Raw genomic sequence first — 113,277 nt, 5'->3', positions numbered from 1 at the left:
GCGCGTGGCGGTCGCTGCCGCCCGTGGCCCCCAGCAGCACCGGCTTGTCCACCAGCGCCTCCTGCCCCACCAGGTCGAACAGATGCTTGAAGTGGCCAGGATAAGAACCGCGATATACCGGCGCGGCCACCACCAGCAGGTCCGCGGACTCGATGGCGGCCAGCTCGCTTTCGATCTCGGCCGGCAACTCTGCCCGCGACAGCGCCGCGCCCAGCGGACGCGCGATGTCGCCCAGGTTGACGATATGGCTTTGCAAATGCAGCCGGCTATCCAGTTCCGTGAGCAGTGCCTGCACGAGCGCAAGCGTGCGCGAGGGCTGCTGCGCGCTGCCGTTGACGGCGACCACGTTCAGCGGTGTAGCCATGGGAAGAACCTCCTGTCGATGTCGATGGTTTGTGGATTCACGCGCGGGGCGCATTTCGTTGCCGGCAATGCATCAGGCAAGAAGCAAGCCCGCGTGAATGGCCATGTTCTTTGCCTGCGCGCCATTCCTGACGCGGGTCTGCACCGTTCTCCCGGAGCACACTGTCGATCTGCTGTTGCTGGTGCAACAGTGTGGAGAGAGGGGTGTCGCCACCGCAGCCGTCTTAGGCAAGCGCTTACAAGTCCCTCACGATAACGCAACGGCACTGGCCATCGAAGGACGATTTTCGTCTATGCATAGACGCGCGAACCCCCTTCCAGGCTGCTGACAAACCTGAAGCACCGGCAGAAGCCGCCGAACAGGCCAAAGCCACGCTGCGTTGCGCGACGCGCATGATTTGCCCGGGTCCACGACGTCGGCATGGAGCGCGGGCCGGGCACGGCCAGCCAGCCGGCCAGCCTTAAGCGTTCCTTAAGCCGCTGTGCACTATCCTTGCCGCATCGCCAGAATCCAACGTTCCCGATGTCGACGCTCCTTGCCCTGAACCTCACGCTGTTCCAGCGCCTGAACGCCCCCGCAGGGCTGTCTGGCGCCGGCCTCTGGGTGGCCGCCTTCCTTGCCGAAGGGCTGATCGCGGCCGCGCCGCTGGTGCTGGCCGCGGGCTGGCTGCGCGCGCGGCCGGGCGAGCGCCAGATGGCGACGAGCGCACTGGCGGCCGTGGCGCTGGGCGGGCTCTGCTCGACCCTGTTCGGCCTGCTGCTGCCGATGCCGAGGCCCTTCATGGCGAGCATCGGGCATACCTACCTGGCGCATGCCGCCGACCCCTCCTTTCCGAGCGACCACGTCACGCTGCTGGCCACGCTGGCCTTCGTCCTGCTGCGCGCGCCTGGCAGGGCCCAGCGCCTGAGCGGGGCCGGCCTGCTGGTAGCCGCGGCGCTAACGGGCTGGGCCCGCGTCTTCCTCGGCGTACACTTTCCACTGGACATCGTCGGCGCATTTGCGATAGCGGCATGCTGCGCGGCCGTGGCTACGTCTGCCTTGACGCGCCCGCTGCTTGCCGCTGCCACGGTGCGCGCGGAGCAGCTTTACCGGCACCTGCTGGCCTACCCCATCGCACGCGGATGGCTCAACCCATGACATTGGCTGACACGATGCCACCCCTTGCCACCGTTGGCGCCCTGCCATCAACGCGCGGTGCCGATGCCAGCCTGGCAATCAGCGGCCTCGAAGGCGCTGGCCGCGGGCCGTTCAGCCTCACCGTCGCGCCCGGCAGTTGCGTGATCCTGTCCGGCGCGTCCGGCGCGGGCAAGAGCCTGCTGCTGCGCATGATTGCCGATCTCGATCCCAATCGCGGGCAAGTCCGGCTAGGCCAGTCCCCGCGCGAGAGCATGAGCGGACCGGCTTGGCGGCGCCAGGTCATGTACGTGGCGGCCGAATCCGGCTGGTGGGGCGACGACGTGCTCGAACATATGACGGACGTGCCGGCCTCCAAGGCGCTGCTGGCGCGGCTGCGCCTGCCCGCGGACATCCTGCAGGCGCCCGTTGGCCGCCTGTCCACCGGCGAGCGCCAGCGCCTCGCGCTGATCCGCGCGCTGGTGCGCCGCCCGCGCTTCCTGCTGCTGGATGAGCCGACCTCGGCGCTGGACGCCGAGACCACGCTGGCCGTCGAAGCGCTGCTGCACGACTGCAAGGCACAGGGGCTGGGGCTGCTGATCGTCTCGCACAATCCCGCGCAGGCGGCACGCCTGCAGGACCGCCACTATCGCCTCGGCGCCGCCGGGCTGGAAGCGGTGCCGGCATGAGCCCGATCCCGCTCACAGCCTATGACCTGGCGCTGGCCAGCCTGCTGGTGCTGGCCGGCGCGGGCGCCTCGCTGGCGATGTCGCTGGACGTGCACCGCAGCCTGCTCTGGGCCGCGGGCCGCATGGTGGTGCAACTGCTGCTGGTCGGCCTGGTGCTGCGCACGGTGTTTGGCTTGTCGTCGCCGCTGGTGACCGCGTTGACGGTAGCCGCCATGATCGCAGCCGCCGCCCGCGAGGTGGGCAGCCGGCAGGAGCGCCGCCTGGCGGGGCCCTGGCACGCGCTGATCGGCGCCGCCGCCGTGAGCCTGCCGACGCTGCTGGTGACCGTGCTGGCGCTGACCACGGCCTTGCGCCCAACGCCCTGGTACGACGCCCGCCACGCGATCCCGCTGGCCGGCATCATCCTGGGCAACGTGATGAACGCCGCGAGCCTGGCCCTCAACGGCGCCTTTACCGCGGTCTGGCACCAGCGCGCCGCCATCGATGCGCGCCTGGCGCTTGGCGATGRCCGCCAGGCGGCCCTACGCGTGATCGTGCGCCAGGCGGTGCGCAGCGGCATGCTGCCCACCATGAACACCATGGCGGCGGCCGGCATCATCACCATGCCAGGCGTCATGACCGGCCAGATCCTGGCCGGGATGGACCCGATCGCCGCCGCCCGGTACCAGATCCTGCTGATGTTCCTGCTCGCCGGCGGCAGCATGCTGGGCGTGATCCTGGCCGCCACGCTGGCGGTCCGGCGCCTGACCGACCACCGCCACCGCTTGCGCCTGGACCGGCTGCAACGCCGTTGACCCCAGGGCACTCACTCATCACCAACCAAGGAACCCATGCCATGCGCCTGCTGCTGGTGGAAGACGACCCGATGATCGGCGAAAGCGTAGAGGAAGGCCTGCGGGCCGAAGGCTACGCGGTCGACTGGGTCAGGGATGGCCGCCTCGCCGATGCCGCGCTGGCCGCCAATGCACCCGGCACCTACGACGCCGTGCTGCTCGACCTTGGCCTGCCCGGCCGCTCCGGTGAGGCGGTGCTGCGGCAACTGCGCGCCCGCGGGCTGGCGCTGCCGGTGCTGATCCTGACCGCGCGCGACGCCACCGCTGACCGCGTGCGCGGCCTGGATGCCGGCGCCGACGATTACCTGGTCAAGCCGTTCGACCTCGATGAGCTGTTCGCGCGCATCCGGGCTTTGCTGCGCCGTAGTGCCGGGCGCGTCAGCACCGAGCTGGCGCATGGCCCGGTGCGCCTGGACCCCGCCACGCGCGAGGTGCGCTGCGCCGGCGAGATCGTAGCGCTGTCGATGCGCGAGTTCATGGTGCTGCAGGCCTTGATGGAGCAGCCGGGCCACGTTGTGACCCACGAGCGCCTGCGCGAGGCGGTCTACAACATGAACGAGGAAATCAGCAGCAATACCGTGGAAGTCCATATCCATGCGCTGCGCAAGAAGCTCGGCGCCGACTTTATCCGCAATGTGCGCGGTGTCGGCTACAAGCTGGGCGGCCCGGCATGAGAACGATACGCGCCCAGTTGCTGGCCGGCCTGCTCGGGGCCATGCTCGCCTGCGCCCTGGTGGCGGGCGCGGCCGCCTATTTCAAAGTGCGCCGCGAAGCCAACGAGGTCTTTGATGCGCAACTGCAGCAAGCCGCACGCATGCTGCCGGCACATCTGGAGCGCGACGCCACGCCGCCGCTTGGCGGCAGCGAACTTGACGAGGAGATCGTGGTGCAGGCCTGGGATGTGCAGGGCCGCCAGATCTACGCCTCGCACCCGGTCACGCTGCCGCGCGCGGACCTGCCGGGCTTTCATGACCTGAAGGCGCTCGGCAGCGAATGGCGCATCTACGGTGTGCTCGCCGGGGATCGCTATGTGCAGGCCGCGCAATCGGTCGTGTTCCGCCGCAAGCTGGCGGCCTCGTTGTCGCTTGGCGCGCTGCTGCCCATCCTGGCGCTGGTGCCAGCGCTTGGCTTGCTGATCCACCTGGTGGTCAGGCGCTCGCTGCGCCCGGTCGAGGAGATCGCGCGCGCGGTCGGCAGCCGCTCGGCAGACGCCCTGGCGCCACTGGACGCGCACGGCTGGCCGCCGGAACTGGCGCCGGTGGTGGAAGCCCTCAATGCCCTGCTGGCCCGCCTGCAGCAATCCATGGACACCCAGCGCGCCTTTGTCGCCGACGCCGCGCACGAACTGCGCACGCCGCTCACCGCGCTCAAGCTGCAACTGCAGCTGGCCCTGCGCGCCGACAGCGAAGACAAGCAGAAACTGGCGCTCGCCAAGCTGGGCGAGCGCCTGGACCGCACCACCCACCTGGTAGCGCAGTTGCTGACGCTGGCACGCAGCGAGGACGGCGCCCCTGCCACCCAGGCCCAGCTCGCCGACGTGCGCTTGCGCGACGTGGCGGTGCAGGTGGTGCGCGAGCTGCTGCCCATGGCCGAAGCCAAGGATGTGGACCTCGGCCTGGATGCGAGCGCGCCCGAATGCCAGGTGCGTGGCGCGGGCGGCGATCTCTTCATCCTGCTGCGCAACCTTGCCGACAACGCGATCCGCTACACCAGTCCGGGCGGCCGGGTCGACCTGCGCATCGAATGGCGCAACGGCGCGCCCATGCTGGGCGTGAGCGACACCGGCCCGGGCATCGCGCCGGCCGAGCGCGACAATGTGTTCCGCCGCTTTCATCGCGGCGACGCCAGCGACGCGCATGGCAGCGGGCTCGGCCTGGCGATCGTGCAGAGCATTGCCGCGCGCCATGGCGCCACGGTGTTGCTGGAGGACGGCCCAGCGGGCCGCGGGCTCACGGTGGCCGTGGTATTCCCGGCGCAAAATGGTGCGTGAAAGGCAACGCCGGTCGTGCACGGCAAGACTTCATTCTTCTCCGGAGCCCCGATGCATCCCCAACCCGACTCTCGCTCCCCTGCGTTCTTCGCCCGGCAGGTGGCCGGCCTGCCCATCGCCCTGTGGCTGCTTGCCGGCCTGCTGATCCTGCTGCTGTGGTTCGGCACGCTTGACTTTCGCCACTTGCTCAGCTCCGATGAAGGGCGCTACGCCGAGATCTCGCGCGAGATGTTTGCCAGCGGGGACTGGGTAACGATCCGCTACAACGCGCTCAAGTACTTCGAGAAGCCGCCTTTCCATATGTGGGTGACGGCGCTGTCGTATACGTTGTTCGGCGTGGGCGACTGGCAGGCGCGGCTGTGCGTGGCGCTGTCCGGCATGGTTGGCCTCATCGCGTCGATGTTTGCGGCAACGCGCTGGTACGGCATTCGCGCTGGCCTGCTGACCGGCCTGGTGCTGGTGGCCGCGCCGATGTGGAGCGTGGCCTCGCACTTCAACTCGCTGGACATGACGCTGTCGGGCGCCATGGCCTGCGTGCTGGCCTTCATGCTGGTGGCACAGCATCCCGACGCAACGCCTGCGGCCCGCCGCTACTGGATGTGGGCCTGCTGGGTGGCCATGGGCGTGGCGATCCTGAGCAAGGGGCTGGTAGGCATTGCCCTGCCCGGGCTGGTGCTGGTGATTTACACCCTGATCTCGCGCGACTTCGGCCTGTGGCGGCGGCTGCACCTGATCACCGGCATCGTGCTGATGCTGATCGTCACGGTGCCCTGGTTCTGGCTGGTGTCGGCGCGCAACCCAGAATTCCCGAATTTCTTCTTTATCCACGAGCACTGGCAGCGCTACACCTCGACGGTACACTCGCGCAAGGGTCCGCTGTGGTACTTCGTGCCGTTGCTGGTGGCGGGCTTCATCCCCTGGCTGGGACTGGCGCCGCGCATGTGGGAGGTGGTCCGCGACGATGGCGCCGCGGCGCGCGCTGCGCCGATGCGGCGCCTCCGGCCGGCGCTGTTGCTGGCCGTGTGGGCCATCGCCATCTTTGTCTTCTTCAGCCTGTCCGGCTCCAAGCTGCCCGGCTATATCGTGCCGGTCTTCCCGGCGCTCGGCATGCTGGCAGCCAAGGCGCTGGAGCGCATCGGCGAGCGCGGCTGGCACCAGCAGCTCAACGCCATGCTGGTGATCATGGCGATCGGGTTGCTGGCCAGCCCGGTGGTGGCCACGCTGCATTCCAACCACACCGCGACCGCCGACTACCGCCGCTACGCGGTCTGGATAGCCACCGCGTTTGTCGTGATGCTGGCGGGCACGTGGCTGGCGCGCCGGCTGCTGCGCACCCACGGGCTGATGCCAAGCATCGTGGTCTACACGCTAGCGCTGTTCACCGGCTTTACCACCGCGCTGCTCGGGCACGAATCGATCGGCGGCCCGGCCTCGGGCGCCAGCCTGGTGCCGGCCATCCGGGCGGTGCTCAAGGATGACATGCCGATCTACGGCGTGCGCACGCTGGACCACACCCTGCCGTACTATCTGCGCCACACCACGGTGATGGTGGAACACCCCGACGAGCTGGAGTTCGGCACCCAGCAGGAGCCGCAGAAATGGCTGCCCACACTCGACAGCTTTATCGCGCGCTGGCACGAGGGGCCGCCGGCGCTGGCGATCATGTCCGCCGATACCTACCGCGAGCTGACCACGCGCCAGGTGCCCATGCACCTGGTTGCGCAGGACCAGCGGCGCATCGTGGTGGCCAATTTTCCGGTGCCGCCTTCGCCTGGCCGCTGAACGCCGCGAACGGTCGATGCGCAGCCCGGCATCCTGCCGGTCAGCATGACCCGCGCAGCGGATAGTGCCATCGGCATCGGCATCGGCGCTCACCGCGCTCAGGCCGGCGCCATCAGGTCTTCGAGGAAATACGCGGAGAGCTGATGGCGCCCTTCCAGTTGCGCCTTGGCGTAGACATTGGCGGCATGCTGGCGAACCGTCTTGGCGCGGCTCTCGCGCAGCGCCGCGATCTCTTCCAGCGACAGCCCCTTGACCAGCAGCAGCGCCACATCCTTTTCCGCCGGGGTCAGCTTCCAGGCCTCGAACTGATCCTGCATCAGCTGCAGGAAATGGCGCGTCGAAACGCGGGCAGCGTCGCCACGTTCGGCCATCGCGCGCTCGCGCGCGTGCGCCGCGTTGCGCAACTCCGCCAGGTCACGCGCGGCGCGCTCCCGTTCGCGCACAAACAGATAGAGGATCCACACGAAGACCAGCGTGGCGATGGCTTCTGTCACCAGGTGGTAATTGACGCCGCCGGTGAGGTGGATCTGACTCAGGTCCCAGGCCTGGTAGGCCGGGAAGAAGGCGAGCAAAAGTAATAGCTTGGGCGACATGGGTGATGGATTCCAGGCATGCGGACAACGAAGACCCGCCTGCGCTGACGACACGAAAAACGAAATGTAACTGATTCTCGTTACCAAGAAAAGCGCAACGTGCGGCGCCGCCTCGGCCTGGCAGGAAAAGTTATCTATCCGCTACCTATCGGTACCGGGGCATATGTCCCGCAGCCCTTGCGCAACGCCCGCAAGGCTAATGCTCACGCGGCAAACCGCCTGTGGACGCAGGGCAGATGTCCCACCCGCGTGAACTTCCATTGAATACAAGAATGATTCGCATTAACCTCCGCTGTCTTCTGCTCCGATGGCATTGCCAGCCCTCTGCGAGCGGGTTCTTCACGCTCTGCATCCAGCCAACTTTTCCGCGAGTTTCTCTTTCATGTCACGTGCTTCCCGTCCCGGCTTCGTCCCACGCCCACACGCCATTGCGGCCTTGGCTTCCGCGCTGATCGCCGGCCTGCCGCTGGCAGCGCGGGCACAGGGCGCCCAGGCTTCGCAGGCCGAACAGACCCTGCCCCAGGTCACTACCTCCGCCGGCAAGGTGGCGCCCGGCAGCCTGCGCGACACGGTGACGACCGGCACCAAGACGGACACCCCCTTGCGCGACATCCCGGCCGCCATCACCGTCATTCCCGACAGCGTGCTGCGCGAGCAAGGCGCGGTGGACATGAACTACGCGCTGCAGAACTCCGCCGGTGTGCAGCCTCTGCTGGCTGGCGGCTACGGCTTCGCCAACAACTACACCATCCGTGGCCTGGGCATGCGCTTCCTGCGCGACGGCTACCTCGACGGTCCCACCCAGAACGGCTACTACCGCACCATGTACGACGTGGACCGGATCGAGGTGCTCAAGGGCCCAGGCTCGGCGTTGTACGGCTCCGGCCAGCCCGGCGGCACCGTCAACGTCGTCACCAAGGCGCCGCTCGCCAAGTTCGGCGCGGAGATCGGTGCGTTCGGCGGCAGCTTCGGCACCTGGGGCACGTACGTGGACGTGGGCGGGCCGGTCAGCTCGCAACTCGCCACCCGGCTGATCGCCGACGTGGAAAGGAGCGACGGCTACCGCGGACTGTCGCGCGACATCAAGGAGGTCTCGCCCTCGCTGAGCTGGGCGTATGACAACAACAAGACGCTGACGCTGGATTACGACCACCGCGATATCCGCGTCAAGCCGGACAACTACGGCATCGTGTTCAATGCCCAGGGCAACATCGCCTCGGCCCCGCGCGACTCGCGCTACTACAGCCCGTTCAACGACTCCCGGCAGACCATCGACCGGGTCACGCTGAGCCACGACTGGCACATCGACCCCGCGCTCAGCATGCGCACCGCCTTTATCTACGACGAGCGCGGCCTGAACATGACGCGCAATGCCGGCGGCAACGGCGGCAATGCCGCCAACCAGATGACCGGGCGCGCGGTGCGCACCCAGGTGGACGACAGCCAGTTCGCGCTGGTGCAAAACGAACTGGTCTGGAAGACCCGCACCGGCCCGGTCGATCACACCGTGCTGTTCGGCCTGGAATACTCCGATACGCGCATCGACACGGTCCGCACGGGCTACAACCTGCCCAATATCCTCAATATCAACGCGCCGGTGGTGCCGGAGACCACCCTCAACGGCCTCGCGCCGGTGCCGGCGCAGGGCTTCAACCGCAAGCTCAAGCAAGAGGACTTTGGCGTCTACCTGCAAGACCAGCTGGCGCTTGGCGAGCAGTTCAAGCTGCGTGCGGCGGTGCGGACCGACCGCGTGAAGTTCAGCGACGTGGGCTTGCAGGGCATCGCCTTCCGCTCCATCGGCGACACCCAGAACCTGACTTCCGGCTCCCTCGGCGCCATCTGGCAGCCCCGTCAATCGCTGTCCTTCTATGCCGGGGTTTCGACCAGCAAGTTCATCAACGTCTCCACCGAGCCTGCGGCCCTGAGCCCGCAGCCGGAGAGCGCGTTGCAAAAGGAGATCGGCGTCAAGGCGGACTTCCTGGACGGACGCCTGCAGACCAACGTCGCGCTGTTCGAGACCGAGCGCAAGAACTACTACATCACGCTGCCCGGCGCGCTCAACCCAACCCCCGACGGACGCGACCGCTCGCGCGGGCTGGAGCTGGAAGTCACCGCGCGGCCCGTGGCCGGCTGGTCGGTGCTGGCGAACTTTGTGGTGCAGAACGTCAAGGTCGAATCCAATGCCCTGGCCTCGAACGCGCAGATGGGCGTCGCCAACCGCAGCATCGCCGGCACGCGCCCGAGCGGCGTGGCGCGCACCGGCGGACGCCTGTGGACCACCTACGACTTCCAGCAAATGGCGCTGCACGGCTGGGGGGTCGGCCTCGGCCTGACCTATAAAGGCGACAGCTACGCCGACAGCCTGAACCTGTACCGCGTGCCGGCCTACGTGGTGCTCGATGCCGCGGTCTACTATCGCCAGAAGACCTGGGACGTGACGCTCAACCTGCGCAACCTGACCGACAAGACCTATTACATCTCGCCGACCTTCTCCGGCGCGCTCCCGGGCGACACGCGCAGCGCGATGCTGACCGCACGCTATCGTTTCCAGTAAGGACATGATGATGATGACCACCTTGGCCCATAGCACTCATAGCACTCATGGCACCCATAGTGTCCGTAGCGCCCGCCGCCGTCCGGGCGTGATCGCGCGCATCGCCCTGACGCTTGCCGGCATTTCCCTGGCGGCGCCGGCAGGCGCGCATTACCTGTGGCTGGAGCCCGGCAAGCCCCTCGCGCACCTCTATTTCGGCGAGTTCGAGGAAGGCTTGCGCGAGCGCTCGCCGGGGCGCCTGGACGAAATGCCCGCGCCGCAAATCAGCGCCCCGGACGGCACCGGCAAGACCGTCGCGCTCGATGCCACCCGTGGCCCGCAAGGCTTCAGCTTTGCCATGCCGGCCCAGCGTGGTGCCGTCGTGGCCAGCGAGGGCCGGTACGCCGTAAAGGACTGGACGCATGCGGGGATCGGCGTGGTCAAGCCAATGTTCTACGCCCGCCTGCTGGGCGAGGCCAAGGCAGGCATGCCCGCGGTGCCACCCGACACGATCCAGGCGCTCGATATCCTGCCGACGGGCAAGGCCGGGGAGTTCCGCGTGGTGTTTCAGGGCGCACCGCTTCCCGCGACCGACGTGCGGATCATCGCGCCAAATGCCTGGACCCGCGAAGTGGCGACCGACAGCCAGGGCCTGGTCCGCTTCAAGTTCCCGTGGCGGGGCCAGTACATCCTGCACGTCATCCACCTGGAGCGCACGGCAGGCACGTTCGACGGGACGCCCTACGCAGCCATCCGCCATCGCGCCACGGCCACCTTGACGACCTCCGGCGGCGCCCGCACCGAAACCCCGACGAACTGGCGCGCCTCCCCAACGCACTGATGCGCCTTCGGCAAGGTGCAGCAAGGTCGCGCGTGAAGATGCTGCCCGCACAATGCTGAAGATCGCCCGGCGCGCCGGCACCACCCTCGCCCCCGGCGGCATGGCGCGCGCCGCCATGCAAGGATTCATCTGGGGAGACGCTGGCAAAGCCGCCGTGGGGCGCCAACCACAATGAAAATCAGAGCAATTAGCATTTGCAATATTAAAAAATCGATTCAATTAATACCTTGCCTTCCAGGACACTGAAATTAATATATTGATTGAATTATCCAGTTTTTAATCAGCTACTGGGAATCAATATCATGAAAGTCGACAAGAAGGTTCTTCAACTTCTCAATGGCCAGCTGAAGCATGAATTAACTGCAATCAACCAGTACTTTTTGCACGCGCGCATGTACAAGCACTGGGGCCTGAGCGCGCTTGGCAAGCACGAGTATGAAGAGTCGATTGAAGAGATGAAGCACGCGGACAAGCTCGTTGAGCGCATCCTCATGCTCGATGGGCTTCCGAACCTCCAGGACCTCGACAAGCTGCTGCTTGGAGAAAATACCGAAGAGATGCTGGCCTGCGACCTGAAACTTGAACTTGTTTCACAAGCCAGTTGTAAAGAAGCCATCAAGTACTTTGAATCCGTCAGCGATTACGTGTCGCGGGAAATCATTGTCGGGATTCTGGACGACACGGAAGAGCACATCGACTGGCTCCAGACGCAGTTGGCGCTTGTCGCGAAGGTTGGCCTGCAAAACTACCTGCAGTCCGCCATGGGTGCTCCCGGCTGATACCGTCTGATACCGGCTGATCCAGACTGATACCGGCTGATCCCGGTTCAGTGGGATCGACTGGGCGCCGCCCGGCGCCCGGCCATGCGCTGGTGCGCCCTCGCGCACCCAGGCCACTCACACAGCACATCTGCCCGGCTCGCGCCTCCCCCTCACCAGCGGCCATGATGGCCATTGCCACGGGCATCCCCGCTTTGTTATACTGAGAATCGTTCTCATTTATTTTGTCCGGTGCCGCGCACCCCCTCCCGAGTAGACAGTGCCCATGCCGGCCGCCGATTCTCCGCGTCAGCGCGACTTGCTCACGCTTTACAGTGACCACCACCGCTGGCTGTGCGGCTGGCTGCGCAAGAAGCTCGGCTGCACGCATCGCGCCGCGGATCTGGCCCACGACACCTTCCTGCGCCTGCTTGCCCGCGAAGAAGCCATCGCGATCCAGGAGCCGCGCGCGTTTCTGACCACCGTTGCCCAGCGGGTGCTGGCCAATCACTGGCGGCGCGAGCAAATCGAACGCGCCTACCTCGAAGCGCTGGCGCAGTTGCCGCAACCGCTGGCACCCTCGCCCGAGGACCGCGCCATCCTGCTGGAAACCTTGTTTGAAATCGACCGCTTGCTGGCCGGCCTCCCCACGCCGGTCAAGCGGGCGTTCCTGCTCTCGCAGCTTGACGGCCTTGGCCAGGCCGAGATCGCCACGCAGCTTGGCATCTCCGTGACTACCGTGAAGCGCTACCTCGTCCGTGCCGGCACGCAGTGCTATTTCGCGCTGCCGGTGGCTTGACATCATGCCGCTAAACACACCCACGGGGATTCCCCCTGAGGTCGCCACGCGCGCGGTCGAATGGCTGCTCGCGCTGCAAGCCGAGGATGCCACCGACGCCACGACGCTTGCCTGGCAGCAGTGGCTGAAAGCCCACCCCGATCACGCCCGCGCCTGGCAACGCATCGAAGCGGTCAATGGCAGGCTGCGCGCGCTCTCGTCGCCGCAGGCCTCGGCCGTGGCCCACGCCACGCTGGCGCCGCCCCGCTCACCCCGGCGCCGCGAGGCCGTCAAGACGCTGGCGCTGCTGGTGTTTGCCGGCGGCGGCGCGTGGATGGTGCAAGAGCGCACACCGTGGCGGGAATGGGTGGCGGATGAGCGCACGCGCGTGGGCGAGCGGCGCACCGTCGCGCTGGCAGATGGTACCGTGGTCTCGCTGAATACCGATAGCGCATTCAACGTACGTTTTTCACATGCCGAGCGCCGTGTGCGGCTGCTTGCCGGCGAAATCATGGTGGCTACCGGCAAGGACGGCGGCGCGGGGGCGCGTCCCTTCATCCTCGAGACCGCGCACGGAGAACTGCAACCGCTCGGCACACGTTTCACGGTGCGGTTGCAGCCCGACGCCAGCCGCGTCGCCGTTTTCGAAGGCGCCGTGGCCATCCGCCCGCGCGACGGGCATGGCCTGGCACGCACGCTGCAAGCCGGCGAGCAGGCGCGTTTCACCGGCACGGCAATCGGCGAGCCCGCGCAGGCCAACGACGCCGATACCGCCTGGGTCGACAACATGCTCGTGGCCAGCGGCATGCGCCTGGACCGGTTCCTGGCCGAACTCGGCCGGCATCGTCCGGGGCTGCTGCACTGCGATCCGGCGATCGCCGGCCTGCGCGTTTCCGGCACGTACCCGCTGGCGGATACCGACCGCGTCCTCGATATGCTGCGTACCACGCTGCCGGTGGAAATCCGCTTCATGACACGCTACTGGGCAACCGTGCGGCCTGCGCGATCTTAGCTTCAGGCATCCGTTCCTTTCCCCGAAGAAATCTTTGCCGGAGGTGGTCTGTTCTTGATTCTCGCGTGACATAGGAGGTAAGCGCACCACATCTTCCATCCTCCACCGAGCCATCGAATATGGAACCTCATCAAAACGCCGGCGTCTTCGGCCGCCTCAAGCGGCAGACGCTAGCGTCCGCCATCGGGCACGCCGCGCTCGCCATGGGCCTCACCACGGCCAGCCTGCTTCCCGGCATGGCGTGGGCGGCGGACGCACCTGGGGCGCCAGCCGCTGCCAGGGCTTACGACATCCCCGCCGGCCCGCTGGAGGGCGCGCTCAACCGCCTGGGACGCGAAGCCGGCATCTTGCTTGCCTTCCCCACGGAAACCACCGCCGGCCTGCAAAGCAAGGGCTTGCACGGCCGCTATAACGTGCCGGATGCGCTGGCCCAACTGCTGCAAGGCACCGGCCTGGCCGCCGTGGCGCAGGCCAATGGCGGCTATGCGCTGGTCAGGCGCATCGAGCCCTCGGCAACGGCACCTGCCGCGAGCGGCCATGAGGCCGCCCTGCCGCCGGTCACCGTGCGCGCCGATGCTGCCCGTGAAGACAGCTACCGCCCTGCGCCCACGGCATCCGTGATGCGCTCTGACACGCCGTTGCTCGACGCCCCGCAGGTAGTGAACGTGGTGCCGGCGCAGGCGCTTCGCGATCAGCGCCCCCGCAACCTGGACGACGCGCTCGGCAACGTCAGCGGCATCACCCAAGGCAATACGCTGGCCGGCACGCAGGACACCATCATGAAGCGTGGCTTTGGCGGCAATCGCGACGGCTCGGTGATGCACAACGGCATGCCGCTGATTCAGGGCCGCGGGCTCAACGCGGCGGCCGACAGCGTGGAGGTGCTCAAGGGCCCGTCTTCGCTGCTGTACGGCATCATGGATCCGGGCGGCGTGATCAATATCGTCAGCAAGCGGCCCATGCTGCAGCAATACAACGCCATCTCCGTGCTCGGCTCCACTTATGGCCACGGCAAGAACGGCGCGGGCGCCACGCTGGATTCCACCGGCCCCATCGGTACCTCGGGCCTGGCTTATCGGCTGGTGGTGGACCAGGTCAACGAGCAATACTGGCGCAACTTCGGCGAGCATCGCGAGACGCTGGTAGCGCCCTCGCTGGCCTGGTACGGCAAGGACACGCAGGTGGTCCTGTCCTACGAATACCGCAAGTTCCTGTATCCGTTCGATCGCGGCACGGCCATCGACCCGAAGACCAACGAGCCCCTTGCCATCCCCAGCCGGCGCCGGCTGGATGAGCCGTTCAACAGCATGGACGGGCAGTCCCACCTGGTGCAGCTGGCGGTCGACCACCAGTTCAATGCCGACTGGAAAGGACACTTCGGGTACAGCTACAACCGCGAGAGCTACGACGCCAACCAGTTGCGCGTGTTCGGGGTCAACGCCACCACCGGCGTGCTGTCGCGCAGCAACGACGCCACCCATGGCGCCTTGAGCACGGACAGCTACGGCATTGCCTATGTGGATGGCAACTTCACCGTGGCCGGGCTGCGCAACGACCTGCAGGTCGGTGTCGACAGCGAGTACCGCAGGATCTACCGCGCGGACCTGCTGCGCCAGAACACCACCCGCACCTTCAACTACCTGAACCCGGTCTACGGCCTGGAGTCGCCATCCAGCACGGTCTCGGCGAGCGACAGCGACCAGACGGACACGCTGCACGACACCTCGTTGTTCTTCCAGGACAGCCTGCACCTGAGCGAGAAATGGATCCTGGTGGGCGGCGCCCGCTTCCTGTCATACAGCCAGGTCGCCGGACGCGGCCGTCCGTTCAACGTCAACACCGACATCAACGGCAACAAATGGCTGCCGCGCGCCGGCCTGGTCTACAAATGGACCAAGGCCGTGTCGCTGTATGGCAGCTACACCCAGTCCCTCAAGCCAACCTCGACCATCGCGCCGCTCAGCTCCGGCGTGGTGATCGACTCGGGCGTGCTGCCGGAAGAGGCCCGATCGTGGGAACTGGGCACCAAGCTGGACCTTCCGGGCAGCATGACCGGCTCGCTGGCGTTCTTCAATATCGACAAGAAGAACGTGCTGGTGTCCCAGTACAACGACGTGACCCGGCTGACCGACTGGCGCACCTCCGGCCGCGCGCGSTCGCGCGGGATCGAGCTSGACGTGGCCGGMCAGATCGGCGAGCACTGGAACCTGATCGGCAGCTACGCCTATATCGACGCCAAGACCACCGAGGATCCCTTGTACGCGGGCAATCGCCTGTGGAATGTGGCGCAGCACACGGCGTCCCTGTCAGCCGTCTACGATTTCGGCCAGATCTTTGGCGGCGACAAGCTGCGCCTGGGCGCGGGCGCGCACTATGTTGGCAACCGCCCGGGCGATTCGGCCAACAGCTTCACGCTGCCGGCCTATACCGTGGCCGACGCTTTCGCCACCTACGAGACCAAGATCGGGCAGCGCAAGCTCAGGTTCCAGCTCAACGTGAAGAACCTCTTCAACCGCACCTACTACCCGTCCAGCGTCAACAAGTACTTCGTATCCGTGGGCGATGCGCGTCAGGTCACGCTCCTGTCCACCTTTGAATTCTGAGCCACCGATTACGATTACCCGATTACCCGATTACCCGATGAGCAAGACTGACACCATGCACCTCGACAACTACCGCCCCACTGCCTGCGCCAGCGTCATGGCCAGAGCGCTCCGCGCGGCGATCGCCGCCGTGCTGGTGGCCGCCTGCGGTGCCGGCATGTCCGCCCACGCCGCGCAGCCCAACGGGCAAGGCAAGAGGATCGCGTTGATCGTCCAGGCCGCAGGGCCCGACATGCCCGTCGACCAGAAGATCAAATCGCACCTGGAAGCACGCGGCTACGCGGTCAGCCTGATTGAGCAGGATCAATCGCCCGACGCAGCGCGCGACGCGGATCTCATCGTCATGTCGTCCACCATCTCAGCCAAGCGCGTCGCGGCCGGATGGCGCCAGTTGCCCAAGCCGCTACTGACCTGGGAGAACGACTTGCTGGACGACCTCGCCATGACCGGCAAGCGCCACGATGTGGACTTTGGCGAGGCGCCGAAGGAGCGCTATGTGTGGCTGGTCAATGCGCCGCACCCCATGGCAGCGGGCCTGCCGGCCGGAGCGATCAGCGTCTACAACCGCCAGGCCGGCATGAGCTGGGGCAAGCCCGGCCTGGGTGCCAGCATCATCGCCACGCTATATGGCCAGCCCGAGAAGGCCGCCATCTTCGCCTACGAAAAGGGCGCGACGATGGACTATGAATCGATCGCCCCGGCACGCCGCGTCATGTTCTTCCTAGACAACGACACGTTCAGCAACCTTGCGGCGCCGGGGCAGCAGCTCTTCGACGCGGCGGTGGATTGGGCCGCGGGCTTGCGGTAGGACGCCGACGCCGGCAAGGGGGGGCCTCCCGTTTGCCCGAATTTACAAAGCACATACTTGTGTAATTGAAGGCGGCACCTTATTATCCAAGAATTAATTTGGATAATAAGGCAATGACAGCCAGCCTGTCGCCCCTCTCTCAATGTCTCCTGACCAAGCCGCTACCGGCACCTGGCGCAACCTGCTGCGCGCAAAGAACGGGCTGCTCGCCCTGGCCCTGACCGGCGGCGTGGCGCTCCATGCCATCAACGTTCACATTGTCACCACCGTGCTGCCATCGGTGGTGCAGGACATCGGCGGGCTCGACTGGTACGCCTGGAACACCACCCTCTTCGTCGTGGCCTCCATCGTCGGCGCGGCATTGTCCGTGCGCCTGCTGGCCGCGCTGGGCCCGCGCGGCGCGTCCATCGCCGCGCTGGCGGTGTTCGCGCTGGGCTCCGCTGGCTGTGCCTTGGCGTCGTCCATGCCCTGGATGCTGGCCAGCCGCGGCGTGCAAGGCCTGGGCGGAGGCACGCTGGCGGCGCTGAGCTATGCGCTGATCCGCGTCGTGTTTGCCCCGCCGCTGTGGCCGCGCGCCGTGGCGCTGGTCTCGGGCATGTGGGGCGTCGCCACGTTGTGCGGGCCGGCTGTCGGCGGGCTGTTCGCGCAAGTCGGGCATTGGCGCTGGGCGTTCTGGGCGCTGCTGCCGGTGTCGCTGATGCAGGGTGTGCTGGTGGCCGGGCAGTTGCGGCCCAACGGCAAGCCGGCTGCGTCGGGCGCGGCGCCAAGCGTTCCTGCTGTGCAGATCGCGTTGCTGGCGGCTTCCGTGCTGGCGGTGGCCGCGGGCAGCCTGTCGGACGAGATGGCCTGGCAGGCCGCCGGCATGGTGGCAGGGCTGGTGCTGGGCGCCATGGCGGTGGCGTGGGACCGGCGCGCACCAGTGCGATTGCTGCCAACCGGTGGCACCAAGCCCGGCACGCCGCTGGGCGCGGTTTACGCCAGTGTGGCCTTGCTGCTGGTTGGCACCACCACCGAGGTCTTCGTGCCGTATTTCCTGCAAACCTTGCACGGCCACACGCCGCTGGCCGCGGGATACCTCACCGCGGCCATGGCGGGCGGCTGGAGCCTGGGCGCGCTGCTCTCCTCCGGCCAGGACGGCGAGCGCGCGGCGCGCCTGCTGCGCGTGGGGCCGGTGCTATGCGCGGCTAGCTTGCTCGCACTGGCGCTGGTCGTGCCTGCGGGCGCAAGCCTCGCGCCGGTGGTGCGCACGCTGCTGAGCGGCCTGGCACTGGCCGGCGCGGGGGCCGGCGTGGGCATCGGCTGGCCGCATCTGCTGACACATGTATTGACGCTGGCGCCGCGCGGCGAGGAAGGCATGGCCTCGGCCGCGATCACCACGGTCCAGCTCTACGGCATGGCGATCGGCGCGGCGGTCGCGGGGCTGGTCGCCAATGCAGCCGGGCTCATCACCCCCGGCGGCACGGCAGGCGCGCAGTCCGCCGCCGCCTGGCTGTTTGCCAGCTTTGCCCTGGCGCCCGCGCTGGCCGCACTGGCGGCGCGCCAAATCACCCACCGCGCTGCAGGGGCATCACGATGACTTTGCCTGCCCCTATCTGACGCTTTCAACGCATCCACGCCCCAGGTTCAGGCAGCGATTGCGGCATTGCCAGAGCGGCACTACGGTGAACTGCGCGGGCCTCAGGCCCGCCCTATCGCTTCAGCGCCATCGCCAGCACACGCGCCACGTGCATGGCCTCGGTGTCGGCGCCGTCCAGGATCTGGTGGCGGCAGCTGGTGCCGTCGGCCACCACGATGGCATTGGCGGCGCGCTTGCGCACCGCTGGCAGCAGCGACAGCTCGGCCATGGCCTTGGACGCCTCGTAGTGCTCGGCCTCGTAGCCAAAGCTGCCCGCCATGCCGCAGCAGGACGATTCCACCGGGGAGACCTTCAGGCCGGGGATCCAGCCCAGCACGGCCTGCACCGGGGTGAAGGCGTCGAATGCCTTCTGGTGGCAGTGGCCGTGCACCACGGCCTCGCTCGTCTGCAAGGCATCGAGATCGAGCGAGAGGCGGCCGGCTTCCTTCTCGCGCACCAGGAACTCCTCGAACAGGAAGGCTTGTGCGGCCAGCTTCCTGGCCTCGTCGCCGTAGCCATAGTTGAGGAACTCATCGCGCAAGGACAGCAGGCACGAAGGCTCCAGGCCGACGATGGGGATGCCGCGATCGACATAGGGCTTGACCGCATCCAGCAGGCGCCGCGCCTCCTCCTTGGCCTGGTCCACCAGCCCCGCAGCTAGAAAGGTGCGGCCGCAGCACAAGGGGCGCTCGCCTTCGTGGCGGTTGAAATGCACCGTGTAGCCCGCCGCCTCCAGCACCTGCTGCGCCGCCAGTGCGTTCTCCGGCTCCATGTAGTTGCTGAAGGTATCGACGAAGAGCATGACTTCGCGCGCCCCCCCGCCTTGGTGCGTTGCCTTGGCTTTCGACAGGAACGCGGCCTTGAAGCGCGGCAGCGAGCGCTGGGGCGCGAATCCCATGGCCCGCTTCACCACGCCGGAGATGCCGGGAATACTATCGGCCAGCGCTAGCAGCCCGGCAAGGCGGCTCGCCACGGGCGCATAGCGCGGCATGAACGCCACCATGCGCTCGCGCAGGGTGATGCCGTGCCGCCGGGCCCAGGCATGGCGCGCCTCGATCTTGAACCTGGCCATGTCCACACCGGTCGGGCAATCGCGCTTGCAGCCTTTGCAGGAGACGCACAGATCGAGCGCTTCCTTGACTTCGGGGCTGGCAAGGCCGTCATCGCCCAGCTGCCCCGACACGGCCAGCCGCAGCGTATTGGCACGGCCGCGCGTGACGTGCTGCTCGTCCTTGGTCACGCGATAGCTCGGGCACATGGTGCCCGCATCGAACTTGCGGCAGTGGCCGTTGTTGTTGCACATCTCCACCGCCGCGGCCAGGCCGCCGGCGCGGTCGGTGCCCGTGCCGGGCGCCGTCTCCTCGCCGGTCAGCGGGTTACGGCTGACGTTCCATGCGGACCAGTCGAGCGCCGGCGTGAGCGGCAAGGCGGCATAGCCCGGCGCAAAGCGGAAGTTCTCGCGCGCGTCCATCTTGGGCGGGCGTACGATCTTGTCCGGGTTGAAGCGGTTGTCCGGATCGAACAGCGCCTTGATCTCGCCGAAGGCGGCGTTGATGCGCGGGCCGTACTGCCAGGCCACCCATTCGCCCCGGCACAGGCCGTCGCCGTGCTCTCCGGAGTACGCGCCCTTGTACTCGCGCACCAGCTCCGCCGCTTCCTCGGCGATCTCGCGCATGCGCGCCGCGCCGTCGCGCCGCATGTCCAGGATCGGGCGCACATGCAGCGTGCCCACGCTGGCATGGGCATACCAGGTGCCCTCGGTCTCGTGCTTGTGGAACACGGCGGTAAGCCGGCGGGTGTACTCGGCCAGGTGCTCCAGCGGCACGGCGCAATCCTCGATGAAGGAGACCGGCTTGCCGTCGCCCTTCATGCTCATCATGATGTTGAGCCCGGCCTTGCGCACGTCCCACAACGCCTTCTGCGACTTGGCGTCGGCCATCTTGACCACCGAGCCGGGCAGCCCAAGGTCGCTCATCAGCGCCGCCAGGTCATCGAGCTGCGCCAGCAGCGCGCTGTGTTCCTCCCCAGCGAACTCGACCAGCAGGATGGCCTGTGGCTCGCCGGACAAGGCGCTCTCGATGACGGGGCGGAACGCCGGGTTCTCCATCGACAGGTCGATCATGGTGCGACCCACCAGCTCCACCGCAACCGGCTTGAGCCTGACGATATGCTGCGTCATGTCCATGGCCTGGTAGAACGTGGGGAAATTCACCACGCCCAGCACCTTGTGCCGCGGCAGCGCAGACAGCTTCAGCGTGACCTGGCGGCTATAAGCCAGCGTGCCCTCCGAACCCACGAGGATATGCGAGAGATTGGCGTAGCCGTCGTCGGTATACGCGCGCGGATTCTGGCATGCGAACAGGTCGATGTTGTAGCCGGCCACACGGCGCAGCACCTTGGGCACGCGCTCGGCAATCTCGTCCCGCTCGCGCGTGGCGATGCGTTGCAAGCCATTCAGGATGCCCGCCACGCGCGGATCGGAGACGGGCGCCTTCAGCGAGCCGAAATGGCATTGGCTGCCATCTGCCAGCACGGCATCGATGCCCAGCACGTTGTGCACCATGTTGCCGTACTCGATGGAGCGCGAGCCGCATGAGTTGTTGCCGGCCATGCCGCCGATGGTGCATTGCGCCCCCGTCGATACATCCACCGGAAACCACAGGCCGTGCGGCTTCAGCCAGGCATTGAGGTGGTCCAGCACGATGCCTGGCTCAACCGTGACGGTAGCGGCCACCGGATCGAAATCCACCACATTGTTCAGCCACTTGCTGTTGTCGATCACCAGCGCCTCGCCAACCGTCTGGCCGCACTGGCTGGTGCCGGCGCCGCGTGCCAGCACCGGGGCTTTTTCGTCGCGGGCGATCTCCAGCGCCAGCAGCAGGTCCGCCTGGTCCCGCGGCACCACCACGCCAATGGGCGTGATCTGGTAGATCGAGGCATCGGTGGCGTAGCGGCCCCGGTTGGCGCGGTCGAAGAACACGTCGCCGCGCAGTTCCTTGCGCAAACGGGCCGAGAGCGGCGACAGTGCCGGGCCGGCGCGGCCCGGCGACGGCACAAGATGGATCGGCTTGACGAGCATCGGGGAGGAGGATTGGTTCATGGCTTTCTGCCAGGGCTTGTGTGGAGGGGTTGCCGTGCCGGTGCGCCGTGTCATGCGAGGATCAGCTCAACCGGCGGCTGGCGAGCTCCTGCTCGGGATAGGAATAGAGATGGGGATAGCGCCGGCGCATGGTTTGCGGGTCGGTTGGCATGTCTGCGTGGCTCAGGCGCGCAACGGCTTCGCGGCATCCGCGGGCTCGGTTTCGAACTTGCTCTCTGGCTGCATGCGCAAGGCCAGGATCACGCCGATGCCCATCAGCACCATGCTGCCGATAAACGGCAGCTCCCAGCTGCCGAAGCGGTCGATCAGGTAGCCCGAGAGCACCGGCGAGATGATCGCAAGGCCGATTTCGGTCTTGCTGAGGTTGAACTCCTGGCCAAAACCGGCCGCGGCCGTACTCACATTGACGCGGTCCAGCTAGGTGATGAAATACATGATGCATAGCATCCCCAGCACGACGCTGGTTGCACGCAGGCGCTTCATGGTTTGTCTCCGTTGTGTTGTTCCTGCCCGCCCGGCGGGGCGCCGGGGCCGAGGCAAATTCATCGCGGCCGGCCGGCTCTATGGCCGGTTCCCGCTGCTGCGCACAGGCGGTGGCATGGCTGCCGAACGGCAAAATTGGGCAACACCTGTCCCTGGCCTCACCCCAGGGGTGAAGCCATGCCTGATTGCACTTGTTCGCTTGCTATTGCGTTGCGCGGGTTCAGGAAGGCCGCCCGGCCCTCCCGCGCTGGCTTATGCCGCGGCCTTCAGCACCGGGCCAGCCGCATGCGAGGCCAGGTACTCCATCGCCGCCACGACCCCGCTGGCCGCCACCGGCACGCCGGCGAGCTTCAGCCCCATTTCGCAGCCGGACAGCGTGGCCATCAGCGTGAGGTCGTTGCAGTCGCCGAGATGCCCGATACGGAACATCTTGCCGCGGATCTTGCCCAGCGCCTGTCCCAGCGACATGTCGAAGCGCTCATAGATGCGCTTGCGCACTGCGTCGGCATCCACGCCGTCGGGCATCATCACGCCCGTCAGCACGGGGCTGTACACGGAGGCATCCGCGCACTGGATTTCCAGGCCCCAGGCCCGCACCGCGCGGCGCGTGGCTTCGGCCAGCCGCTGGTGCCGCGCGAAGACGTTGTCCAGGCCCTCCTCCAGGATCATGTCCAGCGCCTCGGACAGGCCGTAGAGCAGATTGGTGTTCGGGGTGTACGGCCAGTAGCCGTTCTTGTTGGCTTCGATGATCTCGTCCCAGGCCCAGAACGCGCGCGGCAGCTTTGCCGCCTTGCTGGCCGCGATGGCCTTGGGCGACAGCGCATTGAAGCTGATCCCCGGCGGCAGCATCAGCCCTTTCTGCGAGCCCGATACCGTCACGTCCACGCCCCACTCGTCGTGGCGATAGTCCGCCGAGGCCAGGCCGGAGATGGTGTCCACCAGCAGCAGCGCCGGGTGGCCGGCCGCGTCGATCGCGCGGCGCACCGCAGCGATATCGGAGGTCACGCCGGTCGAGGTCTCGTTGTGCACCACGCACACCGCCTTGATGGCGTGCGCGCTGTCGGCGCGCAGGCGGGCTTCGATCATGTCGGCCTGCACGCCGCGGCGCCAGCCTTCGATGCCCGGCAGCCCGAGGAATTCCGGCTTCAACCCGAGCGCTTCCGCCATCTTTTTCCACAGTGTGGCGAAGTGACCCGTCTCGAACATCAGCACCGTGTCGCCGAGGCTCAGCGTGTTGGTCAGCGCGRCCTCCCAGGCGCCGGTGCCGGAGGCCGGATAGATGATGACCGGCTGCTCGGTCTTGAAGATCTTCTTGATGTCCGCTAGCACCTTGCGGCCCAGCGCGCCGAACTCCGGGCCGCGATGGTCGATGGTCGGGTAGCTCATGGCACGCAGGATCCGGTCGGGCACGGGGCTCGGGCCGGGAATCTGCAGGAAGTGGCGGCCGGCGGGGTGGAAGTCGAGTTTGATCATGGATTGTCCTTCCTTTGTGAATTATGAATTTTGCATTCAAAATACTTTAGCAGACGAAACGCACCACTTCCAAGCGCTGTTTTGGCCTGAACACTGGGTGTTTACCCCGAATTTGGGTGCCTGCGAAGAGATGCAGTAGAATGCGAAAAACGCAAAGATAAGGACTTTGAATGCAGAATCCATCTGGCAGCGACCTCACGCGCCCTGCCACGGTCCTCCCCAAGGTCGAGCGCCAGCGGCTGCACGACACGGTAGTCGAGCACCTGCGCAAGTTCATCGTGGAAGGCGTGCTATCCCCGGGCATGAAGCTCAACGAGCGTGAGCTATGTGAAACGCTGGGCATCTCCCGCACGCCGCTGCGCGAGGCCTTCAAGGTGCTGGCGGCGGAGGGCCTGATCGACATCTCGCCTAACCGGGGCGCCAGCGTCTCGCGCATGACGGAGGCGGAAGTCTGGGAGACGTTCGAGCTGATGAGCGGCCTGGAGGCCTTCTCGGGTGAGCTGGCTTGCGAGCGCATCACGCCGGCCGAACTGGCCGAGATCAAGGCGCTGCATTATTCGATGCTGGCCTGCCGCGTGCAGAACGACCTGCCGGGCTACTACAGCCGCAACCAGGAAATCCACGACCGCATCAACGAGGCGGCGCGCAATACCGCGCTGCGCCAGACCTACCAGGGCATCAACCGCCGCCTGAAGGCGCTGCGCTTTCGCTCCAACCACCAGACCGACAAGTGGGACCGCGCCGTGCATGATCACGAAGACATGATCAAGGCACTGGAGGCGCGTGACGGCAAGCTGCTGGGCGCCATCCTCAAGCGCCACTTGCTGGAAAAGCGCGACGCCATCATGCAGATCCACCCGGATCCGGTCGGCGACCCGCCCGCCCACAACGACTAAAGTCAGACGATCTCCGATAGCCGTGTGCTGGCACTGGACCAGAATGGAGTGAGCCGCTATCTGCAAGACCCCCACAGGAGATCGTCATGACAGCCCATAACATCCACGTTTTGCCACATGGTTCCGGATGGGACGTGATCCAGGAGGGCGCGCGGTATRCCAACTCACATCACGCGTCGCAGGAAGACGCCGTGGCGGCCGGCACGCGCGACGCCCAGCGCGAGCAGGTCGAGTTGTTGATTCACGGACTGGACGGACAGATCCGTACCCGCAGCAGCTTCGGGCAAGAGCCTCGCTCGACATAGCGCTGAAGATGGCCAAGCCGATGCGCGAAGCCGAGCGGCACGAGATGGCATCCACCAGCCAGAAGGGCAAGCCGGGACATAAGTCCAGGTCCCTGGCGCCATGCCCCGCGTGGAGCGGCACTACGTGCCGCTCTTGTCCCCTGTGCTGGCCACTGTTGCCGCCGCCTGTGCCGGCGCAGGCGGCGCGGGCGGCGCGCCACTGATCTTGGGCACGCACTCGGAGCGGAACCACGCAACGGTGATCGGCTCGCCGGCCATCAAGCGCTTCGCGGTAGGCACCACCTGTTCGCCAACCAGCATCCCAAGCAGCCCGATCAAGGCAATGGCGGGCGGGGCCGGCGAGCGGACCTGCAGCAGCGCATAGATGATGCCGACCAGAATCCCCGCGCCGAACGAAACAAGAAACAGCTTCATGGTGCTTCTCCCTGGAAGTAGCCGCCGGTCAGGATGGTGGTGCGGGCCAAAAGCAAAAGGTGTTCCCTGCTATCAGAAATCAGAATGCCCAGCAGGAGCAACCCAACGCGCCCCAGAACCCGCGGTAATCCGACACCGGCGCGCTGGACTGCCACGCACCCGCGTGTGCATGGCCGTGCACGCCGCAGGCGCTCGCGCAGCCGCAGCCAGCCGTCACGGCCAGCGTCTGCGCGCCCGGCGCTCGGCGTGGCTGGTAACCGCCAAAAGCGCGCACCGGCGCCCAGTCTGGCATGGCGGGTGGCAGCGGCGGCGCCAGCTTGCCGAAGTCGCCATCGCCATACACGACTTTGCCGCCCAGCATGGTCAGCACCGAGGTGATGTCCTGGATCTCGTCGCCCGGCACGGAGAAATAGTCGCTCGACAGCACTGCCAGGTCGGCCAGCTGCCCGGCCTGGATCTGGCCCTTCTTGCCTTGTTCGGAGGAGAACCAGGTATTGGCCTCGGTCCACAGGCGCAACGCGGCTTCGCGGTCAAGCAGGTTGGCCTGCGGATACAGCGAGAGTCCGCCCAGGGTCTTGCCGGTGACCATCCAGGACAGCGACACCCAGGGGTTGTACGACGCCACGCGCGTGGCATCGGTGCCGCCGCCCACCTTGACTCCGCGCTCCAGCATGCGCTTGATGGGCGGCGTGCTCTCAGCGGCCTTGGCGCCATAGCGCTCGACGAAGTACTCGCCCTGGTAGGCCATGCGGTGCTGCACGGCAATGCCGCCGCCCAGCGCGGCGATGCGGTCGATGTTGCGGTCCGTGATGGTCTCCGCGTGGTCGAAGAACCAGTGCAGGCCGTCGAAGGGCACGTCCCTTGCCACCTTTTCATAGACGTCCAGCGCGCGGGAGATGGTCTCGTCATAGGTGGCGTGCAGCCGCCATGGCCAGCGGTTTTCCGCCAGCAGCCGGATCACCGGCTCCAGGTCGCTCTCCATGGAGGGCGGCATCTCGGGACGCTCGACACGAAAATCCTCGAAGTCCGCGGCGCTATAGACCAGCATTTCCCCGGCGCCGTTGTGCCGGTAGACGTCGTCGCCCTGCCCCGGCCTGACCTTGCCGGCCCAGGTCTTGAAATCATTGAGCTCATCCTTGGGCTTCTGCGTGAAAAGGTTATAAGCCAGCCGGATGGTAAGCAGCCCTTCGGCATGCAGGGCCTCGATGATGCTGTAGTCCTCCGGATAATTCTGGAAGCCGCCGCCGGCATCGATCACGCCGGTGACGCCAAGCCGGTTGACCTCGCGCACGAAATGCCGCGTGGAATTCTTCTGGTACTCGGGCGGCAGCTTGGGGCCCTTGGCCAGCGTCGCATAGAGGATGGTCGCATTCGGCTTGGCCAGCAGCAGCCCGGTGGGATTGCCCTGGGCATCATGCACGATCTCGCCGCCCGGCGGATTCGGCGTGTCCTTGGTGTAGCCCACGGTACGCAGGGCGGCGCCATTGAGAATGGCGCGGTCGTAAAGGTGCAGGATGAATACCGGGGTATCCGGCGCGGCCGCGTTCAGCTCGTCGATGGTAGGCAGGCGCCTTTCCGCGAACTGCTGGTCGGTAAAGCCGCCCACCACGCGCACCCATTGCGGTGCCGGCGTGCGCGCCACTTGCTCCTTGAGCATGCGCATGGCATCGGCCAGCGAGCGCACGCCATCCCAGCGCAACTCCATGTTGTAGTTCAGCCCGCCGCGGATGATGTGCATATGGCTGTCGATCAGCCCCGGCACAACGCAGCGGCCATGCAGGTCGATCACCTGGGTGCCGCTGTGCGCCAGGGCCATCACATCCTGCCGCGTGCCCACGGCAACGAACTTGCCGTCCTGGATGGCAACGGCATCGGCCTGCGGGTTGGCGCGGTCAAGCGTGGCAAAGCGCCCGTTCATCAGGATCAGTTCGGGCTTGGCGGTGGCATCCATGGCGAGGCTCCGGTCGATGGCAACGACATGCAGCGGGGGCCGCGGCGAAGCGGCACCCGCCGGTTCGGCAAAGCGCAGTCAGCGGGCGGGCACTGCCGGCAGGGCCTCGTGCTTGTCGGTGGTCCGTTGCTCGGCCTTGTGCACCATCGTGTAGGCATAGTCCACGCCCATGCCGTAAGCGCCGGAATGCTCCTTGACCAGTTTCATCACGGCGTCATAGGTGTCGCGGTGCGCCCAGTCGCGCTGCCATTCGAGCAGCACCTGCTGCCAGGTCACGGGGACGACGCCAGCCTGGATCATGCGCTGCATGGCATAGTCGTGCGCTTCCTTGGAAGTGCCGCCCGAGGCGTCGGCCACCATGTAGATTTCGTAGTTGCCCTCGGCCATCGCGCATAGCGCAAAGCTGTTGTTGCACACCTCGGTCCACAAGCCGGAGACGACGACTTTCTTGCGCCCGTTCGCCGCGAGCGCGTCACGTACCTTCTGGTCATCCCAGGAGTTCATCGACGTGCGCTCAAGCAGCGTCTTGCCAGGAAACACATCGAGCAATTCCGGATAGGTGAAGCCCGAAAAGCTCTCGGACTCCACGGTAGTGATCGTGGTGGGAATATTGAAGATCTTCGCGGCCTTGGCCAATCCGACCGTATTGTTCTTGAGGGCCTGCCGGTCCATGGATTGCACGCCGAAGGCCATCTGCGGCTGGTGATCAATGAAAATCAACTGACTGTTCTGTGGCGTCAATACCTCGAGCTTCGGGTTAGCCATGGTGGTTCTCCGATACGGACGTGCCGATGGATTGAGGACGCGTGGCGCCCTCGTCCTGGATTCGCCTGGTGGGCGTGGCGCCCGCGTGCGTGCACATGCGGCGGCCTGAAGCGCGCCCCATGCTTTGAGCCTTACTAATATAGGAACTCTTTTCAAACGGGCCAGGCTTTTCTTACCCGGCAGCGGGCACATTCTTCCTTGCCTTCAGCGCCGGCATGGCGTCATGCGCTTATGTGAATTTTGCGATACGGCCCTGTTGGAAATCGCATTTGGCAACCATACTCGCTTAACCAGGCGAAATCAGGCGGAGCCCTCCGCATGCGCCGAACGGGAGAAACGCCATGGAACGCTTGGCCGGAAAGGTCGCCATCGTCACCGGTGCCAGCGGCGGCATCGGATTCGCCACGGCGAAGCTGTTTGCCGCCCAGGGCGCCAAGGTCGTCATCGGGGCGCGGCGCCAGGACGAACTGGACAAACTGGCCACGCAGATCCGCGCGGCCGGCGGCGACGCCACCGCCCTGGCTGGCGATGTGCGCGCGGAGAACTATGCCGAGGCGCTGGTTGCGCTGGCGGTCGAGCGCTACGGCAGGCTGGATGTCGCGTTCAACAACGCGGGCACGCTGGGCGAATCCGGTCCCAGCACCAGTGTTTCCGAGGCGGGCTGGAATGACGCCATCGCGATCAACCTGACGGGTTCCTTCCTCGGCGCCAAGCACCAGATCGCGCAGATGCTCAAGAACGGCGGCGGCTCGGTCATCTTCACCTCGACGTTCGTCGGCTACAGCTTTGCGTTCCCCGGTGTGGCAGCTTATGCGGCGAGCAAATCGGGCCTGATCGGCCTGACCCAGGCGCTGGCCGCCGAGTTCGGACCACAAGGGGTGCGTGTCAATGCAATACTGCCGGGGGCGGTGGACACCGACATGTACCGCAGCATGAACAGCACGGCGGAGTCTCAATCCTTTATCACCAACCTCCACGCCCTCAAGCGCGTGGCCAGCGCGGACGAACTGGCCAGATCGGTGCTGTACCTGGCATCCGACGATTCAGCCTTCGTGACCGGTACCGCATCCCTGGTGGATGGTGGCGCATCGATCACCCGTACCTGAGCAAAGGCTCGAAAGCCACGACACCAGCAACGCGTTCCGATGCCCATCACTGCGCCGCTCTCCTCAAAGCTTGCCCTGATCTCGGCCCAAGGATTCGCGTTCCGCGAAAGCCGCCAGCCGGACTACCGCTTCGAATGGCATACGCACGATTGCGCCATGCTGCTGTGGCCGCGCCTGGGCAAGCTCAAGAGTGCGTGGATGGCGCTAGGCCATGATTCCGATCGCGCCCCAGGCCTCGCGGACTCCCGCGCCGCAAGGCTGGTCCGGGGTTCGGCCGTCTTGCTTCCCGTTTGTGCCCCGCACCTCACCGTCTCGGACTCGGGCCGCCAACAACACGGGGAGCTGTACCTGCCGCCCGACAGCCTGCACGCGTGCCGGCATTTCGGGGCCCTCCGCCTGGACGGCGCCAGTCCCGTCAGCATCCGGCGCAGGCTGCTGGCAGCGCATGCCAGGGCATTGCTGAGCGAGGGGCATTCACTGGCCCGGGTCAGCGAGCGGCTTGGATTCGCTACCAGCGGGCACCTCTCCAGGCTCCTGCGGACGGCCGGCGAGCAAACCCGTTAGCCAGCCGTCCGACAACGCGTTTAGCCAGCCAGCGCCCACGCATCGATCTCGATTTCGATCCAGGCATGGCTCGACAGGCTCGCCACGCCAACCGCGCTGCGGGCAGGCAGCAACTGGCCGGGAAACGCCACGCACAGCACGGCCGAGGCCGCGTCCAGCACCGCGGGATGGTGCGCGAAATCCGCCGATGCACGAATGAAGCCGCGCAAGCGCATCACTTGTGCCACCCGGTCCAGCTGGCCGCCGCAAGCATCCCGCAGCGCCTCAGCATGGCCACTTCGGCGGCAAGGCGCGCGTCGGCCACGTCGTACTCGCCGTGGCAAATGCCCGCGATGGCTATCCCATCTTGCCGGCAGGTCTGGCCGCTGATGGCAATCCATCGCCCTTCCTGCCCGGACACCATGCAGGAAGGGGCATACATGCCGCGCAGCACGGGCGCGCTCGGCAATGCAAAGCCGGCGGCTGCCAGCCGGGCCTCCGGAGATGCATGGCTCACGGCGCCTCCCATTCCACGCTGCCGCTTAACCAGCAACCATCGCTCCCCCCTTCCGGCGAATACCGAGGGCTCACCTGGATCTCGGACGGGCAGCCCATGGCTTCGCCTTGCACGACGGTGACCGCTTGCGAGCCAGCACCGTCGCTGGCAAACGCGCCCGACGCAATCAGATGCCCCCAGAGCGCGGCCGCGGCGATGCCCGTCGCCGCGTCCTCCGGGTAGCCAGAGGATTTGGGGAACTGCCGGGCATGCACAACGTGCGGCGCCGTCGCATCCATCGCAAACGGATAGAGCCCCGTGGAACCGATCGACTCGCACAGCGCTGCCATCGCGTCGAAAGCCGGCTGCAACCGGTTGAGCGCCGCCACATCCGGCAGTGCCACCAGGGTCTTGACCCGGCTGGTGGATGCGTTGGTCATGGCGTAGTGCGCGGCGCCGGCCGGCAAACGAAGCACGTCGGCCACGCGCTGGCGCTCCGGCTCCGACAGCGCGCGGCGATTGACGGGCGGCTGCGAGATCCAGGCGCGCTGGTGCGCTTCATCCCACCGGGCGACGACCGGGCCGCTCAAGGTCTCCACCCGTGCCGTGGGGCTGGTCCAGCGTTTCCATTGGCGCAGCGCCCAGAGCGTGCCGACGGTGGCGTGCCCGCACATTTCCATCTCGTGCTGCGGGACAAAGAAGCGCAGGCGCCAGTCGAATCGGCTATCGCTCGGCGGCAGGACAAAGGCGGATTCATGTCCATGGCTGAGCGCCACCTGCTGCATGGCAGCGTCGGACATGCCGCGCGCATCGGCAACAAGGGGAACCGGGTTGCCGCCACGGGCCGCGTTCGCACCGCGCACAAACACGCGCATGACCGTGACCGCGCCGGGCGTAGTGGGCATGCTGATCGAGGCGGGCTTATTCAACGGTGGCCCCCACGGATCTGGCAATAGCGCCCCAGTACGGAATGTCCTTGTTCACCGTTGCCTGCATCTCGGCCGGCGTGCCCGGATGAGCGGTAACGCCCTTGGTGGCCAGGTCGCGCGCCACATCGCGCTGCGAGAGCACCTTGTTCAGCGCCGCATTGAAGCGGCTGACGATGGCCAGCGGCGTGCCCTTGGGAAAGGCCACGCCATACCAGAGCTGCTGCTCGAAGTTGGCAATGCCCTGCCTGGCGAAGGTCGGCACGTCCGCCAGCAGCGGCGTAGGCGCGGTCGTCGCGATGGCCGTGACCTTCTGCGCTTTCACGTAAGGCGCCAGGCCGACCGGGTTATCGAACATCAACTGGACCTGCCCGCCCATCAGGTCGGTATAGGCCGGCGCCGCGCCGCGATACGGCACGTGGAGCTGGTGGTGACGACCCCGGCGGTGTAGCCATCCGGCGTGGCCCGCGCGACAAAGGTCGAGCCGATGGTGCCGCCGGCCCCGCTACGGTTGTCGATGACGACCGGCTGCCCGAGTTCCTTTTGCAGCAGCGGCTGGATCGACCGGATGACAAGGTCGGTGCCCCCGGCCGCCGGGAACGGGACGACCAGCGTGATGGGCCGGGCAGGCCAGCCCTGCGCAAAGGCCGTCCCGAAGCTCAGGGCGGCAAGGATGACGGCCAAAGCCCCGTGGGCTCCGTAAGACAGAAAAGGTCGATGGAAAGGTCGATGGAAAGATCGGTAAGGCAGTCGTGGCGCAGATGACATGGCGTTCTCCCTGGATGGAAGCAACGAGTCTATTCAGACGCCCTGGGCGGGCCAAACCCGGATGCGACAAGCGGCAGCCCAAATGCGACACGCCGCCGCGCGGCACCGCGCGTTCCCCGCCCTCGCCTCAACCCGCCGAACTGGCGGGAAGCACCGAGACACGGACGCTGGTAATGCCCAGCGCCTCGCGCCCGGCAGCATCCGCTGCGACCGTCCACGCCTTCAGCGTCTCGGCGACCGACTGCAACAGCGCCGCCCCCGTAGTGGACGTTTGGTCCAGCCCCAGCAACACCTCGAACGACGCGCTGCGCTCGCCCGCCACCTGCAGCCGCGCATCCAGCTCGCCCAGCAAGGCGTAGACGGCATTGGCCAGCAGTTGCACAAAGCCGCGCTGTAGGCCAAGCGGCTGGTACGGCGGGCGAATCCACGATTCGACCAGCGTGACGAAGATCACGCCGGTTTCGTCGGCATTGATCTCGAACGCGCAGTACCCGACCGGATCCAGGTCCCGCGCGAGGATCAGGCGGTAGAACAGGACCTGGCCGCAAACCTCATCGGTGTCCATGTCCATCTCGAATGCCTGGCCCGGCTCCCAGTCCTCGCTGTCGAGGACTTCGCCAGCGGCCGGCTCGTCGCTGGCGTGCGCATCGAGCTGGCTGCGCAGCGCAGCGAGCACCTCATCGCGCCCCGGCGCTTCCGGCGGTTCCGTATAGATGGCAAACCGCTCTGCCTCGCCCGCCTCGGCAAAGGCAGTGCCCATCAGGGGCGCGAGCTGCAAAGGCAGCGGCGCCTGCAGGGCTTGGCGGAGGGTGTCGGTATTGGTGGACGCGGTCATGGGCTTGATAGAGCTTGAGGGCTTAAGGGCTTGAGGGCCTGGGATTGAATGCGTGCCAGCGGCGCAGGCACAAAAAAGTCAGCGCCGAGTTTGCCACAGATATGGCACGGCGAAGCGCTCGGATGGGTGGGTGCCGCCTCAACCCGCAACGGGCCAGCAGCGCCTGTGCCACAATCGCCCGGCCGGATGCCGAAACACCCCGCAAAATATCCGCCGGCCCAGAGAAAAAAGGAAACCCCATGTCCTCCCGCCGTCAATTCCTGAAAACAATGCCGGTGGCCGTTGCCGCAAGCCTTGCCGCCGTCCCGGCCTGGCGTGGCGCTTACGCCGCCGCGCCCACGCTCGACGAGGCCGACCCGCAGGCGGTCAAGCTGGGCTACAAGGCGGATACCCGCAAGGTAGACCAGGCGAAATATCCCAGGCATGCCGCCAGCCAGACCTGCGCCAACTGCCAGCTGTTCCAGGAGGGCGCCAACCCGGCAACGGGCGGCTGCGTGCTGTTTGGCGACAAGCAGGTTGCTGCCGCGGGATGGTGCAGTGCGTGGGAACAGGGATAGAAGCCGAAGGTTGCACGCTCAGTTGCCCTGAGCGTCCCGGGGCGAAGCCGGCTCCACGCCCTGCGCCGGCGCTTCGCCGCGCTCCCGGTCCTGCGCATCCCACAATCGCCCGCGCGTGCGCGGGTCCACCGGCAGCCGCTGCTGCATGGCCGCCTTGGCCAGCATATGGGCGCCGATCGGCGCGGTGAGGAACAGGAAGGCGGTAACCAGCAACTCATGCAGGCTCAGGCCGTCGCCTTGGTTGCTGAAGAACACCACCGACGCCAGCACCACGCCGCCAACGCCAAGCGTGGTCGACTTGGTCGGGCCGTGCAGGCGCATGAAGAAATCCGGCAGCCGGACGAGGCCGATGGCGCCGACCAGGGTGAAGACACTGCCGATCAGCAGCAGCGCGCAGGTGGCGATTTCCGCGACGGGGCTCATCGAATCCATGGGGTCTCCCGGTGCCGGTTACTTGAGTTCGATGATGTCGCCGCGCTGCAGGTACTTGGTCAGCGCGACGGTGCCGATAAAGCCCATCACCGCGATCAGCAGCGCAATCTCGAAGAACAGCGCCGAGCGCAGCCAGATGCCGAACACCACGATCAGCGCGATGGCATTGATATTGAGCGTATCGAGCGCCACGATGCGGTCGGGCAGGCCCGGGCCGCGCACCAGGCGGATAAAGGCCAGCAGGCAGGCAACGCCAAGGATCGCCAGCGAGATCGGTATTACGACGGCAAGCATTCGAATATCTCCCTTAACGGCGTCTCGTAGCGCGTCTTGATCAGCGCGATCAGCCTGGCTTCATCATCAAGATCCAGCACATGCACCAGCAGGCGGCGGCGGTCGTCGCTGAGTTCGGCGCACAAGGTGCCAGGGCTGAGCGACACGATGCTGATCAGCGCGGCCAGCGCCAGCTCGTGCTCGACATCGATCGGCAGCTGGATAAAGGCCGGGCGCAGCCGGGATACCGGCCCCAGCACCAGGATGGCCACTTCCACATTGGCCACCACGATGTCGATGAGCACATGCACCAACAAGCGCAGCATCAGGTCGGGACGAGACAGCCGCACCGGCGGCAGCCAGAGCCGCGACCCGATCCGCAGCGAGAACGCCCAGCCGAGGAAGGCACCCAGCGCGCAGTTGCCAGGCGATGCGCTATTGGTCAGCAGCAGCCAGATCGCCAGCAGCGCCAGGCTGAGCCAAGGATGCGGGAACATGCGTTTCCACATGATGTCAGCCTCCCCCGGACGGCAGCACCGCGCGCAGGTACGCGCCACGGTCGAACAACTGGGCGGCCGTGTCGGCAAGATACTGGCTCAGCGGACGGGCACACACGACCAGCGCCAAGCTGCAGGCCAGCAGGAACGCGCAGCAGCCCAGTTTCCAGCCGTCGGGCGCAATGCGCTGGTAAGCGCCGTGGCGCTCCGGATCGTGATCCTGGGGCAGGCGCCACAACAGGCGCGTGCCCGTGCGGCTGACCGCAATCAGCAGCGCCAGGCTGGACAGCAGGATGCAAGGCCACAACACGGCCGCCGCCGGCAGCGAGGCACTGCGCATGACCATGACCTTGCCGATGAAGCCGGATAACGGCGGCAGGCCGATCGCCGCCACCGCCGCGACCAGGAACAGCAAGCCGGCCAGCCGCGAGCCACGGACCACCGCCACCGGCTCGCGCGCCGGGGCGGCAGGCGGCGCCGGCTCCAGCGCGTCCGCCAGCAGGAACAGCGCCGCCGTGCACAGCGTGGTGCTGAGCAGGTAATACAGCGCGCCCGCCCAGCTTTGCGCTGACTGCATCGACACGCTGGCCGCCAGCAGCCCTACCGATGCCAGCACAAGGTAGCAGGTCAGCGATTTGAGGTTCGGGGCGGCCAGCGCGCCGAGGGCGCCGAACGCCATGGTGGCAAGCGCCAGCCACCACACCCAGTCATGCAGGAACACGCCCAGCATGCCATCCGGCGCATCGAAAACCAGCGCGGCGCAGCGCAGGATGGCGTAGATGCCCACCTTGGTCATGATGGCGAACAGCGCCGCAGCCGAGCCCGTGGCGCTGGCGTAGGCCTTGGGCAGCCAGAAAACCATGGGAAACAGCGCGGCCTTGAGCGCGAAGACCAGCATCAGCATGACGCCCGCCGCCGTGGCCAGCGGTACATCGGCCGGCGCCAGGCCGGCCAGCCGCACGCCCATATGCGCCATGTTGAGCGTGCCGCTCAGCCCATACAGCACGCCGATCGCGATCAGGAAAAAAGCCGATCCCGCCAGGTTCAGCACGACATAGTGCAGCCCGGCGCCGGTGCGTGCCCGCCCACCGCCATGCAGCAGCAAGGCATAGGAGGCGATCAGCAGGATCTCGAAGAAGACGAAGAGATTGAACAGGTCGCCGGCCAGGAAGGCGCCGTTCAGCCCCATCAGCTGGAACTGGAACAGCGCATGGAAGTGCCGCCCGAGGCGCGCATCGCCCCGGCCCGCCGCCACCACGGCGGCCGCGCCCAGCACCGCGGTCAGCAACAGCATCAGGGCGCCCAGCCGGTCGAGCTGGAGGACGATGCCAAACGGCGCTGGCCAGTTCCCGATGTGATCGACCATGATGGCGCCCGTGGCCGCCACGCTGACCATGCAGGCCGCGACCGGCAGCAACAGCAGCGTGACCGCGGTGCTCAGCGCGCGCTGGGCCCGGGCCCAGCGCGCCGGCGTGGCCACCAGCAGGCCGCCGGCAAACATCGGCAGCAGGATGGGCAGGAGAATCGACAGTTGGAGGCTGTGGGTCATTGGCTGCTCGCCCTGTCGGCGCCGGGAGTGCCGGCCGCCGGCGGCTCGCCCTGCGCCGGGCCCGCTTCCCTGCCGTCCACATGATCGCTGCCCGTGATGCCGAGCGAGCGCAAGGCCAGCACCACCGCGAATGCCGTCATGGCAAAGCCGATGACGATGGCTGTCAGCACCAGGCCCTGCGGCAGGGGATCGGCATATTGCGCGCCCGTGGCGATGATCGGCGGGCGGCCGGTGGAGAGCCGCCCCATCCCCAGCAGGAACAGGCTCACGGCGTACGAGATCAGCGCCAGCCCCACCACCACGGAAAACGTGCGCGCACGCAGCAGCAGGTAGATGCCGCAGGCCATCAGGATGCCGACCGTGCCGGCGTAGACGGCTTCCATCAGTCCCCCTCCTTCGCATTGACACTGCCGTTGACACTGCCGTTGACATTGATGCGCTTGTCGCGCACGCCGAGGTGCGACACGATCAGCAAGGTCGTGCCGACCACCGTGAAATAAACGCCAAGGTCAAACAACATGGCGGTCGCCAGTTCGATGTCTCCCAGCAACGGTAAGTGGAAATGGCCGAAGGCCGTGGTCAGGAACGGGAAGCCAAATGCCCAGCTGCCCAGGCCGGTCAGCCCCGCTACCAGGATGCCGCTACCGGCCAGCGCGCGATAGTTCAGCGTGATACGCGCCTCGGTCCACAGCACGCCGCTGGCCACGTACTGCAGCAGCAAGGCCACCGCCGTGATCAGCGCGGCGATAAAGCCGCCGCCCGGCAGATTGTGCCCGCGCAGCAGCACGAAGACCGCGACCAGCATGGTCAGCGGCAACATCAGCCGGGCCAGGATGGCGAGCAGCAAGGGATGGCTCTGGCTCGACCACGGCAGCCCGTTGGGCCCCGCTGGCGGCGCCGTCAGGCGCATGCCCTTGAGCAGCGCCTGCACCGCCAGGCCGGCGATCAGCAGCACGCAGATCTCGCCCATCGTATCGAAGCCGCGGAAGTCCACCAGGATCACGTTGACCACATTGTGGCCACCGCCGCCTTCCACGCTGTTGGCCAGGAAGAACGTGGAGATCGCGTCGTAAGGGCGGGTCATCACGGCGTAGGCCAGGATGGCCAGCAACGTGCCGCCGCCCAGCGCCAGGCAGCCGTCGCGCACATGCCGGCCCACCGAGGACGAATCGGGCCGGCCGGCGGGCAGGAAGTACAAGGCCAGCACCAGCAGCAGGATCGTGACGATCTCGACCGAGACCTGCGTCAGCGCCAGGTCCGGCGCCGAGAAGCGCGTGAACAGCAACGTCACCAGCAAGCCGCACGCGCTCAGCAGCACAAGCGCGGTCAGCCGTTGCCTGTGGGCAATCACCACGCCGATCGCCGCCAGCCCCAGCAAACCCATCCCCGCCACGGTCAGGAGGTCGAGCGGGATCGCTGGCACCGGGCCAGCCAGCGTGTCCAGGTCGGACAGGAAGATGGCGGGAATCAGCAGCATGGCGGCCAGCATCCACGCCAGGTAGCCTTGCAGCGAGCCGGTCTCGAATGCGCCGGTGACGCGGCCGGCCATCCGCGCCAGGCTGTCGATGCCGGCCTCGAATGCATCGCGCGCGTTCAGGTGGGCAAAACGCGCGTGCGTTCGATGAAAAGCGTTGCGCCGCAAGAAGAACAGCACGCCGCCGCAGCCCATTGAGACCAGGCTCATCAACAGGGGCAGATTGACGCCATGCCACAGGCTGAGGCTGTATTCCGGCAGCGGCCCGCCCAGCGTGGCCAGGGCGGCAGTCGCCAGCAAGGACCCCACCGTATACGCCGGGAACAGCCCGACCACAAGGCAGATGGCAACCAGCACTTCCACCGGGATCTTCATGGAGCGTGGCGGCTCATGCGGCGGATAGTTCGGCAGGTCGTCCGGCTCGCCGCCAAAGAACACGCCGTAGATAAAGCGCAGCGAGTACGCGACCGTCAGCGCCCCCGCAAAGGTCGCCGCCGCCGGGATGATCCAATTGAAATCGCCCAGCAAGCCCTGTGCGAGCGTCTCTCCGAAGAACATCTCCTTGCTCAGGAAGCCGTTGAACAGTGGCACGCCCGCCATCGAAAGCGACGCCACGATGGCCAGCAACGCCGTGTGCGGCATATAGGGGCGCAGGCCCCGCAGCCGTTGCAGGTCGCGCGTGCCGGTTTCATGGTCGATGATGCCCGCCGCCATGAACAGTGACGCCTTGAACACCGCATGGTTGATGATGTGGAACAGCGCGGCCACCGTGCTCAGCTGCGTGTCCAGGCCGAACAGCAGCGTGATCAGGCCAAGATGGCTGATGGTGGAATACGCCAGCAGGCCTTTGAGGTCCCGCTGCAGCAAGGCCATGCCCGCGCCAAGCACCAGCGTGGCAAGGCCGGTGAGGCTGACCATGTAGAACCACCAGTTGGTGCCGTCCAGCACCGGATACAGCCGCGCCAGCAGGAAGACACCAGCCTTGACCATCGTGGCGGAATGCAGGTAGGCGGACACCGGCGTGGGCGCCGCCATCGCGTGCGGCAGCCAGAAACTGAAGGGAAACTGCGCGGACTTGGTAAACGCCGCCAGCAGGATCAAGCTCAGCATCGCCGGATACAGCGGGTGGCGCTGCACGGTGCCGGCCTGGGCCAGCACCACGGAGAGCTCCATGCTGCCGCAGATATGCCCGAGCAACAGCACGCCGGCCAGCAACGCCAGCCCACCCCCGCCGGTCACCGTCAGCGCCATGCGCGCGCCCTTGCGCGCATCGGAGCGATAGGACCAGAAGCCGATCAGCAGGAACGACACAATGCTGGTCATCTCCCAGAACACCGCCAGCAGCAGCAGGTTGCCAGACAGCACCACGCCCAGCATCGCCGCCATGAACAGCAGCAGCAGGGAGAAGAAACGTACGGTGGATTCGCTGCGCGGCAGGTAATAGCGCGCATAGAGGATGACCAGCAACCCGATGCCCAGCACCAGCAACGCAAACACGTAGGCCAGGCCGTCCAGCCGCAGGCTGAGGCTTAGCCCGATGTCCTCGAGCCAGGGCTGGCGCCAGGCAATGGCGCGGCCCTCGAACACCGCGCTGCGCACGCTGAGCAGCAAGCCAAGGCCAATCAGCGGCGTGCCCACCACGATGGGCGCGGCCAGGAAGCGCGCGTGACGCCGCACCGGCAACAACAGCAACGCTGCCAGCAAGGGAAGCGCGATCAACCAGGCCATCACCATCGGCGGGCTCCGCAGGCGCGCCGCGTGCTGCCGGCGACGGGGGCGTCAATGAGGTTCAAGGGGTTTTCGAGGGCGTTCAATGTGTCGGCGTCCTGGGAAGCTCCGTGGCGTTCATGGGCATGCCAGCGCATGATCTCACGCGCGGGGTCGCCGGTGAACCAATGGCGATGGATTTCATGGGCGACCGGCGCAAACACCAAAAACCGTCATCTCACGACCCCATCTTATGAGAATTGAACACGGGGCGCGGCAGCGCAAGCATGCCATCGGCGACCGCCCGCCCGGGCAGCGCTTCGAGCCGGATGGCAGGCTGGCCATCGATTTCTCGCACGCGCTAGCGCGAAGCCATAAATAGCAGCCCTGCAACGCCAAGCCCGACCGCTGCCAGCGCATCCCCTGCGATCAGCCCGCCACCCACCAGTGATGTCGTGCTCATGTCCTCGGGCAAGGCATCCGGCGCGTCCTCGGGCTTGCGCAAGCTGTTAAGCGCGCTGGCCACGACGCCGCCCAGCGCAAACCACGCCGAGGTGGGCAAGTTGACAAATCCGCCAAAGGACGAGGCATAGGGCGACGGCAGCACCACCGTATCCAGCAGGAAATCGGCAACGCCGCCACCCCTTCCCGCCTGGGCAAAGCGCTGGTAGCGCGGCCACGACTTGACCAGCAGGCGCAGCGCCGCGATGGCCAGCCCAAGGACGATGCCCAGCACAACCGCCGTGCGCTGGTGCGGCAAGTCGTTGGTCAGGCCGCGCAACGCGCCGACGATCTTGTAAGTCATGGCCGAAGCCCAGTGCTGGGGCTGCGCGCCAGCCGAGAGCACAGTCTGGTCGAGCGCCAGCGCCGGATACGCCCGCATGAACAGCCTGGCGAACAACACCGCCAGCACCGCGCCGGCAACGATGCCCGCCACCTGGAAGCGAAACTGCACGGTGCGGTTGGTGCCGAGCCGCCAGCCGGTGGAGCGGTCTTGCTGCATGTCGCACGCCTCGCTGGTCGACACCAGCAGCACCGCCGCCGCGATCAGCCCCACATTCGGGTCGCGCAAACCCAGCGCGGCCATCAGGATGACGGACAGCACGAAGGCGGAAGAAATCGGGTTCTGGTCGACCATGCCCACCGAGATGCCGTTGACCATGGCGAACACGAACACCAGCAGCACCGCCAGCACCATGTAGCCCGCGGGCTGATGCAGCAGGCCCACGCCCACCGCCACCACCGCGAGCCCCCAGAACAGCACCCACGCCACCATCCGCCACAGGCTGGCGCCACCTGCCGCCGCGGAAGGCCCGCGCCGTATCCCGCCTGACAGCTGCCGGCCATGCCGGTACACCTTGAGCAGGATCAGCGAGATATCGAGCAGCGCGGCGCCCATGATCATGCCGAGCGCAATCAGGAACGTGATCTTGCGAAAGGGGTCGCCCGGCGCCAGCCAGCCGATGGAGACAAAGAAGGGGATCAGCGCCTGGCCCGCCAGCCCGGCAACAAGCGCCGCCACGCCGATGCGGGCCCCGACGATCATGCCCGCGCCAAAGGTGGAGGCGGACAAATCGATCGCGGCAAGCCGCTCCACGCGGGCCGCACCGATGCCGCTGACGATGCCCAGCGCCGTGCCCCCGGCCAGCCGCGACACCGACTGCCGGAGCAGCACCGGGTCCGTCAGGGCGCGCAGGATGTTGGCCACCGCCAGCCCGGAGGGAAACGTGAGTTGCAGCCGATCAACCAGGATCGGCGTGTACAACATGCCCACGCCCACGCCGAACATGCCCACGCAAAGCATGTACAGCATCAACTGCCAGATCGGCGGCTCGGGCAAGCCCATCCAGGTCATCGCCTGGACCACCACGGCCATGCCGCTCATGCCGGCGACCGATGCGGCAATGGTCTGGATATAGTTCGCGCCATGGCGGCCGTCCGCGCCATAGCCGTAGGTCACCGTGGAGCCGAGAATGCCCGCCAGCACCTGCCCGCCGACAAAGAAGCCGAGCGAGAAGTTCATGTACGCCGCGGCGATCCCGCCCAGCGGGCCGAGGACAAGGACCCCGATGGCGCCGAGCAACGCATAGTATTTCCAGCCGCCCTGCTCTGGCAGCCATGCCCAACGCCGGCCGCTGGCGGCAGCGGCACCGAGCCTCTCGGCGTGTGCCGGCGAGGTAGCGTCTTGCGGTGGCCTGCCGACTGCCGTCATTGGCTTCCCCATGCGCGCTAGCCGCATCGGTGGCTGCTGGATCGAAGGAAAACGAAAAAAGGCCCGCGCGGCGACGACAATGCTGCCGGCGCTGGCCAGATGCTACCGCAAGCGGCGCAGCGCGGGCACGGCGTGCGTGCGCAAGGGCACGCTAAGACGCAGGAACGGTAAGGCACGGCAAGGCGGAGGCGCAAAAAAACCGGACACGAGGCGTGTCCGGCAACCCATTTGCTGACTCAGATCGTGTCACTAACCCGAGATCTCAAATGATAACGATTATCATTTGAATACTCAAGGATGAAACGCATACGTAGCCGCTGGAAGCCCTCAGGCCGCCACCGCCATGCGCCGTGCCTGGCCCGCGCGATGGCGTCCGAGCCGGAGCATGGTGGCGCCAGCCATCACCGCCGGTATTCCCACCATCAGGAACAACGCCGGCATGGTCAGGCCCATGGACAACATGGTGCCGCCCCCAACCGAGCCAACCACCGAGCCCATCCGCCCGACGCCATTGGCCCAGCTCACGCCGGTGGCGCGGCAATCGGTGGGATAGTAGGCCGCCGACAAGGCATTGGCGCCCACTTGCGAGCCGGAGATGCAGAAGCCAGCGGCGAATACCGCCACCCCGGCCAGCCATGGCGCCGTGGTCAGGCTGCCGATGGCGGTGATGAACACACCTGCCAGCGCGTAGCTTGCGGCCAGCACATAGTGCGGGTTGGCCCGGTCCATCAGCCAGCCCAGCACGATGGCCCCGAGGGTGCCGCCCACCTGGAACATCATGGTGACCAGGGCCGCCGTCTTGAGCGAGATCCCAGTCGCCCGCAGCAAGGTGGGCAGCCAGCTGGACAGCAGGTAGATCACCAGCAAGCTCATGAAGAAGGTCAGCCACAGCAGCAAGGTCCCGCGCATCAGTTCGGGCTTGAACAAGTGCGCAACCGGCGAGCCGGGCGCGCGCTTGTCCGCCACCACGATGCTGCCAGGTGCGACACGCTCGCGCGGCGCGATCCGCTCCAGGATGGCCGCCACCTTTTCCGGGTGCCTGCCGCTCAGCACCAGGTAGCGGACCGACTCAGGCAGCTTCCAGACCAAGAGCGGCAGCAGCAGCAACGGCAGCACGCCACCCAGCAGCAGCACGGCGCGCCAGCCGTGCTCTTCGATCAGGTTCGCCGAGGCCAGCCCGCCGAGGGCCGAGCCAATCGTGAAGCCGCAGAACATGGTCGTGACCAGGAAGGAGCGGCGCTTGGCGGGGCAATACTCAGAAGTCAGCGTGATGGTATTGGGCATGGCGCCGCCCAGCCCCAGACCGGTCAGGAAACGCAGCGCCACCAGCCCCCACAGCGAGCCGGAGAACGCGGAGGCCAGGCTCGCGATGCCAAAGAACAGCACGCAGAAAAGCAGCACGCTCTTGCGGCCGAAGCGGTCGGCCAGCGGGCCGAACAGGAACGCGCCGGCCATCAGGCCGGTGAGCCCGGCGCCAAACAACGGCGCCAGGTGCGCCGGCGTGAGCTCCCATTCGGCGCGGATCGCGGGTGCGATAAAGCCAATCGCGGCGGTATCAAATCCGTCGATGGCGACGATCAAAAAACAAAGCGCGACAATCGTGACCTGGAAGGCCGATAGCGGCTGGCGATCGATGAATTCGGTGATGCCGATAGATGGTTGCGTGGGCACAGCGGTCTCCTGCGTTGTGTTTCGAAGCGGCCGATTTGCGATCGGCTCGCCGTTTTTTGGCGGCTCTTTGGCCGCTCTTTGCTTGTTTTGGCCACTTTGGGTTACTTCGGGCCGGCGCCCCCCTATCGCGCCCCGCCCAGGCAGTCTTGCGCGCGCCAGCCGTGCAGCCATTGCAGCGCGTCGTAGAACTGGTCCTGCGTGCGTCCGACCCACAGCGAATTGCGCACCAGCCGCTCCACGCCCTTGGCGTGATACAGCCTGCCCATCTCGCGGGCGGAGTACAGCACGCGCGCGGTGCGCGGGATGCGCGCCTTCTCGTATAGGGCAAAGGCCGCCACGAAATCGCCGTCGGTCTCGGCCACGGCCGCGCCCAGTGTCACGGCATCTTCCAGCGCCTGGCAGGCGCCCTGCGCGAGGTACTGCGTCATGGGGTGGGCGGCATCGCCCAGGATGGTGGCGCGACCAAAGCTCCATTGCTCCACCGGGTCGCGGTCCGCGGTGGCCCAGCGCCGCCAGGAGGTGGGCCGGTCCAGCATCTGGTGCGGGCGGGCGTGGATGCCCTCGAAGTACGACAGCACTTCTTCCTTGCTGCCATCGCGCACGCCCCAGACTTCTTTCTCGCGGCTATGGAAGGTCACCACCAGGTTGTACTGCTCGCCGCCGCGCAGCGGGTAGTGCACCAGATGGCAGTTGGGGCCGGCCCACACCACCGGCGCATTGATCTGCAGGTCGGCCGGCATGTCGGCCACATCCACCACGGCGCGGTACACGACGTGGCCGGTCACGCGTGGTTCGTCACCGAGCAAGGCCTGGCGCACGGCGGATTTCACGCCGTCGCAGCCGATCACGGCATCGCCCTGGTGGCGTTCGCCGTGTTGGTCGATCACCGTCACGCCGCGCTCGTCCTGCTCCAGCGCGCACACCGTGGTGGCGGTGCGGAACTGAATCAGCGGGTGATCCCGCACGGCTTCCAGGATGGACAGGTGGATATCGGCGCGATGGATCACCGCGTAGGGGTTGCCAAAGCGCTGGCGATAGCGCTCGCCGACATCCACCTTGGCGACTTCGGTGGCGTCGATCGCGTCCATCATCACCAGGTAGTCGGTGAAAACGGAGCGCTTGCGCGCGGCTTCGCCCACGCCCAACGCATCCAGCGCGGCAAAGGCGTTGGCACCAAGCTGGATGCCGGCGCCGATTTCACCGATCTGGGCCGCCTGTTCCAGCAATTCAACGCGGATGCCCTGCCGGGCGAGCGCCAGTGCGGCGGCCAGGCCGCCGATGCCGCCGCCGACCACGATCACCTTGCGGTCCGTGCTGCGCGTGTTGTTCATGTTCGTCTCCTTGGGTGCGCACCCGGTGGCCATCCGGCCCCGGGGTGCCCTGTAGCGTTGGTTAGCGCGCCGTGTAGTCCGGCTGCCGCTGAGGTTCTGCCTGCTGGAAGGCTGGGTGCTCGCAGGCATGGCGGTAGACCGCCATGGCGCGCTCGAAGCGTTCGGTACGGCAGCCCATGCGCTGCGCATTGGCGATCTGCGGCACCAGGCAGCAGTCGGCCAGCGTGGGCTGGTCGCCGAAACACCACGGGCCGCGCCCGTGCTGCGCCAGCAGCCGCTCCACCGCGCCCAGCCCTTCGTCCACCCAATGCTGGTACCAGGCGTCCTTTTGCTCCGGCGTCACGCCCAGCGTGTCCTGCAGGTAGCGCAGGATGCGCAGGTTGTTGACCGGATGGATATCGCAGGCAATCACATTGGCCAGCTCCAGCACCCGCGCGCGCAGCTCCGCCGCTTGCGGGATCAGCCGTGGCTCGGGATGGCGGGCGTCGAGGTAGTCGATGATCGCCATCGACTGGCCCAGGTGGAAGTCACCATCCACCAGCGCCGGCACCACCGCCGAGGGGTTGATGGCCGCCACATAGTCCGGGACGCGATGCTCGCCCACGCGGATATTGACCGGCTGGTAGTCGTACGGCAGGCCCTTGAGCGCCAGCGCGATGCGCACGCGGTACGACGTGGAGCTGTTGAAGAAACTATAGATCTGCACGGTGAAGCCCTCTTTCTCGAAATCCCGGAATCTCGACGCCGTCAGGCCACGCGTACCGACAGCTCGCCGAGGCGCTCCACGCCGGCGACCATCAGGTCACCCGGCTTGACGGCCCCGACGCCTTCCGGCGTACCGGTGTAGATCAGGTCGCCCGGTTCCAGGCGGAAGTACCTGGACAGGTCCGCCACGGTCTCGGCCACCGACCAGATCAGGTGCGTGACGTCGCTACGCTGCTTGTCGGCGCCGTTGACGGTCAACCAGATCGCGGCCTGCTCGAAATGCCCCACATCGCTAGCCGGATGGATCGGGCCGATCGGCGCCGAGGCGTCGAAGGCCTTGCCGATTTCCCACGGGCGGCCCATCTCGCGCATCTTCATCTGCAGGTCGCGGCGGGTCATGTCCAGGCCCACGGCATAGCCCCAGACGTGCTCCAGCGCCTGTTCCAGCGGAATATCCGAGCCGCCCTTGCCGATGGCGGCAACCAGCTCGGATTCATAGTGGTAGTTGCTGGTCTGGGCCGGGTACGGCAGCGTCAGGGTCTCGCCGTAGGCGACCGGGATCACGGCATCGGCCGGCTTGCAGAAGAAGAACGGCGGCTCGCGGTCCGGATCGAAGCCCATCTCGCGGGCATGCGCGGCGTAGTTGCGGCCCACGCAGTAGACGCGGCGCACGGGAAACTGGTCGCTGGTGCCAACGACCGGCAGGGCCACGGCGGCGGGAGGGGTAATGACGAAAGACATGGAAGACCTCAGGCAAGAAGCAAGGAAATGGGAAAAGGCAGCAAAAGCGGCAAGGGCAGCAAAAGCAGCCAAGGAACCGGGCCGGATCAGGTGCGCTCTTCGCGCAACAGGTTGAGCGCGGACAGCACCGGGCGGTCGGAATAGCTGAACAGCACCGTGTCCTCGACCGAAGCCAGTTGCACCGGCTGCCAGGACGGCGCCACGAAGGTGTCGCGCGGCTCGAACTGGAACTGCGCCTCGCCGATGCGCACGGTGCCGCGCCCTTCCACCACGGAGTAGACGGTGGCGTCGGTGCTGCGATACGTTTTGCCCTGGAAACCGGCGGGGAGGTATTGCATGAAGGTAGCCATGGTCGGCATCGGCCAGCCGCCGGTGGCCGGGTTCACATAGCGCAGCTTCACGCCATCCCAGGCATCGAGCTCGCCGTTGCGGTAGAGCTGGTCCAGCGCCTCGCGGCTGCGGGCATAGGGGTAGCTGAAGATTGGCGAGGTGGGATCGGTGACGCGGTGGCGCACCGGCAGCATGTTGTGGCCGAAGCGGGCAAAGCTGTCACCTTCGGGACGCAGCACCGGCTGCGAGGCTTCGGGGTAGTTCTCCGCAAAGCCGGCATCCAGGTGCTGCAGCAGCGGGATATCCAGCCCGTCGAGCCAAACCACCGGCTCGCCGCCCTGCGCCACGGACGGGTTGCCGTGGTCATGCCAGGTCCACGACGGCGTGATGATGAAATCGCCCGGATGCATGGTGGTGCGCTCGCCGTTGACGGCGGTCCAGGCACCACGGCCTTCCACGATAAAGCGCAGCGCGGACTGGGTATGGCGATGGCTGGGGGCAATCTCGCCGGGCAGGATCAGCTGCAAGCCGGCGTACAGCGTGGAGGTGATGCTGGACTTGCCGGGCAGGCCGGGATTTTCCAGCACCAGCACGCGGCGCACGGCTTCTTCCGCGCTGATGACCTCGCCCGCCTGCATCACCAGCGGGCGGATCTCGGCGTATTTCCAGATCGCCGGCTGCGCTTGCGGGCGCGGCTCGCGCGGGACCAGCGCGTGCAGCGATTCCCACAGGGGCGCCATCTGGTTGCGGCCGATGCGGCTGTAATAGGCTGAACGGTCTGAAGCAGAACGGTCGGTGCTCTTCTTTGCATCTGGCATGGCCTTGTCTCCGATTTCATCGCCCGGTCGGGGCGCTGAGCAGCCGCTGTGGGCTGCGGGGTGCGATGGAAGATTTATACGCCCGGAGATATACCTTGTAAAATGACAAATTCCTCTTATCCATATGGATATGGATATACCTCAAAGGGAATACCCTGATGGATTGGACCCAGCGGCTCCGGCTGCGCAACCTGCAGATGCTGCTTAGCCTGGCGCAGACCGGAAACATGAGCCAGACGGCCGCGGCGCTCAGCACCACGCAGCCCGCCTTATCGAAATGGCTCAAGGAACTCGAAGACGACATCGGCCTGCCGCTGTTCGAGCGCCATGCGCGCGGCCTGCGTCCCACGCCCTATGGCGAATCGATGATTGCCCATGCCAGGCGCATCGAGGCGCACCTGGATACCGCCCGCGACGACATGCAGGCGATGCGCGCAGGCGGCAGCGGCCTGGTGGTGATCGGCACCTCCGGCGCGTCGGCTGCCGATACCGTGCCGCTAGCCGTCACCTCGCTCTTGCAGCGCTTGCCGAAAGCCCATGTCCGGCTGGTGGAAAGCACCATGAACCTGCTGATGGCGCAGCTGGCCCGGGGCGAGGTCGATATCGTGGTGGGCCGCTCCGCGCCGGAACTGCAGGACGGGCAGATGCGCGCCGAGGCGCTCTACATGGAGCCGATCCACTTCGTCACGCGCCCGCGGCATCCGCTGTTTGAGCTGGCCGAACCGGGCTGGGCCGACCTGCAGGCGTACCGGTGGATCGTGTGGCCACGCGGCACGCCCATCCGCAACACGCTGGAGTCGGCGCTGAACGCGGCTGGCCAGGGCATGCCGGCCGATTGCGTGGAGTCGAACTCGGTCATCCTCAACCTGACCTTGCTCAACCACAGCAATATGATTGGCGTGGCCTCGCACCGGACCGCGCGGCGCCTGGAGCACCTTGGCGCCCTGCGCATCCTGCCGCTGCGGCTGGCGGGCTTTGGCTCGGTGTCCATGTACTGGCGCGACGACGGCTTTGGCCGTATCGCGGTCAGCGCCGCGCTGGACGCCCTGCGGCGCGCGGCGGTGCGCTCGGTCGATGAAACGCCCGACGACACGCAAGGGTGACGCCAGCCAGCGCGGCTTACCGGCAAGCCGCCAGCTGCCAGTCCCCGCCTTGCCACGCCAGCATGTGAGTCAACCCCAGCGCATCGAGGAAACGCCGGTCGTGCGACGCCACCAGGATGGCGCCGGGATAGGCGCTCAAGGCCTGCTCCAGCGCGCGCACCGAATCCAGGTCGAGGTGATTGGTGGGCTCGTCGAGCAAGAGCATTTGGGCGGGCTGCGCGGCCCATAAGGCGCAGGCAAGGGCTGCCTTCAGGCGCTCGCCCCCGCTCAATACGCCGGAAGGCTGCCGCACCAGCGCCGCGCCCAGCCCGAGCAACGACAAATGGCTGCGCAGCACGCCCTCCGGCAAGGGGCTGTCCAGTTCGCGCAGCCGCTCCAGCACGGACATCGCCGGCGGCAGCAGGGTCGCCGCCTGCTGATCGAGCCAGGCTTTGGGAATGCCTGCCGCACAGGTGCCGGAAACCGGGTTCTCGACGCTGGCCAGCAATTTGAGCAACGTCGTTTTGCCGCAGCCGTTGGGACCGGTCACGGCAACGCGCACCGGGCCCGAGAGCGTCAGGTTGAGCGGCTTTGAGCCGGCCGGAAACGGCAGGATCGCGTCTTGCACGTGCACCACGCGCTTGCCCGCGGCGACCACCGCGCCGGGCAGCATCAGCGCCACCGGCGGGCCAGGCTCGATGCGCTGCGCGGCTTGCTGCACGGCATCGTCCAGCGTCGCCCGGGTTTCCTGCTGGCGCCGCTGCTCGCGGCCGGAATGCGCCTGCGCACCGTCCTTCAGCCGGCCGAGGTAGATGCCGGGCAGGTTGGCCATCTTGCCCGCGCGGTCGTTGCGCGCGGCACGGCGCTGATGGGCATCATGCTGGCGCCGCAAGTCGCGCAAGGCCGAGTTGCGGCTGGTACGCGCGTGCTCCAGCTCGGCTTGCGCGGCAGTGGCTTCGGCGTCGCGCTGCGCCGCATACAGCGTGTAGCTGCCGCCGTAGTGGCGCAAGCCATCCGGCTTCAGCGCGGCAATGTGGTCCATGTCTTCCAGCAATTCGCGGTCGTGGCTGACCACCACGAGGCCACCGCGCCATCGCCGCAACTGAGCGCGCAGCCATTGCCGGGCGGCGAGGTCGAGGTGATTGCTGGGCTCATCGAGCACCAGTCCATCTGCCCTGGAAAGAAAGGCCCCCACCAGCGCCACGCGCGTGAGTTCGCCGCCGCTGAGGCTGCGGGCGAGCCGCTCCGGTTCCAGATGCCCCAGGCCAGCCGCCTCGCAGGCCAGCCGCAGCTGGTCGCGCAGGTCCCACCGCCCTTCCAGCAGGTCGAAATCCGTGCCCTCCGGCTCGCCCCGCTCCACCCGGGCGAGCGCATCGAAAGCTGGCGTCAGGCCCGCGACGTCCGCCAGCGTCGCGTCTGGTGCCAAGCTGCCGTCTTGCGGCACATAGGCAACGGTGGCATGCCTGACGATGCGCCCGGCATCCGGTGTGACCAGGCCCGCCAGCACCTTGGCCAGCACGCTCTTGCCGGTGCCGTTGCGGCCAACCAGGCCGATGCGCTGGGGCTGGAGGGTGTCGCTCAGGTCGTCCAGCAGCACCCGCCCGTCGGGCAGCGCCACGGTGACGTGGCGCAGGGAAATCCAGAACGCCGGCGGCGAACCTGAGTGGGAATCTATGGAGGTGGGACCAGAATTGCCGCCGGACGGCGGCGCGGAGAAAACCGCGAACGGAATCGATAGGAAGTCAGCCATGCAAGCTCCAGACAAAACAGGTAGCGCGCCTGGAACCCGAGGACTCAACGAGGACTCAACAATGGTTCAACAAGCGCGAACAGGTTTGAAGTGGGCTTACAGGTTCATTTTGCGTTGACTCCGGTGGATGCGGATGGTGTGACCGGTCAGGCCCCTGCCGAGTTCCGCTCAGTTTGTATTGCCCGCAGCAGGCGAGCATTGCGGCGCGTTCGCCAGGCTCAGGCCCGCCCGTCGCTCGCTTCATATCGGGAGGGACCTGTCATCCAGCCGCCCGCCGGCTCGACAGATGCCGCCCCGCATCCGGCGCGAGCCGGACATACCCGATCAACGACACCAGCGTCAGCACGCCCGCGAAGAGAAACGCCCAGCGAAAATCGCCGAGCGTAAAGTGCGGCACGTCGCTGGCCTCGCCGCGCAGCGATGCGGCAATCCTCAGCGACAGCGAGCCAAACGCGATGCCAAGGCCGATCGACATCTGCTGGGCAGCATTCCATAGCGTATTGGCGCTGCTCATCTGGTTTTGCGGGATATCGGCATAGGCCAGCGTGGCGAGCGTGGAGAACTGCATTGAGCGCGTCACGCCGTAGATAAACACCACGAACAGCACGATGGCGAGCGGCGTCTCGGGCGTGAGCAACCCGCACGCGACGATGAACAGGCTGGCGAAAGCCACGTCGACGATCGCGGTGGCACGAAAGCCGTAGTGTTGCAGCACGCGCGTGGTCAATGCCTTCATGCCGAGGTTGCCGAGCGCGCTGGCTAGCAGCAACAGCCCGGAGCGGAACGCGGACAGCCCGAAGCCAACCTGGAACAGCAGAGGCATCAGGTACGGCACCGCCCCGATGCCGATACGGGTGACGGACCCGGTGATCACGGTGACCGAGAACGTCGGCACGCGCAGCGTCGTGAAATCGAGCAGCGGATGCTCGCGCCCCGCTGCATGGCGCACGRCCAGCACGCCCAGGGCGACGCCAGCAGCCACGAAAGCGCCCGCCGTTGCCAGGCTGGAGCCTTGCTGGCTGGCCAGCTCCGTGCCGTACAGCACGAAGGTGAGCGTGGTCCCGCTGAGCAGGAAGCCAACGATATCAAGCGGCTTGGGCTCGCTCGCGCGTTCGTTGCGGATCATCATGAAGGTGGCGATCAGCGCGGCAATGCCGAATGGCACGTTAAGCAGGAAGATCCAGCGCCAGGAGGCGTAGGTGGTGATGAACCCGCCGATGGGCGGCCCCACCACGGGCGCCACGATGGCCGGCCAGGTGATGGTGGAAATGGCCTTGATCAATTGGCGCTTATCCGTGTTGCGCACCACGATCAGCCGACCGACCGGCACCATCATCGCGCCGCCAATGCCCTGCAGCACGCGCGCCGCGGTGAACGCGAACAACCCGTTCGATGCGCCGCACAGCACCGAGGCCACCGTGAAAACAACGATCGCCCCGCCGAACACCGTCCTTGACCCAAAGCGATCAGCGATCCAGCCACTGATCGGGATAAACACCGCCAGCGCCAGCATATAGGCCGTCATGCCCAGGCTCAGGTCATTCGGCCCGACCCCGAACGACCGCGCCATCTGCGGCAACGCAGTAGCGAGCACGGTGGTATCGAGGTACTCCATGAAGAAGGTAGCCGCGACGAGATAAGGCAGGAATCTCATCGACGATGACTGGGTTTGCGTGTGGTCCATGGAGCGGCGGGTGCGGGGGATGCGGGTCTGCGCGGCGAAGCGGGCGGACCGCCTTTTTGCCACCGGAAAAGCCATTTCAAGCCAGGATGGCAATCATACCGGGCATCGGCAAAGGACGTTCGCCCACGCCCGGCCCCGCGCAGCCGTCATGCCGCGCCTGCGCGCGCCGGGCCCTCCGCCTGGCGCTGCGGCACGCGCACCGGGTCGACATGGGTCATCACATTGAGCACGTCCTGAATCTGCATGGCGGCAAGGCGCGCCTCCACCGCAATACGGTGCCCTGCTTCGACTGTCATTGCGCCATCGATCTCCAGATGCACGTCGACCAGGATCGCGTCGCCCATCTTGCGGGTCTTCAGGTCATGCAGGCCCAGCACGCCAGGCGTGGCCAGCATGGCCTGGCGAATCGCCTCGATGCTCTGCGCGTCCACGGCACGGTCCATCAGGTCATGCAGGGCATCCCAGGAGAACTTCCAGCCCATCCTGGTCACCATCAGGCCGACCACCAGCGCGGCCACAGGGTCGAGCATGTGGTAGCCAAGCAGGTTGCCGCCGATGCCCACGGCGACCACCAGCGACGATGCCGCATCCGAGCGCGCATGCCATGCGTTGGCAACCAGCATGCTGGAGCGCACGCGCTCGGCCACGGCAAGCATGTAGCGGAACAACGATTCCTTTGCCGCCAGCGCGCCCAATGCCACCCATAGCGCGACACCCTTGACCGGCTGGATCAGATCGGGATGCTCCAGCTTTTGCACAGCCGACCACAGCATGCCGACGCCGACCGCGAGCAACAGCAGGCCGATCGCCAGCGAGGCGGCGGTCTCGAAACGCTGGTGGCCGTACTGGTGGTCGGCATCCGCGCCCTTGCGGCTATGGTGGCTGGCAAACAGCACGACAAAGTCCGAGACCAGGTCGGAGAGCGAGTGAATGGCATCCGCGATCAATGCCTGGGAGCCGGCCACCACGCCCGCCACCAGCTGCATGCAGGTCAGCAGGATATTCACGGCCACGCTCACCCAGGTGCTGCGCCGCGCCGCCTGGTCCCGGGCGGGCGTTTCTACCTCGGCCTCGTCGATGACCYCATCAGTTCGCATCGATGGATGACTCCTGTTGTCCGGCTCACGTCCGGTTTATGTCCGGTTTATGCTCAATTAGCGTCCGGTCAATGCCTTGCCGGGTAAAACGCGGCCGCGTCCGAGCCATTCCAGCCACTCGAACAGCGCCATTCCGGCCAGCATGGCCAGCACAAAGACTGCGCCTTGCCATGCGCCCGCGCCCAGCAGCACCAGCGCCGGCCCCGGGCAGATCCCCGCCAGCCCCCAGCCCACACCGAACAACAGGCTACCACCAAGCAAGCGCCGGTCAATCCGGCGCGACGCCGGCAGCTGCATGGGCAAGCCCAGCAGCGAGACGGCACGCCGCCGGGCAATGCAGAACGCCACCACGCCCACCGCGATCGCGCCGCCCATCACCAGCGCCAGCGAGGGATCCCAGCGCCCGGCAAGGTCGAGGAATCCGAGCACCTTCTCTGGATTGGCCATGCCGGCCAGGATCAGCCCGAGGCCGAATACCAGGCCAGAGGCCAGCGAGATCAGCAAGGAAGAAAGGCGGTTCATGTCGCTCCTCATGCGCCGAGCAAGTGCCGTGCGACAAAGACCGTCGCAAAACCGGCCCCCATAAAGGCCGCTGTGGCCGCCAGCGAGCGTGGCGAGAGCCGCGATAGCCCGCAAACGCCATGCCCACTGGTGCAGCCCGCGCCGTAGCGGGTACCCAATCCCACCAGCAAGCCGGCGACGGCCAGCAGGCCGGCGCCGGCATGGACCCGAATCTCCGGCAGCGCGCCGAACAGGCGCCAGAGCAGCGGTGCCGCCAGCAGGCCAAGCACAAAGGCGATACGCCAGCCGGCTTCCGCGCGCGTTGGCCGCAGCAAGCCACCAATGATGCCGCTGATGCCCGCGATGCGCCCGTTGAGCAGCACGAGCGCGGCGGCGGCCAGTCCAATCAGCAGGCCCCCGCCCAGCGCGGACCAGGGCGTGAAGTGTGTCCAGTCAATGATCATGGCCAGTGGCTCCTTCATTCAGTGGGGCAATACAGGGCGTAAAGCGTTTCGAGCACGGCCAGCACCCGCGCATCGGCAACCGCGTAGAAAATCCGCTTGCCGTCGCGCCGCGTGTTGACCAGCCCTTCCGCGCGCAGCACACCGAGTTGTTGCGACAAGGTGGGTTGGTGGATGCCGAGCAGCGCTTCGAGCTCGCCCACCGACATCTCGCCCTGGCTGAGCTGGCAAAGCAGCAGCAGCCTGTCTTCATTGGCGAGGGCGCGCAACATGGCGGTGGCGTCGCCCGCGGCGGCGCGCATCGCGTCCAGGCTCAGGGAGGGAGAAGCCGCTTGCATGGGTTCGGCAAAGGCCGGGCGAGACCCCGGCCTGCTAATCAATATACGGTCGAATATTATATCAAAAAGTATATTGATTCCAGTCCAGGCCGACCTTCAATGCGACATCAACACCGGAATGCCGGCGTGGCGCATCAGGGTGCGGGTGGTGCCGCCAGTGACCAGTTCACGCAACCGGGCGTGCCCATAACCACCCGCCACCAGCAGGTCGGCCTGCAAGTGCCGCACCGCATCGAGCAATAGCTCGCCGATCCCGTGGCTGCCTTGCACGGCGTGCATGACGCTGGTGACGCCCTGGCGCGCCAGGTGATCGCGCAGGCCGGCGTGCGCGCCGGGCACATCGGGCATGCCGTGGGCCGCCGAGCCGTCATGCGTGCTGGACGCCGCCACCACGGTGACACGCTTGGCCAGGCGCAGCAGGGGCATCGCATCGGCCACGGCCCGGGCGGCTTCCCGCCCACCATCCCATGCAATGGCCACATGCTCGCAGGGCAAATGCCGCACGCCCGGCGGCACCAGCAGCACCGGGCGGCCAGTGTTGAGCAACACATATTCCGGGGTCTGCGCCACCAGCACGGGAATGGTTTCCGGCCCGGGCAGGCGGGCCAGGACGACCACGTCCGCCACCCGCCCTTGCTGGACCAGCGCCCAGCCCACGTCGTCCTCGATGACCCGGTGGGTGAAACCCACGCCGGGCGCCGCTTCGCGCATGGCCCGATGAAATGCAGCGCTGGCTTCGGCGCCCTGCGCCAGCAACTGGCGCCGGGCCAGTTCCGCGTAGTATCCCGCCTCGTCGCCCGCGCCCCGGAACGGCTCCAGCCGCATGCCGGTGGCCGTCACCCCGATCACATGGCCGGCCGAGCGCTGCGCCAGTTCCGCAGCCAGGTTGACGCGATCCGCACAGCCGGGATCCGCTCCGAGTTCGACCAGCACGGTCTTGAAATCCATGATGTTTTCCCTCCGGTCTGGAGACCCCTGCACACGGTTGCAGGCGTTTTTTGCGACTATCCGAAAATGGACTCTACTCCGTGCGCGGAGCAGCGCAAGCGGGCAATGCGGGCGAATTGCGGCAGATCAATGCCGAGAGCCTGCCCCGCGCGGCCGGCGCGCGGAGCTACGCAAGCGGCGGCAGATCGAGCTGGCTGGCCATTGGCGCCAGCGCACGGATCAGCATGATGCTCATATCAGTGAACGCCAGCGTGCAACTGGCCAGCGTGCCACACCAGTGCGCATCGGCCAGCGTCAGGTTCTCCCAGACCTCGACCGGATGCTCGGGCGGCACGCCCTGCGCCACCAGCCAGGCGGCGATATCGCTGGGCATGAAATCCCATGGGCGCGGAATCACGATGGCGTTGCGCTGGTCCGCCAGCACGTGCACCAGATGGCGCTTGAACGGCTCCAGGTCTCCGCGCCGGTGAAAGGTCAGGAAGGTGGTCTCGTCAAAGCAAACCTTGCCGCGCGCGGCCAGCACCTGGGCCGAAGAGATGCCGGGCACGGTATCCACCGGATGGCCGCATGCCCGCTCGACCCGCTCCAGGTACTGGAATCCGCTGAAATGCATGTCGCCCATGAACAGCACCACGCAGCGCCGGCCGCCATGGTGCTCGGCGGCAACCCAGGCGAGCCGCTCCACCTGGTCCTGGTATCCCATGGTGACCACCCGGGCCGCCGCCGGCACCAGCGGCCGGATGACGTCGATGACCGTGTCGAAGCCGGCCACGATGTCGGCGCCACGGATCAGGTCCGCCACGCCGTGGGTCAGGAAGTCGAGGTGCCCGGGGCCAACGCCGGCGCAGATGATCATGAAGAGTCCCGCTTCGATCGATGCAAATGGGGACGGCGCGCGCATCGCCCCGTCAAGACAGGGCGCGATTATGCCAAGCCATCGGCGCGCGAGGCGGGCGCCGGGGGCCGCCTCGCGCAAAAAAAAGTACTTCAGGATCCAGCCATGGATGCCGATACCTGCTTCAGAGCCGAGTCAATGTCCCGCGAGCCCTACCGGGCAAGGCAGGCATTCTCGGTCGTTAGCGACGTTTACCTCACTCATGCCAGATAGAGACAAAGCGCTCAGCATAGCCGACCCCCATCAGTTGTTCCGCAATTCGCTCGAGCAAGCCACCGACGCCGTCTTCATCCTGAACGCGGACAACAAGGTGATCTTCCTGAACGCTGCTGCGGAGGCACTCTATGGCGCATCCCGTACGCAGGTCTTCGGCATGAACGTCGAGGCGCTCGTGCAAAAGCTGCCGGATGCCGACGCGAAGCGCGCCCAGCCCTTGCCCGCCGTCCAGATCCTGAGGCCGGATGGTGAACTTCGCTTTGGCCATGTCGCGGAATCCAGCACCCGCCTGGGCGACGTTACGCTGCGCACGCTGCTGGTCAAGGTGCCCAGCCACCAGGATGCCAGCCGCGACGATCACCCGCTGCTATCCGTCATTGCCGACGAGATCGACAGCGCCGTGCTGGTGGTCGATGCCGACTGGCACATCGTGTACGCCAACGCCGGGCTCACGCGCATGCTGGGCTACAAGCCCAGCGAGCTGACCGGCAAGACCCCGCGCGAGATACTGGCCGGCGAGTTCACCGATCCCGGCGTGATGCAACGCTTGCATGCCCAGCGCTCATCCCCGGGCGGCGAGCGCCACGAGGCCCTGGTGTATGCGCGCAACGGCAGCGCGCTGTGGGTCTGCGCCACCGTCCGCCATCTGGTCAGCGCGACTGGCGACCGGCATCACGCCATCGTCATCCTGTCCGACATCACCCAGCAGCGGACCTACGAGATGCTGCAGCGAAAGGTCCTGCAAGCCATGGTGATGGAGCAGCCGCTGCCCGCCGTGATGGAGTTGATCTGCGAAGAAGTACAACGGGTGGCACCCTCCGTGATCGCGTCCGTGCTGCGGGTGGACGCCGACGGGCGCATGCACCCGCTGGCCGCGCCCGGCCTGCCGCCCGAGTATTCGGCCGCGCTGGACAGCCTGATCATCGGGCCGTCCGTGGGCTCCTGCGGCACGGCCGCCTGGCTGGGCGAGCCGGTGGTGGTCAGCGATATCGCCAACGATCCGCTTTGGGCGGATTTTCGCGATCTTGCCCTGCCCCTCGGCCTGGCGGCATGCTGGTCCTATCCGATCAAGGCCAGCGATGGCCGCGTGCTTGCCACGCTGGCCTTCTACTGCCGCACCGTCCGCCGGCCCGACGCCTTCCATCAGCAGCTGGCCGAGGTATGCGCCTCGCTGTGCAAGCTCGCGTTCGAGCGCGAGGAAGCCGCCGAGCGCATCCTGCAGCTCGACCACTACGACTCGCTGACCGGCTTGCCCAACCGCAGCCTGCTGCAGATGCAAGCCAGCACCCTGCTGCTCGCGGCGCGCTCGGCCGGCACCACGCTCAGCGTGCTGTTCGTCGACCTGGACCGCTTCAAGCATATCAACGACTCGCTCGGCCACGTCGGCGGCGACAAGCTGCTGCGCGAGGTTGCGCAACGCCTTAGCGCGCACGCCGGGGATACCGCGCTGGTGGCGCGGCTGTCGGGCGACGAATTCGCACTGGTGCTGCCCGACAGCGACCGCACCCAGACCATTGCGGCGGGCAAGCGCATCCTGGCCGCGCTGCGCCAGCCGCTGCGCATCGACCACGCCAGCATTGCCCCCTCGGCCAGCATCGGCATCAGCATGTTCCCGGCCGACGGCGATGCGCTGGACTACCTGCTGCACTGCGCCGAGATGGCCATGTACGACGCCAAGGCCGCCGGGCGCAACCTGTTCCGCTTCTTCAGCATCGAGATGAACTGGGCCGCCCAGGAGCGCCTGGCGCTGGAGTCCGCGCTGCGCGACGCCCTGCTGGCCGAGGAGCTTCACCTCAACTTCCAGCCTCAGGTGTTCCTGCGCGATGGGCGCCTCTATGGCCTGGAGGTGCTGGTGCGCTGGCACCACCCGCACTTCGGGATGGTGTCGCCGGACCGCTTCGTGCCACTGGCCGAAGACAGCGGCCTGATCGGCACGCTGGATCGCTGGGTGCTGGAGCAATCGTGCGCGCAGCTAGCTGCCTGGCGCCGGGAAGGGCTTTCCGTACCCACGATCTCCGTCAATATCTCGCCCGCCAGCTTCCGCGACCCGGGGCTGCCTGCGCAAGTGGCCGAGACCCTGGCCCGCCATGGGCTGCCCGCCCAGGCGCTGGTGCTGGAAATGACCGAAGGACTGCTGATGGAAGACGACGCGGGCCTCGCCGCCACCGTTGCCGCCATCCACGCGCAGGGCGTGCGCTTGTCCATGGACGACTTCGGCACGGGATATTCCAGCCTGGGGTACCTCAGGCAATTGCCCGTGCACCAGCTCAAGCTGGACAAGAGCTTTGTGATCGACCTGGAGAGCGATGCCGCCGCCCGCGAGCTGGCCAGCGCCGTCATCCGCATTGGCGACAGCCTGAAGCTCGCGGTGATCGCCGAAGGCGTGGAAAACGAAGCCCAGCGGCGCTTCCTGCTATCGCAGGGATGCCATATGGGGCAAGGCTACCTGTTCTCGCGCCCGCTGGATGCCCTGGCGGTGGCGAAATGGATCGCCGCGCCGCAGGCGGTTGAGCGGCAGCCGGCGGAACATGGGGAGCGACATTCACGGCGCTGAAGGAAGAAGCGGGGCAGCGCCCCGCTCCCGACCTACCGCAAGCGGACCCGTCAATCGAAAGCCAGGCTGACGGATTTGGTCTGCAAGTAGGCGCCTAGCCCCTCGCTGCCCCCTTCGGACCCATAGCCGCTGTCCTTGACGCCGCCAAACGGCGTTTCGGCCACAGCCACGCGTGCCGTATTGACGCCCACCATGCCGGCCTCCAGCGCCTGCGCAGCCCGATGYGCGGTCTTCAGCGAACGCGTGAACACATAGGACGCCAGCCCGAACGGCACACTGTTGGCCAGCGTGATCGCCTCGTCGAAGCTAGCAAAACGCTGGCAAGCCGCCACCGGGCCGAACGGCTCCTCTTGCAGGATGCGGGCCGTCGTGCCACCCACGCCATGCAACACGGTCGGCGCAAAGTAAAAACCATCCCCGGCAGGCAAGCTCCCGGCCGGGCACACCTCGGCGCCCTGCGCCAGCGCGTCATCGACCAGCGCCTGCAATTGCGCGGCGCGGCGCGCATTCGCCAGTGGCCCCATCTGCGTGGCACCGTCCGAGCCAGCGCCAACGCGCAGCCCGTGCGCATAGGCCGAGAGCCGCAGGACGAAAGCCTCGTACGCCGGTGCCTCCACCAGAAAACGCGTGGGCGCGGTGCAGACCTGCCCGGCATTGCGGAATTTTGCGCTGCCTGCCTGCGCCACCGCCAGGTCGAGATCGGCGTCGGCGAACACTAGCACCGGCGCCTGTCCGCCGAGCTCCAGCGTGGCCGGGATGTTGCGCTGTGCGGCCTGGGCCGCCAGCAGCCGCCCGACGGCGGTTGAGCCGGTGAACGACATCTTGCGGATCGCGGGCGAGGCCAGCAGGCGCGAGGCGATGGCGGGCGCATCGCCACAAACCACGTTGAGCACGCCGTCGGGCAGCCCGGCGTCCTGCAAGGCGCGTGCAATCGCCAGCGTGGACAGCGGGGTTTCTTCCGCCGGCTTGATCACGCAGGTGCAACCCGCGGCAAGCGCGCCCGCGATCTTGCGCATCGGCGTGAGGGCCGGGAAATTCCATGGCGCGAAGGCGGCCACAGGCCCGATGGGCTCGCGCGTGACCATCTGGCTCAGGCCGCTGGCGCGGGCCGGCACGATGCGCCCGTAAGCCCGCAAGCCCTCCTCCGCGTACCACGCCAGCACTTCGATGGCGCCGCGCCACTCAGCCCTGGCCTCCGCCAGCGGCTTGCCCTGTTCGCGCGTGAGCGTGACGGCGAGGGACTCGGCCTGCGCGCGCAGCAGGTCCGCCGCCGTACGCAGGATCACCGCGCGGTCCTGCGCGCTACGACTCTTCCAGCCGGCAAACGCACCCGCGGCTGCCGCAGCTGCGCGGTCCACCTGCGCGCCCGAGGCCCCGGCGAATTCATTGAACACGTTGCCGCTGGCAGGATCCGTCAGCACAAAGCCACCGGCTTCGCCGCGCACCCATTCACCGGCGATCAGCATTGGCACCCCGGCCGCTGCCCGGTCCTTTGTCATTGCATCCATGGACATCTCCCCGCTTACAGGGCCTTGAGCACGTCGCCCAGCGTGGAGAACAGAGTGTCGATCTGTGCCTCCTCGATGACCAGCGGCGGCGACAGCACCATGATGTCGCCCGAGGCGCGGATCAGGCAGTTCTTGTCCAGGCAAGCCAAGTGCGCTGCATAGCCACGCTGCCCGGGCTGGCCGGCCAGCGGCGCCAGCTCAACCGCCGCCAGCAGGCCAATATTGCGGATATCCACCACATGCGGCAGCCCCTTGAGGCTGTGCGCCGCGTCGGCCCAGCGCTCGGACAGCTCGGCGGCGCGGGTGAAAAGCCCCTCGCGGCGATAGATGCCTAGTGCCGCCAGCCCCGCCGCGCAAGCCATTGGATGGCCGGAATAGGTATAGCCATGGGGCAGCTCGATGCTGCCGGCCGGGCCGTGCATGAAGGCGTCGTACACATGGCTGCGCACTAGCGTGGCGCCCATCGGCACCGCGCCATTGGTCAGGCCCTTGGCACTGGTCAGGATATCGGGCACCACGCCGAAGGTCTCGGACGCGAAGGCCGCGCCAACCCGGCCAAAGCCAGAGATGACCTCATCGAAAATCAGCAGGATGCCGTGCTTGTCGCAGATGCTGCGCAGCCGCTGCAGATAGCCGACGGGTGGCACCAGCACACCGGTGGAGCCCGACACCGGCTCAACAATGACCGCGGCGATGGTGGACGCATCGTGCAGCGCCACGATGCGTTCGAGCTCATCGGCCAGGTGGGCGCCCCACTCGGGCTGCCCGCGCGAGTAGCCCATTGCCTCGCGGTTGTAGGTATGCGGCAGGTGGTCGACCCACGGCAGCAAATTGCCGTAGGGCTTGCGATGGCCGGCGATGCCGGACACCGACAGCCCGCCGAACCCCACCCCATGGTAGGCACGCTCGCGGCCGATCAGGCGCACGCGCTGCGGCTCGCCCCGAGCACGGTGATAAGCCAGCGCGATCTTCAGCGCCGAGTCCACCGCCTCCGAGCCGGAGTTGGAGAAAAACACATTGGAGAAGCCCGCCGGCGCTTCGGCGATCAAGGCCTCCGCAAATTCAAAGGCCAGCGGGTGGCTCATCTGGAACGACGGCGCATAGTCCAGCCGGTACGCGGTGCGGGCGATGGCATCGACGATCTCGGTGCGACGGTGGCCGGCGTTTACGCACCACAGCCCCGCGATGCCGTCCAGCACGCGGCTGCCGTCGGGGCGGATGTAATACATGCCGTCGGCCTCGGAGAACAGCTGGGGCTGCTGCTTGAAGCGGCGGTTGGCGGTAAAGGGCATCCAGTAGGCGTCCAGCGAGCCACTGGGAGAACGACCGGGCTGGGCGGCGGCCGTGGCAGGAAGGGAATCGGGCAATACGGTCTGAGCGGACATGGGCGGCGTCTGGGTGGGCGACAGAAGAAAAAGAAGAAAAGGAGGATCCAACCTGAGGAACAACGTGCCGCCCATTTTGTACTAAACGAGTATAAAGTGCAATTTGGATTCACAAAGTCTGTGCGTGCGCACCACCGCCGGCACCAACAGCGCGCACGGACGAACGCCACCGCACCGCACTGACGGGCGGTGGAGGTGGCGGCAATCGGGGAAGAAAAGAAACGCTAGCTAAGGTCGCGCGCGGTGACCAGGTGGCGGCGCATCAGGGCGGCGGCCCATTCGCGGTCGCCCAGCGCCAGCGCATCGAGAATCTGCAAATGCTCCTGGCAGGCTTCGATCAGATTGATCTGGCGATAGAAGGCCGCGTGCTCCTCCAGGCGGCGCAACTGGGTCTGCTGCTGCACCGCCTGGAGAATGAAGCGATTGCCGGAAAAACGCGCCAGCATCTCGTGAAAGGAGGTGTTGAGCGAGAAGAACTCACCCGGGGAAAGATTGGTGTACCCCTGGTCGATCACCTGCTCATACGCCTTGCGGCATCGATCCATCTGCACCGCGTCGACCGCAAAGGTGGGCTCCAGCAAGCCTGCACACTCCACGATCATGCGAAAACGGTAGCTCTCGGCCAGCGCCTCCGGCGTCTCCAGCGACGGCAGGAAGCGCCAGCCATGGCCGGCGCGCTTCTCCACCAGGCCATCGGCCATCATACGCATCAGCGTCTTGGTCAGCAGGCTGCGCGACACCGGATAGGTGCGCAGCAGGTCGATCTCGGTCAGGGTATCCGGCAACAGCTTGCGCGCCCGCCCATCCACCAGCTGGCGATACAACTCATCGCCGCCCATTCCCGACTCGCCAAAGTCAGGCACCTCCATTCCTTCGGCCTTGGCCTCGACAAAGTAGCCGCTGTTGGCCCGATAGGCGATCAGGCCGCGCTCGGCCAGCAGCCGCAACGCGGCCCGCACCGGTGTGCGGGACACCTCGAACTGGGCGGCGAGCGTTTCCTCGGCCAGGTGCGCGCCGGGCTGGAGCTCGCCCTCCACCACCTGGCGCGCGATGCGGCGCGCTAGATCGATTTGCAGCGGCGAGACGCGCACGGGCGCCGACCGTTTCCTGGAAGCTGGCATTGGCGGGGATATGGAATAAGTCCTGGCGGAACTCCGCGGGCAGGGTGCGGCGCATCCGCCGCAAGACGGCGGGACAAGAGCCGCGATGGTATCCCTGAAAACGGGTCGGCGCAAATAATCGGAATGTCACATTGCACTTCATATTAATTTAGTACAAAATATTTCCCACCGTACCACCACACATGCCGGAGCCTTGCCGATGTCGTTGCCCCAAGAATCGTCTTTCCCGTTGGTTGAGTTGCATGGCAGTCCGTTCGAGCGGGGCCGGCAGCACGGCGCCGCAGTACCGGACCGGGTTGCCCGCAGCGTCGCGCTGTACCGCACGCAGCTGGAGCGCCGCGGCGTCGGCGCCGAACGCCTCAAGGCGCTGGCCATGGCAATGGCCCCGGCCATCACCCGCTACGACCCCGATTACTTCGAAGAAATGAAGGGCATCGCCGCCGGCGCACAGGTTGCGCTGGAAGACATCATCGTCATCAACTGCCGCACCGAAATGATGTTCGGCCACGCCGAGCTGAAGCCGGCCAGCGACGAGCCGGACGATGGCTGCACCGGCCTCGTTGTCCTGCCCGAAGCCTCAGCCAATGGCCGCCTGCTGCACGCGCACAACTGGGACTGGCGCGAGGAATGCGTCGACACCGGCATCGTGGTGCGCATGGCGCGCGACAACGGACCGGACCTGCTGATGTTTACCGAAGCGGGCAGCCTGGCTCGGCTAGGCATGAACAGCGCCGGCGTATCCTTGACCGGCAACTTCCTGAGCTCCAACCTCGACTACAAGCGCCCCGCCGACGTGCCGCTGGTGCTGGTGCGCCGCAAGATGCTGGAAGCCGACAACGTCTGCAACGCCATGAAGGTGCTGTGGACCTCCACCCGTTTCTGCTCCAACAACCTGATGCTGGCGCAGGCGGAGGGCGAAGCGGTCGACCTGGAATGCGCGCCCGACGAGATCTTCTGGATCACCCCGCAGAACGGCGTGCTGGTCCACGCCAACCACTGGATGTGCCCGGTGGCGCGCACCAAGCTGCAGGACAAGGGCCTGGCCGCAAACCCCGACTCCATCTACCGCCAGCGCCGCACCGAAGCCGCGCTCGCCCGCGCGGCCGGCCGCATCGACTGGGACATCATCAAGGCCGCGCTGGCCGATGATCTGCCCAAGCCCGACGGCGTGCTGCGCTCGCCCAAGCCGGCCAGCTTCGCCAGCATCTCCGCGACCGTGGCCACCACCTTGATGGAGCCGGCCTCGGGCGTCATGTGGATTGCGCGCAAGCCTTACGAATCGCGCCGCTTCGTCGAATACCGCCTATAAGAACGGCCACCCCAAGTGGAGGAGAGACCATGACGAAGATCACGATGATTGCCCGCCGGCTCGCGCTTGTGTTTATGCTGGTAGCTGCCGGCGCAGCAGCAACAGCAAGCGCCGCGCCACTGCCGGAGATCCGCTATGCGGACGGCGCCGGGACCGCCACCTCGATGCCCGGCAACCGGGCCCGCAACACCTCGACGGACAACATCCTGCTGCACGTGGTGGAGTCGTTGGTGGCGCTGCGCGCCGACATGAGCGTGGGGCCCATGCTGGCCGACAGCTGGGCCGTGTCCCGCGACGCACGAACGTATACGTTCAAGCTGCGCCCGGGCGCCACCTTCCACAATGGCGCGCCAGTCACGTCCGCCGAGGTGAAGTGGAGCTACAACTTTCTGATGAACCCCAAGTCGGAGTGGATGTGCCGCAACCTCTATGACGGCGCGAAGGGGCCGAAGGTGATCGCCGTCGACACGCCCACGCCGGATACCGTGGTGTTCCGGCTGGAGGAACCCTACGCCCTGTTCCTCGACCAGATGGCCAGCGTGCAATGCCCGCTGGCGGTGCTGCATCCGAGCAGCGTCGACGCCCAAGGCGCATGGCTCAAGCCGGTGGCAACCGGCCCCTACCTGTTCTCCGACTGGAAGAAAGGGCAATCGGTGCTACTGACCCGCTTCGACGGCTACAAGCCGCGCCCCGAGCCGCTCGACGGCATGGTGGGCAACAAGCAGGCGCTGGCCAACCTGCGCTTTGTCGTGATCCCCGACGCAGCGGCGCAAAAAGCCGCACTGATGGCGGGCCAGGTCGATATCATCAACGCCGACGAAGACAACCTGCCGCCCAAGGACCCGCGCTGGAACGTGGTAGTTGAGCAAGGGCTGGATACCGTGAACCTGCTCATGCAGGGTACCGATCCCTTGCTCAAGGACGTGCGCATGCGCCGTGCCATCGCGCTGGCGCTGGACCTGCCAGCCATCACCAAGGCGCTCAACAATGGACTGACGCAGTACAACCCGTCGCTGGTCCCCGCCGCAAGCCGTTACTACTCTGCGGCCGAGAGGCGTGGCTACGCCCGGAACCTCGCCGAGGCCAAGACGTTGATGGACGCTGCCTGCTACAAAGCCGAAGTGATCAAGATCCAGGCCAACAAGCGCTACCCGTACATGTACCGGCTGGCGGTGGTGACGCAATCGCTGCTCTCCAAAGCGGGCATCAAGACTGAGCTGGAGATGCTGGAGTGGGCCACGCAGGTGTCCAATTTCCGCGAAGGCAAGTTCCAGCTGATGGCGTTCGGCTACTCGGCCCGTACCGAGCCCGCCCTGCTCTATCGCGACGTGCTGGGCAACAAGAGCAAGACGCCGATGGCGCAGTGGGAAAACCCCGAGGCGCTCACGCTGCTGGACAGCATCGAGGGCAACCCGGACGAAGCCGTGCGCAGGCAAACCTTCGAGAAACTGCACGACATGATGATTGCCGACGTGCCGATGGCGATGGTCTACAACAAGCCCGGCATGGTCGTGGTCAGCCGCAACGTGACCGGTTTCAAGGGCTGGCCGCTGCGCAAGCCCCGTCTGTTCAACCTCACCAAGCACTGAGCGCGCCATGTTGTCCTACATGCTCAAGCGGATCGGCACTGCCATCCCCACCGTGCTGATAGTCTCGCTGCTGGTGTTCGGCATGATCCGCGCCATTCCCGGCGATCCGGCCACCCTGATGCTCGGCGATATCGATAATCCGCAGGTGCTGGCCGAGGTGCGCGCCTCGCTCGGCCTGGACCGCCCGCTGCCGCAGCAGTACGCGATCTGGGCCGCCCGCGCGCTGCATGGCGACCTGGGCATGTCGATTGCCCGTAAGGAACCGGTGCGGGACCTGATCCTGTCGCACTTCCCGGTGACCGCGCAGATCGTGCTGGCCGCCACGGCGCTGGCCTGCCTGGTCGCGGTGCCGGCCGGGCTGTTCTCCGCGTGGCGGCAGAACAAGGCGTCGGACGTGGCCATAGTCTCGTCGTCGATCCTGCTGGTGTCGATGCCGAGCTTCTGGATCGGCATCCTGCTGATCTGGCTGTTCGGGGTGAAGCTCAACTGGCTGCCCACCTATGGCTTCGAGTCGATTGCCGAGTCCGGCTTCGGCGCGGCGCGCTACCTTGTGCTGCCGGTGATCGCCGTGGCGCTGACCGAGATCGCCGCAATCACGCGCATGATGCGCGCCAGCACGATTGAAGTGCTGCGCCTGGAATACGTGGCCCACGCGCGCGCCAAGGGTCTGCCAGAGCGCCGCGTGCTGTTGCGCCACGCGCTGCCCAACGCCTTTGGCCCGACGTTGACGGTGATCGGCCTGATCCTCGGCCACTTGCTCTCGGGCGCGGCGGTGATCGAGACCGTGTTTACCGTGCCCGGCATCGGGCGGCTGCTGATCGAGAGCATCTACGCCCGCGACTATCCCGTGGTGCAGGGTTGCCTGCTGTTTATCGCGCTGCTCTATGTCGCCGTCAACCTGGTGGTAGACCTGCTCTATCCGCTGTTCGACCCACGCATCAAGCTGTAGAACGCCATGTCGAAACTCAAATACACCAATGCCGTGCTGGGCGCAGTGCTGATGGCACTGGTGCTCCTGCTGGCCATCGCGGGCTTGATCCATACGCCCTATGACCCCATCGATGGCGACCTGCTCGCCCGCTTTGCGCCGCCCACCGCGGAACACTGGTTCGGCACCGACGATTTCGGTCGGGACGTGCTGTCACGCGTGATGGCCGGCGCCGCGGTAAGCGTGACGGTCAGCCTTTGCTCGGTGCTGTTCGCGCTGGCCGCGGGCACCGTCATCGGCGTGCTGTGCGGCTACCTCGGCGGCTGGTGGGACCGCGGCATCATGGTCTTCATCGAATCGTTGATGGCCTTTCCCGGCCTGCTGCTTGCACTTGGCATCATGACCATCCTCGGCCCCTCCAAATGGGGCGTGGTGCTGGCACTTGGCCTTGCGTACACTCCTTCGGTCACGCGAATCGCGCGCGGCGCGGTGCTCTCGCTGCGCCAGCGCGATTTCGTCGTGGCCTCGCAAGCCATGGGCAACAGCGGCGCCTGGACCGTGATGCGGCACATCCTGCCCAATTGCGTAGCGCCGCTGATCGTGTTCTCCACCTCCTTGTTCGGCTCGGCGCTGCTGGCCGAGAGCGCCCTGAGCTTTCTTGGCCTGGGCGTGCCGCCACCGGCGCCCACCTGGGGCGGCATGCTGGCGGAGAGCCGCAGCGCCATGGACCAGGCCATCTGGCTTGCAGCGTTTCCCGGCGGCATGATCTCGCTCGCGCTGCTTGGCATCAACTTGTTCGGCGACGCGGTGCGCGACATGCTCGACCCGCGCATGAAGGGAGCTTCGGCATGACCGCGATGGCAGACACCAACGCAAATGCGCCGCTGCTGAGCGTGCGCAACCTCAGCATTGCCTTCCCCGGCGCCAGGCACATGCTTAACACCGTGGTCGACACAATCTCCTTCGACCTGTGCGCCGGCGAATCGCTGGCCGTGGTGGGCGAGTCCGGCAGCGGCAAGACCATGATTGGCAAGGCGCTGCTGGGGCTGTTACCCGACGCCGCCCGCATCACCGGCGGCAGCGCCAGCTTTCAGGGCCGCGACCTGCTGGCCCAGCCGGCGCAGGACTGGCTGGCCACGCGCGGCACGCAGATCGGCATGGTGTTCCAGGAGCCCATGGTCTCGCTCAACCCAGCCTTTCGCATTGGCGACCAGTTGACCGAGGCGCTGGTGCTCAGGCGCGGCCTGCGCCACGATGAGGCGCGCGATAAGGCCATCGCCATGCTGGAGCGCGTCAAGGTGCACAACGCCGGCGCGGCGATGCAGCGCTACCCGCACGAGTTCTCCGGCGGCATGCGCCAGCGCATCCTGCTGGCCGCGGTGATGCTGCTCAAGCCCAAGCTGCTGATTGCCGATGAACCCACCACCGCGCTCGATTGCGTGGTGCAAAAGGAAGTACTCGAGCTGATGATGGAACTGACGCGGGCCGAGGGCACGGCTCTGATCTTCATCAGCCATAACCTGGCACTCGTCGCAGCGTACACCCAGCGCGTGCTGGTGATGAAACGCGGGGAGGCAATGGAGACCGGCGCCGTGGCGGACGTGCTGTCGAGGCCAAGCCATCCGTATACCCTGAGCCTGCTGGATGCGCTGCCCAAGCGCGGCGACAAGCCTGCGCCGCCCGCCACGGCGATCGCTCCCATCCTGGAGGTGCGCGGGCTGGCGGTGGACTATCACGTTGCCGACGGCTGGTTCCGGCGCAAGGCCGTGCGCGCGGTCCACGACGCCAGCTTCCACCTCGCCCCCGGCGAGACCCTGGCCATCGTCGGCGAATCGGGCAGCGGCAAGACCACCATCATGAAGGCCATCCTGGGCCTGGCAGGCACGGCCGAAGGCGAAATCCTGCTGCACGGGCGCAATCTGGCCGGGGCCTCCCGCGCGGCGATGCAGGCCGCGCGCCATCGTGTGCAGATGGTGTTCCAGGACCCGTACTCGGCGCTAGACCCGCGCATGCGCATCGAGGCCATCGTGGGCGAGGGGCTGCACGCGGACCGGTCGGTGCCGCCGGCCGAGCGGCGTGAGCGGGTCCTGGTGGCGCTGGCCGATGTCGGCCTGGATGCGGGCTATGCCAGCCGTCATATCCATGAGCTCTCGGGCGGCCAGCGCCAGCGGGTGGCCATCGCCCGGGCGCTGGTGATGCGTCCGGATATCGTCATCGCGGACGAGCCCGTGTCGGCGCTCGATGTGACCGTGCAGAAGCAGGTGCTGGCCACGCTGACCAAGCTGCAGCGGCGGTATGGCTTTGCCTGCCTGCTAATCTCGCATGACCTGGGCGTGGTCGAGCAGGTGGCCGACCGCGTCATCGTGATGCTGCGCGGCCATGCGGTCGAGCAGGGCACGCGCGATGCCGTGTTCGACCGGCCCACGCACCCCTATACGCAACGGCTGTTGCAGGCGGTGCCGGAGCTGCGCGGCAGCCCCGAAGCGGGATTTCGCATCGAGACCCGCGCCGTACCGCCCAGCCCTGGCGGCCCACGGCGCTACTATGACCCCAGTGGCGATGCGCCGGCCTCCCGCCGGCTGGTAGCCGCATGTGCAGCGCCCCCCGCCCCGGCGGATGCCCGCTTCGCGCATCTGGTCGCGGTGGCGGCTTAAGGCCGGCACCGCCCGCTGGCTACCTGGCGGCGGCGCGCTTTTCCAGCAACGGCTGGCTCACGCCCTGCACGCCCACCAGCCCGAGCACGGTGGTTAGCCCGACCTGAGCGCCTTCCCAGGCGTTGGCCGGGTCGTACCATTCATCCCGGGCATGGAAGCCGCCGGTCTTGCCGCCGCTGCCGATGATGATGGCGGGAATGCCGAGCGACATCGGCACGTTGGCGTCGGTGCTGCCGCCGCGCAGGCTGGGCGTGCCCTTGCCGTGGCCCTTGATGGCGCGCACCGCCGCCTGCACGATGGTGGCGTCAGGCGGCGTGCGGCCCGCCGGACGGTCGCCGATCTGCTTGACCTGGTAGGTGATCTGGCTGGCAGCGTCGGCCGGATGCCAGCGGCGGTTTTCCTCGGCGACCCCGGCCTCGATGGCCGCCATGATCTGCTTCTCGGTTTCCAGCAGCGACGGCGTCGCGTTGGAGCGGATATCCACCGCCATGCGCGCATCGCCCGCAATCGCGTTGACCGACGTGCCGCCACCCACCGTGCCCACCGTGAACGTGGTCTTGGGATCCTCGGGCGGGCGCACGTCGCTCACCTTGGCAATGGCCCGTCCCATCGCGTGGATGGCGCTGGGCAGGCCGAAGGCGCCGAAGCTGTGGCCGCCCGGGCCGCGGAACGTCACCTCGTAGCGATGGCTGCCGGTGCCGAGCGACAGCACCCGGTCGCCCACGCCCGGCTCCAGCCCGACCATGCCGTCGATATCCGGGTGGTCGCGGAACACGGCCTTCATGCCGCGCAGGTTGCCCAGTTCTTCCTCGCCCACGTTGCCAACGAACACCAGGTCGCCCACGGTGCGCACCTGGTTGTCGTTGAGCACCTTGAGCCATGACAACAGGACTGTCAGCCCGCGCGTGTCATCCGAGATGCCTGGCGCATAGAGACGGCCATCGCGCGGCTTGACCGTGACATCGGTGCCTTCGGGAAACACCGTGTCCAGGTGCGCCGAGATCAGCAGCTTGGGGCCGTTCCCGCTGCCCTTGCGGATGCCAATGGCATTGCCCTCGGCATCGATATGCGCATCGGCAAGGCCAAGCGCCTTGAGCCGGGAGAGGAAATACTCGGCCCGTGCCTTCTCCTTGAACGGCGGCGCAGGGATTTCGGTCAACGCCTTGAGATCGCCCAACGAGCGCGCGTCATCCGCCTTCACGTCGGCCAGCACCTTCCTGACCAGCGGGGCGGCTTCGAGCGTGGCGTAGGTGCGCTCCACCGCAGGCGAGACCGTTGGCACGGGGATGGTCTGCGCAACGGCGTGGGTGCCTGCCAGGGCGAACGCCGCGAGCATCAGGGAAAACGGACGGAACGGGATGGCAACGGATTGGGAGTGTGCTTGCATGGTGGGGCGATGGCTCCGGAAAGGACATGGCAGCATGGCGAACGGCACAGGCATCGGGTGTGGCCGGGCGAAGCCATATTCTGCCAGCGAGGCGGGAGATGGTGGGCGGCAACAAGGGGGCTGCCTGGGGCATCCATGCGCCGGGCAAGGTAATTGGATTACCATTCAATACCTGGCGGCAGGCTGTGCCGTGCCAGTTGCCCGCCTTCCGGCTTGCCCGGTGTCCACGCTGCATAGAGGTTTTACCGAGGGTGATGTGGTAGAAGCAACGATTGAGATGTCCAGTCCGCACGGCCTGCAGGGCCGCAGGGCCACACGGCTGACCACCACGGCCAGTCAGTTCGAGTGCAACATCCGGCTGAGCAGCAACGACTGCACGGCGGACGCCAAGAATGTGTCCGAGGTCATGCGCTTGTCGGCGCGCGCCGGCCTGCGCTTGCGCATCCAGGCCAGCGGCGTGGATGAATCGGTGGCGCTGCGCGTCATCTGCGCCTTGCTGACCGACTAAGCGGCCGGCCCGGCAGTCAGCGACCATGCCCATCACCTACCTGCGCAACCTCACTGGACGGGTACGCAGCCCGCACGCCAACCGGCAGCTTGCCGGCTATCTCAGCTTTGTGGCCGGCGCCACCAACGCCGGCGGCTTCCTTGCCGTGCAGCAGTACACCTCCCACATGACGGGCATCGTCTCGGCCATGGCGGACCACCTGGCGCTGGGGCAGGTCGGGCTGATCCTGGAGGGCCTTGGCGCACTGCTGTCCTTCCTGGCGGGCGCGGCCACTTCCGCCGTGCTCATCAACTGGGCACGGCGTGAACACTTGAACAGCGAATATGCGTTGCCCCTGATGCTGGAGGCTCTCCTGTTGCTGTGCTTTGGCTTGCTCGGCGGCAACCTTGGCAATCACCAATGGCTGTTCATACCCGCCACGGTGATGGTGCTGTGCTTCATCATGGGCCTGCAAAACGCCATGATCACCAAGATTTCCCACGCTGAGATCCGCACCACCCACATCACCGGGATGGTGACCGATATCGGCATCGAGTTCGGCAAGCTGTTCTACTGGAACCTCGCCAAATCCGACGAGACCAAGCCGCCGGTGCTGGCCAACCGGTCCCGGCTGCGCATGCTGGCCATGCTGGTGGCGCTGTTTTTCTTCGGCGGCGTTGTCGGCGCGCTAGGTTTCAAGCATCTGGGATTCAGCGCCACGCTGGCGCTGGCGGCGTTGCTGCTGGTGCTGGCGTTCGTGCCGGTGATGGACGATGCGCGGGCACACGGCGCGCGGCTGGCCGCCTACGGGCGCAAATGGGCGCGCGAGGTATTGCGCGATGTCCATGCCCTGTGGCTGGCCGCGCGCGACCCGCGCACGCCGTGGTACGCAAAAGCCATGGCCCTGCTGGTGGCGGGCTACGCGCTGTCGCCGATCGACCTGATCCCCGACTTCATCCCGGTGCTCGGCTACCTGGACGACGTCGTGCTGGTGCCGCTCGGGGTCATGCTGGCCATCCGGATGATCCCGCCGGACCTCATGCGCGAGTACCGGGCCGCCGCCGTTGCGGCCGGGCAACGCCCAAGCAGCCGCGTGGCGGCCGCGGTCATCATCGCGCTATGGATTGGCGGCGCACTTGTGATGGCTGCGCTGCTCGCGCGCTATGTTCCGTGGCTCCGAAGCAACTGATTTGCAATTCCAGGCTCTCAAGGTACGCGCGGACACATTGGTTTGCATTTGGCACGGCCGGCGCTACCTACAATCGAATTGTCGGGAGGCACATCCCGCCCATCACCGAGCCAGCAACGCATCATGCAGGACCAAGCCTTATCCCCCACCGTGACCTGCCTGCAGGGCCTGCGCGATCTCGCGGCCCTGCTCACCGCGGGCTCCCTGCTCCAGTCCGCCACCTTGCAGGTCATTGCCGAGTACGAACGGCACGCCCGCACCTCCGAAGACGAATACTGCGCCCGACGACATAGTTGGGATTGACTTCGCCCCGGCAGCGCCGCTCAGTGCTTGCACGCCAGCGGCGAACGCACGCCGGCGTCGCGCACCAGTGGCAGGATGGTTGGCGCCAGCGATTTCAGCAACTGCACGGACAGCGCGCTGGTGAAGGCATAGCGCGCGGCGTAGGGCTCTTGCACATACGCCGTGACGTTGCCGAAGTAACGGTCGCCAAGGAAGAACACGAAGGTGGCCGAGCGGCTGACCACGCGCGAGGAAATCAGCCTGCCGCCTGGCCCGTAGACTTCGTAGCGATGATCGCCCGTGCCGGTCTTGCCGCCTGCCACGATGCCGCTGCCAGCCAGCGCGGACTTCAGCATTCCCGCCGTGCCCGAATCCACCACGCCGATCAGCGCGGCGCGCACCACCTCGGTGATATCCTCGCTCAGCAAGCGCGTGCCCTTCTGCCCCAACCCAAAATCCGTCGCGTACGGCGTGCCCGCCGCAAACTCCAGGCTGCGCAGCGCCGTGGCCTGCTGGCGCACGCCGTTGCCCTGCACGATGCCGACCAGCTCGGCCAGCGCGGCCGGCCGGTCCCCCGCCGCGCCGATTGCCGAAGCATAGGACGCCGTGATCGCGCTGAACGGATAGCCCAGGCGCTGCCACCGGTGCGCAATCTCAACAAAGGCCTGGCGCTCCAGCTGGCTGCGGATGCGGCGCGTCTGGCCGCCGGGATGGCGGGTCTTGAACAGCCAGGCATACACCTCCTGGCGTTGCGCGGTGCTGTCGCGCAAGGCTTCATCCAGGCTGGCATCGGGGCGCTGGCGCAGGTAATTGAGCAGCCATAGCTCGAGCGGGTGCACCCGCGCCAGGTAGCCCCGGTCATTGAGCGAAAAGCTGGTCGGTCCGTATTTGCTGTACAGCTTGGCCAGCTTCTCATCGGTCAGCCCCGCCTTGGGCAGGGTGGCGAGCATGACCTTGTTGAACTGCGCCGGATCGATGTCGGGATCGATGCTGCGCAGCGTCACCGCCAGCCCCACCGGCGAGAAATGGCGATTCTGGAGCACGCGCCTGGCCGCTTCCTGCTGGGTCATGCCGCGATATTTCCCATAGAAAGCACGCAGGTAGTCGCTGCCTTCCTTGTCGGCAAAGCGCACCAGGTAAGCACGGCGCTGCGGCGCTGCCGGATTGTTCAGCCAGTCGTCGGCATCGGGATGCAGGCGATAGGTTTCGTAGCGCACGATATCGCGCATCAGGCGGATAAAGACCAGGTTCACCGAGTGCTCGAACGCTTCGCGCACGGTCATGATCTTCATGTTCTCCCAGCGCTCGAAGTTGGTGAACGTCTGCAGCCCGCCCCCGGTAAAGAAGGCCTCTCCCGCGTTGCCGGAATAGCGGCGCAGCATGGCGGCTTCCAGCATGGCGCGGCGGCTCTTGTCGGGTGCGGCGAGCAGGTAGCCCACCACCCACTGGGTCAGCGCGTCCAGCTTGGCTGGCTTGATCTCGCGCAGCTCGGCGGCGGACATGCCGGCATATTTCTCGTGGAGCTCGGAGAGGATTTCCAGGTAGGACACCAGCGTGCGCAGCTTGGCGGTGGAGCCCAGGTTCAGCCGCGCGCCGCGGTTCAGGTCGAACGGCAGGTCGAGGTTGTCGGCCTGCACGCGCAGCAGGTTGGCGCCGTCCACCTTCTCGTAGAGCGTGAAGCTGATCGCCAGCTTGCCCGGGTCGTCGCCCTCGCGCAGCAGGTTGTGGCCGTACATCCCGAAGCCATGCGCGCCGTCACGCGTGCCCGCCCGCAGCAGCGCCTCGGTGACCACCCGTTGCAGGCCCGTGTTGATGGTGCTGTGGACAGTCAGGTCGAGCCGGTCCAGCTCGTAGCTGCTGCCAAGGTCAAGATAGCGCAGTAAATCGGTGCGCACCCCGCTGATGGCCTTGCGCGAGATAAATGACACCTCCGGCCGGTCCATCGCCGGGGGGGCCAGCGTCAAGGACTGGGCCAGCGAAGCGTCGCGCAGCCAGGGCGGGATGGCACCGGCGGCCGACAGCAAGCGGATGTAGCTGTCGGTCAGCTCCACCAGCGTGGCGGTATCGCGCCGCAGGAAATGCGATGGCCCGCGCTGCGCAATGATCAGCGAGAGCGCCTGCTTGAACACCCGCGCCTGCCGCTGGCCAAGCTCGCCCTCGCCCTGGCCCGCGCCGGGTCCCGGCCCGGCGGCGTTCGCCAGCAAGCGGTTGGCCTCGTCGAAGTCCTGCCCGTACCAGGCCCACAGGCCATCGCCCAGCCCGTTGACCTCGCCCACGCCGGCCCGGGCCGACAGTGGCACGGTGTTGAGGTAATCCAGCAGGATGCGCTCCCTGGCGGCCACGGTGTTCGGGCCGTCCAGGTAGGCGCGCATCGATGCGCTGGCCATCTGGCGTAGCTTTTCCTTGGGCGAACCGGTGCGGCCGGCGCGCGAATGCCGGTATTTCTCGATCTGGGTAGCGAGCGTGCTGCCGCCGGCGGCGTCGTGCTTCTCGTTGAAGAAGTGCACGCCCTGATCCAATGCGGCGCGCGTGAAGCGCCGCACATCCAGCGCGGGATTGCGCGTGGGAAATTCGGGATCAAGCAGGTCGCGGTTCTCGATGAAGAGCAGCGCGTTCACGAGCAAGACTGGAACGTCCTTGAAGCTGGCGTAGGTACGAGGCGCCGGGCGCCCGGCGCCAAATGGCAGGTCGTTGCAGTCAAGCAGGTCCAGGCCGGCCTGGGTCTTCTCGTGATAGGGCGCGAACAGGCCGGAGTCCGTCAGTTCAAGCATGCGGTCGGACCACTGCGCCTGGCGTTCGCGCCGAAAGCCCCGCGCTTCCAGCAATTCGGTGAACTGCGGCATCCGGCTATAGCCAAAGCGCAGGTCATAGGGGCCATCGTCCGGAAAGCGGATGCGCTCGCTTGGGCCGTCCTTTACCGCGAAGGCGACGTCTTTCGCCCGCCCGGCGAAGTAGCGCGCCTGCAGCCGCGAGGTGGCGAGTTCCTCGGCAACGACGGCGCAAAGGACGTAACCGCCCCCTACAAGCAGAGCCAATACCAGGAGCCTGGGCCAGACACGTCGACGCACGATTCAGGTCCATTTGCGAGGAAACCGGGGCTTTTCCCGGCGCGTCGGCCTATGCCGGGCGCCTGCTGGCAACGATGGCACTATTCCGCCACGCTCGTCACAACGTATACCCTAGTCTAATGGGGCCTAACGCACAAAGTGCGCGTGCGCCATCCCCGCGTTTTCCGCCATGTTCACGTCATTTCCTGCTGCGCGCCGGCGCTCCCGGCCCGCCTGGCCGCCTCCGCCTAGACGCTGAACGCCGCGATGGCCTGATTAAGCTGGCGCGCCTGGTCCTCCAGCGACGCGGCAGCGGCGGCGGCCTCCTCGACCAGCGCCGCGTTCTGCTGGGTGGACTGGTCCATCGACGCCACCGCCTGATTGACCTGCTCGATGCCGCTGCTCTGCTCGACCGAAGCCGCCGCAATCTCGCTCATGATGTCGGTCACCCGGCGGATCGCCGCAACCACCTCCTCCATGGTGCTGGCCGCGCGCCCGGCCTGGCCACTGCCCAAAGCCACATGCGCCAGCGACGTCTCGATCATGGACTTGATCTCGCGGGCCGCCCCGGCGCTGCGCTGGGCCAGGCCGCGCACTTCGCCGGCAACCACCGCGAACCCGCGCCCCTGCTCGCCGGCGCGGGCAGCTTCCACGGCGGCGTTGAGCGCCAGGATATTGGTCTGGAAGGCGATGCCGTCGACCACGCCGATGATCTCCGCGACCGTCCTGGCCGCCGTGCTGATATCGCCCATGGTGGCCAGCACATCGCCCACCACCGCACCGCCCTGGCTAGCCACCTCGACCGCGCTGACAGCAAGTTGGCTGGCCTGGCGCGCGTTGTCTGCGTTCTGGCGCACGGTGGAGGTCATCTGCTCCATGCTAGAGGCCGTTTCCTCGAGCGAGGCAGCCTGCGCTTCCGTGCGGCTGGACAAATCCGCGTTGCCCGCGGCGATCTGCCGCGTGGCCGACGTAATCGCATCCGAGCCCTGGCGCACCCGCCCCACGGTGAGCGCAAGGCTGGCCTGCATGCGCGCGAGGCCCTCCAGCAAGCGGCCCATTTCATCGCCGCGCGTTACCTGCACCGGGTGGCTCAGATCTCCGGCCGCGATGCGGTCGAATTGCGTCAGCGCCTGCTCCAGCGGGCCAACGATGGCACGCAGCAGGAACACCGCGCAGGCGGCCGCCACCAGCAGCGCCAGCAGGATCGCGGCAATCACGCCATTGCGAAAATGCAAGTACGCCACCTGCGACGCTTCGAAATTGCCCGCGGCCATCTTCATCTGGAACTGGCTCAGTTTCAGGCTGCTGTCGTTGGCGTCCCGAAACAGCCTGGACAGCTTGCCATCCATGATCTGGTCGGCCAGCGCGCGATCCTTGGCGCGCAGCGCGGTGATGATGGCGGCGATGCCTTCGCGGTTGGCGGCATCCCGCTTGGCCGACACGGCCACGGCGAGCCGGTCTTCCTCGCTGTCGCGCGGCAGGGCCATGAAGCGCTTCCAGGCCTCGTCCGAGCGTCGCGTGAGTTCTTCGGTGCGGTCCAGCAAGCCAGGGGCTTCCGGGCTGTCCGGGTACAGCATGGCGCGGTCCAGCGCGGTGCGCGCCCGGGTGAGGCTCAGGTCCGCCTCGCCCAGCGCCAGGGCAGAGGCAAGCTGGTTCGAGTAAGTGGATTCATGGGCGTCGTTGGCGGCGCGCAAGCCGAGCAAGCCGGCCACGCCCACACCAAGCGCGAGCAGGAACAACAGGGAAACGGTGGCAATGAGGCGGGCGCGGATGGTAAGGCTGGCAAGCATGGGAAAGAGGCCCGGAAAGTGAAAGGCGGAAATGGCGCGCTGGGCGGCAAACCTGTCTATCGGTGCGGTGCAGCAGCAACTTGAGGCCGCGCTATCGGCTGTGCGCAAAGCAGCACCTGAAGGGCAAATTCAGGCACCGCGATTGATTTTGCGCAAACTTTCATGCGTCCGCGCGCCGGCCTCGGTCAAGTCCGGCCAAAGCCGTCCGTTAGCCCAGTGATCTCAAACCCCTGTTCCAGACGATGATGAAAAACCTGAGCGTGCGCACTGCCCTGCTGGCAGTCCTGGTGACCTTTGCCTGCATGATCGTGTTCGGCGCGGGCGTTGGCGTGCTCGCGCTGCGCGCCGCGGACCAGGCGACCGGGCGCGTGGAGCAACTCTCCGCCAGCGCCCTGCTGCTCAACGATGCGTACAAGGACATGACCCGGGCACGCTCGGCGCTCGCGCGCGCCTACGCCTCGGCCCGCGAGGGCAGCACTGAAGTCAACACCAGCGCACTCGATGCCGCCGGCAAATCGCTCAAGCGCTCGGCCGAGGCGTTGCAGCGCTTCGAGGCCACGCCCGCCCAGGAAGGCCAGGACGACGCCCAGCGCCGACAGGTCGCGGATGCCGCGCGCCGGCATGCCGGCACGGTCGAGCGAGCCCTGGCCGCCTTGCGCGCGGGAGACCCCGCCACCTACGCGGCCATCAACGAGCGCGACATCACCGCCTCCGGGGCCGAGTATTCGGTGGGCGTCGAGCGCTTCCAGGAACAGGCGAGCCAGCTGACGCAGCAGGAAACCGAGACTAGCCGCTCGCGCTACCAATGGGTGGTGAGGCTCGTGGTGGTTGGTATCACCGCCGCGCTTGGCTTGATCGTCGCGGTGCACCTCGGGCTGCGCGCGGCCATCGTGGCGCCGCTGGCCACGGCCGCCGAGCACCTCGACCGCGTGGCGCAAGGCGACCTGAGCCATCCCACTACTGCCGCCGGCAATAACGAGGTAGGCCGCGTGCTGGCCGCCGTGGCACGCATGCAGGTGGCGCTCACGCGCACAGTCAGCCAGGTGCGCGCCAGCTCGGACTCGGTCAACATCGGCGCGCGCGAGATCGCGGCCGGCAATACCGACCTGTCCTCGCGCACCGAGCAGCAGTCCGCATCGCTCGAGCAAACCGCGGCCAGCATGGAGGAGCTCACCTCCACGGTGAGCAACAACACCGAGAGCGCGCGCCAGGCCAGCGCGCTGGCCGCCGAAGCGGCGCGGCTGGCCACGCGCGGCGGCGACGACGTGCGCGGCGTGGTCCAGACCATGGGCGACATCAGCAGCAGTTCGCAGCGGATCGCCGACATCATCGGCGTGATCGACGGCATTGCCTTCCAGACCAATATCCTGGCGCTCAACGCCGCCGTGGAAGCGGCGCGCGCGGGCGAGGCGGGCCGCGGCTTTGCCGTGGTAGCGGGCGAGGTGCGCGCACTGGCGCAGCGCAGCGCCAACGCGGCACGGGAGATCAAGTCGCTGATCGACGACTCGGCCAGCAAGGTGGGCGCCGGCAACGCGCTCGTCGCCCAGGCCGGCCAGACCATGAGCGAGACGGTGAACGCCGTGGGCCGCCTGGCGCGGATCATGGAAGACATCTCGTCGGCGTCGCTGGAACAAAGCGCCGGCATCGTGCAGGTGAGCCAGGCGGTGACACAGATGGAAGCCGTCACCCAGCAGAACGCGGCGCTGGTGGAACAGGCGGCCGCCGCGGCCGGATCGCTGGAAGCGCAGGCGCGCCAGCTTGCCGAGGCGGTGGGTGCCTTCCGGCTTGCGCCGGCAGCCTGAGGGACCGCAGCGTCCCCTTCCCCCAAAGCCAAGCTCAAGCCGACCTCAAGCCACCTTCACACGGCCGTGATACCGCGCTGCAAGGTGATCTTGAGCATGGAAAACACCTGCCGCGCCACCGGGTTGGCCGCATTGGGCCGCGCCCACAAGTAGTACGTCACATCGGGCAGGCGCGGCAGCCCGTCCTTGTCGCCCAGCACCCGCATGTCGGCACCCAGCAGGTCGATGCTGCGCGCCGTGATCCCCAGCCCGGCGCGGATCGCCGCCTTGATGCCGATCAGGCTCGGCGCGAAATACGCCGCGCGCCAGGGCACGCCGGCCTCCTTCAGTGCATCCAGCGCCAGTTTGCGAAACAGGCTGGGCTCGTCAGCCAGGATCAGCGGCACCGTGCTGCCGCTCTCATAGGCAAAATCCGCCGCGCAAACCCAGATCGTGGGCGAGGTGCGCAAGACCAGGCCGTCCAGGCTGGTGTCTTCCCGGGTGGAAACGGTCAGGTCGATCTCGCCCCGCCGCAACGATTCCATCAGGAAGGGGCTGCGCCCCACATGGATCTCCAGCCGCAGGGCAGGCGAGGCACGCGCGATATGCGACAGCAGCGGCGGCAGGATCGTGTCGGCCACATCGTGCGGCGCCCCGATCCGCAGCGAGCCTGTCAGGTCGCCCTCGCGCAGCACGCGCAGCGCCTCGTCGTTCAGGTTCAGCAATTGCCGCGCGTATTCCACCAGCTTGTTGCCGTGCCGCGTGAGCTGCTTGCCGCGCCCGTGCCGCTCGAACAGCACCAGCGCCACCTGCTCCTCCAGCCGCTGCATCTGCTGGGTGACGGCGGATTGGGTGCGGTGCAGCCGCTGCGCCGCGGCGGCAAAGGTACCGTGGTCGGCAATGGCCACCAAGGTGCGCAACAGGTCCAGATCGAGATTACGCATTCATTAGACTTGCTTAAGTATTTTCATGGGTGATTAAGTGGTTTCAGGTGCCAGCCTTCATTACAGTGAAACCATGCAAGGTGATGCACCACACCGCAAACCAAGAACCATCAAGACTCAGCAAGGATTCTAGAGACATGTCGATCGCACAACAACGCCAGGCCGCCGTCGGGGACACAATTCAATCGATCAAGGAAATCGTAGCCAGCGGCGGCGTCACCCGCGAATCGCTGGCCAGCGTGCTGGGCCAGGTCGAGCAGCTCGCGGCCATGCCGCACCTGTGGGCGCAGAGCGAATTCGCCCCACCGGAGGAAGGCGAGCGCCAGGCCCGCTACCTGATCGCAGAAGACCCCGACCAGACCTTCGCGTTGTACCTCAACGTGATGCGCCCCGGCAAGCGCATCCCCCCGCACGACCACACCACCTGGGCCTGCGTGGCCGGCGTGGTGGGCACCGAGTACAACGACGTCTACCTGCGCACCGACGATGGCAGCGAGCCGGGCGTCGGCACGCTGAAGCACTCGCACACGGTGGAAGTGGGCCCGGGGTCGGGCATCGCGCTGCTGCCCGACGACATCCACTCGGTGGAGATCCGCGGCGAATCCGTGATCCGCCACCTGCACATGTACGGCCGCGCGCTGGAAACCCTGACCGGGCGCACCGCCTACGACCTCGAGACCGGCCGCTGCCAGGCCATGAGCGTGGGCGTCAAGACGCGCCGCTAAACGGCACCCGGGAGGTGCAGCGCTAACCCGCCCTACCGCCAACACCCACCTCCCGGCTTCTGCCGAAGCCCATCTCCAACGCATTTCCAGTTGCCTCCCGCCCGCGTGCGGCCAGGAGGTCTGGCCCCCTTTTTGCCTGAACAAACGCATGCCCGCCATCCTGAACACGCCCGACACCCGCTACACCCAAGTCGACCCGGTCACCCTCAAGGGCTGGCTGCACGACCAGGACGAGATCGCCCTGCTCGATATCCGCGAGCATGGCCAATATGGCGAAGGCCATCCGTTCTACGCAGTGCCACTCCCCTTTAGCCGGCTGGAGCTGGATATCGGCCGCCTGGCCCCCAACACCGCGGCGCGCATCGTGCTGGCGGACGACGGCGACGGCGTGGCAGCGCGCGCCGCGCAGGCACTGGCCGCCCTCGGCTACACCCGCCTGATCGTGCTGGACGGCGGCGTGCCGGGCTGGCAGGCCGCCGGCTACGCCTTGTTCGCCGGCGTCAACGTGCCCTCCAAGACCTTCGGCGAGCTGGCCGAGCACCATTACGGCACGCCGCGCGTCTCGGCCGCGGAGCTGGCGGCCATGCAGGCAGGCGAGCAAGCCCCGGTGGTGCTCGATGGCCGGCCCGTGGCGGAATTCCGCAAGATGAATATCCCCGGCGCCATCTGCTGCCCCAACGGCGAGCTGGCTTACCGGCTGCGCGACCTGGTGCCCGACCCGGCCACGCCGATCGTGGTCAACTGCGCCGGCCGCACGCGCAGCATCATCGGCGCGCAAACCCTGATCAACTTCGGCGTGCCCAACCCCGTGTTCGCGCTGGAAAACGGCACCCAGGGCTGGTACCTGAACGATTACAAGCTGGAGCACGGCGGCACCCGGCGCTATCCCGACAGCGCCGCGCCTGCGGGGCTGGACGCGGCCCGGGCCGCCGCGCAAACGATGGCGGTGCGCTTTGCGGTGCCGCACATCAACGCCGCCGAAGCGGGCGCGTGGCTGAACGACCGCTCGCGCACCACCTTCCTGTGCGACGTGCGCACGCCGGAGGAATACAGCGCCGGCTCCGTGCCCGGCGCCCAGAACACGCCGGGCGGCCAGTTGATGCAGGCCACCGACCAATACGTGGGCGTGCGCCGCGCGCGCCTCGTGCTGATCGATGCCGATGGCGTGCGCGCCACGGTGGTGGCGAGCTGGCTGCGCCAGATGGGCCATGACGCCGTGGCGCTCGAAGGCGGGCTTGCGGCTGCGCTTGCCTACGGCCTCGCCGCGCCCACCGGCCCCGTGGCGCCCTCCCGTGCCTTGCCGGGCATCGACGCCCCCGCGCTGGCGGCTGGCCTGGCCGTGCGGCGGCTGCTGGCGCTCGACGTGCGCGCCAGCATGGCGTATCGCGCCGGGCACGTGCCGGGCAGCCGCTGGTCGATCCGCCCGGTGTTTGCCCGCGATCTCGCCGGCGTGCCGCGCGACACGCCAATCGTGCTGATCGGCGATGACGATCAACCGGGCATGGCCACGCTGGCCGCCGCCGAACTGGCCGCACTGGGCTATAGCGACATCAGGCTGCTCGCCGGTGGCGCGGGCGCCTGGCAGGCGGCGGGCCATGCGCTGGCAAGCGATGCCGGGCATGGCGACGCGGCAAGCAGCCTGCCCGATGCGCGCTGCATCGATTTCCTGTTCTTCGTCCACGACCGTCACGACGGCAACAAGGAAGCCGCGCGCCGCTACCTGGCCTGGGAAACCAACCTGATCGGCCAGCTCGACGCTCAGGAACTGGCCACTTTCCGCTTCGCCTGATCCGCACAGCGTCCTTCCGACATGACCCGCCATCAGCGACCGAGCCAGTCACGCAGCCACCTCCCGCCCCTCGCGGCGGGCAACCGTGCGCATGGCTGGCAAGGCGAGTCGCGAGGCATTGATTCCCATCCGGCTCGACGGTGCAGCGCCAAGGGGACACCCCGGCATGCCGGGGACACAGGGGCAAGAGGCAAGTGGCAGCGACCGGTATGCCAGACCGGCCACCGGGCCCACGAAAAACCTGCCCAGCCCCCTTCGCTCTGACATCTCTCTACATCACAGGGGTTTTTCATGCCACGCATCCAGCAAGTCCTGACCCGCACCTTCGCCACCGCCGTCACCATCACCCTCGCCATGGCCGGCGCCCCCGGCAGCGCGCAACCACTCGCGCCGGTCGGCGGCTTTCCCTCGCAGCCGCTGCGCTTTGTCTCGCCGTTTCCCGCTGGCGGCGGCAACGATGCCGTCACGCGCATTGTCACCACGCGGCTCGGCGAAGTGCTGGGGCAGACCGCCGTCACCGACAACCGCGGTGGCGCCGGCGGCAATATCGGCACGCGCTTCGTGGCCGAGGCCAAGCCGGACGGCTACACCCTGCTGACCTCGCAGGTGTCGGTCATGGCGGTGAACCCGACGCTGTACAGCGCGCCTGGCTTCGACCCGATCAAGAACTTCACGCCGGTCACCCAAATCAATGCGGCTCCGCTGGCCATCGTGGTAGCGGCCAACGCGCCATGGCAGACCTTTGCCGAACTGGCCACGCAGGCCAAGGCCCAGCCGCAAAAGATCACCTTTGCCACGCCCGGCAACGGCACGCTCTCGCACCTGGTCGGCGTGGTGCTGGACAAGGATAGCGGCATCGCCCTGCAGCACGTGCCCTACAAGGGCGCCGGCCCGGCCATCAATGACCTGCTGGGCGGGCAGGTGAACGTGCTGATCACCTCGACCTCCTCGGTGGCAGGCTTTATCCAGGCCGGCCGCATGCGCGCACTGGCGGTCACCAGTCCGCGCCGCCTGGGCGTGTTCGCCAAGGTGCCGACGCTGGAGGAACTGGGCTATCGCAATGCCCGTTTCGAGGACTGGTACGGGGTGTTCGCCCCCGCCGGCACCTCGCCCGAGCGCGTCGCCTACCTGAACCGCGCCATCGTGCAGGTACTGCAGATGCCGGAGGTGGTGAAGCTGATCAACGAAGGCGGCAGCGACGTGGTGGGCAACAAGCCGGAGGCATTCGCCGCGCAGCTCAAGGGCGACATCGCGCGCTGGTCGCAGATCGTCAAGCTCTCCGGCGCCCGCGTGGACTGATCCGCTCGCAGCCGGTGCAGGCGGCATGGCTCTTGCTGCTGCCTGCCACCGCAAGTTGTCACACCAGCCGCGCCACCCTGGCGCGGCACCCCAACAGGCCAAGCCATGAAGCCCAGCATCCTTACCCACCTCGCGCATGCGGGCCGCGCCAGCGCCGTGGATGGCGGACAGCCCGTCAACCCGCCCGTGGTGCGCGCCAGCACCGTGTTGTTCGACTCGGTGGCGCAGATGCGCGAAATGCGCTCCCGGCGCGGCAGCGAACGCCTGTTTACCTACGGCGCACGCGGCAATCCCACGGCGTTTGCACTCGAAGACATGGTCACCGAGCTGGAAGGCGGCTACCGCACGCGCCTGTTCCCCAGCGGGCTGGCGGCCGCCGCGATGACGCTGCTGGCCTACCTGCGCCCCGGCCAGCACGTGCTGCTGCCCGATTGCGTGTATGAGCCGGTGCGCAAGCTGGCCGAAGGTTTCCTGGCGCAGCACGGCATCGCCGCCAGCTTCTACGCGGCCGATGGCCACGACCTGCAAGCCAGGCTGCGGCGCGAAACCCGGCTGGTATACGTAGAGGCACCCGGTTCGCTGGCCTATGAAATGTGTGACCTGCCAGCCATCGCCGACATCGCCCACCAGCACGGCGCGCTGGTGGCGGCTGATAACACCTGGGGCTCCGGCCTGCTGTACCAGCCCCTTGCGCTCGGCGCCGATATCTCCCTGATGGCCGCGACCAAATACCTGTCCGGGCATTCGGACGTGATGATGGGCACGGTCTGTACCGTTGAAGCCGCCTGGCCCGCACTCGCCGCGGTGGCCGACGCCTTCGGCATCAGCGTCAGCCCGGACGACGCCTACCTGGTCCAGCGCGGCATGCGCTCCCTCGGCGCGCGCCTGTCCCAGCACGAGCGCAGCGCGCTGACGGTCGCGCACTGGCTGCGCACCCGCCCCGAAGTGGCGGAGATCTTCTGCCCCGCCCTGCCCGGCGACCCCGGCCACGCGCTGTGGCAGCGCGACTGCCGCGGCACCAACGGCCTGCTGTCGTTCTCGCTGCGCGCCGCGGCACCGGACGCCGCCGAACGCTTCATCGACAGCCTTGCACTGTTCGGCATCGGCGCCTCCTGGGGAGGCTTCGAAAGCCTCGCCGTGGTCGCCGACATGCGCGGCGCGCGCAGCGTCACCGACTGGTCCAGGCGCGGCCAGGTGATCCGGCTGCATATCGGGCTGGAGGATGTGGATGACCTGCTAGCGGATCTGGCGCGGGGATTCGAGGTGATTGGCGGCGGCCGGGTTGCCGGGCGGGCGTTGGAGGCGCGCCTGGATACGGCGTAGTGAACCAATCTGCGTCCCGTGCTAGCATTGCATGCATTGCTAGCACAGGAGATTGACATGGCGACACTGACCATCCGTCATGTGGATGAGGAACTCAAGGCACGTTTGCGCATGGAGGCCGCGCAGCACGGCCACTCGATGGAAGAGGAAGTTCGCGCCATTCTGCGGCGTGCGCTGAACAAACCCCCTGGCCCCGGCGCATTTGGAAGTCGACTGCGCCAGCGATTCGCAAGCCTGTCCGATCCAGGGCTCGAGCTTCCACCGCGCGACGACCAACCGCGGGCCGCGGATTTACCCGAATGATCGTACTCGATACCAATGTGCTATCCGAATTCATGCGAGGCCAGCCTGAGCCAGCGGTCATACGTTGGCTCGACCTGCACTCACAACATGAATACGCGATTACTGCGGTGACTGTTGCTGAACTTCTATATGGCATTGCCCGTTTGCCCGAAGGGCGCAGGAAAGGCGGGCTCCAGGAGGCGGCACTCCAAATGATCGAAGATGAATTCGCGGGCATGGTACTTCCATTCGACGAACATACGGCCCCCCATTACGCCGCAGTCGTAACTCAGCGGGAACGATCTGGACGGCCCGTCAGCATGGCAGATGCGCAAATTGCAGCTATTTGCCGTCACCACGGCGCCGTGCTTGCTACTCGCAACGGCAAGGACTTCGAAGGAATAGGCCTGAGCCTGGTGAATCCTTGGCTCGAGTAACGTCGAGCGTGTCAGCGCAAATACGCAGCGCTAAGTCCTGACCGTTTCCCTCGCAAGCCCACCTTGCGATCCGCCGCTTCGCACAGGCATACAATGCCGGCTTTTGCCCTTGCGCCCCGCGATGCCCCCACCCCTGACCGAAAGCCACTCCGCCGTTTTCTCGCCCGAGGAACAGGAGAGCTTCTATCGTCTCATCGCGTCGCGCCGCGACATGCGGCATTTCATTGCGGGCGCGTCGGTCGATGAAGCTGTCCTGATGCGCCTGCTGAGGGCTGCGCACAGCGCGCCTTCGGTGGGGCTGATGCAGCCGTGGCGCTTTATCCGCGTCGCCGATGCCGCCTTGCGCAAAGAGATCGCCGCGTTGGTCGAGGCCGAACGGCAGAAGACCGCCGTGGCGCTGGGCGAGCGCGATGGCGAGTTCCTACGGCTGAAAGTGGAAGGCGTGCGCGAGTGCGCCGAGCTGTTGGTGGTGGCAATGGCACCGGATGACGGCACCGTGTTTGGCCGGCGCACCATGCCGCGCGAGATGGCGCTGTGCTCGGCGGCCTGTGCCATTGAAAACCTCTGGCTGGCGGCGCGCGTGGAAAACCTTGGGCTGGGCTGGGTCTCGATGTTCGCGCCCGACGCGCTGGCTGCGCTATTGCGGTTGCCGCCGGGTGGCCAGCCTATCGCCATTCTCTGTCTCGGCCCCGTGCAAGCCTTCTACCCCGCGCCAATGCTGGAGCTGGAAGGCTGGCGCCAGGGCCGCCCGCTCGCGGACCTGATGTCCACGGACACCTGGGACCGCCCGGACGCCTGAGGCCCCATCCATCGGGCCACTCAAGGCGCCACTGACGGTTCCCGTTTCATGCAGCGCAGCACGAAGGTGGAATGGCTGTGCCGCAAGCCCGGTAGCTTGTAGAGCTTGTGGCGCAGGAATTCCTCGTACCCTTCCGTGCCCGCCACCGCCACCTTGATCAGGTAATCGTATTCGCCGGTGAGCAGGTACGCTTCCATCACTTCCGGCAATTCGGCCAGCGCTTCGCCGAAGCGATCCAGCATGTCGTCGTCATGCCGGTCCAGCGTGACCTCGATCAGCACGGTGTCGGGCAGGCCGAGCGCCTTCTGGTTCAGCAGGGCCGCATAGCCCTCGATCACACCGCTTTCTTCCAAAGCGCGCACGCGGTTCCAGCACGGCGTGGGCGACAAGCCGACCTGCTCGGCCAGCTTGAGGTTGGAGAGCCTGCCGTCGCGCCGCAGCGCGCGCAGGATGCGGCGGTCGGTTTCGTCCAGTTTTGGGGAGGTTGCCATGTCTTCTGCCGATGATAAGGAAGGAATCACCCATAACTCTATCATCAACAGTTAATTCATCTCCAAATTGATCAGAACTGGAGGCAATAAAGAAGCCCATTCTGAGGTGGCGCTGGTAAATTTGTCGCATGCCTTCCCGGCCACAAACCCCAACAAACTGCCGCCGATACCATGTCAACCTTGAACCTCGCCCTGCGGCTGGACCGCACTGACCTCTTCGGCGCCGTCGAATGGACGCTGGCCAACGCCCGCCGCACCGGCCTGCACCTGATCGACCTGTGCTTCGGGCAAGCGGCCGCGCCCTACCAGCTCACGTTGTCGGTCGGAGCGGAAGATGCGGACCGGCTGGATCTGTTCGTCAGGCGGCTGGAAAACGGCGTGGACGTGCTGGAGGTCTTCGAGATTGCGGCGCCGGGCGAGCGCGCTGCCGAGGCGCCGGCGCACGTCGAGGCATGGCGTGACGCGGTGGAACCTTCGCTGGCATTGGCCTAGGCCGTCGCCAAAGAACGGGTCCCGGTACGCAGTCCGGCACCGCGCCCACCGGATTCAGCGCTGCTCGAAGCTGCGCGTGAAGTAGACCAGGCCGGCCTGCTCGCGCAAGCGGTACAAGGAGGCCGGGCGGCGCCCGGTCTCTTTTTGGGCGCCCAGGTCTTCCAGCAAGTCCGCGGCGAGCATGCGGGTGCGGAAGGCCTTTTTTTCGAGAGGGCGGCCCAGCACGATCTCGTAGACATGCTGCAGTTCGCCTAACGTGAACGCGGCCGGCAGCAAATGCGCGGGCAGCGACGTGTACTCGGTCTTGCCCCGCACGCGCCCGAGCGCCGCGCTTAGCAGCGTGGCGTGATCAAAGGCTAGCGGCATCCCCACGCCATCACCCTCCACCGGCGCCCAGCGCAGGTCGGCGGCGTTGCCGCCTTTCTGCAAGGCCAGCGTGTCATCCGCCAGCAAGGCAACGTAGACATGGGTGGTGGACCATCCGCGCGGATCGCGCGTGGCGCTGCCCCAACTGCCTACCTGTTCCAGATAGGGACTATTGACCCCGGTCTTCTCCGCCAGCTTGCGCAACGCGCAGCCCTGTAGATCCTGGTCCCGTTCGATATCGACAAAGCCGCCCGGCAAGGCCCATTGCCCGGGAAATGGCTCACCGGACTGTTCCGGCCGCTGCACGAGCAGAACCTGCAGCGCCCCCGCACGGATCGTCAGGATGACCACGTCGACGGTGGTCAAGGGGCGCGGGAATGCGGCGGTGGTGGGTTTAGTCATAGGGCGGGCGTTCCTGGAAGGAGGTGGTTTGAGCGGTTCGAGCGGTTCAAGCCATTCACGCCGGATTATAGATTGACAAGTGTCTCAGCCACACTTATATTAGTGGCACAGACACACTTAATGCCAGGCGCCCAGCACGGGCGAATCCAACAACACCACCGGAAAGGACCACCATGTTCGGCATCCGATTCATCAAGGCAGATCCCACCACCTATCTGATGCAGATGAAGAGCGGCAAGATCATCCGCGAAGGCAGCGGCCAGTCGTTCTACTACTACGCGCCCACCACATCCCTCGTTGCGGTGCCCGTGGGCAGCCAGATCCTGCCGTATATCTTCGAGCTGATCACGACCGACTTCCAGTCCGTCACCGTGCAAGGCAACCTCTCCTACCGCATCACCGAGCCGCGCAAGACGGCCGCCATGCTCAATTTCGCGCTCAAGCCGGACGGCCGCAACTACATCTCCGAGGATCCGCAGAACCTGCGCACCCGCGTCGAGGGCGTGGTGGAGGTACTGGTGCAGCAGGCCGTGAGCGCCGAAACGCTGCGCTCCGCGCTGCAGGCGTCCGACCGCATGGCCCGCCAGGTCGAAGGCGCGCTCAAGGCGCATCCGGACGTGCTGGCCCTCGGCCTGGAAATCCTGTCGTTCTCGATGGTGGCCGTCAAGCCGCGCGCCGAAACCGCGCGGGCGCTGGAAGCCGAGGTCCGCGAGCAGATCCTGAAGGCCGCCGACGACGCCATCTACGCCCGCCGCAATGCCGCGGTGGAAAACGAACGCGCCATCAAGGAGAGCGAGCTCGACACCGAAGTCGCGGTGGAGCTCAAGCAGCGCACGATCCGCGAAACCCAGATGGAAGCCGAAGCCGCGGTGCAGAAGAAGCAGGCGGAACTGGAGGCCAGCACCATGGAGGCGCAGATCACGCTGGAAGCGCGCCGCAAGGAGTTCGTGGGCCTGGAGGCCGACAACACACGCACCACCGCCGAGGCCGAGGCACACCGCCTGGGCGCCGTGATGCAGGCCTTGCAGGGCGCCGACGCGCGCATCGTGCAGGCGCTGGCCGCATCGGGCATGGCGCCGGGCCAGTTGATCGCGCAGGCCTTCGGCGGGATTGCCGACAAGGCCGAGAAGATCGGGCAGCTGAATATGTCGCCGGAACTGCTTCAGTCGCTGCTGGCACCGCAGAGCAGCGGCCGCGCAAAATAACCGAAGATCAGCGCAGCTTCAAGATGCTTCAAGACGCTTCAAGACGCTTTAAGCGGTATTAAGTAGTTAAGAGAAAAAGGAGCCAAAACAATGAGCGCAAGCGCCGATCGCAAGGTAGTGCTGGTGACGCGCAAAACACGGCTGGAAGAGTTGCTGGCGCGCTACCACTCGCTGGCGCAGGCACGCTTCTACCTGGAACACCTCGGCGCGGACATCACCGATTACCAGCGTGAGCACGACACCTATCTTGCTGCGCGCGAACAGGTGGCCGCCGTGCTGTCGCGCTACCTGCGCCGGCAGGTGGTGGACCGCCAGTTCCTGCCCAACTTCCTGTTCGGCCCGGAGGACATCGTGGTGGCCCTGGGCCAGGACGGCCTGGTTGCCAACACCATGAAATACCTGAATGGCCAGCCGCTGATCGGCGTGAACCCGGATCCGGCGCGCCACGACGGCGTGCTGCTGCCATTCAAGGTGGGCGACCTGGCGCGTGTGCTGGCCGAAGCCATGCAGGACCGCCGCCCCGCGCGCCCGGTCACCATGGCGCGCGCCGAACTGTCGGACCAGCAGGTGCTGTACGCGGTCAACGACTTCTTTATCGGGCCGCGCAGCCACACCTCGGCGCGCTACGAGATCCAGCTCGGCGCGCGCAGCGAGGTGCAGTCGTCGAGCGGCGTCATTGTCTCCACGGGACTTGGCTCCACTGCCTGGCTCAAGAGCATCGTCACCGGCGCGCGCGCCATTGCGCAGCCAGACGGTGGCGCCGACGTAGCCTATCAACCCTTGCCATGGGATACCGACCGGCTGGTGTTTGCGGTGCGCGAGCCCTTTCCGAGCCGCGCCAGCCAGGCCACATTGGTTTATGGCAACGTGCCGCGCGGCGAGCAGATCGTGCTGCGCTCGCTGATGCCGGAAACCGGCGTGATCTTCAGCGACGGCATCGAAGCCGATTTCCTGCAATTCAACGCGGGCACCGAGGCCCGCATCGGCGTGGCCGAGCGCAGCGGGCAGCTCGTGCAGTAGGGCCGCCCCTTATTCGCCCTCCGGCAGCAGTTCGATCCCATCCAGCTCGGCCGCGCAGGTATCGCGCACGATGGAGACAAAGTCGCGCACATAGGGGCGCTGCGCGAGCGGCGCCGGCGTGGTGGCATAGAGCTCGCTCCACAAACCCTTGGCGCCGATGCGCTTGGCCAGCACGTAATCGTGGTCGACGTAGTTCTTCACGCCCCAGTTGGGCAGCGCGGCCACGCCGCGGCGGCTGGCCACCAGCTGCAGCACGGCCACCGTCAGCTCGGCGGTGCGCCGCTGCAGCTTGATGCCGGCGGGCTCCAGCACTTCGCGGATCAGGTCGATGCGCTGCTCCGGCACCGGATAGGTGATCAGCGTTTCGCCGTCCAGGTCGACCGCCTCGATCCGGCGCTTGTTGCGCAGCCGGTGCTCGTTGGCGATCACCGCGAGGATCTCGAAGCGGAACAGCGGCGCCACCGCCAGGCCGCGCTTGGCCGGCGGCATCGAGCCGATCACCATGTCCGTGCGGCCCTCGGCCAGCAGCGCCAGGGGATCGGCGTGGAAGCCCGCCACCAGGTCCACCTCCACCTCCGGCCAGCGCCGGCGGAATTCGTCCATCACGGGCATCAGCCAGTCAAAGCAGGTATGGCACTCCAGCACGATGCGCAGCTCGCCGCGCGTGTCGCCCTTGAGCCGGGCCAGGTCGCGCTCGGCCGTGCTGATGGCCGCCAGCGTCTCGCGCGCCAGCGCCAGCAGCCGGTCGCCGGCCGGCGTGAAGCGCAGGCCCTGGCGGGTGCGGTCGAACAGCGGCAGGCCGTAGTGCGCCTCGATGCCTTTGATCTGATGGGACAGCGCCGACTGGCTGACGTGCACGCGCTCCGCGGCCGTGGCGAGCTTGCCGGATTCGGCAATCGCTACCAACGAGCGCAGGTGCCTGACTTCGATCACGGTTTGCTCCTGGAATGTGAAACATGGCGCCGGGATGGCGTGATATGAAATTGACTCATACGTTGATTAAATCTTATCGCTTGATTCATTTTACGCTGGATTCCACACTGTGCGCCATCGTCACATTCCCAATACCGAGCACTGCATGGCACGCACTCATATCGCTGGATTTCCGCGCATCGGCGCCCAGCGCGAACTGAAATTCGCCCAGGAGGCGTTCTGGCGCGGCGAAACGGACGAGGCCAGCCTGCGCCAGGTAGCGGCCGGCCTGCGCCAGCGCCACTGGCAGTCGCAGGCGCAAGCCGGACTGGACGGCGTGGCGGTGGGCGACTTCGCCTACTACGACCAGGTGCTGGGCCTGAGCGCCTTGCTCGGCGCCCTGCCCACGCGTTTCGGCTTCGACCCGACGCAGCTGAGCCTGGCCCAGTACTTCGAGCTGGCCCGTGGCAACAAGGCCCAGCCCGCCATGGAAATGACCAAGTGGTTCGATACCAACTACCACTACCTGGTCCCGGAACTCGGCCCCGATACCCATTTCGACGGCGGCGTGGACTGGTTCTTCGATGAAGTGGAAGAAGCGCTGGCGCTGGGGCTCAAGACCAAGCCGGTGCTGATCGGGCCGGTCACCTACCTGTGGCTGTCCAAGACCCACGTGGACTGATTCGACCGCCTGAGCCTGCTGCCCAGCCTGGTCGCCGCCTATGGCCGCATCCTGGCCCGCCTGCGCGAACGTGGCATCGAATGGGTGCAGATCGACGAGCCCGCGCTGTGCCTGGACCTGGAGCCGGCATGGCTCGATGCCTATGACAGCGCCTACGCCGAACTGGCCAGGTCCGGCGTCAAGCTGCTGCTGGCTACCTACTTCGACAGCGCCGCCGACCACGCCGCGCGCGCCGCCGCCCTGCCGGTGCAAGGCTTCCACATCGACCTGGTCCGCGCGCCGCAGCAGCTCGACGCCTGGCGCAAGGTGCTGCCGGCCGGCGCGGTGCTGTCCGCCGGCGTCATCGACGGCCGCAACATCTGGCGCACCGACCTACGCCGCGCGCTGGCCGCGCTGGCACCGCTGCATGCCGAACTGGGCGAGCGCCTGTGGGTCGCGCCGTCCTGCTCGCTGCTGCACGTACCGGTCTCGCTAGAGGCCGAGCGCAAGCTCGATGCGGAAATCAAGACCTGGCTGGCCTTCGCCACCGAGAAGCTGGCCGAGGTCAGCGTGCTGGCCCGCGCCTTGAACGAAGGCGAGGCAGCGGTCGCCGCCGAGCTGGCCGCCGCCGATGCCGCGCTGGCCTCGCGCCGCAGCTCGCGCCGCGTGGTTAACCTGCAGGTGCAGGCACGCGTCGCGGCAGTCACCGCTGCCATGGCGGAGCGCAAGAGCCCGTTCCAGACCCGCATCGAACACCAGCGCGCCGCGCTGCAGCTGCCGGCACTGCCGACCACCACCATCGGCTCCTTCCCGCAGACACCGGCGATCCGCCAGACCCGTGCCGCCTACCGCCGCGGCGACATCGGCGCGCTGGATTACCTGCAGCGCATCCGCGGAGAAATCGAGACCGCCGTGCGCAAGCAGGAAGCGCTCGGCCTGGACGTGCTGGTGCACGGTGAAGCCGAGCGCAACGACATGGTCGAGTATTTCGGTGAGCAGCTGTGCGGTTACACCTTCACCGAAAACGGCTGGGTGCAAAGCTATGGCTCGCGCTGCGTCAAGCCGCCGGTGATCTACGGCGATGTGTACCGCCCCGAGCCGATGACGGTGGAAACCACGCGCTATGCGCAATCGCTCACCGACCGTCCGATGAAGGGCATGCTCACCGGCCCCGTCACCATGCTGCAATGGTCCTTCGTGCGCGACGACCAGCCGCGCGCCACCACCACGCTGCAACTCGCGCTGGCGATCCGCGACGAGGTCTCGGACCTGGAACAAGCCGGCATCCGCATCATCCAGATCGACGAGCCCGCGCTGCGCGAAGGCTTGCCGCTGCGCAAGGGTGACTGGGCCGCGTACCTGGACTGGGCCGTGCATGCGTTCAAGATCTCGGCCGCCTCGGTGGCGGACGAAACGCAGATCCACACCCATATGTGCTACGCCGAGTTCAACGACATCCTGCCCGCCATTGCCGCGCTGGACGCCGACGTGATCACCATCGAAATCTCGCGCTCCGCCATGGAGCTGCTCGAAGGCTTCGGCGAGTTCGACTACCCCAACGAGATCGGACCGGGCGTGTACGACATCCACTCGCCGCGCGTGCCTAGCGTGCAAGCCATCACGCACCTGCTGGAACGCGCCTGCGAGGTCATTCCGCCGCAACGGCTGTGGGTCAATCCGGACTGTGGGCTGAAGACGCGCGCCTGGCCCGAAACCGAAGCCGCGCTGGCCAATATGGTCGCCGCCGCGCGCAGCCTGCGCGAGCAGATCGGCAAGGACAGCGCGACCAAGTGGCAGCGCGCCACCCGCCGCACCGGGCTGGGCGTGCACGCCGCAAACCATGGCGCCGCGCACGCAGCGGGTTGCGCCGATTGCGCTAGCCAGGCGGCCTGATCCGCGCCCTGCCAGGTCCGATCAAGCGCCACCAAGCCTTACCAAGCCAACGGGCCGGCATGCATCGCATGCCGGCCCGTTGGCCGTCTTGCGTTCCCTTGCACGCAAAGCGGCAAAACGCCGCACCGCGACGGGCAGACTGCCCCCGGGTGCACGTTGCGGCAATGTGTCACATAGCGTACACCAGGCTTCCCTCCGTATCGTACGCGGCTATCCAAGCACGGTTAAAAGGAAAAGGCGCGGCCCAAAGCAGGCCTGGCGCCACAAGGGAAATCATGAAACGAGCCAGACACTGGAAGCAGCGCGCCGCCGCCCTGCCCGCCGCCGCCTTCACCACATTCACCACCGCCGCGCTCGCACAGGCTGGCGCGCCCGCCACACCCGATGCAACTGTCACGTTGCCTGTGGCGACCGTTACGGCCAAGGCCCCAGGCTCGCTCACCGCGCCGAACGTGCAGCAGCAACAACAGGCACTGGACCAGACGGCCGGCTCGGTCGGCTTTGTCGACGCCGCGTCCTACGGCGACACCTACGCCAGCAACCTGCGCGACGTGCTCAAGGATGCGCCCGGCGTGTATGTGCAGGAGCGCTACGGCCAGGAACTGCGCCTGTCGATCCGCGGCTCGGGCATTGCGCGCGGCTATCACGCGCGTGGCCTGGATCTCCTGCAAGATGGCGTCCCCACCAACTTTGCCGACGGCAGCGGCGACTACTACCAGATCGACCCGCTCGGCCTGAACGCGGCCGAAATCTACAAGGGCGGCAACGGGCTGGCTTACGGTACCACCACGCTGGGCGGTGCGATCAACTTCACCACGCCCACCGCGCTCACCGCCGATGCGCCCAACCAGGTGCGCGTCGATGGCGGCAGCTTCGGCACGGCGCGCGCCAGCGGCCAGGTCTCGCGCCAGATCGGCGCCTTCGACTTTCTCGCCAGCCTGAGCGTCAACCACTCGGACGGGTTCCGTGCGCACGAGCGCGGCCAGTACGAGCAGTTCAACGCCAACTTCGGCTATCGGTTCAACCCGGCGGTGGAAACCCGTTTCTATGTGGGCGCCTATATCGTCGACCAGCAATTGCCCGGCGCGCTGTCGCTCACCGATGCGCTGAACAATCCGAAGAAGGCCGCGCCGGCCGCGCTGTCCGGCGACCAGGCGCGCAACACGCGCACCGAGCGCGTGGCCAATGTCACCACCGTCAAGCTAGACAGCGGCCAGCTCGATTTCAGCACCTGGGTCATTCACAAGAGCCTGTACCACCCGATCTTCCAGGTCATCGACCAGGACTACTGGACCTATGGCTTCGCGCCGCGCTACACCGGCACGCAGACCATCGGCGGCCTGCGCAACCAGCTCATCGTCGGCGCGCGCTTCTTCGGCGGCAACAACGATGCGCGCCAGTACGTCAACAACGCCGGCAACCGCGGCGGGCAGACGCTCAACGCCGCGCAGGATGCGTACAACTACGAGGCCTATCTCGAAGACCGCCTTTACGTGACCCCCACCATCGCGCTGATGGCCGGTGCCAAGGCCTACCGCAATGTCCGCCGCTATCAGGACTACGGCGGCCTGCCGGCCAATCCCACGGCCAAGTCCGATAGCGCCACCTACAGCGGCGTGAACCCGAAATTCGGCGTGCTGTGGGAGCCTGCGCCTGACGTGCAGGCGTTTGCCGACATCACGCGCAGCGCGGACGTACCCGACTTTACCGACCTGAGCCAGACCATGGCCACCACCACCCGCTTTGTGCCGCTGAGCGCGCAGCGCGGCTGGACGCTGGAGCTGGGCACGCGGGGCAAGCGCGAACGTTACTCCTGGGACGTGACGGCCTACCGCTCGCTGGTGCGCGACCAGTTGCTGCAATACACCACCAACCCGAACATCCCGGCCGCGACCTTCAACGCCAACCGCACCACGCTGCAAGGCGTGGAGCTCGGCGTCTCCGGCGACGTGCTGCAGAACCTGTTCGGCTCCGGCGACAAGCTCACGCTGTCGCAACTGTGGAATTACAGCGACTTCCGCTTCGACAACGATCCGCAGTACGGCAACAACCGCATCGCCGGCGTACCCGAGCACGTGCTGCGCACCACCGTTGCCTACAGCCGCGCGGCCGGGCTGCGCGTTGCCGGGACCATCGACTGGGTGCCGGGCGGCGCCTATGTCGACTACGCCAACACGCTGCGCACGCCTGGCTACGTGCTATTTGGCCTGCAGGCCAGCTACGCATTCCAGCGCGGCGTGACGGTGTTCCTGGATGCGCGCAATCTCGGCAACAAGCGCTATGTGAGCGACTTCAGCACCGTGGCCGACGCGCGGACAGCCAACACCGCAGTGTTCTATCCCGGTTCGGGCCGCGCGCTTTATGCTGGCATCAAATACAAGTTCTGAGCCCGCCTTCACTCCACCCGCATCACCGGCGGCGCGCTCCAGGTGCCGTCCAGCATCACCTGCCGGGGCCAATACACCCGCATCATCAGGTTGAAGCCATCAGGCGGCGCCGGCAGCCAGTTGGCCACCCGCTTGCCCGCCGGGCGCGCATTCTGGATATAGATATCGAGCGAGCCGTCCCGGTTGTACCGCAGCCGGTCACGGTCCCCGATGGCATAGCGGTTGAGCGGATTGGCGACAAACGCCTGCTTGTCGTTATAGAGCGTCAGTGACCAGAAGGCCGTGCCCGGCGGCATCTGGCCTTTGTTGAAATGCATGACGTAGCGGTTTGCCCCGTTCAACGGCTTGCCGCCGGCGTCGACCCGCGTGCTGGGATACAACGCATCCGCCGGCAGGTTGGCGCCAAGCCCAACCCGCGCCACCAGCGCGCGCTTGCCATAGGCCGTGCCGTAGTCGCCGAGATCCCGGTGCACGATCCATTTGCCATCCCCTTCGCCACTGCCGCGCTTGGCCATGGCCACGATGCCCGCCAGGGCGGTGGTGGCGCCCTCCTGCACCGCGCGGGCCGTCGATGGCTCCAGCGCGGTCACGGAGAAGGGCTTGCCCGGAACGATCCCGAGCTTCTTGATCGATTCCACCATGGCCGCATCGGCCGCGGCCGGAGGATTGGCCGGCAGCAATTCGGCGAAGCGGGTGAAGAATGCCTGCGCGTCCATTGCCGCCACCTGCTCAACGGGCGGCGTTTCCATATCCACGGGAACCGCTTCGGGCAGCATCGCATCGGCGGGCTTGGGCCGCGCCTTGCCGCCACGCTGCAAGGCGGAGAGCGGCGCCAGGCGATATTGGTCCTGCAAGCGGCGGACCGCTGCGTAATCCTGCTTGCCATTGGTTTGAGTACGGCCGATCAGCCACACCATCTCGGTCGGCGAGCGGATTTCCGTGACGCCTGGCGGCAAGGTGCCATTCCACATCGGCCCCGTGACAGCGTAGACCGCTTTTCTGGTGCCCGCGGTGCGCTTGCCCGGCGACGCGAAGACGTTGGTCCAGGCGTCCATCAGCGGCATCAGGTAATAACGCCCGTGCGTGTCGGGCAGCGCGAGGATCACCGGGCCGCCCGACAAATCCAGCCATGCCGTCGAATAGAGCGTATCGGCATTCGGGCTGACCACGTCGGTGAAGGTGGCGTCCGGGAAACTGCGCTTATGCGAGAAGGTATTGGCCGGCACGCGGGCACTCATGACCTCACGCGTGACATCCATCAGCACCAGCGGATAGGCATAGACAAAAATCTGGGCAGATAAAGCCTTGACCGCATCATCGGATGGCGGCGAAGCTGGCTGCGGCACCGCGGAAGTTTGCGGGCCCGCGGCGCAGGCAGACAACAGCAGACCGAGCGCAAGCGCGCTCGCAATTCGGCGTAGCGAAATAATCATGACCCCGGTTCCTCGTCGGAATGGCTACCTTCCATGGGCTTTTCGCCGACGAACGGGCGACATCGCTGCACAGAGGCGCGTCTATTTTCCCGAGCGATGATGTTCCCGGCAACCGGAGTTGTCAATTGCGCAACGGTAAACAGTGAGGGCAAACGCACCATTGCCCACCAACGCCCACCAACGCTTACCCCGCGCAATGCATTTGACTGGAAGCTGATGGACCGGCGCTATCTCTCATTACTGCTTCGATTACCTTGATGGTTATCTTGCCGATAAGAGCCGCCTGATGAAATTAATATGGCCAAGCCCCTGGAATCCATTATTGGCCCAACACATTCAGCCTGGATGGCTGCCCGGTAAAACCGGAGCCCGAGCGTGTTTGACTGCAGCGCCCCGCCCGAACTCTCGGCACCAAAGAAGTGCAATTCAAGCCACAAAAACAAAGCGACTCGGATTGTGCCGTCTGGCGGATCCGAAAGTAGTTTTGTCCGTTCGGTAACGCTCGGAAGCCGTAGATTCATAACACCGGACATGGGACCGCCCGCGTTTTCTTCCCTGGCAACGCTAATCGATGCCAGCGGCTGCCTGCGCAAGATCATCAGGAGGAAGGCCGGCAACGCGAGCCGCGCCTCGTCCGGTAGCGGCGGGCCATTTGTGGCCGGCCGCAACATGTCGCCCCCTTCCCGGCCCTTGCACTGGGCGGAACGGGGCGGGAAGCGGAGCAACATGCGATGCATGACTACGACATCGACGCGGAGCCGCCCGGGCTCCAGGTATTCGAAGGCGTCGTGACTCGACATCTGCTCGACGAGATCAATGCGACAATCGACGCCAGCCGGCAAACGTGGCGGCCCGCAGATGGCCGCCGCGCCACGCAGGCAGCCGTGCAATTTGCAGACATGCTGCGCCAAAACGAGGGCTTTCAGCTGGCGGAACGGCAGGCCTGCGAGATCTCAAGGCGATGGGCGCGCAAGGCCGGCTGGGAACTCAACGGCGAGCCGCCACTGTGCGTACTGCGCTGTGTCAATAGCGGCTTGCCCGCCCAGAGCCACTTGCGGCATTACGACTCCCATATCCTGACGCTGCTGATTCCGCTGCAAGAGGCGCAGGCCACCCAGGAAAACGGGGACCTGATCATCTACCGGCGCCAGCGCCGTGCGGTGACGGCCTTGTCGAATATCGTTGCGAAGATCCGGCTGATCCTGTTGCGCAACCTGCCGTTCGTCATCCGCCGCGCGCAGACCTTCCGCCATCTTGCCAAGCACCAGTGCGACCGCATCGCCTGTTTGCCGGGCAATGTCTATGCGTTCAACGGCTTCGTCACCCTGCACGCCAACCTGCATGCCGAGGCGGGCGAGCGCCGTTCCTTGATCGTCCACTATTACGATCCCGGCCTGACCGCCGGGCTCAGCACGGTGCCGCGCGCGTGGCGCGCGTTGCGCGACCGGCTGCTTGACGCGTTCCAGCACACCAGGCCGCGGGCCTGAAGCCACGTCCTCCTGTCATCCCCCATCGGTTCCGCTTGGGCGCCCGGATCATTTCGCCGATACTGGGTAAGCGGGTCGTCGCCCCGGCGGCGCCAGGCTGCGAATTGCATCTACGCGATCGATGGGACCGTCATGGCAACTGGCAGTGCGATGCTGGCCAAGCACCCCGACCTGTCGGCTGCGCAGGTTTATCTCTTCGCCTTTACCCTGGGCTGCACCACCGGCGTGGACTTCGTGGCGTCGTCCATGATGGGCGTCGCGGGCACCCATATCCGGGGTGGCATTCACGCCTCGCCTGAGGATTTTCTCTGGAGCCTCACCTCCTATGCCGCCGCTGCCACCGTCGCCAATCTGGTGCTGCGGCGCATCGCGCAGGACATCAGCTATCGCGGATTCACGCTGCTCGGCCTGCTCATCGCCACCGTGGGCGCCGCGCTTTGCGCTGTCTGCAATACACCGCTCGAACTGAGCCTGGCGCGCGCGGTACAGGGTCTTGGGGCGGGTGGCCTGTTCACCGCGTCGCGCATCATCATCCAGCTGGTCGCCGCCCGTGAAGAGCGCCGGCCCCTCTTCCTGGGCTTCAACGCCGGCGGCATGGGCCTGGCGGCACTGGCCCCATGGATTTCCGCGGTGCTGGTGGAGGATGCGAGCTGGCGGATGATCTTCGTGGTCCAGGCCGCGATGTCGGTCGCGGCGATATTGCTGGTGCTGGTCTCGTATCCGCGCCGGCTCGCGGCCTCGCTGGCACCGTGGGAGGTAGACGTCGGCGGCATGGATTGGGTGACCGTGATCTTGCTGGGCACGGGCGCGCTGGTGCTGCTACACGGGCTGGGCGACCTGCGATTCTACGAGCTGGCGAACTCGCCGTCGGTAGCGATCACCCCGATCGTCGGGCTGTTGCTCATGGCTAGCGTCTTCATCCACCAGCATCGCCACCCCGATCCCTGGCTCAACCCCAAGCTGCTGTTCGGCCGCCGCTACCTGGTCGGGCTGGGCTTCTATACCTTGTATTACTTCCTCAACGGGCTCTGGGGCTATGTGGTACCTACCACGCTGCAGTCCGGGCTGGGCTTTACCTTCCAGACCGCCGGCAAGGTGCTCACCATCACTGGACTGATCGGCTTCGCGGGCCTTTGCGTCTTTACCTATGCCGGCGCCCGCTTGACGGGGCAACGCCGCTACATCGCGCTGGGGTATTGCATGTTTGCCGGCGCGGCCTGGATGCTGAGCCAGCGGATGATGCCGGGGGCTTCCATGGCCGTCCTGCTGCCGGCCCTGACCCTGCAAAGCCTGACCACGCCCTTCATCCTGGCATTGGTGGCGGGGCTGACCTATGCGGAATTCAGCGTCGAGGATTTTGCCCACGCCTATCAGTTCAAGAACATCGTGCGCCAGATCGCAACGGCCGGCGGCACGGGCGTGGCAAGCCTGTGGCTCCAGTATGGCGAGGCCATGGCACGCACGCAGCTGGTAGCGCGGATTACGCCCTTCGACCTGCCCGATGGTTATGACGCCGCCACGCTGGTACGCTGGTCGGCGCTGATCGACCAACAGGCGCAGCTGATTGCAGTGAGCAATCTGTTCGCGCTGCTGGCGGTAGCGTGCGTGGGCGTGGCGCTGATCGCCGTGGCGCAGCGCGCGCTGCGCTAAGTCGCGTCAAAGAAGGGACCGGAGGACTTGGCGGCGCACGGAATTGCGATGTAGATATGGATGCCGGACCGGCAGAAATCCCCCGAAGTGGCGGGATTGTGAGCGAACGAATGGGTTCTACAATGCGGCTGCGCGGGGCATATGCTTCGCCAGGCGAGCCGCACAGGAAGCACATCCATGACGCTTTATCTACTCGGATTCCTATTCTTCGAGGCCTTGTGGTTCTTCCCGTTCAGGAAGGTATTCAAGGCTGCCCATTTTGGTCCGCTCTACGCGTATCTGGCGCTGCTGCCGTTCATCGGGCCGCTGCTGTGCATCTGGATTCTCGCCTCACGCCCATGGCCACTGAAATCCAAGCTGGTCCGCACGTTCTCGCAGGTGTAGTGCGTGCGGCGGGCCGCTTGAACTAATCAGAAATCGTGGTCCCCCAGCATGACGGGGTTAATAGACGGGTCCGCAGACCACTTCTGCAAGGCCACTTCCTGGATGCGGTCGAGATTACGCTCGAAAATATCCAGGTGGCTGCCAATCTGGCCCTGGGCCAGTTCATCCAGCGCCGAGCGCGAAACAAAGCCGCTGCTGTCCACGCCGTTTGCCACAATGGAAAAACCGATTTGCTCGCCATCGTCGGACGGGGCCGGATTGCGTATCAGGAAGGCTGTCGACATCGTTAGCTCACGTTGATTCAGAGGGCGGATCGTAGCATGAGCGACTCCGCGCGATCGAGATGCACGATCAGCGTCATGCATGCCGTCATGGGAAGGGTATCGCCCGATTCCATGACCATCCCATCTTCCATGAGTATCTTCCTTGCGCACTAAAGAGCACCTGAAGTGCCGCTGAACGTGTATCACCGCCAGGAGACAAAAACATGGATCGTCGTCATTTCCTTACCACTGCGGTTGCAGCCGCCGCGCTCGGCGCAGCCCCCGCCTTTGCCAATGGCTGGCCAAGCCGCCCACTGCGGCTGGTCGTGGCCTACCCTGCTGGCGGCGGCACCGATGTGGTCGCCAGGCTGTTCGCGGACTTCCTTGGCAAGGCCCTTGGCCAATCGGTCGTGGTCGAGAACAAGCCGGGCGGCGCGACGATTCCCGCTACGCTCGACGTGATCCGCGCCAAGCCGGATGGCCACACACTGCTGATGACGCTCGGCTCCTCGGCCACTTCGGGTGCCCATATCAACAAGGTACCCTACGACCCGCTCACTGACCTGACCGCGCTGGCCGAAGCCGCACGGGCGCCCGTCTTACTGGTCGCCACCAGGAACGCGCCCTTCTCCACGCTGGCGGAGATGATCGCCTACTCCAAGAGCGCGAAGTCGCCGCTGCATTCGGCCTCGTATGGTCCGGGCACATCGTCGCACTTTGGCCCCCTACTGCTGAACAAGCTATCTGGCAGCCGGCTCGAACCGGTGTTGTACAAGGGTTCGGCTCCTGCCACGCAAGACCTGGTGGGTGGCGTAGTGCCGGTAATGATCGACGGGCTGACCACCGCCGTGCCGCTCTATCAGTCGGGCAAGACCAAGGCGCTGGCCATCACCACGCCGGAACGCTCCGACATGGCGCCGGGCGTTGCCTCGTTCCGTGAACTGGGGTTTCCGGGCATGGAGCAATTGAGCGGCTACTTCGCGCTGTTCGGCCCCAAGGCCATGCCGGCGGACGTGGTTGGCGCGGTCTCGGCGGCGATCCAGAAGGTGCTCGCCGACCCGGCCTATCACAAGCGGCTGTTCGCGGTCGGCGTGCTGCCGCCGCAGGCCATCACGCCGCCTGCCTTCGCCGCGCAGGTCAAGGCGGACTACCTGCGCTGGGGCGAGTTCATCAAGGAGATCGGCTTCACCATCGACGCTTGACCGGCAGCACGGCGACCGGCGCGCGCCGCGTCAGAGCCGCGCGGCAGCCGCCGTGAGCCAGGCCGCGGTCTGGTCGGGAATTGTGATCGGCAGCATGTGGCCGCCAGGGACAAGTTCGAGATCCAGCGCCGGCAGCTTGTCCTTCATCGCCTTGCCCTGCGCCTGCCAGTCGAGCACGGCATCCTCGGTCCCGTACAGGATGCTGATCGGCAAGGCCAGCGAGGCATAACGCTGCGCCATGGATGGCAGGTCCTCCTCCACGCTGACCATATCCGTCGAAGTGGCATAGAAGCTGCGCGGCCTCAGGCTGAGAAGGCCGCCGCCTGCGATGCCGAAGTCCTGCGGCAGCCGGTCGGGGCTGAAGATCAGTTCGACCATGGCCTTGCCGCGCAAGATAGACCGTGGGATCGCCCACGTCCATGCGATCACGCGGCGCATGGTGGCCGAGGAAATCGACAGCGTACGGAACATGGGCGGCACGCCCTCCACCGGATGCGTCAGCGGAGCAATCAACGCCAGCCCGCCGACCGTGCCGGGGTGATCGAGCGCAACGCCAAGCGCCACCGCCCCACCCAGGGAGTGCCCGACCAACAGCGGATTCTGCAGGTCTAGCGCACGGATGAACTTGGCCACGACCGCGCTCTGCACGCTCAGGCGGGCCGACATCGCCGGTGGCCGCGTCGAATGGCCCGAGCCGGGCCGGTCGACCAGGATCACGCGGAACCGGCCGGTCAGCTTTTCAAGCAGCGCATAGGAAAAATTGCCGGTCTGCCCCCCCAGCCCGTGAACCATCACGATAGCCGGGCCCTCGCCCTTGTCGATGTAATGAAGGCGGGCGCCATCGATCTCGATAAACTTCCCCTTGGGCGGCAGCGCATTTTCCACCTTGCGCGCAATCAGGCCGGAGAATGCCACCAAGCCAAGCAGAACGACGGCGCCCACGGCGACGCAGGCAATCAATATGGTCATTGTGTATATACCTTCACCGTTGAAATTCAACCTTGACGTTCAACCTTGACGTTCAAGCATTATCTGTCAGCCATCCACCGAGGCAGCCGTGCCCGCACGGCCGAAGGCCATCTCGCTGCCTTCCACCTTGCCGAACTTCAGGGCCATCAGGTCGAACAGGTAGTTCTGATGCACCTTCCACGGCCGCCTGGAGCCTTGCTTGGGCAAGATGTTGCTGGCCCGCTGGACATAGCCGGAGCTCAGCGAGAGCGAAGGCTCCTCATCGGATGCCTGATCCGTGCGGCGCGGCGCGCACCAGGCATGGCCCTTCGCGTCCATGTGATTGATCAGGCGGCACACGTAGGTCGACGAGAGCTCGGCCTTTAGCGTCCAGGAGGCGTTGACATAGCCCATGGCCACCGCCAGGTTCGGCATGTCGCTATACATCATGCCCTTGTACATGAAGGCCTGCGCCGGGTTCATTGGGGTGCCGTCCACCTCGAGCTTCATCCCCCCGGCCACCTTCAACTGAAGCCCGGTAGCCGTGATGATGACATCCGCGTCGAGCCGCTCGCCAGAGCGCAGCAGCAGGCCGGCCTCGGTGAACGACTCGATCTGGTCGGTGACTACCGAAGCCTTGCCTGAGCGGATGGACTTGAACAGATCCGAGTCAGGCACCAGGCAGAGCCGCTGGTCCCATGGCTTGTAAGACGGCGTGAAATGCTTGTCGATATCGTAGTCCGGACCGAGTTGCGCGCGCACCCCCTTGAGGATCTTGCTCTTGACCAGGTCTGGCTTCTTGCGCGAGAGATTGTAGAAGTACATGCCCAGGAGCACGTTCTTCCAGCGCGTGACGCGATGCGCCATGGATGCCGGCAGCCGCCGCTGCAACCATGCGGAGACAGCATCGCTGGACGGGCGCGCCACGATGTACGTTGGCGAGCGCTGCAGCATGGTCACGTGGGCCGCCCGCTCGGCCATCGCCGGCAGCAGCGTGACGGCCGTGGCCCCGCTGCCGATCACGACCACGCGCTTGCCGTCGTACACCAGGTCCGCCGGCCAGTGCTGGGGGTGCACCACACGGCCATTGAAGCGCTCCATGCCCGGCCACCCGGGCATATAGCCGTCCGCATAATCGTAGTAGCCGCTGCACAGGTAGAGAAAACTGCAGGTAAAACGGGCAGGCGTGCCTTGCGGGCCTACCGTGGCATCGACCGTCCACCTTGCGGTCTCGGACGACCACGACGCACGCAATACGCGATGGCCAAAGCGGATGTGCCGCTCGATGCCGAATTCCTTCGCCGTGCCACGGATGTACTCAAGGATCGAGTCACCATCGGCAATGGATTTTTCGCTTCGCCATGGGCGGAAGCTGAAACCCAGGGTGTACATGTCCGAATCGGACCGCACGCCGGGGTAGCGAAACAGGTCCCATGTGCCACCGATGGCGTCGCGCCCTTCCAGGATCGCGTAGGTCTTGCCCGGGCAACTGGTCTGCAGATGGTAGCCAGCGCAGATGCCGGAAAGCCCCGCCCCGACTACCAGCACATCGACGTGCTGCGCCGCTGCCTGCCCTGGTGCCTGCTCGTCCTGGCGCTCCGGCTCCGCCGTGCCGGCGTGAACATCGGGATGCGAGTGCTTCGCATTGCCTGATAGCATCGATCGTCTCCTGTTGGCCAAACCGAGCCGGCGCTTGTCGCGCCGAATTCTCACGGTGCGTCCGTGCTGTATTCAGACTAGACTAGGGTGTTCACCCTAATTAATCAACCGAGATTGCCAAAACTAGGGCTTACCCCTAACCATCTGCCGTGCAAACATGCAGATAACGGAATATGCAGGGAGTTATCAACCATGACGGTGCAAGTCGCGCCAGCCCGGCGCCCCAAAACGCGCGAGCGCATCCTTGACGCTTGCCTGAGCCTGTTCAACGAGCGCGGGCCAGTCGTCGTGACCACCGCGGAGATCGCCTCGGCGGTCGGCATACAGGAAGGGAATCTCTACTATCACTTTCACCGCAAGGAGCAAATCCTCGAGGCCCTGTTCGACAGCTTCGAGCGGGCGCTGCGCGACACCTCGGTCGCGGATCTGGCGCAAGGCGACGCACCCAACCGTTTCGCAGGCTACCTGAGCGGCTGGTTCAACCTGATGTGGGAGTGGCGCTTCTTCTATCGCGATGCGGCGTCCATCTACGGCCTGGCGCCAACGCTGAGGTTGCGCACCGAGGCGCTTGCCAACGACGGACAGCACCATGTCCGTCGCGTGTTCGGCGCCATGCAAGCGCAAGGATTGCTGCGCGCCACGCCCGAGCAGCTTGACCACTTGGTCGTCAACACGTGGATCGTATCGACCTATTGGATCGACTACCTGCGGTCCCGGCACGGCATCGATGCCATCAAGCGCGAGCACATCAATTGGGGCGCGTCGCAGCTCATGAGCCTGTTCTCGCCCTTCCTCACGCAGGTCGGCATCGGCTTGCTGAATATCCAGCCAAGCGAAGGCTGACGCAAGGCGCCGCGACCTCGAGAGGCGGCCCTCCACCGCCCTCTAATTGCCAACTCCGGCATGCCATGCCATTAAAGGCATGTAGAAGTCAATAAGGCAATTATCAATTTTTCTAAAAAAAGCCACTAAAGTCATTTTTGCTGTTTTTCTACAGTAGAATCCCGGCCTTGCGAGCGCGCGAGTCCTAAGACATTTCGGATTGAGTCCCAAGACATTTCCGAATACCCGCCAATGTTCATGGGCCGGCGCGTTCGCTTGAATGCGCGGCACCTTGCATCTCTCGCTGCCCTCCTTTCATTTTTGACTCTGCCCATGCAAGCTTTCCGACTTGTCGTTTTGCTGTTTACTGCCCTCGCGGCTACCCAGGCAGCCGCTGCCGACAGCGTCGCCTTTGCCGGCTTTGCCTATGCCGGCGACGCTCAGCAGATCGCGGCCCGCTTCCCGGTTACGCGACAGGTCGAGGCCGAGCTGACCGCCTCCGGCAGCGCGCCGAACAAGGCCATCAGCCGGTCTCTGGCCGCGCGCCCGCCCGCCAATTTCACGCTGTCCAGCGACGGCATGGCCAGCCTGAAGCATAGCGACCAGGCTCTCGCCACCGCACTGGTGGTGACCAGCGAGACCATCTCGTCCGAGCGCTTCGGCCGCCTGTACAAAGTGCTGGCCAACGTGCGTGGCCAGGCCCTGGTGTTCGACTTCAAGGCCATGACGGTGCTGCGCGCCTATCCGATCAATGTGACCTACCTCGACGTGCTCGACCATCAGCCCAGCGAGCGTGAGAAGCGCGACCGCGTCAAGCGCCTGCTGCTCGGCGGCGACAAGCCGGGCCTGTTCGATCGCTACGCTCAGGTCCTGTCGGGCGCGAAGCTGCCGTCGTCGGGCACCCGCTACCTGCAGGTATCGCAAGTCAACGTGGCGCCTGAAGCGCTGGCCCAGTTGCCCGAAGGCCTGAAGACGGGATCCGGCGTGGCCGAAGGCTGGCTCGCCGACATGTTCGGCGAAGCCCTGCTGGATAAGGCTGGCGTACCGATCCTGCCGTTCACCAAGGGCTATGCCATTGGCAATGCGATGGCGATGCGCTTCGCCGACGGCGAGGTCTTCAACCTCAAGCTGCCTGAGCCCGACTACACCATCCAGGTGGACCTGAAGGGCTTCAAGCGGGTCGAGTACGGCAGCTCTGCGGCCGGCACCAGCTACATCTATGCGGTGTACAGCCACGTCAAGCTGGGCGAGCCGATGTCCGGCAAGCAGTACCTCGATGCAGATTTCAAGAACGGCGAAGTGAAAGCCGTCCCCGTCACGCAGTCAGAGATCGACGATTTCCCGGCTTACGCGGATTCCCTGCGAGGCCTGTTCACCAAGCTGTCCAGTTCGCTGGGCGGCCAGGACAGCGACTGGCTGGCTGCGGCATCGTCGGGCGACAACGTTGGTAAACAAGTAGATGTCACAAGAGGAGTGGTCAAGTCATGCAAGTAATCCGTCAGCTCTGTTGGCTGTTTTTGTTCGCGTGCAGCCTGGCGTCGGCACAAGTGGTGTCATCCAAGGGCATGGCAAACGTGAAGTACGACAGTTCGGTGTTCTCGAGCAAGGCCAGCGCCGAGGACAAGGACCGCGCCTTCAAGACTGCGCAGGTCAACGCCATCGAGCGCTACTACGCCGAGAGCGGTGAGTCGCAAGCCGAGAATTTCGACAGCATCCGCGACAAGGTCGCGGCCAACCTCGACAAGTTCGTGCTGGGCGCGACCATCATCAGCGAGGAAGACAAGAAGGACGCCAGCCAGTATTCGGTGGTGGTCCGCGTCGACATCAACGTCGCCAAGCTGCGCAACGCGGTCAAGGGCGGCGCGGCTGTGGCAACGGCCTCGGACGCGCAGAAATCCCCGCTGACCTTCCTGTTCGTGGCGCGCCAGCAGGACTCCGTCAAGTCCTTCGATACGCGCGTCTACAAGCGCGCGGACATGAAGGAAAACGTCAACGAGAAGTCGACCCGCAACAGCTATTCGGCCAATGCCTCTGTCTCCGTCGAAACCGGCGGCAGCCGCACCCGCAAAGCGGATGACGTGAGCTGGCGCCTGGTGCCGTCGGGCAACCTGAACTCGGTGTTCACCGGCGTGTTCGCGCAGTCGGGCTTCCAGGTGGTGGAAGCCGCCTATGTCGAGCCCTCCTCGGGTGGCCACCTGCGCATCAGCGCGCTGGAAAACGACTACAAGAGCGGCAACGACCTGCAGCCCGCCACCATGCGAGAGGCCGTGCTGGGCCTGCAGACCGCCCAGGTCCCTTACCTGGCGCTCGGCACGCTCGACATCGGCATGCAGGACAGCGACCCGGTCACCGGCCTGACCCGCGTGTACGTGACGGTAACGGCCAAGCTGCTTGACGTGACCACGCGTTTCCCGCGCACGGTGTCGTCGGTCGGCCCGGTCCAGTACGCCGGCACCGGCCCGGACGCCAGCGTGGCACAGACCAACGCGCTCAAGCGCGCGGCCGATTCGGCAGCACGTGAGTTGGCGGCGCAACTGAACAACGCCAAGGTCCGCTAATTGCTCCCAGGCCGGCGCAAGCGCGTCACGGTACCGTACGGCCGGCCTCCCTACCCCTTTGCTTTCCCTGGAGAACAAACATGTTGAAGAAAGTCATCTCGATCGCTGCACTGTCCCTGCTGGCCGCTGGCCAGGCCCACGCCCTGCCTTCGCTGGGCAGCCTGACGGGTGGTTCGTCCTCGTCCAGCAGCGGCGCCACCGCCGATGCAAGCGGCGCGCAAGATCAGTTGTCCAAGGCCTACGTGGCTGCCGGCCGCGAAGTGCTGGTGGCCCAGTCCCACCTGGCGGACGCGGTTGGCCTGAAGGAACTGTCGGCCAAGGCAAAGGCGACCGCTGACGCGCTGACCGACGGCGCTACCAAGGGCAACCTGGAGGACTCCGACAAGCTGCAGAGCGAAGCCTCGGCCGCCATCGAAGCCAAGCTGAAAGACTCGAACACCAAGATCGATGCCGCCGGCAAGCAATCGTACGTCGAAGGCATGAAGCACCTTGGCCTGGGCGTGCTGCGCTATGTGGGCCTGCGTCCCAGCCTGATCGCCTTCAAGGATGCCGCACAGTCGCAACTCACCAGCGCATCGGTGATGGAAAAGCTGACGCTGACCAACAAGCTGTCGACGGGCACCTACATCGCTAGCGAAGCACCGGGCCACGTGACCCGCCTGGGCAGCACGCTGCAGGCTGCCACCGCATACGCGAAGAGCAACGAAATCCCCGTGCCGAAGGATGCCACCGCGGCACTCTCGGCCAAGTTCTAAGCCTGTTGCCATCGTGAACCAGAGCGGAACACTCCCCATGAAATGGCATCGTGCGCTGGCCGTCTGCGGCCTCGCATTGACGGTGTCGGTGGCAGGCTGCAAAGGCCGTGACGCGGAGCCGCCACCGGCCGCCGCATCCGCGGGCGCTTCTGCGCCGGTGGCAAGCGGCAGTGGCGCACCCGACGTGGGCCAGGTCGAAAAGGTGCGGGTCACCACCACCGGGCTTGGCCATACGCCGGCCGAAGCTATCGACCAGGCACTGCGCCAGGCCGTCATGCAGGTCAATGGCATGACCATCGAGCAGTCGTCGACGCAGTTCAAGTCGGTGCTGGGCCTGGCCGTGGGACGCGATCCGCTCACGCTGAGCTCGGCCGGCTTCGCGGAGCTGGTGAGCCAGAGCAGCCGTGGCGCCATCAGCAACTTCAAGGTGATCGAGATCAGCGAGCCCGGCCTGACCGAGCGCATGATCAAGGCCACCATCGAAGCCAATGTGGCCAAGTACAAGGCGCCGGCGGACCAGGGCAAGCTGCGCATCGCCATCGCCCCGCTGCGCGTGGACAGCCGCGCCGGCGGCGACACCGTGCGCATCGCCGCCGAGCTGCGCCAGCGCATTATGGACGCGCTGACGCAGAGCGGACGCTTCACCGTGCTGGAGCGCGATGTGGCACCGGAGCTCGGTGACGAAATGGATCGCATCTCGAACGGCCAGACCTCGGCGGACCAGTTCGCCAAGCTCGGCCAGGGACTCGGCGCGGACCTGATCTGGTTTGGCCGCGTCAATGCGTTCGAGCCGGGACGCCGCGCCAATGCAGATGGCGAGGCCGGCGTGCCAGGGCACTGGTCGGTCTCGCAGAAGTTCGTCAACGTGACCACCAGCGAAGTCCTGTTCAGCAATACCGCCAAGGGCGACGCCGGACGCGCGGCAGGCGAGCGCGTGGACGCCATGGAAGGCGCCGTCGTCTCCAAGGTGGTAGCCGATATCCTGGTGCGCCTCTACCCCGTCAGCGTGGCCTCCCGCGATGGCCACAACGTGGTCCTGAGCCAGGGTGGCCAGTCGGTGAGCAGCGGCACGGCCTATCAGGTCGTCATGCTGGGCAACGAGCTGCGCGATCCGCAGACCGGCCGCTCGCTCGGACGTACCGAGCAGGAGTGCTGCACCGTGGTGGTGGACCGGGTCACGCCCTCCTTGTCGTATGGGCATCTGGAAGACGTCAAGGTAAAGCTCGACGATATTCCAGCTGGCTCCCTGCAGCTGCGCGCGGAGATTCCGCCTGCGCCGCCGGCGGCTGATACCAAGCCCAAGAAAAAGGCAGCACCGCGCAAGGAAGAGTCCCTGGGGCCGCCCAAGAGCGACGCGAACTGGTGATCGGGTGATCGGGTGATCTGTTGAAGCCTTGGCGCCAGCCGGTCTGAAAGACGGCTCGCACGACAAAGCCGCACGCCGTCCTGGCGTGCGGCTTTGTCCATTCCGGGCGCCGCCTGCGTATGCCATCGCCATCGCCATCGCCATCGCCATTGACGACAAGCAAGTACGCCAGATGGTTCTAAGGTAAGAGTTGGCCCCCTCCTGCGCGACTTGCAGCTGGGGTTCTTTGAGTCACTTACCGGAGAGGAACATGTCAGTGACGCTCAGGTATTGGTCAGAAGACGGCGATGAGGAAACCGTCAATGTATCGTCCGCTCAACTCCTGTCTCAGATTGCGCCCCAACCCCCTTCGCGATCGCAGAAGCCGCCACCGGCCACTGAAGAAAAGCCGATCAAGTGGACCATCCCGGACGACCCGCCGGGCGATTTCGCCTAGCGCATAACGGCAAGGTGACAAAGCAAAAAGCCCGTGCGGCTTGAACCGGACGGGCTTTTGGAATCTGGTTGCGGGGGCAGGACTTGAACCTGCGACCTTCGGGTTATGAGCCCGACGAGCTGCCAACTGCTCCACCCCGCGATTGAGAATATACGCGGATTAGCGGCATCTGGATAGCCCTAATACAAAAAGAACTGAAAAGTGCTAGCGCCCATTCTTTTGGCGTGCGGCGGCCGCTCCATGTACGCTCGCGAATGCACGCATCCGCGTCAGCGGCACTCAGCTATTTTCATCGATCCACTGCTTCGCCCACGCGTAAGCCGCGATTTTTGCGTCGGCTGCCGTGGCGTGATTGCGGCCGATGGATTTGGAATCCTGCACTACCGCCCCGTCCTCCCAGATCGCGCATGACGCAATGTGCAAACCGTCCTTGATCGTCTTGCAGAAGACGTGGACTACGTACCCTTTGTACTCTGTGATGCCGCTTTCCATCTGTGTCCTGGCTCCCCTGCATGCTTCTCGTCGAAATCTCGCTGGATCCTAGCACGCGCAGGGTTATTCATTCACATCAGCGCCGGTGTATCCCCGACACGAAATGCCAATTGTCATTTTTTGCAAAATTGTCGAATAACCCCACCGCTGTGGGCAGGTGCCGCCAACGTCTCTTCCTGTAACCTGCGTGCGCAGCGTGGTCAGGGACTCGAAAACCCGCTGTATCTGCAGATAATAATGAATGGGAAATCCAATGGATATTAGAGAGGAATCCAGGTCGGGGATGAATCGCCGCACCCTGCTGACGCCCGCAGTTGCAGCCATCACGCTTGCCGTATTGAGCGCGTGTGGCGGAGGTGGAGACGGCGGCACGGCGACGACCCCGGCTGCCAAGGTAACGCTGCAAGGCGCGGCAGCCAGCGGCGCCTTCATGGCTAATGCCCTGGTCACCGTCTATGACGCTGATGGAAAGGTCGTGGGCAGCAACACGGCGGATGGCAGTGGCCATTTTGAATTCGATGTCACCGCATTCCGTGCACCGTTTGCGGTTGTCGCCACCGGCAGCAGCGGAGGCGACCAGCTGACCTATGTCTCGGTACTGGCGACCAAGCCAGCCAATGGCTCCGCCACCGTCAACGTGACGCCGCTGACGACCGCCGTGGCAGCGCTGCTGGTTGGTGGCAATCCCCTGGACCTGACGAAGTCGTCGGTGCTTGGCAGCAAGGCAAGCAGCGCCCAGGTGCAGCAGATCGTCGGCTTGCTGCGCGCCGTACTGGCCAATGTCACGAGCGATGCGGGACTGGACCCGACCGCCTTTGACCCGATTTCCACGCCCCTGAGCAAACAGGGAGAAGGTGCCGATAGCGTCCTCGACGTTATCCGGGTCACGCTGACCGCAAGCGGTGCAAAGCTGACCAGCACCGGCTCCGTGCTAGGCGACAACAATGCTGCGCACGAAGTCATCCTGACACCGGGCTCGCTGGCATCGCCTCCGTCCGCGTTGCCCAAGCCCGAAGTCAAGACCAATGCAGCAACGTTCGAAGGCATCCGTGCCGCCCTTCAGGCCTGTTTTGCGCTGGATCCCGCCGCCCGCGCGAATAGCACTAGCTTGCTTGGCGCTTGCAGCACCGCATTCTCCGGCGATTACCTGAACAACAGCTACACCGCTCGCGATGACCTGTTCACCCTGCTGGCTGCGAGCGACATGAAGGGCGCCAAGTTCGAGGCGCCGGTTGTCCTGTTCAATTCGACCAATGCCCAGAACCAGGCAACCGCACTGGTACGCCTGCCCTTCGTTCGCGCCGACAAATCCACCGACCACATCACGCGCCTTGTCACCAATCGCGCGCCTGCCGGCTGGCAGTTGACGGGCAACCAGCGCAGCTACGAAGCCGCGGTCACGCGGAGAATCAGCAAGGTCACCGAGTTGAATCCGCTATCGGCGCAGGGGATCGTATCGCGCTATGAGAGTGCGCTGCGTTTTCTGTTCAACCCCGCCCGGGGCGCAGGTACGAATGTGCACCTGGTACGGGTGACGGGCCCGGGATTGCCGGCTGCGGGCATTACCCTCTTATCGCCGTTTCGATCGCACAAAAGCAAAACCCCCCAGTACTTTCGTACTGGGGGGTTTCAAGGGAGAGCCTGGCGATTACCTACTTTCACACGGGTATCCGCACTATCATCGGCGTGGAGTCGTTTCACGGTCCTGTTCGGGATGGGAAGGGGTGGATGGGAAGGGGTGG

Annotated in this window: 100 protein-coding genes, 1 tRNA gene and 3 pseudogenes (1 of these 104 only partly in view); 54 read left to right on the top strand and 50 right to left on the bottom strand. The window is 66.4% G+C overall.

The annotated features are described in order from the left end of the window. Positions 1 to 364, bottom strand: partial view of an FMN reductase gene (msuE, locus tag AB4061_RS05530; protein WP_441631669.1) — the 5' portion only. It extends 203 nt beyond the left edge of the window; only the first 364 of its 567 coding nucleotides appear in the window; the start codon lies at positions 362 to 364; the stop codon falls past the left edge of the window. Positions 365 to 886: 522 nt separating this feature from the next. Between msuE and AB4061_RS05525 the strand changes: the two genes are divergently transcribed. The 6 genes from AB4061_RS05525 to AB4061_RS05500 are packed head-to-tail and all read left to right on the top strand — an operon-like array spanning position 887 to position 6,771. Further along, complete coding sequence (locus AB4061_RS05525; RefSeq protein ID WP_441631667.1) at positions 887 to 1,501, top strand: phosphatase PAP2 family protein; 615 nt, start codon at positions 887 to 889, stop codon at positions 1,499 to 1,501. After that, positions 1,498 to 2,166 (top strand): ABC transporter ATP-binding protein, encoded by a 669-nt coding sequence (locus tag AB4061_RS05520; protein WP_441631665.1) that lies wholly within the window; start codon positions 1,498 to 1,500, stop codon positions 2,164 to 2,166. Before AB4061_RS05525 ends, AB4061_RS05520 begins: the two co-directional genes overlap by 4 nt. Continuing rightward, positions 2,163 to 2,960, top strand: coding sequence for an ABC transporter permease (locus tag AB4061_RS05515; RefSeq protein WP_441631663.1), 798 nt, complete (start codon positions 2,163 to 2,165; stop codon positions 2,958 to 2,960). Before AB4061_RS05520 ends, AB4061_RS05515 begins: the two co-directional genes overlap by 4 nt. Before the next feature lie 41 nt (positions 2,961 to 3,001). Continuing rightward, entirely contained in the window at positions 3,002 to 3,673 is a 672-nt protein-coding gene (locus AB4061_RS05510; protein ID WP_183036434.1) for a response regulator, read from the top strand. Further along, positions 3,670 to 4,989 carry an ATP-binding protein gene (locus AB4061_RS05505; RefSeq protein ID WP_441631660.1) on the top strand — a complete coding sequence of 440 codons (1,320 nt, stop codon included), beginning with the start codon at positions 3,670 to 3,672 and terminating at the stop codon, positions 4,987 to 4,989. The genes AB4061_RS05510 and AB4061_RS05505 overlap by 4 nt, the downstream gene beginning before the upstream one ends. A 51-nt stretch (positions 4,990 to 5,040) precedes the next feature. Further along, entirely contained in the window at positions 5,041 to 6,771 is a 1,731-nt protein-coding gene (locus AB4061_RS05500; protein WP_441631658.1) for a glycosyltransferase family 39 protein, read from the top strand. Between the two features lie 98 nt (positions 6,772 to 6,869). Here AB4061_RS05500 and AB4061_RS05495 read toward each other — a convergent pair whose 3' ends face one another. After that, positions 6,870 to 7,364 (bottom strand): LuxR C-terminal-related transcriptional regulator, encoded by a 495-nt coding sequence (locus tag AB4061_RS05495; RefSeq protein WP_441631656.1) that lies wholly within the window; start codon positions 7,362 to 7,364, stop codon positions 6,870 to 6,872. Between the two features lie 382 nt (positions 7,365 to 7,746). On the opposite strand from AB4061_RS05495, the gene AB4061_RS05490 reads away from it, so the two are divergent. The 9 genes from AB4061_RS05490 (at position 7,747) to AB4061_RS05450 (ending at position 18,273) form a co-directional block, all read left to right on the top strand. Then, complete coding sequence (locus tag AB4061_RS05490) at positions 7,747 to 9,918, top strand: TonB-dependent receptor (RefSeq protein ID WP_441631654.1); 2,172 nt, start codon at positions 7,747 to 7,749, stop codon at positions 9,916 to 9,918. Between the two features lie 88 nt (positions 9,919 to 10,006). Then, positions 10,007 to 10,738 carry a DUF4198 domain-containing protein gene (locus tag AB4061_RS05485; RefSeq protein ID WP_441631652.1) on the top strand — a complete coding sequence of 244 codons (732 nt, stop codon included), beginning with the start codon at positions 10,007 to 10,009 and terminating at the stop codon, positions 10,736 to 10,738. Between the two features lie 52 nt (positions 10,739 to 10,790). Next, a complete protein-coding gene (locus AB4061_RS05480; RefSeq protein WP_441631650.1) occupies positions 10,791 to 10,913 on the top strand; it encodes a hypothetical protein in 123 nt (40 codons plus the stop codon). 127 nt (positions 10,914 to 11,040) lie between these two features. Next, positions 11,041 to 11,517 carry a bacterioferritin gene (bfr, locus tag AB4061_RS05475; RefSeq protein WP_441631648.1) on the top strand — a complete coding sequence of 159 codons (477 nt, stop codon included), beginning with the start codon at positions 11,041 to 11,043 and terminating at the stop codon, positions 11,515 to 11,517. Between the two features lie 265 nt (positions 11,518 to 11,782). Next, the gene (locus AB4061_RS05470; RefSeq protein ID WP_441631646.1) at positions 11,783 to 12,295 is read left to right on the top strand and encodes a sigma-70 family RNA polymerase sigma factor; all 513 of its coding nucleotides are present in this window, start codon (positions 11,783 to 11,785) and stop codon (positions 12,293 to 12,295) included. A 4-nt stretch (positions 12,296 to 12,299) separates the two neighbouring features. Beyond that, a complete protein-coding gene (locus AB4061_RS05465) occupies positions 12,300 to 13,286 on the top strand; it encodes a FecR domain-containing protein (protein ID WP_441631644.1) in 987 nt (328 codons plus the stop codon). Between the two features lie 119 nt (positions 13,287 to 13,405). After that, positions 13,406 to 15,889: a TonB-dependent siderophore receptor gene (locus AB4061_RS05460; RefSeq protein ID WP_441631642.1), complete on the top strand. Its 2,484-nt coding sequence runs from the start codon at positions 13,406 to 13,408 to the stop codon at positions 15,887 to 15,889. Positions 15,890 to 15,944: 55 nt separating this feature from the next. After that, positions 15,945 to 16,697 carry a hypothetical protein gene (locus AB4061_RS05455; RefSeq protein ID WP_441631831.1) on the top strand — a complete coding sequence of 251 codons (753 nt, stop codon included), beginning with the start codon at positions 15,945 to 15,947 and terminating at the stop codon, positions 16,695 to 16,697. A gap of 142 nt (positions 16,698 to 16,839) precedes the next feature. Continuing rightward, complete coding sequence (locus AB4061_RS05450; protein ID WP_441631640.1) at positions 16,840 to 18,273, top strand: MFS transporter; 1,434 nt, start codon at positions 16,840 to 16,842, stop codon at positions 18,271 to 18,273. 112 nt (positions 18,274 to 18,385) lie between these two features. Here AB4061_RS05450 and AB4061_RS05445 read toward each other — a convergent pair whose 3' ends face one another. The 3 genes and pseudogenes from AB4061_RS05445 to AB4061_RS05435 all read right to left on the bottom strand — a co-directional run bounded on the left by AB4061_RS05445 (position 18,386) and on the right by AB4061_RS05435 (position 23,368). Then, positions 18,386 to 21,412, bottom strand: coding sequence for an FAD-binding and (Fe-S)-binding domain-containing protein (locus AB4061_RS05445; RefSeq protein WP_441631638.1), 3,027 nt, complete (start codon positions 21,410 to 21,412; stop codon positions 18,386 to 18,388). Between the two features lie 162 nt (positions 21,413 to 21,574). Next, positions 21,575 to 21,751: pseudogene (locus AB4061_RS05440) on the bottom strand (MFS transporter); the annotation flags it as partial. A 396-nt stretch (positions 21,752 to 22,147) separates the two neighbouring features. After that, positions 22,148 to 23,368, bottom strand: a complete 1,221-nt coding sequence (locus AB4061_RS05435; RefSeq protein WP_441631636.1) for a pyridoxal-phosphate-dependent aminotransferase family protein — start codon at positions 23,366 to 23,368, stop codon at positions 22,148 to 22,150. A 170-nt stretch (positions 23,369 to 23,538) separates the two neighbouring features. Between AB4061_RS05435 and AB4061_RS05430 the strand changes: the two genes are divergently transcribed. Then, entirely contained in the window at positions 23,539 to 24,264 is a 726-nt protein-coding gene (locus tag AB4061_RS05430; protein WP_441631634.1) for a GntR family transcriptional regulator, read from the top strand. Positions 24,265 to 24,350: 86 nt separating this feature from the next. Further along, a complete protein-coding gene (locus tag AB4061_RS05425; protein ID WP_441631632.1) occupies positions 24,351 to 24,569 on the top strand; it encodes a DUF2188 domain-containing protein in 219 nt (72 codons plus the stop codon). Positions 24,570 to 24,689: 120 nt separating this feature from the next. Here AB4061_RS05425 and AB4061_RS05420 read toward each other — a convergent pair whose 3' ends face one another. The 3 genes from AB4061_RS05420 to AB4061_RS05410 all read right to left on the bottom strand — a co-directional run bounded on the left by AB4061_RS05420 (position 24,690) and on the right by AB4061_RS05410 (position 27,699). Then, positions 24,690 to 24,983 carry a XapX domain-containing protein gene (locus AB4061_RS05420; protein WP_441631630.1) on the bottom strand — a complete coding sequence of 98 codons (294 nt, stop codon included), beginning with the start codon at positions 24,981 to 24,983 and terminating at the stop codon, positions 24,690 to 24,692. A gap of 79 nt (positions 24,984 to 25,062) precedes the next feature. After that, positions 25,063 to 26,934 carry an amidohydrolase gene (locus tag AB4061_RS05415; RefSeq protein ID WP_441631628.1) on the bottom strand — a complete coding sequence of 624 codons (1,872 nt, stop codon included), beginning with the start codon at positions 26,932 to 26,934 and terminating at the stop codon, positions 25,063 to 25,065. Positions 26,935 to 27,012: 78 nt separating this feature from the next. Continuing rightward, positions 27,013 to 27,699 (bottom strand): hydrolase, encoded by a 687-nt coding sequence (locus AB4061_RS05410; protein ID WP_441631626.1) that lies wholly within the window; start codon positions 27,697 to 27,699, stop codon positions 27,013 to 27,015. A 341-nt stretch (positions 27,700 to 28,040) separates the two neighbouring features. Between AB4061_RS05410 and AB4061_RS05405 the strand changes: the two genes are divergently transcribed. Both AB4061_RS05405 and AB4061_RS05400 read left to right on the top strand, forming a co-directional pair. Continuing rightward, positions 28,041 to 28,805, top strand: a complete 765-nt coding sequence (locus AB4061_RS05405; RefSeq protein ID WP_441631624.1) for an SDR family oxidoreductase — start codon at positions 28,041 to 28,043, stop codon at positions 28,803 to 28,805. Between the two features lie 39 nt (positions 28,806 to 28,844). Continuing rightward, complete coding sequence (locus tag AB4061_RS05400) at positions 28,845 to 29,369, top strand: hypothetical protein (RefSeq protein WP_441631622.1); 525 nt, start codon at positions 28,845 to 28,847, stop codon at positions 29,367 to 29,369. A 20-nt stretch (positions 29,370 to 29,389) separates the two neighbouring features. Here the strand turns inward: AB4061_RS05400 and AB4061_RS05395 are convergent, their stop codons facing one another. The 6 genes from AB4061_RS05395 to AB4061_RS05370 form a co-directional block, all read right to left on the bottom strand. After that, positions 29,390 to 29,578 (bottom strand): hypothetical protein, encoded by a 189-nt coding sequence (locus AB4061_RS05395; RefSeq protein WP_441631620.1) that lies wholly within the window; start codon positions 29,576 to 29,578, stop codon positions 29,390 to 29,392. Between the two features lie 5 nt (positions 29,579 to 29,583). After that, on the bottom strand, positions 29,584 to 29,865 hold the full coding sequence (locus AB4061_RS05390) for a hypothetical protein (RefSeq protein WP_441631618.1): 282 nt from the start codon (positions 29,863 to 29,865) through the stop codon (positions 29,584 to 29,586). Beyond that, entirely contained in the window at positions 29,862 to 30,749 is an 888-nt protein-coding gene (locus tag AB4061_RS05385; protein WP_441631616.1) for a PhzF family phenazine biosynthesis protein, read from the bottom strand. The genes AB4061_RS05390 and AB4061_RS05385 overlap by 4 nt, the downstream gene beginning before the upstream one ends. 16 nt (positions 30,750 to 30,765) lie before the next feature. Beyond that, the gene (locus AB4061_RS05380; protein WP_441631614.1) at positions 30,766 to 31,188 is read right to left on the bottom strand and encodes a tripartite tricarboxylate transporter substrate-binding protein; all 423 of its coding nucleotides are present in this window, start codon (positions 31,186 to 31,188) and stop codon (positions 30,766 to 30,768) included. Then, positions 31,149 to 31,454, bottom strand: coding sequence for a Bug family tripartite tricarboxylate transporter substrate binding protein (locus tag AB4061_RS05375; protein ID WP_441631612.1), 306 nt, complete (start codon positions 31,452 to 31,454; stop codon positions 31,149 to 31,151). The genes AB4061_RS05380 and AB4061_RS05375 overlap by 40 nt, the downstream gene beginning before the upstream one ends. A gap of 211 nt (positions 31,455 to 31,665) precedes the next feature. Further along, a complete protein-coding gene (locus tag AB4061_RS05370; protein ID WP_441631610.1) occupies positions 31,666 to 32,373 on the bottom strand; it encodes a hypothetical protein in 708 nt (235 codons plus the stop codon). 239 nt (positions 32,374 to 32,612) lie between these two features. Between AB4061_RS05370 and AB4061_RS05365 the strand changes: the two genes are divergently transcribed. Further along, complete coding sequence (locus AB4061_RS05365) at positions 32,613 to 32,930, top strand: high-potential iron-sulfur protein (protein ID WP_441631608.1); 318 nt, start codon at positions 32,613 to 32,615, stop codon at positions 32,928 to 32,930. Between the two features lie 18 nt (positions 32,931 to 32,948). Here AB4061_RS05365 and AB4061_RS05360 read toward each other — a convergent pair whose 3' ends face one another. From AB4061_RS05360 to gtdA, 12 genes are all read right to left on the bottom strand, one after another. After that, complete coding sequence (locus AB4061_RS05360) at positions 32,949 to 33,353, bottom strand: Na+/H+ antiporter subunit G (protein ID WP_441631829.1); 405 nt, start codon at positions 33,351 to 33,353, stop codon at positions 32,949 to 32,951. A gap of 27 nt (positions 33,354 to 33,380) precedes the next feature. Then, positions 33,381 to 33,656, bottom strand: a complete 276-nt coding sequence (locus AB4061_RS05355; protein WP_441631606.1) for a K+/H+ antiporter subunit F — start codon at positions 33,654 to 33,656, stop codon at positions 33,381 to 33,383. Next, positions 33,641 to 34,144, bottom strand: a complete 504-nt coding sequence (locus tag AB4061_RS05350) for a Na+/H+ antiporter subunit E (protein WP_441631604.1) — start codon at positions 34,142 to 34,144, stop codon at positions 33,641 to 33,643. Before AB4061_RS05350 ends, AB4061_RS05355 begins: the two co-directional genes overlap by 16 nt. Before the next feature lie 4 nt (positions 34,145 to 34,148). Further along, on the bottom strand, positions 34,149 to 35,681 hold the full coding sequence (locus tag AB4061_RS05345) for a monovalent cation/H+ antiporter subunit D (protein ID WP_441631602.1): 1,533 nt from the start codon (positions 35,679 to 35,681) through the stop codon (positions 34,149 to 34,151). Continuing rightward, positions 35,678 to 36,064: a Na+/H+ antiporter subunit C gene (locus AB4061_RS05340; protein WP_441631600.1), complete on the bottom strand. Its 387-nt coding sequence runs from the start codon at positions 36,062 to 36,064 to the stop codon at positions 35,678 to 35,680. The genes AB4061_RS05345 and AB4061_RS05340 overlap by 4 nt, the downstream gene beginning before the upstream one ends. Continuing rightward, on the bottom strand, positions 36,064 to 38,889 hold the full coding sequence (locus AB4061_RS05335; protein ID WP_441631598.1) for a monovalent cation/H+ antiporter subunit A: 2,826 nt from the start codon (positions 38,887 to 38,889) through the stop codon (positions 36,064 to 36,066). The genes AB4061_RS05340 and AB4061_RS05335 overlap by 1 nt, the downstream gene beginning before the upstream one ends. Positions 38,890 to 39,223: 334 nt before the next feature. Continuing rightward, complete coding sequence (locus AB4061_RS05330; protein WP_441631597.1) at positions 39,224 to 41,074, bottom strand: OPT/YSL family transporter; 1,851 nt, start codon at positions 41,072 to 41,074, stop codon at positions 39,224 to 39,226. A 327-nt stretch (positions 41,075 to 41,401) separates the two neighbouring features. After that, the gene (locus AB4061_RS05325) at positions 41,402 to 42,745 is read right to left on the bottom strand and encodes an MFS transporter (RefSeq protein ID WP_441631595.1); all 1,344 of its coding nucleotides are present in this window, start codon (positions 42,743 to 42,745) and stop codon (positions 41,402 to 41,404) included. 122 nt (positions 42,746 to 42,867) lie between these two features. Continuing rightward, positions 42,868 to 44,076, bottom strand: a complete 1,209-nt coding sequence (locus tag AB4061_RS05320) for a 3-hydroxybenzoate 6-monooxygenase (RefSeq protein ID WP_441631593.1) — start codon at positions 44,074 to 44,076, stop codon at positions 42,868 to 42,870. 61 nt (positions 44,077 to 44,137) lie between these two features. Then, entirely contained in the window at positions 44,138 to 44,782 is a 645-nt protein-coding gene (maiA, locus tag AB4061_RS05315; RefSeq protein WP_441631591.1) for a maleylacetoacetate isomerase, read from the bottom strand. Positions 44,783 to 44,823: 41 nt separating this feature from the next. After that, a complete protein-coding gene (locus AB4061_RS05310) occupies positions 44,824 to 45,522 on the bottom strand; it encodes a fumarylacetoacetate hydrolase family protein (protein ID WP_441631589.1) in 699 nt (232 codons plus the stop codon). A gap of 86 nt (positions 45,523 to 45,608) precedes the next feature. Continuing rightward, complete coding sequence (gene gtdA / locus AB4061_RS05305; protein ID WP_150984632.1) at positions 45,609 to 46,670, bottom strand: gentisate 1,2-dioxygenase; 1,062 nt, start codon at positions 46,668 to 46,670, stop codon at positions 45,609 to 45,611. 158 nt (positions 46,671 to 46,828) lie between these two features. Between gtdA and AB4061_RS05300 the strand changes: the two genes are divergently transcribed. Beyond that, positions 46,829 to 47,773 (top strand): LysR substrate-binding domain-containing protein, encoded by a 945-nt coding sequence (locus AB4061_RS05300; RefSeq protein ID WP_441631586.1) that lies wholly within the window; start codon positions 46,829 to 46,831, stop codon positions 47,771 to 47,773. A gap of 16 nt (positions 47,774 to 47,789) precedes the next feature. Here the strand turns inward: AB4061_RS05300 and AB4061_RS05295 are convergent, their stop codons facing one another. From AB4061_RS05295 to AB4061_RS05260, 8 genes are all read right to left on the bottom strand, one after another. Next, positions 47,790 to 49,502, bottom strand: coding sequence for an ABC-F family ATP-binding cassette domain-containing protein (locus tag AB4061_RS05295; RefSeq protein ID WP_441631584.1), 1,713 nt, complete (start codon positions 49,500 to 49,502; stop codon positions 47,790 to 47,792). 259 nt (positions 49,503 to 49,761) lie between these two features. After that, entirely contained in the window at positions 49,762 to 51,186 is a 1,425-nt protein-coding gene (locus AB4061_RS05290; RefSeq protein WP_441631582.1) for a DHA2 family efflux MFS transporter permease subunit, read from the bottom strand. Positions 51,187 to 51,332: 146 nt separating this feature from the next. Continuing rightward, positions 51,333 to 52,283 (bottom strand): cation diffusion facilitator family transporter, encoded by a 951-nt coding sequence (locus tag AB4061_RS05285; RefSeq protein ID WP_441631580.1) that lies wholly within the window; start codon positions 52,281 to 52,283, stop codon positions 51,333 to 51,335. Positions 52,284 to 52,340: 57 nt separating this feature from the next. Next, the gene (locus AB4061_RS05280) at positions 52,341 to 52,805 is read right to left on the bottom strand and encodes a DUF6691 family protein (RefSeq protein WP_441631578.1); all 465 of its coding nucleotides are present in this window, start codon (positions 52,803 to 52,805) and stop codon (positions 52,341 to 52,343) included. Positions 52,806 to 52,813: 8 nt separating this feature from the next. Further along, a complete protein-coding gene (locus tag AB4061_RS05275; RefSeq protein ID WP_441631576.1) occupies positions 52,814 to 53,248 on the bottom strand; it encodes a YeeE/YedE family protein in 435 nt (144 codons plus the stop codon). Between the two features lie 14 nt (positions 53,249 to 53,262). Continuing rightward, positions 53,263 to 53,583: a metalloregulator ArsR/SmtB family transcription factor gene (locus AB4061_RS05270; RefSeq protein ID WP_441631575.1), complete on the bottom strand. Its 321-nt coding sequence runs from the start codon at positions 53,581 to 53,583 to the stop codon at positions 53,263 to 53,265. Positions 53,584 to 53,679: 96 nt separating this feature from the next. Next, positions 53,680 to 54,531: a universal stress protein gene (locus tag AB4061_RS05265; RefSeq protein ID WP_441631573.1), complete on the bottom strand. Its 852-nt coding sequence runs from the start codon at positions 54,529 to 54,531 to the stop codon at positions 53,680 to 53,682. Between the two features lie 166 nt (positions 54,532 to 54,697). After that, entirely contained in the window at positions 54,698 to 55,387 is a 690-nt protein-coding gene (locus AB4061_RS05260; protein WP_441631571.1) for a cobalt-precorrin-7 (C(5))-methyltransferase, read from the bottom strand. 241 nt (positions 55,388 to 55,628) lie between these two features. On the opposite strand from AB4061_RS05260, the gene AB4061_RS05255 reads away from it, so the two are divergent. Further along, positions 55,629 to 58,196 (top strand): sensor domain-containing protein, encoded by a 2,568-nt coding sequence (locus tag AB4061_RS05255; RefSeq protein WP_441631569.1) that lies wholly within the window; start codon positions 55,629 to 55,631, stop codon positions 58,194 to 58,196. Positions 58,197 to 58,246: 50 nt separating this feature from the next. On the opposite strand, the gene AB4061_RS05250 is transcribed toward AB4061_RS05255, so the two are convergent. The 3 genes from AB4061_RS05250 to AB4061_RS05240 all read right to left on the bottom strand — a co-directional run bounded on the left by AB4061_RS05250 (position 58,247) and on the right by AB4061_RS05240 (position 62,180). Continuing rightward, the gene (locus tag AB4061_RS05250; RefSeq protein WP_441631567.1) at positions 58,247 to 59,704 is read right to left on the bottom strand and encodes an NAD-dependent succinate-semialdehyde dehydrogenase; all 1,458 of its coding nucleotides are present in this window, start codon (positions 59,702 to 59,704) and stop codon (positions 58,247 to 58,249) included. A 14-nt stretch (positions 59,705 to 59,718) separates the two neighbouring features. After that, positions 59,719 to 60,996: an aspartate aminotransferase family protein gene (locus tag AB4061_RS05245; RefSeq protein ID WP_441631827.1), complete on the bottom strand. Its 1,278-nt coding sequence runs from the start codon at positions 60,994 to 60,996 to the stop codon at positions 59,719 to 59,721. A 317-nt stretch (positions 60,997 to 61,313) separates the two neighbouring features. Next, a complete protein-coding gene (locus tag AB4061_RS05240; RefSeq protein WP_441631565.1) occupies positions 61,314 to 62,180 on the bottom strand; it encodes a GntR family transcriptional regulator in 867 nt (288 codons plus the stop codon). 229 nt (positions 62,181 to 62,409) lie between these two features. On the opposite strand from AB4061_RS05240, the gene AB4061_RS05235 reads away from it, so the two are divergent. The 5 genes from AB4061_RS05235 to AB4061_RS05215 are packed head-to-tail and all read left to right on the top strand — an operon-like array spanning position 62,410 to position 68,690. Further along, positions 62,410 to 63,519 carry a C45 family autoproteolytic acyltransferase/hydolase gene (locus tag AB4061_RS05235; RefSeq protein ID WP_441631563.1) on the top strand — a complete coding sequence of 370 codons (1,110 nt, stop codon included), beginning with the start codon at positions 62,410 to 62,412 and terminating at the stop codon, positions 63,517 to 63,519. Positions 63,520 to 63,548: 29 nt separating this feature from the next. Continuing rightward, positions 63,549 to 65,108, top strand: a complete 1,560-nt coding sequence (locus AB4061_RS05230; protein WP_441631562.1) for an ABC transporter substrate-binding protein — start codon at positions 63,549 to 63,551, stop codon at positions 65,106 to 65,108. Positions 65,109 to 65,115: 7 nt separating this feature from the next. Further along, entirely contained in the window at positions 65,116 to 66,057 is a 942-nt protein-coding gene (locus AB4061_RS05225; RefSeq protein WP_441631560.1) for an ABC transporter permease, read from the top strand. Positions 66,058 to 66,063: 6 nt separating this feature from the next. After that, entirely contained in the window at positions 66,064 to 66,888 is an 825-nt protein-coding gene (locus AB4061_RS05220; RefSeq protein WP_441631559.1) for an ABC transporter permease, read from the top strand. Then, the gene (locus tag AB4061_RS05215; RefSeq protein WP_441631557.1) at positions 66,885 to 68,690 is read left to right on the top strand and encodes a dipeptide ABC transporter ATP-binding protein; all 1,806 of its coding nucleotides are present in this window, start codon (positions 66,885 to 66,887) and stop codon (positions 68,688 to 68,690) included. The genes AB4061_RS05220 and AB4061_RS05215 overlap by 4 nt, the downstream gene beginning before the upstream one ends. Before the next feature lie 19 nt (positions 68,691 to 68,709). On the opposite strand, the gene AB4061_RS05210 is transcribed toward AB4061_RS05215, so the two are convergent. Next, complete coding sequence (locus AB4061_RS05210; RefSeq protein ID WP_441631555.1) at positions 68,710 to 70,077, bottom strand: M20/M25/M40 family metallo-hydrolase; 1,368 nt, start codon at positions 70,075 to 70,077, stop codon at positions 68,710 to 68,712. 220 nt (positions 70,078 to 70,297) lie between these two features. On the opposite strand from AB4061_RS05210, the gene AB4061_RS05205 reads away from it, so the two are divergent. The 3 genes from AB4061_RS05205 (at position 70,298) to AB4061_RS05195 (ending at position 72,056) form a co-directional block, all read left to right on the top strand. After that, complete coding sequence (locus AB4061_RS05205; RefSeq protein ID WP_441631553.1) at positions 70,298 to 70,585, top strand: HPr family phosphocarrier protein; 288 nt, start codon at positions 70,298 to 70,300, stop codon at positions 70,583 to 70,585. A gap of 25 nt (positions 70,586 to 70,610) precedes the next feature. Continuing rightward, a complete protein-coding gene (locus tag AB4061_RS05200; protein WP_441631551.1) occupies positions 70,611 to 71,753 on the top strand; it encodes a DUF1275 domain-containing transporter in 1,143 nt (380 codons plus the stop codon). Between the two features lie 123 nt (positions 71,754 to 71,876). Next, entirely contained in the window at positions 71,877 to 72,056 is a 180-nt protein-coding gene (locus AB4061_RS05195; RefSeq protein WP_441631549.1) for a hypothetical protein, read from the top strand. A gap of 20 nt (positions 72,057 to 72,076) precedes the next feature. Here the strand turns inward: AB4061_RS05195 and AB4061_RS05190 are convergent, their stop codons facing one another. Both AB4061_RS05190 and AB4061_RS05185 read right to left on the bottom strand, forming a co-directional pair. Next, the gene (locus AB4061_RS05190) at positions 72,077 to 75,070 is read right to left on the bottom strand and encodes a transglycosylase domain-containing protein (protein WP_441631547.1); all 2,994 of its coding nucleotides are present in this window, start codon (positions 75,068 to 75,070) and stop codon (positions 72,077 to 72,079) included. Between the two features lie 260 nt (positions 75,071 to 75,330). After that, the gene (locus AB4061_RS05185) at positions 75,331 to 76,872 is read right to left on the bottom strand and encodes a methyl-accepting chemotaxis protein (protein ID WP_441631545.1); all 1,542 of its coding nucleotides are present in this window, start codon (positions 76,870 to 76,872) and stop codon (positions 75,331 to 75,333) included. A 245-nt stretch (positions 76,873 to 77,117) separates the two neighbouring features. Here AB4061_RS05185 and AB4061_RS05180 point away from each other — a divergent pair, with 245 nt between their 5' ends. After that, positions 77,118 to 78,674 (top strand): methyl-accepting chemotaxis protein, encoded by a 1,557-nt coding sequence (locus AB4061_RS05180; protein ID WP_441631543.1) that lies wholly within the window; start codon positions 77,118 to 77,120, stop codon positions 78,672 to 78,674. Positions 78,675 to 78,730: 56 nt separating this feature from the next. On the opposite strand, the gene AB4061_RS05175 is transcribed toward AB4061_RS05180, so the two are convergent. Beyond that, entirely contained in the window at positions 78,731 to 79,597 is an 867-nt protein-coding gene (locus tag AB4061_RS05175) for a LysR substrate-binding domain-containing protein (RefSeq protein WP_441631541.1), read from the bottom strand. A 137-nt stretch (positions 79,598 to 79,734) separates the two neighbouring features. Between AB4061_RS05175 and AB4061_RS05170 the strand changes: the two genes are divergently transcribed. The 7 genes from AB4061_RS05170 (at position 79,735) to bluB (ending at position 86,251) form a co-directional block, all read left to right on the top strand. Beyond that, positions 79,735 to 80,322, top strand: a complete 588-nt coding sequence (locus AB4061_RS05170) for a hypothetical protein (protein WP_441631539.1) — start codon at positions 79,735 to 79,737, stop codon at positions 80,320 to 80,322. Between the two features lie 148 nt (positions 80,323 to 80,470). Continuing rightward, the gene (locus AB4061_RS05165; RefSeq protein WP_441631537.1) at positions 80,471 to 82,111 is read left to right on the top strand and encodes a rhodanese-like domain-containing protein; all 1,641 of its coding nucleotides are present in this window, start codon (positions 80,471 to 80,473) and stop codon (positions 82,109 to 82,111) included. 291 nt (positions 82,112 to 82,402) lie between these two features. Beyond that, positions 82,403 to 83,410, top strand: coding sequence for a Bug family tripartite tricarboxylate transporter substrate binding protein (locus AB4061_RS05160; protein ID WP_441631535.1), 1,008 nt, complete (start codon positions 82,403 to 82,405; stop codon positions 83,408 to 83,410). Positions 83,411 to 83,515: 105 nt separating this feature from the next. Further along, positions 83,516 to 84,733, top strand: coding sequence for a cystathionine beta-lyase (metC, locus tag AB4061_RS05155; protein ID WP_441631533.1), 1,218 nt, complete (start codon positions 83,516 to 83,518; stop codon positions 84,731 to 84,733). Positions 84,734 to 84,790: 57 nt separating this feature from the next. Then, complete coding sequence (locus tag AB4061_RS05150) at positions 84,791 to 85,036, top strand: FitA-like ribbon-helix-helix domain-containing protein (protein ID WP_174425893.1); 246 nt, start codon at positions 84,791 to 84,793, stop codon at positions 85,034 to 85,036. Then, complete coding sequence (locus AB4061_RS05145) at positions 85,033 to 85,452, top strand: type II toxin-antitoxin system VapC family toxin (protein WP_441631530.1); 420 nt, start codon at positions 85,033 to 85,035, stop codon at positions 85,450 to 85,452. Before AB4061_RS05150 ends, AB4061_RS05145 begins: the two co-directional genes overlap by 4 nt. A 121-nt stretch (positions 85,453 to 85,573) precedes the next feature. Then, positions 85,574 to 86,251, top strand: coding sequence for a 5,6-dimethylbenzimidazole synthase (bluB, locus tag AB4061_RS05140; RefSeq protein ID WP_441631528.1), 678 nt, complete (start codon positions 85,574 to 85,576; stop codon positions 86,249 to 86,251). 20 nt (positions 86,252 to 86,271) lie between these two features. Here bluB and AB4061_RS05135 read toward each other — a convergent pair whose 3' ends face one another. Beyond that, the gene (locus AB4061_RS05135) at positions 86,272 to 86,742 is read right to left on the bottom strand and encodes an Lrp/AsnC family transcriptional regulator (protein ID WP_045240794.1); all 471 of its coding nucleotides are present in this window, start codon (positions 86,740 to 86,742) and stop codon (positions 86,272 to 86,274) included. 171 nt (positions 86,743 to 86,913) lie between these two features. Between AB4061_RS05135 and AB4061_RS05130 the strand changes: the two genes are divergently transcribed. Continuing rightward, positions 86,914 to 87,234 (top strand): hypothetical protein, encoded by a 321-nt coding sequence (locus AB4061_RS05130; protein WP_441631526.1) that lies wholly within the window; start codon positions 86,914 to 86,916, stop codon positions 87,232 to 87,234. 54 nt (positions 87,235 to 87,288) lie between these two features. Here AB4061_RS05130 and AB4061_RS05125 read toward each other — a convergent pair whose 3' ends face one another. Beyond that, positions 87,289 to 88,002 carry an NUDIX hydrolase gene (locus AB4061_RS05125; protein WP_441631524.1) on the bottom strand — a complete coding sequence of 238 codons (714 nt, stop codon included), beginning with the start codon at positions 88,000 to 88,002 and terminating at the stop codon, positions 87,289 to 87,291. A 173-nt stretch (positions 88,003 to 88,175) separates the two neighbouring features. On the opposite strand from AB4061_RS05125, the gene AB4061_RS05120 reads away from it, so the two are divergent. Both AB4061_RS05120 and AB4061_RS05115 read left to right on the top strand, forming a co-directional pair. Then, positions 88,176 to 89,207, top strand: a complete 1,032-nt coding sequence (locus AB4061_RS05120) for an SPFH domain-containing protein (RefSeq protein WP_416052707.1) — start codon at positions 88,176 to 88,178, stop codon at positions 89,205 to 89,207. A 90-nt stretch (positions 89,208 to 89,297) separates the two neighbouring features. Then, entirely contained in the window at positions 89,298 to 90,227 is a 930-nt protein-coding gene (locus AB4061_RS05115; RefSeq protein ID WP_441631522.1) for a sugar kinase, read from the top strand. A gap of 9 nt (positions 90,228 to 90,236) precedes the next feature. Here the strand turns inward: AB4061_RS05115 and AB4061_RS05110 are convergent, their stop codons facing one another. Then, complete coding sequence (locus AB4061_RS05110) at positions 90,237 to 91,160, bottom strand: LysR family transcriptional regulator (RefSeq protein ID WP_441631520.1); 924 nt, start codon at positions 91,158 to 91,160, stop codon at positions 90,237 to 90,239. 145 nt (positions 91,161 to 91,305) lie between these two features. Between AB4061_RS05110 and metE the strand changes: the two are divergent. Then, a pseudogene (metE, locus tag AB4061_RS05105) lies at positions 91,306 to 93,693 on the top strand (5-methyltetrahydropteroyltriglutamate--homocysteine S-methyltransferase). Positions 93,694 to 93,968: 275 nt separating this feature from the next. Continuing rightward, positions 93,969 to 96,080, top strand: a complete 2,112-nt coding sequence (locus tag AB4061_RS05100; RefSeq protein WP_441631518.1) for a TonB-dependent receptor family protein — start codon at positions 93,969 to 93,971, stop codon at positions 96,078 to 96,080. A gap of 8 nt (positions 96,081 to 96,088) precedes the next feature. Here the strand turns inward: AB4061_RS05100 and AB4061_RS05095 are convergent, their stop codons facing one another. Further along, entirely contained in the window at positions 96,089 to 97,513 is a 1,425-nt protein-coding gene (locus AB4061_RS05095) for a DUF1254 domain-containing protein (RefSeq protein ID WP_441631516.1), read from the bottom strand. 731 nt (positions 97,514 to 98,244) lie between these two features. Between AB4061_RS05095 and AB4061_RS05090 the strand changes: the two genes are divergently transcribed. The 3 genes from AB4061_RS05090 to AB4061_RS05080 all read left to right on the top strand — a co-directional run bounded on the left by AB4061_RS05090 (position 98,245) and on the right by AB4061_RS05080 (position 101,034). Continuing rightward, on the top strand, positions 98,245 to 99,000 hold the full coding sequence (locus AB4061_RS05090) for a hypothetical protein (protein ID WP_441631514.1): 756 nt from the start codon (positions 98,245 to 98,247) through the stop codon (positions 98,998 to 99,000). Between the two features lie 132 nt (positions 99,001 to 99,132). Continuing rightward, positions 99,133 to 100,650 (top strand): MFS transporter, encoded by a 1,518-nt coding sequence (locus AB4061_RS05085; RefSeq protein ID WP_441631512.1) that lies wholly within the window; start codon positions 99,133 to 99,135, stop codon positions 100,648 to 100,650. 177 nt (positions 100,651 to 100,827) lie between these two features. Further along, entirely contained in the window at positions 100,828 to 101,034 is a 207-nt protein-coding gene (locus tag AB4061_RS05080; protein ID WP_441631510.1) for a hypothetical protein, read from the top strand. A 26-nt stretch (positions 101,035 to 101,060) separates the two neighbouring features. Here the strand turns inward: AB4061_RS05080 and AB4061_RS05075 are convergent, their stop codons facing one another. Further along, complete coding sequence (locus AB4061_RS05075) at positions 101,061 to 101,318, bottom strand: hypothetical protein (protein WP_441631508.1); 258 nt, start codon at positions 101,316 to 101,318, stop codon at positions 101,061 to 101,063. 203 nt (positions 101,319 to 101,521) lie between these two features. Here AB4061_RS05075 and AB4061_RS05070 point away from each other — a divergent pair, with 203 nt between their 5' ends. After that, on the top strand, positions 101,522 to 102,499 hold the full coding sequence (locus tag AB4061_RS05070; protein ID WP_441631507.1) for a tripartite tricarboxylate transporter substrate binding protein: 978 nt from the start codon (positions 101,522 to 101,524) through the stop codon (positions 102,497 to 102,499). Positions 102,500 to 102,529: 30 nt separating this feature from the next. Here the strand turns inward: AB4061_RS05070 and AB4061_RS05065 are convergent, their stop codons facing one another. After that, positions 102,530 to 103,468: an alpha/beta fold hydrolase gene (locus tag AB4061_RS05065; RefSeq protein ID WP_441631505.1), complete on the bottom strand. Its 939-nt coding sequence runs from the start codon at positions 103,466 to 103,468 to the stop codon at positions 102,530 to 102,532. A gap of 66 nt (positions 103,469 to 103,534) precedes the next feature. Beyond that, positions 103,535 to 105,106 (bottom strand): flavin-containing monooxygenase, encoded by a 1,572-nt coding sequence (locus tag AB4061_RS05060; RefSeq protein WP_441631503.1) that lies wholly within the window; start codon positions 105,104 to 105,106, stop codon positions 103,535 to 103,537. Between the two features lie 192 nt (positions 105,107 to 105,298). Here AB4061_RS05060 and AB4061_RS05055 point away from each other — a divergent pair, with 192 nt between their 5' ends. The 6 genes from AB4061_RS05055 to AB4061_RS05030 all read left to right on the top strand — a co-directional run bounded on the left by AB4061_RS05055 (position 105,299) and on the right by AB4061_RS05030 (position 111,043). Further along, on the top strand, positions 105,299 to 105,949 hold the full coding sequence (locus AB4061_RS05055) for a TetR/AcrR family transcriptional regulator (RefSeq protein WP_441631501.1): 651 nt from the start codon (positions 105,299 to 105,301) through the stop codon (positions 105,947 to 105,949). Between the two features lie 312 nt (positions 105,950 to 106,261). Beyond that, on the top strand, positions 106,262 to 107,422 hold the full coding sequence (locus AB4061_RS05050; protein ID WP_441631499.1) for a hypothetical protein: 1,161 nt from the start codon (positions 106,262 to 106,264) through the stop codon (positions 107,420 to 107,422). Continuing rightward, positions 107,413 to 108,486, top strand: a complete 1,074-nt coding sequence (locus AB4061_RS05045; RefSeq protein WP_441631497.1) for a hypothetical protein — start codon at positions 107,413 to 107,415, stop codon at positions 108,484 to 108,486. The genes AB4061_RS05050 and AB4061_RS05045 overlap by 10 nt, the downstream gene beginning before the upstream one ends. Before the next feature lie 80 nt (positions 108,487 to 108,566). After that, positions 108,567 to 109,241 carry a hypothetical protein gene (locus tag AB4061_RS05040; protein ID WP_441631495.1) on the top strand — a complete coding sequence of 225 codons (675 nt, stop codon included), beginning with the start codon at positions 108,567 to 108,569 and terminating at the stop codon, positions 109,239 to 109,241. Between the two features lie 37 nt (positions 109,242 to 109,278). After that, positions 109,279 to 110,607 carry a CsgG/HfaB family protein gene (locus AB4061_RS05035; protein ID WP_441631493.1) on the top strand — a complete coding sequence of 443 codons (1,329 nt, stop codon included), beginning with the start codon at positions 109,279 to 109,281 and terminating at the stop codon, positions 110,605 to 110,607. A gap of 250 nt (positions 110,608 to 110,857) precedes the next feature. After that, positions 110,858 to 111,043 carry a hypothetical protein gene (locus tag AB4061_RS05030; RefSeq protein ID WP_174425874.1) on the top strand — a complete coding sequence of 62 codons (186 nt, stop codon included), beginning with the start codon at positions 110,858 to 110,860 and terminating at the stop codon, positions 111,041 to 111,043. A gap of 65 nt (positions 111,044 to 111,108) precedes the next feature. On the opposite strand, the gene AB4061_RS05025 is transcribed toward AB4061_RS05030, so the two are convergent. Both AB4061_RS05025 and AB4061_RS05020 read right to left on the bottom strand, forming a co-directional pair. Further along, positions 111,109 to 111,184: transfer RNA gene (locus tag AB4061_RS05025), tRNA-Met, on the bottom strand. 138 nt (positions 111,185 to 111,322) lie between these two features. After that, positions 111,323 to 111,535 (bottom strand): hypothetical protein, encoded by a 213-nt coding sequence (locus AB4061_RS05020; protein WP_441631491.1) that lies wholly within the window; start codon positions 111,533 to 111,535, stop codon positions 111,323 to 111,325. A gap of 283 nt (positions 111,536 to 111,818) precedes the next feature. Here AB4061_RS05020 and AB4061_RS05015 point away from each other — a divergent pair. Next, positions 111,819 to 113,277, top strand: a pseudogene (locus AB4061_RS05015) (hypothetical protein); the annotation flags it as partial.

This window comes from Cupriavidus sp. YAF13, assembly GCF_052113425.1.
In the GTDB taxonomy this organism is placed as follows: Bacteria; Pseudomonadota; Gammaproteobacteria; order Burkholderiales; family Burkholderiaceae; genus Cupriavidus.
Note: the sequence above shows the minus strand (reverse complement) of the source record. Positions and strands in the feature narration are given on the sequence as shown.

Excerpts from the sequence above, each read along its gene's own strand:
- AB4061_RS05525 (WP_441631667.1), top strand. The coding sequence starts at position 887 with ATGTCGACGCTCCTTGCCCTGAACCTCACGCTGTTCCAGCGCCTGAAC.
- AB4061_RS05520 (WP_441631665.1), top strand. The coding sequence starts at position 1,498 with ATGACATTGGCTGACACGATGCCACCCCTTGCCACCGTTGGCGCCCTG.
- AB4061_RS05510 (WP_183036434.1), top strand. The coding sequence starts at position 3,002 with ATGCGCCTGCTGCTGGTGGAAGACGACCCGATGATCGGCGAAAGCGTA.
- AB4061_RS05505 (WP_441631660.1), top strand. The coding sequence starts at position 3,670 with ATGAGAACGATACGCGCCCAGTTGCTGGCCGGCCTGCTCGGGGCCATG.
- AB4061_RS05500 (WP_441631658.1), top strand. The coding sequence starts at position 5,041 with ATGCATCCCCAACCCGACTCTCGCTCCCCTGCGTTCTTCGCCCGGCAG.
- AB4061_RS05495 (WP_441631656.1), bottom strand. The coding sequence starts at position 7,364 with ATGTCGCCCAAGCTATTACTTTTGCTCGCCTTCTTCCCGGCCTACCAG.
- AB4061_RS05490 (WP_441631654.1), top strand. The coding sequence starts at position 7,747 with ATGTCACGTGCTTCCCGTCCCGGCTTCGTCCCACGCCCACACGCCATT.
- AB4061_RS05480 (WP_441631650.1), top strand. The coding sequence starts at position 10,791 with ATGCTGAAGATCGCCCGGCGCGCCGGCACCACCCTCGCCCCCGGCGGC.
- bfr (WP_441631648.1), top strand. The coding sequence starts at position 11,041 with ATGAAAGTCGACAAGAAGGTTCTTCAACTTCTCAATGGCCAGCTGAAG.
- AB4061_RS05470 (WP_441631646.1), top strand. The coding sequence starts at position 11,783 with ATGCCGGCCGCCGATTCTCCGCGTCAGCGCGACTTGCTCACGCTTTAC.
- AB4061_RS05465 (WP_441631644.1), top strand. The coding sequence starts at position 12,300 with ATGCCGCTAAACACACCCACGGGGATTCCCCCTGAGGTCGCCACGCGC.
- AB4061_RS05455 (WP_441631831.1), top strand. The coding sequence starts at position 15,945 with ATGCACCTCGACAACTACCGCCCCACTGCCTGCGCCAGCGTCATGGCC.
- AB4061_RS05450 (WP_441631640.1), top strand. The coding sequence starts at position 16,840 with ATGTCTCCTGACCAAGCCGCTACCGGCACCTGGCGCAACCTGCTGCGC.
- AB4061_RS05445 (WP_441631638.1), bottom strand. The coding sequence starts at position 21,412 with ATGAACCAATCCTCCTCCCCGATGCTCGTCAAGCCGATCCATCTTGTG.
- AB4061_RS05430 (WP_441631634.1), top strand. The coding sequence starts at position 23,539 with ATGCAGAATCCATCTGGCAGCGACCTCACGCGCCCTGCCACGGTCCTC.
- AB4061_RS05420 (WP_441631630.1), bottom strand. The coding sequence starts at position 24,983 with ATGAAGCTGTTTCTTGTTTCGTTCGGCGCGGGGATTCTGGTCGGCATC.
- AB4061_RS05415 (WP_441631628.1), bottom strand. The coding sequence starts at position 26,934 with ATGGATGCCACCGCCAAGCCCGAACTGATCCTGATGAACGGGCGCTTT.
- AB4061_RS05410 (WP_441631626.1), bottom strand. The coding sequence starts at position 27,699 with ATGGCTAACCCGAAGCTCGAGGTATTGACGCCACAGAACAGTCAGTTG.
- AB4061_RS05405 (WP_441631624.1), top strand. The coding sequence starts at position 28,041 with ATGGAACGCTTGGCCGGAAAGGTCGCCATCGTCACCGGTGCCAGCGGC.
- AB4061_RS05400 (WP_441631622.1), top strand. The coding sequence starts at position 28,845 with ATGCCCATCACTGCGCCGCTCTCCTCAAAGCTTGCCCTGATCTCGGCC.
- AB4061_RS05385 (WP_441631616.1), bottom strand. The coding sequence starts at position 30,749 with ATGCCCACTACGCCCGGCGCGGTCACGGTCATGCGCGTGTTTGTGCGC.
- AB4061_RS05370 (WP_441631610.1), bottom strand. The coding sequence starts at position 32,373 with ATGACCGCGTCCACCAATACCGACACCCTCCGCCAAGCCCTGCAGGCG.
- AB4061_RS05365 (WP_441631608.1), top strand. The coding sequence starts at position 32,613 with ATGTCCTCCCGCCGTCAATTCCTGAAAACAATGCCGGTGGCCGTTGCC.
- AB4061_RS05360 (WP_441631829.1), bottom strand. The coding sequence starts at position 33,353 with ATGAGCCCCGTCGCGGAAATCGCCACCTGCGCGCTGCTGCTGATCGGC.
- AB4061_RS05355 (WP_441631606.1), bottom strand. The coding sequence starts at position 33,656 with ATGCTTGCCGTCGTAATACCGATCTCGCTGGCGATCCTTGGCGTTGCC.
- AB4061_RS05350 (WP_441631604.1), bottom strand. The coding sequence starts at position 34,144 with ATGTGGAAACGCATGTTCCCGCATCCTTGGCTCAGCCTGGCGCTGCTG.
- AB4061_RS05345 (WP_441631602.1), bottom strand. The coding sequence starts at position 35,681 with ATGACCCACAGCCTCCAACTGTCGATTCTCCTGCCCATCCTGCTGCCG.
- AB4061_RS05340 (WP_441631600.1), bottom strand. The coding sequence starts at position 36,064 with ATGGAAGCCGTCTACGCCGGCACGGTCGGCATCCTGATGGCCTGCGGC.
- AB4061_RS05335 (WP_441631598.1), bottom strand. The coding sequence starts at position 38,889 with ATGGTGATGGCCTGGTTGATCGCGCTTCCCTTGCTGGCAGCGTTGCTG.
- AB4061_RS05330 (WP_441631597.1), bottom strand. The coding sequence starts at position 41,074 with ATGACGGCAGTCGGCAGGCCACCGCAAGACGCTACCTCGCCGGCACAC.
- AB4061_RS05320 (WP_441631593.1), bottom strand. The coding sequence starts at position 44,076 with ATGAACAACACGCGCAGCACGGACCGCAAGGTGATCGTGGTCGGCGGC.
- AB4061_RS05310 (WP_441631589.1), bottom strand. The coding sequence starts at position 45,522 with ATGTCTTTCGTCATTACCCCTCCCGCCGCCGTGGCCCTGCCGGTCGTT.
- gtdA (WP_150984632.1), bottom strand. The coding sequence starts at position 46,670 with ATGCCAGATGCAAAGAAGAGCACCGACCGTTCTGCTTCAGACCGTTCA.
- AB4061_RS05300 (WP_441631586.1), top strand. The coding sequence starts at position 46,829 with ATGGATTGGACCCAGCGGCTCCGGCTGCGCAACCTGCAGATGCTGCTT.
- AB4061_RS05295 (WP_441631584.1), bottom strand. The coding sequence starts at position 49,502 with ATGGCTGACTTCCTATCGATTCCGTTCGCGGTTTTCTCCGCGCCGCCG.
- AB4061_RS05280 (WP_441631578.1), bottom strand. The coding sequence starts at position 52,805 with ATGAACCGCCTTTCTTCCTTGCTGATCTCGCTGGCCTCTGGCCTGGTA.
- AB4061_RS05275 (WP_441631576.1), bottom strand. The coding sequence starts at position 53,248 with ATGATCATTGACTGGACACACTTCACGCCCTGGTCCGCGCTGGGCGGG.
- AB4061_RS05270 (WP_441631575.1), bottom strand. The coding sequence starts at position 53,583 with ATGCAAGCGGCTTCTCCCTCCCTGAGCCTGGACGCGATGCGCGCCGCC.
- AB4061_RS05265 (WP_441631573.1), bottom strand. The coding sequence starts at position 54,531 with ATGGATTTCAAGACCGTGCTGGTCGAACTCGGAGCGGATCCCGGCTGT.
- AB4061_RS05260 (WP_441631571.1), bottom strand. The coding sequence starts at position 55,387 with ATGATCATCTGCGCCGGCGTTGGCCCCGGGCACCTCGACTTCCTGACC.
- AB4061_RS05255 (WP_441631569.1), top strand. The coding sequence starts at position 55,629 with ATGCCAGATAGAGACAAAGCGCTCAGCATAGCCGACCCCCATCAGTTG.
- AB4061_RS05245 (WP_441631827.1), bottom strand. The coding sequence starts at position 60,996 with ATGCCCTTTACCGCCAACCGCCGCTTCAAGCAGCAGCCCCAGCTGTTC.
- AB4061_RS05235 (WP_441631563.1), top strand. The coding sequence starts at position 62,410 with ATGTCGTTGCCCCAAGAATCGTCTTTCCCGTTGGTTGAGTTGCATGGC.
- AB4061_RS05230 (WP_441631562.1), top strand. The coding sequence starts at position 63,549 with ATGACGAAGATCACGATGATTGCCCGCCGGCTCGCGCTTGTGTTTATG.
- AB4061_RS05225 (WP_441631560.1), top strand. The coding sequence starts at position 65,116 with ATGTTGTCCTACATGCTCAAGCGGATCGGCACTGCCATCCCCACCGTG.
- AB4061_RS05220 (WP_441631559.1), top strand. The coding sequence starts at position 66,064 with ATGTCGAAACTCAAATACACCAATGCCGTGCTGGGCGCAGTGCTGATG.
- AB4061_RS05215 (WP_441631557.1), top strand. The coding sequence starts at position 66,885 with ATGACCGCGATGGCAGACACCAACGCAAATGCGCCGCTGCTGAGCGTG.
- AB4061_RS05210 (WP_441631555.1), bottom strand. The coding sequence starts at position 70,077 with ATGCAAGCACACTCCCAATCCGTTGCCATCCCGTTCCGTCCGTTTTCC.
- AB4061_RS05200 (WP_441631551.1), top strand. The coding sequence starts at position 70,611 with ATGCCCATCACCTACCTGCGCAACCTCACTGGACGGGTACGCAGCCCG.
- AB4061_RS05195 (WP_441631549.1), top strand. The coding sequence starts at position 71,877 with ATGCAGGACCAAGCCTTATCCCCCACCGTGACCTGCCTGCAGGGCCTG.
- AB4061_RS05185 (WP_441631545.1), bottom strand. The coding sequence starts at position 76,872 with ATGCTTGCCAGCCTTACCATCCGCGCCCGCCTCATTGCCACCGTTTCC.
- AB4061_RS05180 (WP_441631543.1), top strand. The coding sequence starts at position 77,118 with ATGAAAAACCTGAGCGTGCGCACTGCCCTGCTGGCAGTCCTGGTGACC.
- AB4061_RS05175 (WP_441631541.1), bottom strand. The coding sequence starts at position 79,597 with ATGCGTAATCTCGATCTGGACCTGTTGCGCACCTTGGTGGCCATTGCC.
- AB4061_RS05170 (WP_441631539.1), top strand. The coding sequence starts at position 79,735 with ATGTCGATCGCACAACAACGCCAGGCCGCCGTCGGGGACACAATTCAA.
- AB4061_RS05165 (WP_441631537.1), top strand. The coding sequence starts at position 80,471 with ATGCCCGCCATCCTGAACACGCCCGACACCCGCTACACCCAAGTCGAC.
- AB4061_RS05160 (WP_441631535.1), top strand. The coding sequence starts at position 82,403 with ATGCCACGCATCCAGCAAGTCCTGACCCGCACCTTCGCCACCGCCGTC.
- metC (WP_441631533.1), top strand. The coding sequence starts at position 83,516 with ATGAAGCCCAGCATCCTTACCCACCTCGCGCATGCGGGCCGCGCCAGC.
- AB4061_RS05150 (WP_174425893.1), top strand. The coding sequence starts at position 84,791 with ATGGCGACACTGACCATCCGTCATGTGGATGAGGAACTCAAGGCACGT.
- AB4061_RS05145 (WP_441631530.1), top strand. The coding sequence starts at position 85,033 with ATGATCGTACTCGATACCAATGTGCTATCCGAATTCATGCGAGGCCAG.
- bluB (WP_441631528.1), top strand. The coding sequence starts at position 85,574 with ATGCCCCCACCCCTGACCGAAAGCCACTCCGCCGTTTTCTCGCCCGAG.
- AB4061_RS05135 (WP_045240794.1), bottom strand. The coding sequence starts at position 86,742 with ATGGCAACCTCCCCAAAACTGGACGAAACCGACCGCCGCATCCTGCGC.
- AB4061_RS05130 (WP_441631526.1), top strand. The coding sequence starts at position 86,914 with ATGTCAACCTTGAACCTCGCCCTGCGGCTGGACCGCACTGACCTCTTC.
- AB4061_RS05125 (WP_441631524.1), bottom strand. The coding sequence starts at position 88,002 with ATGACTAAACCCACCACCGCCGCATTCCCGCGCCCCTTGACCACCGTC.
- AB4061_RS05120 (WP_416052707.1), top strand. The coding sequence starts at position 88,176 with ATGTTCGGCATCCGATTCATCAAGGCAGATCCCACCACCTATCTGATG.
- AB4061_RS05115 (WP_441631522.1), top strand. The coding sequence starts at position 89,298 with ATGAGCGCAAGCGCCGATCGCAAGGTAGTGCTGGTGACGCGCAAAACA.
- AB4061_RS05100 (WP_441631518.1), top strand. The coding sequence starts at position 93,969 with ATGAAACGAGCCAGACACTGGAAGCAGCGCGCCGCCGCCCTGCCCGCC.
- AB4061_RS05095 (WP_441631516.1), bottom strand. The coding sequence starts at position 97,513 with ATGATTATTTCGCTACGCCGAATTGCGAGCGCGCTTGCGCTCGGTCTG.
- AB4061_RS05090 (WP_441631514.1), top strand. The coding sequence starts at position 98,245 with ATGCATGACTACGACATCGACGCGGAGCCGCCCGGGCTCCAGGTATTC.
- AB4061_RS05085 (WP_441631512.1), top strand. The coding sequence starts at position 99,133 with ATGGCAACTGGCAGTGCGATGCTGGCCAAGCACCCCGACCTGTCGGCT.
- AB4061_RS05080 (WP_441631510.1), top strand. The coding sequence starts at position 100,828 with ATGACGCTTTATCTACTCGGATTCCTATTCTTCGAGGCCTTGTGGTTC.
- AB4061_RS05075 (WP_441631508.1), bottom strand. The coding sequence starts at position 101,318 with ATGTCGACAGCCTTCCTGATACGCAATCCGGCCCCGTCCGACGATGGC.
- AB4061_RS05070 (WP_441631507.1), top strand. The coding sequence starts at position 101,522 with ATGGATCGTCGTCATTTCCTTACCACTGCGGTTGCAGCCGCCGCGCTC.
- AB4061_RS05065 (WP_441631505.1), bottom strand. The coding sequence starts at position 103,468 with ATGACCATATTGATTGCCTGCGTCGCCGTGGGCGCCGTCGTTCTGCTT.
- AB4061_RS05060 (WP_441631503.1), bottom strand. The coding sequence starts at position 105,106 with ATGCTATCAGGCAATGCGAAGCACTCGCATCCCGATGTTCACGCCGGC.
- AB4061_RS05055 (WP_441631501.1), top strand. The coding sequence starts at position 105,299 with ATGACGGTGCAAGTCGCGCCAGCCCGGCGCCCCAAAACGCGCGAGCGC.
- AB4061_RS05050 (WP_441631499.1), top strand. The coding sequence starts at position 106,262 with ATGCAAGCTTTCCGACTTGTCGTTTTGCTGTTTACTGCCCTCGCGGCT.
- AB4061_RS05045 (WP_441631497.1), top strand. The coding sequence starts at position 107,413 with ATGCAAGTAATCCGTCAGCTCTGTTGGCTGTTTTTGTTCGCGTGCAGC.
- AB4061_RS05040 (WP_441631495.1), top strand. The coding sequence starts at position 108,567 with ATGTTGAAGAAAGTCATCTCGATCGCTGCACTGTCCCTGCTGGCCGCT.
- AB4061_RS05035 (WP_441631493.1), top strand. The coding sequence starts at position 109,279 with ATGAAATGGCATCGTGCGCTGGCCGTCTGCGGCCTCGCATTGACGGTG.
- AB4061_RS05030 (WP_174425874.1), top strand. The coding sequence starts at position 110,858 with ATGTCAGTGACGCTCAGGTATTGGTCAGAAGACGGCGATGAGGAAACC.
- AB4061_RS05020 (WP_441631491.1), bottom strand. The coding sequence starts at position 111,535 with ATGGAAAGCGGCATCACAGAGTACAAAGGGTACGTAGTCCACGTCTTC.